The 115,343-nt window shown below is 58.6% G+C and carries 78 protein-coding genes (2 of these 78 only partly in view); 32 read left to right on the top strand and 46 right to left on the bottom strand.

Going from position 1 to position 115,343, the window contains the following annotated elements:
- The 4 genes from LOC68_RS01770 to LOC68_RS01785 all read left to right on the top strand — a co-directional run.
- Positions 1–730: the 3' portion of a restriction endonuclease subunit S gene (locus LOC68_RS01770; protein WP_230214948.1), read on the top strand. The gene continues 116 nt to the left of window position 1, outside the view; only the last 730 of its 846 coding nucleotides appear in the window; the start codon falls outside the window, past its left edge; it ends in the stop codon at positions 728–730.
- Between the two features lie 202 nt (positions 731–932).
- Entirely contained in the window at positions 933–1,436 is a 504-nt protein-coding gene (locus tag LOC68_RS01775) for a hypothetical protein (protein WP_230214950.1), read from the top strand.
- A 368-nt stretch (positions 1,437–1,804) separates the two neighbouring features.
- Positions 1,805–2,881, top strand: a complete 1,077-nt coding sequence (locus tag LOC68_RS01780; RefSeq protein WP_230214952.1) for a bifunctional DNA primase/polymerase — start codon at positions 1,805–1,807, stop codon at positions 2,879–2,881.
- Positions 2,882–3,250: 369 nt separating this feature from the next.
- Positions 3,251–4,414: a tyrosine-type recombinase/integrase gene (locus tag LOC68_RS01785; protein WP_230214954.1), complete on the top strand. Its 1,164-nt coding sequence runs from the start codon at positions 3,251–3,253 to the stop codon at positions 4,412–4,414.
- A gap of 291 nt (positions 4,415–4,705) precedes the next feature.
- On the opposite strand, the gene LOC68_RS01790 is transcribed toward LOC68_RS01785, so the two are convergent.
- From LOC68_RS01790 to LOC68_RS28140, 21 genes are all read right to left on the bottom strand, one after another.
- On the bottom strand, positions 4,706–5,545 hold the full coding sequence (locus tag LOC68_RS01790; RefSeq protein ID WP_230214956.1) for an alpha/beta hydrolase family protein: 840 nt from the start codon (positions 5,543–5,545) through the stop codon (positions 4,706–4,708).
- 26 nt (positions 5,546–5,571) lie between these two features.
- Positions 5,572–6,597, bottom strand: coding sequence for an SMP-30/gluconolactonase/LRE family protein (locus LOC68_RS01795; RefSeq protein ID WP_230214958.1), 1,026 nt, complete (start codon positions 6,595–6,597; stop codon positions 5,572–5,574).
- Between the two features lie 15 nt (positions 6,598–6,612).
- On the bottom strand, positions 6,613–8,073 hold the full coding sequence (locus tag LOC68_RS01800; RefSeq protein ID WP_230214960.1) for an MFS transporter: 1,461 nt from the start codon (positions 8,071–8,073) through the stop codon (positions 6,613–6,615).
- The gene (locus tag LOC68_RS01805; RefSeq protein WP_230214962.1) at positions 8,045–9,166 is read right to left on the bottom strand and encodes a mandelate racemase/muconate lactonizing enzyme family protein; all 1,122 of its coding nucleotides are present in this window, start codon (positions 9,164–9,166) and stop codon (positions 8,045–8,047) included. Before LOC68_RS01805 ends, LOC68_RS01800 begins: the two co-directional genes overlap by 29 nt.
- A gap of 40 nt (positions 9,167–9,206) precedes the next feature.
- A complete protein-coding gene (locus tag LOC68_RS01810; RefSeq protein WP_230214964.1) occupies positions 9,207–10,250 on the bottom strand; it encodes a succinylglutamate desuccinylase/aspartoacylase domain-containing protein in 1,044 nt (347 codons plus the stop codon).
- A 25-nt stretch (positions 10,251–10,275) separates the two neighbouring features.
- On the bottom strand, positions 10,276–11,697 hold the full coding sequence (locus LOC68_RS01815; protein ID WP_230214966.1) for a DUF1501 domain-containing protein: 1,422 nt from the start codon (positions 11,695–11,697) through the stop codon (positions 10,276–10,278).
- A gap of 5 nt (positions 11,698–11,702) precedes the next feature.
- Positions 11,703–15,119, bottom strand: a complete 3,417-nt coding sequence (locus LOC68_RS01820; RefSeq protein WP_230214968.1) for a PSD1 and planctomycete cytochrome C domain-containing protein — start codon at positions 15,117–15,119, stop codon at positions 11,703–11,705.
- Positions 15,120–15,563 (bottom strand): hypothetical protein, encoded by a 444-nt coding sequence (locus LOC68_RS01825; RefSeq protein ID WP_230214969.1) that lies wholly within the window; start codon positions 15,561–15,563, stop codon positions 15,120–15,122.
- A gap of 158 nt (positions 15,564–15,721) precedes the next feature.
- The gene (locus tag LOC68_RS01830; protein WP_230214970.1) at positions 15,722–16,669 is read right to left on the bottom strand and encodes a DUF1559 domain-containing protein; all 948 of its coding nucleotides are present in this window, start codon (positions 16,667–16,669) and stop codon (positions 15,722–15,724) included.
- Between the two features lie 391 nt (positions 16,670–17,060).
- Entirely contained in the window at positions 17,061–17,678 is a 618-nt protein-coding gene (locus tag LOC68_RS01835) for a GntR family transcriptional regulator (protein WP_230214971.1), read from the bottom strand.
- A gap of 483 nt (positions 17,679–18,161) precedes the next feature.
- A complete protein-coding gene (locus LOC68_RS01840) occupies positions 18,162–20,900 on the bottom strand; it encodes a TlpA family protein disulfide reductase (RefSeq protein ID WP_230214981.1) in 2,739 nt (912 codons plus the stop codon).
- A 6-nt stretch (positions 20,901–20,906) separates the two neighbouring features.
- Positions 20,907–21,950 carry a squalene--hopene cyclase gene (locus LOC68_RS01845; RefSeq protein ID WP_230214983.1) on the bottom strand — a complete coding sequence of 348 codons (1,044 nt, stop codon included), beginning with the start codon at positions 21,948–21,950 and terminating at the stop codon, positions 20,907–20,909.
- Positions 21,951–21,976: 26 nt separating this feature from the next.
- Positions 21,977–22,759: a hypothetical protein gene (locus LOC68_RS01850; RefSeq protein ID WP_230214984.1), complete on the bottom strand. Its 783-nt coding sequence runs from the start codon at positions 22,757–22,759 to the stop codon at positions 21,977–21,979.
- A complete protein-coding gene (locus tag LOC68_RS01855) occupies positions 22,756–23,598 on the bottom strand; it encodes a hypothetical protein (protein WP_230214986.1) in 843 nt (280 codons plus the stop codon). The genes LOC68_RS01850 and LOC68_RS01855 overlap by 4 nt, the downstream gene beginning before the upstream one ends.
- Positions 23,595–24,332: a hypothetical protein gene (locus tag LOC68_RS01860; RefSeq protein WP_230214988.1), complete on the bottom strand. Its 738-nt coding sequence runs from the start codon at positions 24,330–24,332 to the stop codon at positions 23,595–23,597. The genes LOC68_RS01855 and LOC68_RS01860 overlap by 4 nt, the downstream gene beginning before the upstream one ends.
- On the bottom strand, positions 24,329–27,577 hold the full coding sequence (locus LOC68_RS01865) for a hypothetical protein (protein ID WP_230214990.1): 3,249 nt from the start codon (positions 27,575–27,577) through the stop codon (positions 24,329–24,331). The genes LOC68_RS01860 and LOC68_RS01865 overlap by 4 nt, the downstream gene beginning before the upstream one ends.
- 64 nt (positions 27,578–27,641) lie before the next feature.
- Positions 27,642–29,840 (bottom strand): hypothetical protein, encoded by a 2,199-nt coding sequence (locus LOC68_RS01870; protein ID WP_230214993.1) that lies wholly within the window; start codon positions 29,838–29,840, stop codon positions 27,642–27,644.
- Positions 29,837–31,816, bottom strand: a complete 1,980-nt coding sequence (locus LOC68_RS01875) for a BatA domain-containing protein (protein WP_230214997.1) — start codon at positions 31,814–31,816, stop codon at positions 29,837–29,839. The genes LOC68_RS01870 and LOC68_RS01875 overlap by 4 nt, the downstream gene beginning before the upstream one ends.
- Positions 31,813–32,724, bottom strand: a complete 912-nt coding sequence (locus tag LOC68_RS01880; protein ID WP_230214998.1) for a DUF58 domain-containing protein — start codon at positions 32,722–32,724, stop codon at positions 31,813–31,815. Before LOC68_RS01880 ends, LOC68_RS01875 begins: the two co-directional genes overlap by 4 nt.
- A gap of 90 nt (positions 32,725–32,814) precedes the next feature.
- Positions 32,815–33,843: an AAA family ATPase gene (locus LOC68_RS01885; RefSeq protein ID WP_230214999.1), complete on the bottom strand. Its 1,029-nt coding sequence runs from the start codon at positions 33,841–33,843 to the stop codon at positions 32,815–32,817.
- Between the two features lie 329 nt (positions 33,844–34,172).
- The gene (locus tag LOC68_RS28140; RefSeq protein ID WP_255671048.1) at positions 34,173–34,301 is read right to left on the bottom strand and encodes a hypothetical protein; all 129 of its coding nucleotides are present in this window, start codon (positions 34,299–34,301) and stop codon (positions 34,173–34,175) included.
- A 23-nt stretch (positions 34,302–34,324) separates the two neighbouring features.
- On the opposite strand from LOC68_RS28140, the gene LOC68_RS01890 reads away from it, so the two are divergent.
- A complete protein-coding gene (locus tag LOC68_RS01890) occupies positions 34,325–35,935 on the top strand; it encodes a sulfatase-like hydrolase/transferase (RefSeq protein ID WP_230215000.1) in 1,611 nt (536 codons plus the stop codon).
- A 60-nt stretch (positions 35,936–35,995) separates the two neighbouring features.
- Here the strand turns inward: LOC68_RS01890 and LOC68_RS01895 are convergent, their stop codons facing one another.
- On the bottom strand, positions 35,996–36,559 hold the full coding sequence (locus tag LOC68_RS01895) for a protein-tyrosine phosphatase family protein (RefSeq protein WP_230215001.1): 564 nt from the start codon (positions 36,557–36,559) through the stop codon (positions 35,996–35,998).
- A 393-nt stretch (positions 36,560–36,952) separates the two neighbouring features.
- On the opposite strand from LOC68_RS01895, the gene LOC68_RS01900 reads away from it, so the two are divergent.
- The 5 genes from LOC68_RS01900 (at position 36,953) to LOC68_RS01920 (ending at position 41,786) form a co-directional block, all read left to right on the top strand.
- Positions 36,953–37,171 carry a Nif11-like leader peptide family natural product precursor gene (locus LOC68_RS01900; protein WP_230215002.1) on the top strand — a complete coding sequence of 73 codons (219 nt, stop codon included), beginning with the start codon at positions 36,953–36,955 and terminating at the stop codon, positions 37,169–37,171.
- Positions 37,168–37,425, top strand: a complete 258-nt coding sequence (locus LOC68_RS01905; protein WP_230215003.1) for a nitrogen fixation protein NifZ — start codon at positions 37,168–37,170, stop codon at positions 37,423–37,425. The genes LOC68_RS01900 and LOC68_RS01905 overlap by 4 nt, the downstream gene beginning before the upstream one ends.
- 409 nt (positions 37,426–37,834) lie before the next feature.
- On the top strand, positions 37,835–39,178 hold the full coding sequence (locus LOC68_RS01910) for a hypothetical protein (RefSeq protein ID WP_230215014.1): 1,344 nt from the start codon (positions 37,835–37,837) through the stop codon (positions 39,176–39,178).
- Positions 39,175–40,464: an ATP-binding protein gene (locus LOC68_RS01915; RefSeq protein WP_230215016.1), complete on the top strand. Its 1,290-nt coding sequence runs from the start codon at positions 39,175–39,177 to the stop codon at positions 40,462–40,464. The genes LOC68_RS01910 and LOC68_RS01915 overlap by 4 nt, the downstream gene beginning before the upstream one ends.
- 2 nt (positions 40,465–40,466) lie before the next feature.
- The gene (locus LOC68_RS01920) at positions 40,467–41,786 is read left to right on the top strand and encodes a lipopolysaccharide biosynthesis protein (RefSeq protein ID WP_230215018.1); all 1,320 of its coding nucleotides are present in this window, start codon (positions 40,467–40,469) and stop codon (positions 41,784–41,786) included.
- Here LOC68_RS01920 and LOC68_RS01925 read toward each other — a convergent pair.
- Genes LOC68_RS01925 through LOC68_RS01940 form a run of 4 tightly spaced genes read right to left on the bottom strand, consistent with a single transcriptional unit; the run spans position 41,728 to position 46,932 of the window.
- Positions 41,728–43,110, bottom strand: coding sequence for an O-antigen ligase family protein (locus tag LOC68_RS01925; protein ID WP_230215020.1), 1,383 nt, complete (start codon positions 43,108–43,110; stop codon positions 41,728–41,730). The two genes, LOC68_RS01920 and LOC68_RS01925, sit on opposite strands and share 59 nt — an antisense overlap.
- 25 nt (positions 43,111–43,135) lie before the next feature.
- Entirely contained in the window at positions 43,136–44,668 is a 1,533-nt protein-coding gene (locus LOC68_RS01930; protein WP_230215022.1) for a GumC family protein, read from the bottom strand.
- A 34-nt stretch (positions 44,669–44,702) separates the two neighbouring features.
- Positions 44,703–45,794: a sugar transferase gene (locus tag LOC68_RS01935; protein WP_230215024.1), complete on the bottom strand. Its 1,092-nt coding sequence runs from the start codon at positions 45,792–45,794 to the stop codon at positions 44,703–44,705.
- A gap of 43 nt (positions 45,795–45,837) precedes the next feature.
- Positions 45,838–46,932, bottom strand: a complete 1,095-nt coding sequence (locus LOC68_RS01940) for an NAD-dependent epimerase/dehydratase family protein (RefSeq protein ID WP_230215026.1) — start codon at positions 46,930–46,932, stop codon at positions 45,838–45,840.
- A 218-nt stretch (positions 46,933–47,150) separates the two neighbouring features.
- On the opposite strand from LOC68_RS01940, the gene LOC68_RS01945 reads away from it, so the two are divergent.
- The 4 genes from LOC68_RS01945 (at position 47,151) to LOC68_RS01960 (ending at position 53,784) form a co-directional block, all read left to right on the top strand.
- On the top strand, positions 47,151–48,380 hold the full coding sequence (locus LOC68_RS01945) for a glycosyltransferase (protein ID WP_230215027.1): 1,230 nt from the start codon (positions 47,151–47,153) through the stop codon (positions 48,378–48,380).
- Complete coding sequence (locus tag LOC68_RS01950) at positions 48,377–49,183, top strand: WecB/TagA/CpsF family glycosyltransferase (RefSeq protein ID WP_230215029.1); 807 nt, start codon at positions 48,377–48,379, stop codon at positions 49,181–49,183. Before LOC68_RS01945 ends, LOC68_RS01950 begins: the two co-directional genes overlap by 4 nt.
- 383 nt (positions 49,184–49,566) lie before the next feature.
- On the top strand, positions 49,567–52,371 hold the full coding sequence (locus LOC68_RS01955; RefSeq protein ID WP_230215031.1) for a PSD1 and planctomycete cytochrome C domain-containing protein: 2,805 nt from the start codon (positions 49,567–49,569) through the stop codon (positions 52,369–52,371).
- 15 nt (positions 52,372–52,386) lie between these two features.
- Positions 52,387–53,784: a DUF1501 domain-containing protein gene (locus tag LOC68_RS01960; protein ID WP_230215033.1), complete on the top strand. Its 1,398-nt coding sequence runs from the start codon at positions 52,387–52,389 to the stop codon at positions 53,782–53,784.
- A gap of 2 nt (positions 53,785–53,786) precedes the next feature.
- On the opposite strand, the gene LOC68_RS01965 is transcribed toward LOC68_RS01960, so the two are convergent.
- On the bottom strand, positions 53,787–54,959 hold the full coding sequence (locus tag LOC68_RS01965; RefSeq protein ID WP_230215035.1) for a XylR family transcriptional regulator: 1,173 nt from the start codon (positions 54,957–54,959) through the stop codon (positions 53,787–53,789).
- 213 nt (positions 54,960–55,172) lie between these two features.
- Between LOC68_RS01965 and LOC68_RS01970 the strand changes: the two genes are divergently transcribed.
- The 4 genes from LOC68_RS01970 to LOC68_RS01985 are packed head-to-tail and all read left to right on the top strand — an operon-like array spanning position 55,173 to position 58,632.
- On the top strand, positions 55,173–55,865 hold the full coding sequence (locus LOC68_RS01970; protein ID WP_230215037.1) for an orotidine 5'-phosphate decarboxylase / HUMPS family protein: 693 nt from the start codon (positions 55,173–55,175) through the stop codon (positions 55,863–55,865).
- A gap of 12 nt (positions 55,866–55,877) precedes the next feature.
- Complete coding sequence (locus LOC68_RS01975) at positions 55,878–56,906, top strand: zinc-binding dehydrogenase (protein ID WP_230215044.1); 1,029 nt, start codon at positions 55,878–55,880, stop codon at positions 56,904–56,906.
- 8 nt (positions 56,907–56,914) lie between these two features.
- Entirely contained in the window at positions 56,915–57,715 is an 801-nt protein-coding gene (locus tag LOC68_RS01980) for an SDR family NAD(P)-dependent oxidoreductase (RefSeq protein ID WP_230215053.1), read from the top strand.
- A 32-nt stretch (positions 57,716–57,747) separates the two neighbouring features.
- The gene (locus tag LOC68_RS01985; RefSeq protein WP_230215055.1) at positions 57,748–58,632 is read left to right on the top strand and encodes a sugar phosphate isomerase/epimerase family protein; all 885 of its coding nucleotides are present in this window, start codon (positions 57,748–57,750) and stop codon (positions 58,630–58,632) included.
- 7 nt (positions 58,633–58,639) lie between these two features.
- On the opposite strand, the gene LOC68_RS01990 is transcribed toward LOC68_RS01985, so the two are convergent.
- A complete protein-coding gene (locus LOC68_RS01990) occupies positions 58,640–60,169 on the bottom strand; it encodes a sodium:solute symporter family transporter (protein ID WP_230215057.1) in 1,530 nt (509 codons plus the stop codon).
- 575 nt (positions 60,170–60,744) lie between these two features.
- Positions 60,745–62,343, bottom strand: coding sequence for an efflux transporter outer membrane subunit (locus LOC68_RS01995; protein ID WP_230215059.1), 1,599 nt, complete (start codon positions 62,341–62,343; stop codon positions 60,745–60,747).
- Between the two features lie 540 nt (positions 62,344–62,883).
- On the opposite strand from LOC68_RS01995, the gene LOC68_RS02000 reads away from it, so the two are divergent.
- The 8 genes from LOC68_RS02000 (at position 62,884) to LOC68_RS02035 (ending at position 79,931) form a co-directional block, all read left to right on the top strand.
- Positions 62,884–63,954, top strand: a complete 1,071-nt coding sequence (locus LOC68_RS02000) for an efflux RND transporter periplasmic adaptor subunit (RefSeq protein WP_230215061.1) — start codon at positions 62,884–62,886, stop codon at positions 63,952–63,954.
- A gap of 9 nt (positions 63,955–63,963) precedes the next feature.
- Entirely contained in the window at positions 63,964–67,149 is a 3,186-nt protein-coding gene (locus LOC68_RS02005) for an efflux RND transporter permease subunit (RefSeq protein ID WP_230215062.1), read from the top strand.
- A 287-nt stretch (positions 67,150–67,436) separates the two neighbouring features.
- On the top strand, positions 67,437–70,538 hold the full coding sequence (locus tag LOC68_RS02010; protein ID WP_230215064.1) for a DUF1553 domain-containing protein: 3,102 nt from the start codon (positions 67,437–67,439) through the stop codon (positions 70,536–70,538).
- Positions 70,539–70,587: 49 nt separating this feature from the next.
- Complete coding sequence (locus LOC68_RS02015; RefSeq protein WP_230215066.1) at positions 70,588–71,964, top strand: DUF1501 domain-containing protein; 1,377 nt, start codon at positions 70,588–70,590, stop codon at positions 71,962–71,964.
- A gap of 71 nt (positions 71,965–72,035) precedes the next feature.
- Entirely contained in the window at positions 72,036–73,208 is a 1,173-nt protein-coding gene (locus LOC68_RS02020) for a mandelate racemase/muconate lactonizing enzyme family protein (RefSeq protein WP_230215068.1), read from the top strand.
- 27 nt (positions 73,209–73,235) lie between these two features.
- A complete protein-coding gene (locus LOC68_RS02025; RefSeq protein ID WP_230215070.1) occupies positions 73,236–74,801 on the top strand; it encodes a peptide MFS transporter in 1,566 nt (521 codons plus the stop codon).
- Between the two features lie 448 nt (positions 74,802–75,249).
- Positions 75,250–78,465, top strand: a complete 3,216-nt coding sequence (locus tag LOC68_RS02030) for a PSD1 and planctomycete cytochrome C domain-containing protein (protein ID WP_230215079.1) — start codon at positions 75,250–75,252, stop codon at positions 78,463–78,465.
- 20 nt (positions 78,466–78,485) lie between these two features.
- Entirely contained in the window at positions 78,486–79,931 is a 1,446-nt protein-coding gene (locus LOC68_RS02035; RefSeq protein ID WP_230215081.1) for a DUF1501 domain-containing protein, read from the top strand.
- A 169-nt stretch (positions 79,932–80,100) separates the two neighbouring features.
- Here the strand turns inward: LOC68_RS02035 and LOC68_RS02040 are convergent, their stop codons facing one another.
- From LOC68_RS02040 to LOC68_RS28430, 6 genes are all read right to left on the bottom strand, one after another.
- Positions 80,101–80,682, bottom strand: coding sequence for a sulfotransferase (locus LOC68_RS02040; protein ID WP_230215083.1), 582 nt, complete (start codon positions 80,680–80,682; stop codon positions 80,101–80,103).
- 31 nt (positions 80,683–80,713) lie between these two features.
- Positions 80,714–81,550, bottom strand: coding sequence for a hypothetical protein (locus tag LOC68_RS02045; protein ID WP_230215085.1), 837 nt, complete (start codon positions 81,548–81,550; stop codon positions 80,714–80,716).
- 3 nt (positions 81,551–81,553) lie between these two features.
- A complete protein-coding gene (locus tag LOC68_RS02050; RefSeq protein WP_230215093.1) occupies positions 81,554–81,739 on the bottom strand; it encodes a hypothetical protein in 186 nt (61 codons plus the stop codon).
- A gap of 36 nt (positions 81,740–81,775) precedes the next feature.
- Positions 81,776–83,818, bottom strand: a complete 2,043-nt coding sequence (locus LOC68_RS02055) for an alkaline phosphatase family protein (protein WP_230215095.1) — start codon at positions 83,816–83,818, stop codon at positions 81,776–81,778.
- A complete protein-coding gene (locus LOC68_RS02060; protein WP_230215097.1) occupies positions 83,815–85,941 on the bottom strand; it encodes an alkaline phosphatase family protein in 2,127 nt (708 codons plus the stop codon). Before LOC68_RS02060 ends, LOC68_RS02055 begins: the two co-directional genes overlap by 4 nt.
- 103 nt (positions 85,942–86,044) lie before the next feature.
- On the bottom strand, positions 86,045–88,234 hold the full coding sequence (locus tag LOC68_RS28430; protein WP_230215099.1) for an aryl-sulfate sulfotransferase: 2,190 nt from the start codon (positions 88,232–88,234) through the stop codon (positions 86,045–86,047).
- A 381-nt stretch (positions 88,235–88,615) separates the two neighbouring features.
- Between LOC68_RS28430 and LOC68_RS02070 the strand changes: the two genes are divergently transcribed.
- The 5 genes from LOC68_RS02070 (at position 88,616) to LOC68_RS02090 (ending at position 94,238) form a co-directional block, all read left to right on the top strand.
- The gene (locus LOC68_RS02070) at positions 88,616–89,179 is read left to right on the top strand and encodes a hypothetical protein (protein WP_230215101.1); all 564 of its coding nucleotides are present in this window, start codon (positions 88,616–88,618) and stop codon (positions 89,177–89,179) included.
- Between the two features lie 99 nt (positions 89,180–89,278).
- Positions 89,279–89,869 carry a sigma-70 family RNA polymerase sigma factor gene (locus tag LOC68_RS02075; RefSeq protein ID WP_230215103.1) on the top strand — a complete coding sequence of 197 codons (591 nt, stop codon included), beginning with the start codon at positions 89,279–89,281 and terminating at the stop codon, positions 89,867–89,869.
- A gap of 102 nt (positions 89,870–89,971) precedes the next feature.
- The gene (locus tag LOC68_RS02080) at positions 89,972–92,389 is read left to right on the top strand and encodes a serine/threonine protein kinase (protein ID WP_230215105.1); all 2,418 of its coding nucleotides are present in this window, start codon (positions 89,972–89,974) and stop codon (positions 92,387–92,389) included.
- A gap of 143 nt (positions 92,390–92,532) precedes the next feature.
- Positions 92,533–93,453 (top strand): helix-turn-helix transcriptional regulator, encoded by a 921-nt coding sequence (locus LOC68_RS02085; RefSeq protein ID WP_230215107.1) that lies wholly within the window; start codon positions 92,533–92,535, stop codon positions 93,451–93,453.
- A 101-nt stretch (positions 93,454–93,554) separates the two neighbouring features.
- On the top strand, positions 93,555–94,238 hold the full coding sequence (locus LOC68_RS02090; RefSeq protein ID WP_230215109.1) for a trimeric intracellular cation channel family protein: 684 nt from the start codon (positions 93,555–93,557) through the stop codon (positions 94,236–94,238).
- A gap of 108 nt (positions 94,239–94,346) precedes the next feature.
- Here the strand turns inward: LOC68_RS02090 and LOC68_RS02095 are convergent, their stop codons facing one another.
- The 10 genes from LOC68_RS02095 to LOC68_RS02140 form a co-directional block, all read right to left on the bottom strand.
- Complete coding sequence (locus LOC68_RS02095; RefSeq protein WP_230215112.1) at positions 94,347–94,601, bottom strand: hypothetical protein; 255 nt, start codon at positions 94,599–94,601, stop codon at positions 94,347–94,349.
- A 193-nt stretch (positions 94,602–94,794) separates the two neighbouring features.
- A complete protein-coding gene (locus LOC68_RS02100) occupies positions 94,795–96,729 on the bottom strand; it encodes a serine/threonine protein kinase (RefSeq protein ID WP_230215114.1) in 1,935 nt (644 codons plus the stop codon).
- A 314-nt stretch (positions 96,730–97,043) separates the two neighbouring features.
- Positions 97,044–98,087, bottom strand: a complete 1,044-nt coding sequence (locus tag LOC68_RS02105; protein WP_230215116.1) for an HTTM domain-containing protein — start codon at positions 98,085–98,087, stop codon at positions 97,044–97,046.
- A 155-nt stretch (positions 98,088–98,242) separates the two neighbouring features.
- Positions 98,243–99,274: a hypothetical protein gene (locus LOC68_RS02110; RefSeq protein ID WP_230215118.1), complete on the bottom strand. Its 1,032-nt coding sequence runs from the start codon at positions 99,272–99,274 to the stop codon at positions 98,243–98,245.
- Between the two features lie 361 nt (positions 99,275–99,635).
- Positions 99,636–100,484, bottom strand: a complete 849-nt coding sequence (locus LOC68_RS02115) for a hypothetical protein (protein ID WP_230215120.1) — start codon at positions 100,482–100,484, stop codon at positions 99,636–99,638.
- Positions 100,485–100,616: 132 nt separating this feature from the next.
- A complete protein-coding gene (locus tag LOC68_RS02120; protein WP_230215122.1) occupies positions 100,617–103,814 on the bottom strand; it encodes a CHAT domain-containing protein in 3,198 nt (1,065 codons plus the stop codon).
- 48 nt (positions 103,815–103,862) lie between these two features.
- A complete protein-coding gene (locus tag LOC68_RS02125; protein ID WP_230215124.1) occupies positions 103,863–104,846 on the bottom strand; it encodes a DMT family transporter in 984 nt (327 codons plus the stop codon).
- Between the two features lie 48 nt (positions 104,847–104,894).
- The gene (locus tag LOC68_RS02130; RefSeq protein ID WP_230215126.1) at positions 104,895–106,340 is read right to left on the bottom strand and encodes a hypothetical protein; all 1,446 of its coding nucleotides are present in this window, start codon (positions 106,338–106,340) and stop codon (positions 104,895–104,897) included.
- A 63-nt stretch (positions 106,341–106,403) separates the two neighbouring features.
- A complete protein-coding gene (locus LOC68_RS02135; protein WP_230215128.1) occupies positions 106,404–110,447 on the bottom strand; it encodes a protein kinase domain-containing protein in 4,044 nt (1,347 codons plus the stop codon).
- 93 nt (positions 110,448–110,540) lie between these two features.
- On the bottom strand, positions 110,541–112,625 hold the full coding sequence (locus LOC68_RS02140) for a caspase family protein (protein WP_230215136.1): 2,085 nt from the start codon (positions 112,623–112,625) through the stop codon (positions 110,541–110,543).
- A gap of 603 nt (positions 112,626–113,228) precedes the next feature.
- Here LOC68_RS02140 and LOC68_RS02145 point away from each other — a divergent pair.
- A complete protein-coding gene (locus LOC68_RS02145) occupies positions 113,229–113,819 on the top strand; it encodes an RNA polymerase sigma factor (RefSeq protein WP_230215138.1) in 591 nt (196 codons plus the stop codon).
- A gap of 38 nt (positions 113,820–113,857) precedes the next feature.
- Here the strand turns inward: LOC68_RS02145 and LOC68_RS02150 are convergent, their stop codons facing one another.
- Positions 113,858–115,343, bottom strand: partial view of a hypothetical protein gene (locus LOC68_RS02150; RefSeq protein WP_230215140.1) — the 3' portion only. 29 nt of this gene lie beyond the right edge of the window; the window shows 1,486 of its 1,515 coding nt (coding positions 30–1,515); the start codon falls outside the window, past its right edge; the stop codon is at positions 113,858–113,860.

Genomic DNA, 115,343 nt, shown 5'->3' on the forward strand with positions numbered 1-115,343 from the left:
TATTTCGTGGATCACGCCGGCAGATCTTACGGGTTACGTTCACGCTTACATTGGAAGAGGGAAGCGATGTCTATCCGAGAAGGGGTTGGCTGCGTCTAGCGCCAGAGTCTTGCCGGTGGGAACGGTACTCTTTACGTCCCGTGCTCCAATTGGGTATTGCGCGATAGCCGAAAACCCAATTGCCACGAACCAGGGATTCAAGAATCTCGTTTTAAAGAACGACATTCAGCCTGAGTATGTACGCCACTACCTTTTGGCATCTAAAGCGTATGCTGAATCGATTTCAAGTGGGACGACATTTAAGGAGTTGTCGTCGACTCGAATGAAGAATTTCGATATTCCCGTTGCACCGACAGGAGAGCAACGTCGAATCGTCGAAAAAATCGATGCCCTTCAAGACCGCAGCCGAAAGGCACGCGAGGCGCTTTCTGAGGTAGGGCCGCTGTTGGAGCAGTTCCGCCAAAGCCTGCTGGCCGCCGCCTTCCGCGGCGACCTGACCGCCGACTGGCGAGCCCAAAACCCCAACGTCGAACCAGCCAGCGAACTGCTGAAACGAATCCGCAAAGAGCGCCGCCAGAAATGGGAAGAAGCCGAACTGGCGAAGTACGAAGCGAAAGGAAAACAACCGCCCAAAGGCTGGCAGGAGAAGTACAAAGAACCGGATCCGGTGGATGAGTCGGAGCTGCCGGAACTGCCGGCGGGTTCTCTCGCTCTGGGGATCGCCGTTTGACGCCTCTTCGCCCGAAATTGGACGGTTAGTTAGCCAGACAGATTCGACGGTGCGGCAGCACTTTGGGCATGCTGGACGGCGACTAATTCAGTTTGCAGTAGACCGGCGAGCAGAATGGGACGGCTGGCGTCGGCGATACGAGGAGGAACGAAATAGATTCGAAGAAATGGCCAGAAGGGTAAATAGTCCCTACGCCGGCCGGATGGCAACGCACTTCGCAGCGATTTCAACAACTGCTTGGATAGCGCACCAGGCGCTGCCATTTGATTGGGAATACTCAGATCCGATCGAGCCGCTTTGGGAGAGTCTCGTCGAAGAAGCGGGAGAAGCCGATCGCTCACAGGAAGCGCTTCGGCATGTGATGGAATGGGCATGGTCGAACCAGGATAGCTTTTTCGACCAAGCATCACCGCTCGGACGCCAGCCTAACAACGGCTGGGCGGGGCGCTGGGATAAGAGTGGATCGAATCCAAGCACCGATGATGGAGAATGGGAGTGGATTGGGTTTGTGCCATCACGACTTACGGAGATTCTTGAATCAGCCAACTTTGAGTCTGTTGCGATCACTCGTACCTGGTTCGACCAAGGGTGGCTTTCTACCAACGATACCAATCGACGGACGAGGAAGGCGCGGATCGGGAGGGAACGTTCTCTGATGAACTTAATCGCGATCAAACGGAGCGCTGTAAGGTCCGTAATGAAGTAAGTGGTCGTTCAGCGAGGGCGACGCCCTTCTTGGAGTCGCTCTCGCTGTTCTTCTCTTTCACAAATGAAAGAGCCTCTTGAAGTGTGTTCCCAGCGTTCCCGGTAGATTGGCCTGGTAGCCAGCTAAGAGCGATGCACTCCCCATCGATTGATCATTGGGGGGTGATCTGCCTGCGGGCTTCTATGTTAGACGATCGGGTGGGAACGAGTTTCCGATTCAGCGTTAAACCGTCGAATTTTTCGGCTCCATTTGCGTTCCCACAAGGCCGGGAGCAGAAGGAATAACAGGGTATATCGATGCGGAATTCTTTTTCAAATCGTCCTCCACGCAGCATCGTCGAGTCGTGTCAGGCGCCAACCCAAGCTGAAATGTATCGTGCCGCTAGAGCTTATCGCGACGCCGGACTATCGTTCATTCCGATCTCCAGGGATAGGAAGAAACAGCCGGCGTTCGATAAGTTGCCAAAGGTCTGGTCCGATAGCCGTAACAAGTATTCTCGATCCTGGGCAGAGTTCAAAGGCCGCCAGCCAACCCTTCAGGCGATACGTGACTGGTTTCGATCCGATTCGCCGCACGACGCTGAATGTGGTCTGGCCATCGTTGGCGGTCGCGTGAGCGGAAACCTGGAGATTCTCGACTTGGATACTTTCGACCTTGTAGATCCGTTTAAGCGGCTCATTGAGAAAAAGTGCCCGGGATTATTGGAGAGACTGATCGGGGTCAAAACGCCTCGACCGGGGCTTCATCTCTACTACCGCTGCGAAACGATCGGAGGTAGCCAGAAGCTCGCTCGCATTCCGGCTTCGGACGAGGCTTCCGTTTGGAAGACGATAATTGAGACAAAAGGGGAAGGAGGTTACTGCCTGGCGCCTCCCTCTCCAAAGGACTGTCATCCGACGCAAACGCACTACTGTTTTGAAACCGACATGGATTTCACCAAGATTCCTACGATATCTCTCGCGGAACGCCAATTGCTGCTGGATGTGGCCCGCTCGTTCGACAAATACGAGCCTCCAAGAGCAGGACCAGTGAATCGACTTTTAGGGACCAAAGCCGATGTATTCCATTCCGATCGACCTGGAGACGACTTTAATTCGCGCGGAGACTGGCGAACCATATTGCAACAGCATGGTTGGCGCTTCGCTGGTTCCGGGAATGCGGACGCGGAGCATTGGACCCGACCGGGAAAGTCCAATGGATGCAGTGCAACCACCAACTATGAAAAGTCTGGTGTTCTCTATGTCTTTTCGCAAAATGCACATCCGTTCGAAGCGGACAAGGGGTACAGCAAGTTTCATGCTTATGCGCTGCTAGAGCACGGCGGTGATTTCACTGCTGCGGCACGTGATCTCGCCCGACAAGGGTATGGAAAGCGACCCACGGTCTTGCGAATACCACGCCGATCGACACCAGCGCCTTCGCGCTTACGGAGAAGATTTCGTTAGCCAGATCGATTCGAAAATGGCCCCAAAAGTGATGCAGGACGAAAGTGTTCGACCGCTGGAACAAGTGTCCCGCATCCTCTTTTGGTCGATCGTCTATTGTCATTCTCGTCGTCGTTTTTGCCTTGGCTCCGGTCTGATAAAACAGCCGCCCATTCGAGCATTTACGCAACCAATGAACATGAATCTCGTGGTAATACCTTGCGCCAGACGTTTTCGGCATAAAGTCAGCGGCCGTTTCCTGAAAGCAATTGGACGGACCTTCCAAAGCCGCGTTTAATTCACCAGCGATTCATTTCCCAGCCCGTGCTGGCTGTCAGGCGAGGCTCGCGCAGAACGCCTACTCGCCGACGCTTTTTTAGGAGAATGTGGATGCCGAGAGCGAAGAAGCTTCCGAATGGATTATGGAAGCGTGGCGACGTTTATTACGCCCGCTTTTCTTCTAACGGCCGGCCGATTAGAAAGCGGCTATCGAGCGACTACCGAGCCGCCTGCGAGTTGCTCAACGAATTGAAAGCCAGAGCGGACCGAGCCGATTTTGGGATCTTGGATAACGATTATTCGTGGGCCGATCTAAAGACCGAATTCCTGCGTTGGGCGAAACAGCAGACGAGAATCGCCGGCGAATATGAATCGACGCTAAAGAAGTTTGAGGAATACCTGAAACCGCAATCGATTCGTCATATTTCTCAGAATTACGTGATGGGATTTCGGCAATGGAGGCTCGGCCAAAAGGTGACGCCGCGGACCGTAAATAAGCAGGTGCTGGTTCTAAACGGGATGCTCAACAAGGCGGTCGAGTGGGGCTACATCGCGTCTAATCCTATTCGCGGTCTAAAGCCGCTTCGCCACGACCGGAAGAAGAAGGAACGGCGTTCGCTGACTGCGGACGAGGTGGCAACGATCCTACAAGAGAGCCCAGGTTTTCTGCGGCCGGTTTGGCTGACATTCATGACGACAGGACTGCGGCTGAAGGAGTTGGTAGAGTTGCGATTTAGGGACGTAGACCTCGAGCGTCGCGTCGCGATTGTTCGGCCAGAAATTTCCAAGAACCATCAACAGCGGGAGGTGCCGCTCTGCGACGAAGCCGTCGCGATTATCCGCGATCTGGCCGCCAAAGCGTTGCAGCGTCGACCAGTCGAGGGAATCACGCCCGACGTGACCGCCAAACAGACGGCGAACTTCTCCCAAGACCATGTTTTCGTAAGCGGGGCGAATACGCCGTTGCGAAACAACCTGCTGCGGCACTTCTACGCGATTTGCAAAAAGGCTGGCATTAGAGATGCGAAACGAGGAGGGGCGGTTGATATTCACGCTCTACGAGTTTCCTTCACCACGCTGGCGATTGAAAATGGCGCCGATCCCAAATCGGTTCAAGAGATCATCGGGCATAGCTCACTTCACTTAACGATGAACGTCTACACCAGAGCGAGAAGCCAGGCGAAGCGCGACGTGGTAAACGCTCTTCCATTTGCCAAAGCGACGGCGCCCCGAGACATCATTTCGATCGAGGAAGCGAGGGAAGGAACGGCGTAACAGTGCAGTTTGCGCACACGATAAGCACAAACTCCTCGCTTCCGTCGCAACCCATTCGAGAATAACAGCTTAAAAACACGACTGAAGGTCTACGAAACCGAAGGTCGCAGGTTCGAATCCTGCCATCCGCACTTTTTAAAAGCCTTGCGTTGCGAGGCTTTTTCCATTTCTTGGCGCTGCTGCCTGAAGAAACGTGGGGGTTCTGTTCCCATGTTTTACGCGAAGCGGCGGAAGTCGAGCCAGAATTGCCACGCAGTCAATTTCCCAGCCAGGCTGTTGCGACGGGATCGCCTAGCGCGGCGTCGGGGACTGCGTTGTTGGCTGGATCATATATTCCAGAACCGCCGTTGCGTCTTCGTAAGTCGTGCTGTGTCCCCCTTCGTCGCGATCGATATGCAGGACTGGGCGCTGCTGGTCGTGCAGGAGACGGGCGAGTCGTCGCACGCTATCGGGCGGGACGGCTTGATCTTGTCCGCCGGTGGTCAAACCGATCGGCATGGTAAGGCGCTCTGGCCAAAGCTCGGCGCTGCGACGTTTGTACTCGTCGGGCTTCTCCTGCTTCGACCCACCGAACGATACGGAGATCGCATCCTGGAAATTGGCGAACTCGACGTGATTGGCCGTTCCGTTCATCGCTACGACGCCGTCGATGAGCTCGGGATGCAATACCGCGAAGGTGAGCGCCGAGGAGCCGCCCATGGACGCTCCGCAAAGATAGACGTGCCGAATGGAATGTCGCCCCTTGAGGATCGCGATCAGTTGAACAAGATCGGCCTCGGCGGTTGGCCCCATCCAAGAGGTCGTGGCGCGATAGTCAGGGCAAACCAGAATCATCTGATGACGCCCCGCCGTATCGCGAACCGCTCGGGTTTCGGCTCGCTGGTGCGTCGCGAACTGCCAACGATCGCTCCCATGTCCATGCAGGGCGATCAGCAAGTCGTACGAAGGGCGATCTTTTGCCGATGGCGGAATCACGACGTACTTTTGCACCGTTTGATCGACGTCGGCGATAAACTCCTGGTCAATCGGTTCCGGGACCGGTTCTGCGCCGGTTGCCGGGGCGGCGAACAGGAAGAACACGCCAAGGACGATCGCTGCGTAGTTGCCGGATCGAAAGTAGGCTTTCGTCATCGTATTCCTGGAGTCGATTTCTCGGCCTACCAACCGGCGCCGCGGGTTTTGGTTTTCACGCGGCCAAGGTACATGTCGGCGTTGATGTAGAGCGAAGTTCCGTCGTCTCCCCAGGCGCAGTTGCCGGTCGCTTCGCCGGTGGCGATCGTGCCGAGATGCGTTCCATCGGGGGCGAAGATAAAGACGCCGCCAGGCGCCGTCGCGAAGACGTTTCCTTGGGCGTCGACTTTCAGGCCGTCGGGAAGTCCTTTTTCGGTCGCAACCCATTGGGTGGCGTCGAAGAAGACCTTGCCTTCGCTAAGCGTCCCATCCGGCTTGACGTCATAGACCATCCAGAGGGCCGCTTTGGGATCGGACTGGGCGACGTACAGCTTTGTTTCATCGGGGCTAAAGGCGAGCCCATTGGGGAAGGTCAGCTTGTCGTTGAGGAGGGTTAGTTCTCCCTGGGGCGTCAGGCGGAAGATACCGGAGTAAGGAAGCTCGCGGGCCGGGTCTTTCTCGGCCAGCTTCAGGCCATACGGCGGGTCGGTGAAATAGAGATCGCCGTTCGATTTGAAGGCGCCGTCATTGGGGCTGTTGAGACGTTTTCCCTGGTAGGAGTCACTGAGGACCGTTTGCATCGACTTGGGATTGGTTCCCTCTAAGCGGGCGATCTGCCGGTCACCATGTTGGCAGAGAACCAGGTTTCCTTTCGCGTCGAGCAACAAGCCGTTGCTCCCTGGCTCCGTTCCGCGGCGAACGGCGCCGCTTTGCCCAGCCGGCTTCATGAAGAGCGAAAGGCCATCCTTTTCCGACCATCGCATGATCGAGTCGTTGGGAATGTCGGAGAAGAGCAGACATTCTTCCTTCGGAACCCACACCGGTCCTTCGCTCCATTCAAAGCCGCTCGCCAGCTTCTCGAGCTGGGCGTCCGGAGGAAGGATTGCGTCGAGCCGCGGATCGAGACGAATGATCTTGCCGAACGTCGGGTAAACTTTGGGCGACTCGGCCAGGGAGGCGCCGAAGATCGACAAAAGCAGAATCGAGCAGGAAGCGAAATGGCGAAGTTTCATCAGATTCTCGGCAGCTTAGTCGGTGAGAGGAGTCGTTGGCGCGTCGTCAGCTGGATGTTCGACAGTAACGAACATCCAGCAAACGGCCGCTATCAGAAAAACGAAGATATTGATCAAAAACAAGTGGTCGTAGCCTTCCAGGATCGCCCCTTGTCGCTGTGCCGGAGACAAGAGCTCGACGGAGGTATTCACGGCTGCGGCGCTCGCCGCAAGCGAGTTCTGAATGAGGGTCCCGGTCAGCCAGCCGGCGAAGGCGGCGCCAAACGTGCCGACCATGTTCATGGTGGCCGCAGCGACTCCCGCGTTTTTCCGACCGATATCCTGGCAACTGGCCCACGCCGAGCCGACGGTTAGATCGATACAGAAGGCCGAGAGCGCTACCAGCAAGCAGAAGAGATGAATGCTGAAGCTCCAATAGGCGCCAACCCAGAACAAACTGCAGAGCAGCATCGCGACGACCCCCAGGCGCTGTCGCGCTTCGGCCCGCGTCGCGGTCCGTCTGGCGAAGCGGGAGACGAGAAATCCGCCCGAGAAGCAACCGACTGCGCCCAGCCATAGGGGAGCGCCGCAGTAGATGGCCCCGAGCAAATCTCCTTTTTCCACCTGAAAACGTTCCAGCAGATAGGCGGGCAGGTAGGTGATGTTAAAGATCCAGACGAAGGTGACCAGCGCGTACATCAGGCTTAGCGCATGCAAGCTGCGATTAGTCAGCAGCAGCGACCAGACGATCTTATGCGACTGGGGCGTCTCTTCTTTACCTTCCTGAATTAGCGCGAGTTCCCCTTCGCTGACCTGGGAATGTTCGGCCGGCGAATTGCGAAACCAGAGAGCGAAGCCGACGCACCAGGCGAACCCAAGCGCGCCGAACAGAAAGAACGCGCCGCGCCATTGGAGAAGCGGCGTCGGGAACAAGGCGTTTCCGACCAGAACCGCCCAGATCAACGGCGTTACGCCTCCCATCAACCGCCCGGTCATCCAGACGGCGCCTTGGGCAAACTCCCATTCGCGTTTTGGAAACCAGTCGTGGATGGCGCGCGTGATGTTCGGGTAAGCGCCTGCTTCGCCTGCTCCGAACAAGAAGCGGAGGACAATCAGCGTTCCGAGTCCGCCGAAACTGATCGCGCCCCACTGGAGTCCGATCGTGCCGGTGAGAATCGTACACGCCGACCACCAGATTACGATCCGAATCAAGAGGAGTCGCGGCCCTAACCGATCGCCGGCCCAACCGGACGGGATCTCGAACAGCGCATACGCCAGCGCGAATGCGGTAAACGCCCACTTCATCTGGGCGACGTCCGAAAGCCCGATTGCTTGGGCGATCTCCGGCGCGGCGGCGCCGAAACAGACCCGATCAAGGTAGGTAACCATCGAGAGCACGCACAACAGCAGCAGGATCCAGTTCCGAATCCTCGTCACATGCCCATTTTTCTGATTGTCCTGGCGGACTTCAGTGCGATTCGCAGACGCGGTGAGCATTGACGAAATCCTCGTTCAGCGTGATTCCCAGTCCTGGCCCATCCGGCGGACTGATCCAACCGTCAATTGCCTGAATCTTCTCATGCGTCAGTTCGTGTCGCAGCGGAGAATCCTCGACGCAGTCTTCAAATAAGAATGCGTCGCGACAGGTCGTCAACCAATGCAAGCTGGCCGCGGCGGTGACCGGGCTGGTGTAGCAGTGATTGCAAAGTCGGGCGCCGATTTCTTCCACACGTTGGCGAATGTAGGCCGATTCGGTGAAACCGTTGCGCGACAAGTCGACCTGGTAGACGTCCAGGCAGCGGCCATCGATCAAGGGGCGAAACGCTTGGCGTCCGCACTCTTCTTCGCCGCCGGCAATCGGGACCGGCGAGCGATCGCGGAGCCAGCGATACCCTTCGTAGTCGTCGGGATGGAGCGGCTCTTCGAGCCAGCCGATCTTGAAGTCTTGAAATGCATGAGCTCGCTGCAACGCGGTCCGGGCGTCCCAGACGCAACCGGCGTCAATCAGCAACGTCCCGTCGGAGCCGAGTCCTTCGCGAGCGCCGCGCACCAGATCGACGTCAACCGCTTCCGATTGTCCCATCGGTTCCCAGCCGAACTTGACGGCGCGATAGCCTGCTTCCCGCCAACGGCGTCCGATCGCGGCGGTGGCGTTGCCGTCTTTGCCGAACAAGATCGAAGCGTAGGCTTGGATCCGATCGTGCTGTTTGCCACCGAGCAAACGATGAATCGGCTGGCCGAAGCACTTCCCCTTCAGGTCCCACAGCGCCATGTCGATCGCCGCCATGGCGGTGATCGTGACGCTACGTCGGCCGCAATACATCGTGCGGCGATACATCTTTTGCCACAAGCGTTCGGTTTCCAGCGGGTTCTCGCCGACCAGCAGGTCGCGGAGACCGGTCGCAATGTTGTGGCTGAAGGGGGCGTCGATGACCGCTTTCACCATTTCGGGCGACGAGTCGGCTTCGCCGATCCCTTCCAAACCGTTATCGGTACGAACTCGAATCAGCACCGAGTCCTGGCTGCTCGCCGTTTTCGCCTCGATTTGAGGGATTCGCAATATCTGACAAATGATCTGAGTGATTTTCACAGGTGGGCTCAATGCGGAAGGGACTAAAAAACTGGGATGTTTACGGCGTAACGCGACCGACGACGACAATGTGTTGGCCGCGCGGAACTGGCGCCGCCCAGGCTTGCGCCAAGATGACGCCATCAACTTGGGCCCGTACTTCCCAAGCGGGCATGTCGATATGGTCGAAGTCGTGCAGCAAGCCGACGACATCGCCTTGCTTGACCGCGGCGCCGCAATCGATCAGCGGCTCGAAGTGCCCGTCAAACGGCGCCACGCAATAGCAGGCGCGATCGACCGTTTCCAACTTTTGTTGCGTTCCGGCCTGATGGTGGCCGATTGGCTCGATCGTGCCGAGCAATTGTTCATGATGAATCGCCGCCGCCAACACGCCATGTCGGGCGTAGCGGACGCCTTCCAGGTTCACGGCTCGGCCCCAGCCAAGTTCGGTGCCGACCGTGATCTTGCCCAGCCGCTCCGCCTCGCTCGGCAGCAGCCCCGGGGTCGCGTTTTGGTAGACCATCAAACTGGGCGTGCCGAACCAGCGGGCGGTCTCCTCGATCGTCTTGGAGAGAACCGGGTCGTCGACAGGATGAAAACTGGCGCACAAGGAGAAGCGGGCGACGTCGCCGCCGCTGTGCAAATCGATGACGACATGCACGCGCGGCCAAATGTATTGCCGGACAAACGCGGCGATGCGATGGGTGATTCCGGAAAGAGCCGGGGTCGTTCCGGCGCCGTCGACAAACGCCCGGTTCAGGTTAACGCCGTCGTCGAGCGAACTCTCCCGCGTTCCTGCGCGAAAAGCAGGGGGATTGAGAACTGGAATGAAGATGATCCGACCGACCACGTTCTCGATTTTGATCTCCTGCATCAGCTTCTTGAGTGCGACCGGTCCTTCGTATTCGTTGCCATGATTGGCCCCGAAGGCGACCAGTCCACGATCGGCGACCGCCTCTTGGCCGACCCAGACGGTAAGCGGCAGCAAATGGTCTCCCCAGATGCTGTCATGTTCCAGCGCGACCCAATAGTCGCGTCGTCCCGGAGAGTCGAGGTCGAGTTCGGCAGGGCGAACGATGCGACGTTGAACGTTCGTTTCAGACATAGCTGAGTGGTTTCTATATTCGAGACTAGGAGAGGATGTCGTTCATCACGTGACCGTGAACGTCGGTCAGCCGGAAGTCACGACCAGCGTAGCGATAGGTCAGGCGCGTATGGTCGAATCCGAGCAAATGCAAGATCGTCGCATGGAGGTCATGCACGCTGGTCGGTCGCTCGACCGCTTTGAATCCGAATTCGTCGGTGGCGCCATAGGCCGTTCCGCCGCGCACGCCGCCGCCAGCCATCCAGACCGAAAAGCCGTAATGATTGTGGTCTCGGCCCAGGGTGGAAGCGCCGCTCCCATTCAGTTCGACGGTCGGCGTTCGCCCGAACTCGCCGCCCCACAGGATCAGCGTGTCTTCAAAGATGCCGCGGCGTTTCAAGTCGGTCATCAGGGCTGCGATCGGCTGGTCGATTTCGCCCGACAGCTTGCGGTGGCTTGGCTCCAGGTTGGCATGATGATCCCACGCATTGCCGGCGTCATGCCACAGTTGCACGTACCGAACCCCGCGCTCCAATAGGCGCCGTGCGATCAACGTCTGGCGCCCATGAACCCCTTCGCCATAGAGCTGACGCGTTTCCTGCGTCTCCTGGTTGATGTCGAACGCATCGGCCGCTTCCATTTGCATCCGGAACGCCAGCTCAAACGAATGAATTCGCGATTCCAGCCGGGGATCATGCCGCTGATTCTGGTGCTCGGAGTTCAATTCGTTCAGCAGCGCCAATTGCCGACTTTGGATTTCGGTCGTCGCATGGGGACTGCGAATGTCTTCGATCAGCTTGTCGAGTTTCTCGTGCTTCGTGTTGATGTAGGTTCCCTGCAAGCTGCCTGGCAAAAAGCCAGACTGCCAGTTGGCGGTTCCGCTGACCGGAAGGCCGTTGGGGCACATCGCGATGAAGCCCGGCAGATTTTGGTTTTCGGTCCCCAGACCATACAACGTCCACGAACCGACGCTGGGCCGCGGCAGGACCGAGTCGCCGCAGTTCATCAACATTAAGGAGGGCTCGTGATTCGGCACTTGGGCGTACATCGATCGGACGACGGCGATGTCGTCCGCATGTTCGGCCGTCTTGGCGAACAGTTCGCTCACTTCCAGTCCGCTTTCGCCGTACTTCTTGAACTTGAAGGGGGAGGGCATGCAAGCGCCGGTCTTCCGTTCGGTGGCCAACGACATCGGAGGCGCTTGCCCGGCGTACTTTTGCAGCATCGGCTTGGGGTCGAACGTGTCGACATGCGACGGACCACCGTTCAGGAAGAAATGGACGACCCGTTTCACTTTGCCGGGAAAATGCGGCTTCTTTGCGGCCAGGGGCGAGTTCAGCTCTAAGGGGCTTGCGAGCGCTTCGTTAGGCGTGCCGAGCAAGGAGGATAGCCCGAGCATTCCCAACCCGATTCCAGATCGCTGCAACATGGTGCGGCGATTGATCGCGTTTAAATGGTTTGACGGCATGACGGCTAATCCACAAACAGGAATTCGTTGGAGAGGAGTAAGACTTGAGCGAGTTGCTCCCACGCATCGAGCTCGCGATCGCTTCCGCCGGTAAAGTTGCGATTCGCGTCCCATTCCGGAAGCGGCGAATCGGCGGCGGCAGATTGCGACAGCGCGGTCACCTTGGGAGACCAAAGATGCTGATCGCTATTGAGGACTTCGAGAATGTCGACGACGAAGTCGAGCGATTCCCCCTGCTTCAACTCGACGCTCGAGAGGTTGATCTCACGCGTTGCGTTGTGAACGTGCTCTTTACGCAAAACTTCGCCGCGACTGGTGAGGACCCAGCAGCGAATCCCATCGGCGACCGGCTCTTCATGGACCACCGTCGAGCGCACCGCGTAGATGCCATCGGCTGGAGCAGTCCAGCGACGCACGATGGCATGTTGCAGATCGTTTCCGGGATGTCCTCCTTCGGCGGTGATTTGGGCCCAGCCTGTTTGGACGTCTGGCCAGGATGATCCACCTTGCCAGGCGTCGCCGGTGAAGTAGGGAAGGGGAGTGAAGTTGGAAAGCGTGCCGGTTACAGGATCAATTTGGCCATACCCGTACGACCAGGCGTCGGCCAGCGGCACAGCTTCCGAATCCTGCTGCCGCAGATGCGACGTTTCGACAAATCGAAGCGCGGCGGTACGCTCGCCCTGACTCGGCGACCGTTGCAGGATCTGGCGAAAGAGGGAATCGACCGCTTGCGCCGGCTCGGCCTCTTTTTCGTCCACGCTTGCCGCCAGCACACGAGCCCGGTCGGCGAGGAACGTATGGTTCAGGCCGAACAAAGCCTGCTGCGGTACCGTCGTTTCCGAACGCTGCGGCGTATGCAAGTCCGGATTGGCGAAGTCGAACGTTTGCAGGATCGTTGGGAGGGACTCGCGGTCGATGCGGGTGTAGATCGTGCGCCGCGCCCCTTTATCGCTTACGTCAAACAGCGGATCTCCCTGGCCGCCGGCGCGGCGATTCAATTGGTCGGCGACCGCCAGACTCGCGTCACGGAACTGTTCAAAGCTCAGTCGACGCGGATTCATCCGCCAGAGCAGGCGATTCTCGGGATCGGTCTGATTGGCTTGGACAAAAGCGGCAGGACTCTCCGGACCGTCCGATCGCTGTTGGTAGGCGGACGAGAGCATGATCTCGCGATGGAGTCGTTTGGTGCTCCAACCATTGTCGATAAGGGTACGAGCGAGCCAATCGAGCAGGTCAGGATGGGTCGGCGGATCGGCTCGCGTGCCGAAGTCGCTCGGCGTACGGACGATTCCCTGACCAAAGTGATGCATCCAGATGCGATTCGCCCAGACGCGCGCCGTCAGGGGATTGTCGCTCGATGCGATCGCATCGGCTAACTCGCGGCGTCCGCTTCCTTCGGCAAACGGCTGCCGATCTTCGCCGGAGAGGATCTCGAGGAAGCGGAGCGGAACCTCGTCGCCGGGATTGTTCACGTTTCCGCGGCGCAAGATTCTGGGTTGCACAATCGTCGGCTTGTCGACCAACTGAACGGCGTGCGGGATCACGTCGGCGTTGGCGATAATCCATTGATCAAACGCGGTTTGCAGCTTCCACATCTCGATGCAGGCGCTGGTATCGACGTCGAATTCGATGTTGATAAAGTCGAGATCCGCAATCAGGCAAGGGGAGTCAGCGGCGTACATGACCTTACGCAATTGTTCCAGGTCCATATCGCTAAGCGATTGGGGGGCTGCGTTTCCGGCGTCGGTCGCCGACTTCACCTGTTCGTCCCAAGTGCGGCAGACTTCGGAGAACAGCTCTGCGTACCGCGCGATCATTTCCTGCCGCGAACCAGGCGCCGTTTGAAATGCCTTGGCGACGTGCGGGTTGATCGGCGTTTCTGATTCTCGCAGTTTGTTGAGCGTTTCTTGCGCCTGCGGGGCGAACGTTTCGTCGGGCAGCTTCGCTAACGCGCGCCAGACGACGAAGACGGGATCATCCGCTTGCGTCGCTTCGTTCAGGTAACGTTGCCAACGCCACACCGTCGACGGGAGCAAATCCTCCTTGGATAGGATCTGGCTGAACGCTTGTTGCGGGTACTTTTCGAGTTCGAATTGGGCGGTTAGATAGTCGCCAATCCGACTGCGGGTCAACTTCGCGAATTCGTCTCGCGTCGCCTGCAGTCCACTCTGCAGTGCTTGGCGGCGTTTTTCCAACTCCGCCTGCGCCTCTGGGTTCTTCGACGTGGTGAAGATTGGCACGGTCGATTCGGCCGAATTCTGGAAGACGCCGTAGAGCGAATAATAATCGGCGGTCGGAATTGGATCGAACTTGTGGTCGTGACAGCGGGCGCACCCGACCGTCAGCCCCAACAGACCGCGTGTGACGACGTCGATCCGGTCGTCGATAATATCGGGTTCAACTCCCAGAAAACGTCGCCCCAGCGTCAGGTAACCCATCGCAGCGGCCGACTTGGGATCGTGAGGCGCTACCTGGTCGGCGGCCAATTGCAGCCGCACGAACTGGTCGTAGGGCATATCTTGGTTGAAGGCCTGGATTACCCAGTCGCGATAGTGGGCCGAGTGAACGAAGTTGCGTTCTTCGCGACCATACACGTAGCCTTTGGTGTCGGAGTAGCGCGCGACATCAAGCCAATGACGCGCCCAATGTTCGCCATAAGCAGGCGACGCGAGCAAACGTTCGATCAGCCGCTCATAGGAATCGGGACTTGGATCGGCCACGAACGCGTCGACTTCTTCCTGCGTTGGCGGCAGTCCGGTCAGATCGAACGTCGCACGACGAATCAACGAGCGACGGTCCGCTGGCGGAGACGGCGCGAGATCATGTTCCTGAAGCCGCTGAAGGATAAACCGATCAACGTCTGTCTGCGGCCATTGCGTGTCCTTCAACTCCGGCGGCGTCGGAGAAGAAATCGGCTGGAAGGCCCAATGGTTGCGCCGCGCGGCGTCGTCTAAATCGGGCACGTCGGACTCAGGCCAGGCGGCGCCTGAGGCGATCCAATTGCGGAGCAAGGTGATTTCGGCCGGCGAAAGTTTCTTTCCGCTCGACTCCGGAGGCATTTGCTCAAGCTCGTCAGTCGACTCGATGCGACTGATGAGAAGGCTGTCGGCCGGCTTGCCTGGAACAATGACCGGTCCGCTATCGCCCCCTTCCAGCGCAAAGCGGCGGGCGTCGAGCCGCAAGCTGGCCCATTGCGTTTTCGCTCCATGGCAGTTGAAGCATTTTTCGGCCAACAGGGGACGAATCTGCTTCTCGAACTGTTCGATCGCTTCGGCGCTCGGCTCGGTTGAAGTCTGCGCGGCAGCCTCTTCCGAGACGGTTGCGTTTGACGCAAGCAGGGCAAATGCCAGGATGCGAATTAGTTTTGCGGCGGGAGACATAATGCGATGGTAGGAGACGATTGTGACGCTTTCAATCAACATTTACTTGCGGGCGCGGTTCGACGTCTTTTTCGTCGAATCGAACGACACCGAAAGGGGCTCGTTTGCGTCGGCGCCGATTTCCAACTCTTGTTCTGGGAATTCGACATACCGAATTTCATCGATGATCTGACCTGGGGGGGAGGGAGGAGGCGCTTCCATCTGGCGCCCCGTTTTCACCGCTCCGCTCACCTGGACGATCACCTTGCCCGGCGACAACTGTTGCGAGGCGTTGATCTTGAATTTTCCATCCGTGATCGTCGTTCCGCGACTTGGTCCGACTCCATCGGCCGGTATAAAGACGATGCTGCCGCTATCTAATGGCTGGCCGTTGTAGGTGACCTCGCCTAGCAGCGGTATGCCGCCGCGCCCACAACCGACCGCAACTAGGATGGCTGCGGCGCAGATCCATTTCCCACGCAAGGCGGAACAAAGCAAGTTCGCCATTCGTTTCATCCGTATCTGGTTAAGGAAAGTTGCTTCAGGACGAACTGCCGCTTGCAGTCGCCACTTTGGAAAGCGCTCCCCAGCCGGGAGACGCCGTCTGTTTGAATCTTCGACGCGTTCGCTGGTTTCTCGTTCAAACCGAAGCGAGGCGATGGAAACTAAAAGCCCGTGAATAGGACTTCGCCGTTGATCGCCTGAGGCGTTCCCAGCGACCGCCAGACGTTAAGTTCGATCGTCTCGCCGACAAAGTGAACGCTGCCGTCTCCCGCGAGGAGATTCACCCCGCCTGGATGGTTGCTTCGAGCCGTGGTACGCAGCTGCCGATCCCAATAGCCGTTGAATACGCCGACGCATGGAGCGAACGTGGTGGAGACGCAATGGCCATTGCGGGTCTGATCGGGCGTCGAATCACCTGGCGTGTAGTTGTGATGGTAGTAGGCGCCCTCCGAGTAGTTGGAGCCGCGTTGATCGCCGGTCGTTCCAGCGGCGGGAACATTGATGATTTCCGTCATCATCGCGGTGTTTGTGGTTCCGTCGGTCAGATCGGCCAGGCGCAACTTGCTATCGCAGAACATCACCCCTTTTTCGGCGCGTGGACGAATATTCGCGTGGCTGGCGTCACCTTCGCGTCCAGGACCAATCCCATTATTGGCGACATAGCTGCGATGCGCGGCAAAGTTCAGCCAGTTGTCGACCGGCGTGTCGGACGGACAGAGATAGGCTTCCAACTTGGCGCCGGTCACCAATTCGTTGGCCGCATTTCCGCCCCCGAACCCGGCTTTGAAGTTGGCCGAATCATACAATGCTTTCTGCTCGATAAACGGCAGCAGGTAGATCGCCCAGATCGATTCGTCGGCGGCGGTATTGGAGACCACGCCGACATTTCCCGGGGGCAATACGCCGTAAGTATCGTGATGCATGTGACACGCCAGGCCGATTTGCTTCAGCTTATTGGTGCAATCCATTCGTCGCGCCGCTTCGCGAGCTTGCTGCACCGCCGGCAATAACAAGGCGATCAAGACGCCGATAATCGCGATCACGACCAGTAGTTCGACCAGCGTGAACCCCTGGCGATGACGGGAATGGACGAAGTTGAACGAACTCATGACAGACTCCAAGGAAGGGACGGGATTAGGAGTGCAAAAAAAGGAGAGAACGGCGCTATCGCTGAAATAGGGCTTACGGCAACATTTCGCTCGTCGTTTGCTCTATTCAATAAACTTCGCCAGATGTTCAGCTCCAAATTGTCAACAATCTATTCTGGATTGTCAACAATTTATTTCCCAAGCATTTAATGCAAGCGGCGTGCCAACTTTGCGCCCAAACCTTCTTTGCAAAGCAAAGTACCCTTGGAACCAACTAAGGCCACATGAAGGGTGGATAATCTCGCCTTTAGTGAGAAGGAACTGGTGCCATTCACTGCGCAATGCCTGGGAGGCGAGCGAGTTGCCGAAGGCAATGCTGAGAAAATGGGCGGGCTAATCGTCCCGATAGCGACTACTCGATCTTCTCGCTCAACAACTCGAGAGCCGCTTGCAGGTCGCCCGCATGGATGCAGTCGACGATCGCCCGATGCTCGTCATAGATGACCATCGGGTCGGGGCAGCGGCGCTGCGTGCGGCGAAAATGAGAGCGGATGCGATAGACCATCGCTTCCCAGATTACCAGCAGATCGGGTTGGCCGGCCCGCTCCATCAGCGAGCGATGAAATGCAATGTCGGTCTCGGCGATCGCCGCATAGTCGCGGGCCGCACATGCCGCTTTCATGCGTTCCAGCAACTCTTCCCAGCGCTGAAAGTCTTCTTCATCGAGCTCGTCGAAGATCAGTTCCAGGGCGTAGCCTTCCAACATGCGTCGGATCGGCACGATCAAGTCGCGAATTGGCTTCGGCGGTTCGGCCGCCACCACGACGCCTCGATTGGGCCGCGTGACGAGCAGCCCTTGATGCGTCAGTTTCTGAAACGCTTCACGAATCGCGTTTCGTCCCTGATTAAATCGCTTCGAGACGTCCATCTCCGTTAATCTGGCCCCCTCGGGTAGCTGGCCAGAAAGGATTTCTTCGCGCAATTGCTCGACAATTTCCGTGGTGCGGTGCGATTTTTTGCTGTCCACCATGTCGAGATTCGCCATTGATCGAGATTACTTTTTGCCGCAGTTCGCAAATTGTCGACAATCTTGTCTTCCTTTCAAATGTGCACGCTCGATGAGGGTATGTCAATCGCTGATCGTCGCCTCGTAAAGAAGGACGATACGCGTTTTTTTCCTTGCCAAAAGCGGCGCAGGCCAGGCGAAGCGCGATGCGGTAAACGCTCTTCCATTTGTGAAAGCGTCGGCGCCGCGGGACATCATTTCGATCGAGGAAGCGCGGGCAGGAACGGCGTAACAGTGCAGTTTGCGCACGCGACGAGCACAAACGCTTCGCTGCCGTCTTAACCACTACAAAAACGCCACTGAAGGACGACGAAACCGAAGGGCGCAGGTTCGCATCCTGCCATCCGCACATGTTAAAGCCGCGAGTCTCTTTCGACTGGCGTTTTTTTGTGCGCCGTGGGGTTTCTTCGCCGCTTCTGGCGACGGCTGCCCCCGGAATCGCGACGATTATTGGGGGGCGGACGACTGGGGAGCAGGGTCCGGCTTCGCTTCGGATGCGGGCGTTTCCTCGGGTGAGCCGAGTCCTTTTTTGATCGCATCGCGGAGTTGCGCGGCGAGCTGGGGACCACCGCCGACAAATAGATTCGCCACTTTCCCTTCGCGATCGATGACCACGGTTTGGGGAATCGCGGTTACCTGGTACTTCTCGGCGGTAGCGCCGTCGATATCGAGCACGACCGTGGGAGAAACCTTGATCCGCTCCAAGAGGGCCCGGATCGCCTGACGGTCTTCCTGCATGTTGACCCCGATTAGTATCACATCCGCTTCGTCGAACTCTTGGACCACGCCGTCGATTTGCGGCATCGCTTGGATGCAGGGGCCGCACCAAGTCGCCCAGAAATCAAGGACCACAACCCGACCCAATTGCTGGCTCAGGGTGAACTTTTCCTCGCCGTCCAAAAGATCGAGCGTAAAGTCGGGGGCTGGCGCGCCGACTAAGGAAGAGCCGCCTCCGCTCGGCGATTCGCTTTCCTGCGCGAAGAGGGGATCCTGGGCGTCCTTCAGTTTCCAGACGTCAGCCAGTTCGGCGGCCGCTTGACCGATTCGATTTCCGAGGAGCAACTGATTGACGTCGCTCAGTTTCACATGGCACGCGCCAAGGGAGACGCAGCGTCCTTGGATGACCCCTTCGGCAACGCCTTCCGGCATGAAGGTCAAGCGGAAACCGTCTTGATAGACGGCCTGCACAAGCGGCGATTGGGAAGATCCCTCCGGCGTTTCCCCCTCGGTCGATTGATCGTCCAACTTTTCCTCGACGAGCCAGACGATCCGGCGAACGAGGTTGCGGTCGATCTTCCTTTCCTCGAGCCGGACTTCCAACGTGATCGACTCTTCGTTCATGTTGATCAATCGCCCGCGGAGAAAATCGCCGTTGACCGATTCGATCATATGCGTCGGCGGATCATCCCGTTGACGGCGGGGGAGAGTGAGGAGTCGATCCCGTTTGTCGTCGTGCAACTCGTTCAATTTGGTGGCGGCCGAGGTGTGCCATGATTGGATCAGACTGCGGCGAATACGCTGTACGTCGACCAGATCGCTGGCGAAAGTGACGTGCGTCTCATCAATCGACTTCAGTCGGCAGACGAAACTGTCGCCGGTTTGCAGCGTGAGCGCTTCGCCGCTGGTTTCGCTAGAGACGTTCCTGCTGTTGGAAGGATAGAAGCCAAAAGCGCGGCGAAACTGATCGGTGGCGGTCAATCCGCCGGCGACCGGACGTATTCCTCGCGTCGCCTGAAGATCGCCGAGCGTCGCCGTGCGAAAGCGAATTCGGGCGGAGAGATCGGGGTAAAGTTCGGCGACGTTTGAGCTTCCCCGTGGGCGCCAATAGAGGCGGTTGGGATCGCCGCCTGCGGGAGTGTCGACGAGTTCGCCGTGGGAGCGGACCCCTTCGGCATCGAGGAGCGGAACAGCCGTGTCGAGCCCGGGCATGGGGTCTTCGGAGAGGCCGACGAGCGAGTCGATCTGGTCGATCGGAACGCTGAGGGGCGCCCCAATCTTGTCGACCTGCAACTGTAGCGCGCGATCACGCACCGCGCGGACGTCGCCGCTGACGCGATCTCCATTCCGCAGATTCAAACGTAGGGAAGAGGTCGCAACCTTCGCCGCCGCCGGAAAGGTGATCACCGCGACGTCGTTCCAGGGAAACGCTCTGGTCGCGTCGTCAGAAGAGGTGAGTTCTAGCTGTTGCGTTTCGGCATTGAAGTGAAGCTCGTTGGCGGAATGGGCGTCTCCCTTCTGGAGATGAACCAGAACACCATCTCGAGGCGAATCGTTCGGCAGAATGCCGTTCCAAATTCGGATTACCAACTGCTCGCAGCGCAGCCGGCCAGCGAAGTTTTTGACGATCAGGGGCGCTTCGCCGACCTCACCGCTCGACGGCACTTGGACGGAACCGAGGAGCTTCCCGGCGACGTTGCAAACGGCGACCTTGCCCTGGGGAATATCAACAAAAATATGGAATGCAAGCCGTGAGTCGCCCTGGCGAACCTTTTGCAAGGAAGCGATATCGGCCGCTTCGGCCGTTTCGCGGACAAGCGTCAGATCGTCGCCGAACGTTTCAACAGAGAATAGGTCGCCCACCGCCAGGAGGAGACTGGCGTTTTTGGCGGCGACAAGAGAAACTTCCAGACAGAATCGGGGTGGCAGCGGAAACGTTTGTTCGATGTCGGCGACCCCTTCGACTGCAAGCTGACCGCCGTCAACTTGCCAGGGATCGCTTTCGGGCGAAACTTTCCAATTGACTAGTCCCGACGGCCCCGAATAAATCATCGCGCGCCCTTCCTGGCAACGCATGAGACGTAAGACGCGATCGAGGGGTACGCTGACTTCGTCGAATAAGGTCGTCTTCAGGGTGATCTTTTCGGGCGTCAAATCGAGGACATCGCCATAGAAGATGTCGCCGTCGACAAGTTCCAGGCAGTGCGAAGCTTGCTGCTGCGACGGCTGCCCGCCGCGACAATAGAGGGCGTTGATACGCGCAACAGGAAAGTCAAGCGGCTGATCGCTCAGCGGCGATCGCCAGCGCAACGAATTGGGTTGGTCGCCGTCGACGAGCTCTCCATGAAAGAAGTCTTGATTCTTGAGATGGAGATGGGACGACGTGAGCGTCCCATCATCGCTCGCAGCGAGCGTCGGACCAGCGACGGTCACGGCGACAAGAACCAAGATCCAGCGAAGCGAACTCATAACAAGTTACCGTTCGTAGATAGGCAGAAATCGGTAATTCAGCGCGAGCGCCAAGAGCGACATCGAAGTCGCCACCGGCGTTCCGAAGCTGCCGTCGAAGCTTCCATTTTCCCGCTGCTCGGCCTTGAGCTTGCGGATCAGCAGTTTGTTCCACTTGTCCCAGGTCTCAGCGTCCCCTTGAAAAAGGGCCTGGGCCTGATAGTAAAGCGTGTATTCCTTGTAGTGACCGCCGCTGGCGTCCAAATGTTGCGTCAAATACGTTTTGGCTGCGGCGTATTGGGTCAGGTCGTGACGACGCCCGACGGCGAAAACGAGCGTGGCGATCGATATGCGAGCGAGCGACTCGTTGAGACCGCCGATGCCTCCTGCGTAGGCGACCTGTCCGCTGTCGGCGGTCATCGATTTGAAATAGCTAATTGCGCGATCGATCGATTCGTCCGGCACCTCAATGCCCGCGTTACGAGCCGCCAGCAAACCGACTAAAATGGATCCGGACACGGAGGTGTCGGCGTCCGAAGCCTCGGGAGAATACCGCCAGGCGCCAAGCGGGTTCTTCTTTTGCGAGGTGATCGCCAGTCGCACCGCAAGTTCGAGCGCCTCGCCGATCGAGCGTTTGGCGTCAGCGTCGCCGGCCTGCCAGAGATTCCGATCATCGACCGCTCCGTAAGCTTCCGCCAGGGCGAGCATCCCAAATCCGTGATGATACATGCTCGGCCCCATATAGCCGGTGTTCGCATCCTGAGACTGGATGATCTTACGCAAGCCTTTGCGGATTTGATTACTGTAAATCCCAAAATTGGGATCTTCGCCGGACGCCAAAAAGGCGACGACGCAGAGACCGTCGACGCCGGGACCCTGTTGACCGCCGCTCCAACCCCCATCCTCTTCCTGCGATTCGGCAAGATAACGCAGGCCGCGATCATACATCTCGCGCACGTCGCGGGGAACGGTTTCTCCGAAGCGGAGTTCGGGCGATTGGCCGACGCACGGCGCCGCCGCTACGAACAGCAGCAGTGCGAGAGCGCCAGTTTGAATTGGATTGCGATACATCAACGGCATTTCCACGCAACGGTCGTCTATGGCAAGAGGTTTTGAGCGCGTAAGGTTGGCTCCATTTGGGCGTATTGAGCGCCAAAGCGTCTTAGCGCGTCGACTTGCGCCCCATCGAATTCGGACTTCAGGTCTTCCGCCGATAGCTGACCCAGCCGGTAAAACGTATAGAGCTGCATGTAGACGATGCGCGATTGCGAGCGCCGAGGAGGGATGTCGAGCATCTTCACCAACGCGTCGCGTTGTTTGCTGGTCATCGGAATCGACTGCTGCAGAATGGCGATTTGCGCTTTGACGCAGGCCAGATATTGGCGATGCCAGCGGTCGGAGAGATAGTTTTCGTACTTTTCTTGATCCTCGGATGAAATGGTCGACCGCATCACCTTGTCAAACAGCGAGTTTTCGTTGAAGAGGCCCGCCTGAATCTGTTGGGAGAAAGGTTGAATCTTCTGGTAAGGCTCCTGGATTTTGTTCGGTTCGAAGGACTGACCGACCAGCGTCTTACGAAGCGCTTCGACCTGGCGATGGAAGCGGGCGATGTCGCCGGATCCCGCCAGCCGCAACCGGGATCGCTGCTCGTCAGAAAGTTCAATCTGGTTTGCGAGCTGGTTGACTTTCAACGTGAGTTGCGATTCCAAATAGGTTTCCGGTCGTTCGGACTGTCCAGTGCCGCTCAAAATCCAGGAGTTGAACTGCTGTTCGGTCAAGAGAATCTGGTTGGGGACGCGGCCAACTTGAGCGAATGACGTCGACCCGCCGCCCAGAACTAGCGTAACGGCGGTGAACGCGATAATGACGCTGTTTCTCACTGGGCGGCTCCTTTCTCGAATTCGGGATCGCTGAGGTCGAATTCATTCTGGAATAGATTGGCGTCGAATCCGATCTGGTGCGAGAAGTTCACCTTTTGAGTGTTGTTCCAAATCTGGCGTTGACCGACCTCTAAAAAGGGGACGATCGCGTCGTCGGGAATCGGCGGGAAATAGCTCCCGTAGTTGACGAGCTTGACCGGAGTCGGCGCCCAGCTGTCCGACCAATGCCGTTTCATGCCGGCGGCGATTTGCTCGGACTGACGCGAAGTCAGCCTAAGCTTCTCCTCCAGCGGAAACATTAGAAGATCAATCACGGTTTGCTGTTCAAACTCTTTCCGCGCCGCGATCTCTTCCTCATAGCGCTGGCGCTGCGGACCGTCCAAGAGCTTGCCGAATTCCCCTTGGAGAGAAACGAGCAACGACGCGCGCAGCTTTTCCACGTTTCGCACCGCCGGCCTCGGCTGCAGCGCCTGAACCTTGGCGCCGTTAGCGATGGCGAATCCAATTTGCCGTAGTTCGTCTGCGTTGGCGAGCGGGGTTGGCGGATTGGCGGAGGATTCGCTCAGGATCTGACGGGCGCATTTTTGCGCCGATACCATTTGCTCTTCCGACAAGTCGACGGCTCGCTTCAGGAAAGAGAGTTCGTGACTAGCCGTTGGAAGTAGCGCCAGACGAACCGCCGCCGCCTGTTGCCGATTCTCGGCGTCCAGCGGCGCCCCTTCCACAGGAACGGCTTGCACCAAATTTTGCGCCTGCAAAACGCCGCCGTTGATGAGCAGCGAAACGAGCGGCGGCAAAAGAAACAAGCATTTCCACAGCTTTCGTTTTCCCGGCGTCATTCTTCCCCCAAGTCGATGTCGTCAATGACGATGGCGCCGCCAAATGGACGAGCCGCCGAAAACGAAACCTGACGCATTCCTTGAAAGATCAGTTGTTGCTTCTTGTCGAGATGAGGAACGACCGCCTGACCGGGTACCGTGGGTATATAGTGATCATAGTTGTTCAAAACCTGGAGTTGCTGCTCCCAATCGGCCTTCCAGTATTCCTTTAGTCCAGTCGTTACTTCTTCGCGCTGCGCTGCACTCAGACCGAGCCGATTCTCCAAGACCACGACAAGGTGTTCCACCACCGCATCGCGCGCGAAATCGCTCTGACGTTGCAGCTCTTCTTCGTAACGATTCTTCTGCTCGGCGTTTAGCAGCGGCAGCAACCGCTGGCGGATCGCATGTTCCAGGGAGTCGCGGCTGAGCGGCTGTTGGCGAGCCCGTCCCGCAAGGACCATCATGCCGCCGTTTTCGACCCCCACGTTGCGAGCTACCGCGCGGCCAGGGGCGAATTCATGTTTGTCAATTTGATCATTCATCGCCTCTTTTCCCGCTTGGATGGCCTGCTCCAATTCGGCGGGAGAAAGTTGGCAGATTCGCTGCAAATTCGAGAGCTCTACCTGGAGGACCGGAAGGTAGGTTTTCCGCATCTGCGCCTTTTCCGCCGCGACCAGATCTTCCTTTTCGTCCGCCTGGACGGCGGATACAAGCGACAGCAGGCAAAGCGTTAACAGCAGGCAGGTTTTCATCGCTGAGCTCCCGACTTTTCAATCTGCTCGAAGTATTGATCGAGCCCGTAACGGAATTCTTCGGGGAGCGCTGCGTCGGTCGTACCGACGTTTTGGGTGACGGCCGGCGCCGTCTTCACTTCATCCTTATTCAGACCGGCGCCCAACAGCGCCAGGGCCGCATCTTGCGTATCGCCGGAGCCGCCGCCGCCGGGGCTGTCCCCACCGCCTCCGCCGCCGTTGGGATTGATCCGCTTCGATTGCAGCAGCAGTTCGATCGCTTCGGTCTCGGCGGCGATCGCTGTGGCGCCGGTCTCTGGTTTGCCCAGGATCGACGAGGCGTCTTTCATGACCGTGGCGACTTGTCCGAGCAGCTTGATTTCTTTGCCAAACTCGGCCGCCGCGTCGGGAAGTTCGAGAATTCGATCGACGACTTTGTGCACGCGAGTTTCGAGCGTTTCCTGCGAATCGGCGAGTCGAGTCGCTTCCTTCGAGAAGTCGTCCCCGCTGGCGCCTGGGCGAGCTTGTTCGGCGACGCGGGTTTCTTCACGGAGATTGACTTCTCCTTCAAGAATCTGCAAAACCTCGAGCACGATCGACGGAGGCAGGCTCCCTTTCGATCGTCCGCCGGGGCACGAACCGCTGCAAGCCGGATCGACCAGGTTTTCGGCCCATCGATCGAGCGTATCGGACCAGAACTCGCACTGGGCCAGCGAGATGCCCGGTTCGGACTTTAGTTCTTCCGCCAAGCGGCGCAGGCTGCTCAGCACATCTTCGTTCCGCATTTCGTCCAGCACCAGTTTGAACTTGGCGACGCGGCGACGTTCGAAGTAGGCTTGCATGTCATCCATAATTAACGAGACGGTCGAGCTGCTCGTATCGATTTGCTCGGAGAGGAAACCCATCGCCTCGGCGTCGTCGTCCGGTTGATGCTTCTCGGCGACGCCAAACGTGTCGGGGACGTGATCCGAGATCCGATCGGCGATTTGATTATGCTTGCGAGATTCGGCCTTGAGACGCTTGATCAGCGTACTCCCTTCCAGGTTCGCCAGGATATCGTTCAATTCGTTCGCCACCTTTTCAAACTCGGCCAAGAGGTCCTTTTGTTCGGCGACCGCCTGTTCTACTGGAGGCGCATCGGCCGGCGCCTTGTTGGAGGGTTTGCCCATCACGGTGGTGGTTGGCAAACGCAGCGAAGGAGACGAAGGATTCTTTTTCTGCGGCTCTTGCGATTCGCTTTTGGCGATCGGCTGATCCGACGACTCCCTATCGGTGATCGTAGGAACGGCGGTCGGGGGAGCGCCTGGTTTCATCTCAACCGGCTTTCCGCCGCCGGAAGCGCGGTTTTGTCCGGCGCCCGGTTGCGGTTTCGTATTGGCCTGCGACGAAGCGGCCGGCTGCGCCCCTTGTTCCAGCAAGTTGGCGACCGACGGCATCCGGTTTTGGGAGATGTCGCCCAGAATTTTCAGCATCTCAGCCCAGCGCTCGATGTGGCCGACGCCAATTTCAGGATTGCGCGCCGCCTGACGAAGCAGATCTTCGCCATGCTGCGTCAGCCCCGTCAAATGTCGGCCATTCGACATTTCGGCGGCAGCTTGTTTTTCGATCTGACGCTGCGTCTCCGGCATGGCTAACTCTTCCGGCGACAGTTCACGGAGTCGCTTGTTCGTTTCGTAGAGTTGCATTTCGCGATCCCGAACTTCGAGCGACTGGCGATGCCAACGGGCCAATTGCTCGGTGACCCAGATTGCGTGTTGCTCGGCGTTAAGGATGTAAAGCAAGTAGGTGGCCGAGACGACTCGCTCGCGACCAGGCAAATAGTCGGTTACGTAAACTTGCAATTCGATCGGCTGCGGTTCGATGCCAAGCGAGGTGGCGGTAAACGCTCCTTGAACTTCCAGCAATTCCTTTTCCGGATCGCCGCTGGCGAGCAAGCGTTCTCCGGAGACCGGCGCCGAGATTTGCTGATCGCCATAGGAACGCCACTGCATGCCGACTTCTTTCACGCCAAAATCGTCACGAGCCGTCGTCGTAAACCGCAATTGTTCGGAATCGAGCACGACTTTCTTGTGCGGCAACCCTTCGCAGAGCAGCGTCGGCGCTTGATCGTCTTCAACCAGCAGCGATAGCGGGAATGGCTCTTTGCCTTGCAGTTTGTGCACATCCCGCCACTCAAAGGTCACGTTGCGGCTTTCGGCGAAGGCCAGCGGCGACGAGGAGAACGACTTCTCAGTGATGACCGCCGGGGCGCCTTGGATCGAAGCCGACTGAAGCTCACGCGTCGCGCTGGCGGTGAACTTGATTCGCGAATCGCGAACAACGGAGAGACTTCCGCCGCGAACGTCAATCTCCAGGGGATCGGTACGCTGCAAATAGGCTGGCAATTCGACCTGGGCGTGAACGCCGGTTAGTTCAGGGCGCAACATTGGTTGCATCTCGACCTGTTGCGACCAGTCGCCGGCATTGAAATGAAGCTGCCCAGGGGCGATTTGCGGCGGTAGTTCAAATTGATAGCTGTCGCCGTCTCGCTTGGCGGTAAACTGCTGCGAATTGAGATAAAGCTGCGCTTGATCGGGTCGCCAGGCAGCGTCCTCGGTCAATTGGAGAGCAACAGGAAACGGCTCGCCGTGCGGCACGATCATTTCGCTCGCCAAGGGATGCAGCGCCGCGAAGGTATAGCGGGGCGTGTTCCCCCAAGGCGCTGCAAATCTCGCCCAAGAGTTGCGCGCGGCGAGCGGAAATAGCAGGAAAAGGAGGGCGACGCAGCCCGTGGTAATCATCGCCAGCGAAATCGCCGTCGCGTTGCGGGAGTTGGGCATCGCGGTGCGGAAGTCGCGCTGCTTTGCGTCGGCTGCGACTTGTTCGATCGCCGCGTGGCAAAGTCGCAGCGAGCCGGTCTGCGACTCTTGGTTCTCAGCAAGTTCCAACACGCCCAGCAACTGATCGCCAACGCTCGGGATTTTGCGGCGAAGCAATTTCGTCAGTTGTTTCAGGCCGCGATAGCTCCAGACCCAGCGGTGAAGATAGTAGGGAACCGTCAGAATGGCGACAAACGCCGCCAAGGCGGTCAGCCCGCGTAGCCAGGACGGCGTATCCCACAGCCGATCAAGCGCGAATACGACCAGATACATCGCGGCCAGCCCGGCAATCGCGAAGCCGATCGCTTCCACCATTTTCACTTTCCAAACCAGTCGCCGAAACTGGTAGAGTTGGTCCGAAAGTGAGGAGGGGATTTCTAACCGAGACGTTGAGGGACCTTGGCTCATGGCTTCCTCGATCGGTAAATGGCGTTTGAAATGGTGGTGAGACTAGTAATCCTGACACTACGAATCATATCAATCCGGCGACTTTTCTCGCTATCCAAAAGCCGCAGAGGAGCAGTATCAAAATCGCGACCGTCAGCGGGTGACTCCAAATTTGCAGCCGCCGAACCGCCGGAGGGGGACTAGGAAGGGTCTGCAAATAATTGATCACGTCGTTAACTTGCGTGATTTGTAGTACTTTTCCGTTCGTTACGCGGGCAATTTCCTCCAGGACCTCGGGTCGAGCCGGCTCGCCGATCGGTTCGATGGAACTCCCTTGGACGAAGAACGATGCATCGAGGGTCGCATCAGTCTGCGGAGACGTAAGCGTTACTTTATGCATGCCCGGCTCCCGCGAAGTGAACTGGGCGGCGAAAGCTCCCCATTCGTCGCCGGTCGACGTGAAGCGTAGATTCTCGATGGCGCCGGAAGGAGCGATGATGGCGGCCGTCAGTTCGCCGTTGGTCAGCGGTTCGCCGGAATTGGTCATAACGTTCGCGTGGAGCATGGTCGTTTGCCCAAGCTGCGGTTGATCGGGGGAATAGTAGAGACGCATCGATTGCCCTTCGGCCATATTGCGCTGATAAGCCATCCAACGGACGACTTGCCCCCAAAAGCGATAGTGATATTTGTCTTCCACTCCTTTTCGCCACCGCCAGGCGCCGTCCGTTCCCATGAACAGAACTTTGCCGGAACCGTAGGTACGCGTCGCCAGCAATGGAATCCGGCCATAATTGTTGGACGCATCCTTGTGCACGCATAAGACGTTCGACCCCGCCTTCGCTCTTGTGACAGGAGCATACCACTGGAAGCCGGGAAGACCTTCCCACACTTCGATATTCTCTTCCGCCGTGTCGGCAAGTTTCGTCAGTAAGCTGGTGCGTCCCTCAGCCGTCAACGCAAAATGGTCCGCGACGCGCGATCCCCAGCCGCCAGGCTGCGCCGGATCCATAACGACGGGATAGAGTTTGCCAAGTTCGGTATCAAGCAGCGAAAGCTGCCGACCTTGCCAGCCAGGCAAGAAGACCAGGCCGCTGGCTTGCTTTTCAACCAGGCCCGCGATCAGACGACATTGTTCGGCGGTGAGTTGGCCATCGTCCAAGCCGACGTCGCCGAGAAAGATGACGTCATATTCCGAGAGCTCATCGCGCCCTTCCGGAAACGTCTTGATGTAGTCGCTATTGCCGCCGCCAACCTTGCTGAGCCCAGGATGAAACAGCAGACAGGAGACGTCTACGCCCGGATCACGAGAGAGGGCGTTCCGTAAATAGCGATACTCCCAACGAGGAGAGGATTCGACGATCAACACGCGCAGCTTTTCCTCGCGAATGGCGATGGGCGCCGAGAGGCTGTTGTTGTCGGCGATTAATTCCCCTTGCTGAACCGGAATCTCGACAGTGACGGTATAGTCTCCCAGATCGGTCGGCTGCCAAACGATCGCATCGGTCGTACGTCCCTGCGCCGCGACGCGAACCTCTTTCGTCACTTCTCCGCCGCTGGAATCCTTCAGGCGAATGGTGGCGAGAAACTCGCGTGGCAAGGAGCTTTCGATACTGAACGGGATCCGCACCGATTTGCCGGCGACGCCAAAAGTTGGCGCATCGAGACTCAGCAGTTGAACGTCTGGAAGCCGAGTGGAGCTGCCGACCGGAATCGTGATCACCGGGATCTTTTTCAAACGCAGCTGCGCCGACGCTTCGACTGGAGGCTCCCCTTCATTCCAGTCGCCATCGCTGACGAGCACGATTCCCAACAGATCTTGCGACTTCTCCGCCGCACCCACCAACGGCGCGTACAGGTCGGTCCCGTTAGACGATCCTGCGGCGCTGATGGGCTGGATCGACACGTCGATTCGCTCCTCCAGCGGCGCCCAGGCTGACTTGCTCAAGACGGGCGAGATCGCCTCGGCTCGCGTCTGTGCGGTGGGGGAGGATCCTTCCGAAGCGACGACGTCGGCCGTTTGCATGCTGCGAGAATCGTCCCACAGGACGACGACCGTCGGTCGTTCTTTCGGGCGAAATTCTTCAACATACTCCGGCTGATTCAGCAGAACGCCCGCCATCGCGAACAAGGCGAGACGGAAGAATTCGAGCGTCGCGATTGACCAGCGATAGCCGCTCCGCCGCCAGGCGAAATAACTGCAACCCGCCATCACCAGGAAGGCGGCGATCGCCAAAGCGAGCGTCCAGGGGGTCCAGAGAAAGGTAAGCTGAGCGGTCGTCGTCACTTCATCGCTCCCGCGGTCGTAGCGCGTTTGGGAATGCAAAGCAACGATTCGACGAAGAGTGCGATCATCATCATGATCAGAAAGACGCGCCAGATTTCGCGAGCCAAGGCGGACGAGTCGCCGGCGGCGTCGCTGACGCGATCAAACCGGAGTCCCTGAAACAGTCCGTCAATCCGCTCCAACGGAAGAACTTCACCTTGGTCTTCGGCTTCGGTCCGATTGACCGCCACGGTTCGATTTTCGACGGCGTAGACTCCAGCGACGTAGGGATATTCCGACGACAACGCGGATTGACCGCCGGCCAGCTCCCGCCATGCCAGGTTCGCCTCATCGGCCAGCTCTCCCGCCACGACGTTCTGCGCATCGCCACGTTCCGCCGCTCCCGCCGCCAGCGCTCGCTGGATCATGGCGTAAAGCACAACGCCGTCGCGGGCGAGGGAGGAATCGGTCGGTTCCACCGACGTCGCCAGGAACCAAACGCCGCCATGCGCGCTAGGGGCGCGGGCGAGCAGAATCGCTCCGTCATGTAGCCAGGCGAGACGCACCGCCTCACCCGAGAATTGACAGTAGCGGCGAATCTGCAACTGTCCGACAGGAAGCGCGGCGCCGCTTTGCGTGCGCGCCCACAAACCTTCATCGCTACGCCAGTTTTCGATCGCCAGCGGCGACGGCGTCTCTTGCCACTCGGTCCACGCGACGCCGCGATACGCATTGCGATCGGGAGATGAAGGAGGGAGGAATAAGACATGGCCGCCGGAGTCCACGAACGCATCGAGCAGCGCCGCGTCCTTCGCGTTCGGCAAATTGGCCTGCCAGACGACGAGCGCAATTTCGGCCCAGGTTAAAGAGGCGATCCGGGAAGCGGGAAGCGTTTCGACAAGATTGCTTTGACTGACGTCCGGCGAGAGCCCTGCCGATAAGATCAGCGGCCGAGAGGCGGTTCCGTCGTCGGTCACAATGACCGTTTTGCGAGGCATCGGCTTGGAAAAGACGAAGTAAAAGCTGTCGTCGGACGGATAGACGTCGGCTGGCAGCGAGACCGTCCCCCATCCCTGCTCGAGCGACTCATCAATCGGGATGGCGAAATCGCGCAGTTCGAGCCGCGGCCCGTCCCACTGGACGACATGCTCGGTCGTCGCCCCTTCGATGTCAAAGCGGATCGGAACTTCTTTCATCCCCGTTTCTTCGCTCGAGGTAAGATCGAGCGAAAGGAGAAGTTCCGTTGTGCCGTCAATCGTGCGACGGCGGACGTTCGTTACCCGAACTCCCAGGTTTCCCTGTTTGGATTCGGGATAGGCCAACAGATGGAAGCGAATGTCTTGTTTGAAGTCGAGAAATCCATTGCGCAGAGTGCGCCAATGTCCATCATCCGCGCCCCAGTCGTTGGAGCGGAGATCCGACAGGATCCAGATCTCCGTAGGGCCCGTTTTATTCGAGCTGATATAGTCGTGGGCGGCTTGCAGCAGCTGCGGCAAGTTCGCGCTGGCGCTGACCACGTTGCCGGCGATCGTTTCGGGCAGAACCTCAGGCGATTCGATCTCTTGCGGGGATAGCGTGGCGCTATCGATGAGGACCCACCGCTTCGAGTTGACGAGACCGAGCGTGCCTGCCAGTTGTTGGAGGCCGGTGTCGAGCTTGGACATGGCTGCGGCGGCGTTACGCTGCTGCATGCTGGCCGAGCGGTCAACGATGATAATGGTCGTGTCGCTTCCATTTCCGCCAGCCAACCCCAGCCACCCGCTGGCCAATGGGCGCCCAATGACGAATATCAGGGCCGCGATTGCCAGCGTGCGGCAGGCGAGAATCAACCAGCGGCGAATTCGCGAGTAGCCCTGCGACATGCGGTTGGCGTGCAGCAGGAACTGCATCGCGCCCCATTCGATCGTATGAAAACGACGCTGGTTAATCAGGTGAATCAGAATTGGGGCTGCGCAAATCGGCAGTGCGAACAGCAGTAGCGGTTGGAGAAAGCTCATCGTACGCCCCCCGCTTTGCTGCGACCGGCCAAAAACCGCATTAGAGCCGCATCGTACGATTCGTTGAGCAAGACGCGGTGATAGTCGACGCCGCTGGCGTCAACCGCGTGTTTCACCTCGGTCAGGTAAGCGTTCATGGCTCGATGGTAGCGATCGGCGATTTCGCTCGGTTCGGCGAAGATCGCCGGACCTCCTTCCGGATCAAGAAACCGCGTTGGGCGCTGAAACTTGAACTCGATCTCCTGCGGATCGAGCAAGTGAAATGCGGCCAGATCATGCTTGCGAAAGCGAAAATGCTCGAAGCATTGTCGCAATTCTTCCGGCGGGACGAAAAAGTCGGAAATGAGGATGATCAGGGCGCGCTGGCGAATCGTTTCCGCGAGTTCATGCAGCGACTCGATCAGTCGCGTCGGTCCGGTCGGCTTGGCGCGCTCTAGCAGGTCAAAGAGGAGTCGCAAATGCGCCGGATTGCGTTTCGCCGGAATCTCGGTGACGATCCCATCGGCGACGCAAGCCATGCCGGCGGCGTCTCCCTGTTGAATCGCCAGGTAACTGATTGCGGCGGCCAGTTTTTGGGCGTAGGCGAACTTGGTCGTTCCCGTGGAGCCGAATTTCATCGAACCGCTGGTGTCGACTACCAGACAGCAGCGGAGATTCGTATCGGCCTCAAACTCTTTGATGTAGTAGCGATCGGTTCGTCCATGCGCACGCCAATCGAGTCGGCGGAGATCGTCCCCAGGGACGTACTTCCGATACTCGGCGAATTCAACGCTCGTACCGCGGTGCGGACTGGTATGACGTCCCGAGACGTTGCCTTGCATCGGACGCCGCGCGAACAGCGGCATAGCGGCCAGACGCGCTAAGACGTTCGGCTCCAGGAAACTGCGCTGCGTCGGGTCAACCGCCATAGGTGAAAAGAGTGCCGGGAGAAGGGAGAAGATCAAAAGGATCCGGCGACGCCGCCGGCGATCAGCGCAGCGACGTCACCGAGGTAGTCTCTATAGTTCGCGATTCGATTCTTCGACCAGTCGCCGCACAATGCTCTTTGCACTGATCCCTTCCGCCTGGGCGGCGAACGTCGTGATCAAGCGGTGCGACAGGACCGGCTGGGCGACTTCCTGAACGTCTTCGAGCCGCACCATATAGCTGCCGAGAAGCGCCGCTCGGGCGCGAGCGCCCAGGATCAAGTTCTGTACGGCTCGCGGTCCTGCCCCCCAGCCGACCAGCGGCTTGAGCCAACCGGGAGCCGAATCGCCGCCGGGGCGGGTTTTGCGAACCAGTTTGGCGGCGTACGCGAAGATATGATCCGGCACCGGTACGCGCCGCACCAGTTGCTGAAAGTCGATGATCTCTTCTGCGTGCAGTACATGTTCCAGCTGCGGCGCATCGGAGCCGGTCGTCGCTCGAGCGATTTCGATTTCTTCCGCTTCGGACGGATAATCAAGCTCGATCAGGAACATAAAGCGGTCCAGCTGCGCTTCGGGCAGCGGATAGGTTCCTTCCTGTTCGACCGGGTTTTGCGTCGCCAGAACAAGAAACGGCGCCGTCAGGCTCAGCGTCTTACCCGCGGCGGTAACGCGTCGCTCTTGCATCGCCTCCAACAGCGCCGCTTGCGTCTTTGGAGGAGCGCGGTTAATTTCGTCAGCCAGGATTACGTTGGCGAAAATCGGCCCATGTACGAATTGAAATTCCCGCCGCCCGTTCATACCGTCCTGCAAGATTTCGGTGCCGGTGATATCCATCGGCATCAAGTCCGGCGTGAACTGAATGCGGCTGAATTGCAGCGACAGCGTTTCCGACATCTTGCTGACGAGCAGCGTCTTGGCCAGTCCGGGAACCCCCATCAGCAATGCGTGCCCGCGCGCAAACAGGCAGATGCAAAGTTGCTCAACTACTTCTTTCTGCCCGATGATGACGCGTGATAGCTCCGTACTCAAGCGCGCATAGCTATCGCGAAGTTGATCAATCTTTCGTACGTCGTCCTCGCCCAGTTGCGGCGCCGAGGCGTTATTGGCAACGATGGTCATTCACCATCTCTCCTGCGTTGACGTCTATCTTGGCTCGGCAGATGGAATTCTCCGCCGTCTCCAGCATTACTTTCCATGATTCTCTTCCGCGCACGCATTATCTAGCGAGCCTGTGCGGTATTCCAGGAATTTTTTGCGAAGCCCCGAAAAGTTGCGCAACTTAGAGAGTGAATCACTCGAAAGTAGAGAAATCAGATGCCAGCAAGCATGGTATCCAAATCTCGGAATTAATCAGCAAATTGAAGCCAATAATCAGCCGAAACGCAGGGTGGTCGGAGGATGCACGCCGCGGTGATATGGAGCAGCGACGCAGGGGACCGTTTACAATGTTAACAAGCGACGCACAGCTCCAGCATGCGCGGCATTCGCTCGGCTCTTCGCCGGAGCGATTGCTGCGAATCGACTTCGACCAGTTCCGCCGAAACCGACCTGAGGATCTGAAATGATGCGCATTTCACGAAATTGTTCAGCACTACTGGCATTGTCCCTGTTGGGCATCGTCGCGCAGATTGGTAAGGCGGAGCGGCCAAATCTGGTCTTCCTGCTCACGGACGATCAGCGCTACGACACGCTCGGTTGCACCGGCAACCAGTTCATTGAGACGCCTAATCTAGACCAGCTCGCAGCGGATGGAATTCTGTTTGCGAACGCATCGGTTACCAGCGCAATTTGCACGCCGAGCCGCGCTTGCTACTTTCTCGGCCAGTACGAACGGAAGCATGGCGTGAACTTCAATTCCGGAACGGCGATGTCGCCGGCCGCATGGGCGAAAAGCTATCCGGTCGTTCTTCGCGAGGCTGGGTACTACACCGGATATGTCGGCAAGAATCACGTGCCAGTCGGCCGGAGAGGCTACGGGTCCAAGGTGATGGAACCGAGTTTTGACTTTTGGTACGCCGGACATGGCCATTTGACGTTCTACCCGAAACAGCAACACGCGATCTTCAAGCATGCGAAAGCCGATACGCAGATCGAAGTGGTCGCGGAAGGGGCGGCGAGTTTTCTAAATGCGGAAGAGGATTACGTCGCAGGAGCCGAGGCTTTTCTCAGTCGGCGCCCCAAGGACAAGCCGTTTTGCCTTTCGATCGCCCTTAATCTTCCGCATGCGGCGGGAACCAGGTCGATGAAAATGTTGCCGACCGATCCGGAACTCTATCGGACGAAGTATCGAGACAAGATTGATCAAATTCCTCTGCCGAAGACGTACGTCGCCAAAGATCAGATTACGAGCCCCCGATTGCCGGCCGATGTGTTGTACGCGCAACTTCGTCAAACAAGTTACGACTATGTCGATACGCCGGAAGGCTTGAAGGAACAACTGATCCGTAAGGCGCAGACGATTACCGGCATCGATCGCATGGTTGGCGAGATCCGTGAGGCTTTGGCCGCTCAAGGGTTGGATCAAAATACGGTGATCATCTTTAGCAGCGATCATGGAATCATGCAGGGCGAATTTGGCCTGGGAGGCAAGGCGCTGAACTATGAATCGTGCTTGCGGATTCCGATGATCATCATGGACCCGCGCGTCGATCGCGAGAATCGTGGGCGTCGATCGATGGCGCTCGTAGAGTCGGTCGACATCGCTCCAACGATGCTTGACCTCGCCGGAGTCGACGTGCCGGATTCGATGCAAGGGGTCAGCTTGAAAGAGATGATCGAAGGAAGGTCTGAATCGGTTCGCGAAAGTAGTTTTGCGGAGAACCTTTGGTCAACTTATTTCGGCAATCCGAGGATTGAGAGCGTCAGGACCGGGGAGTGGAAATATATTCGCTACTTCAAGAACGACCGCGAACTCTTTGCTGGGGTCACCGGTAAGACGCAATACGGCGTCACCCCGACTCAGGCCGAAGGCTACGCCCATTGGCTTACCAGTTCGATTGAGGGCGAACTTCCGGTCTATGAGGAGCTATTCCATCTTCCGTCCGACCCCAGCGAAAGCGTCAACCTTGCCCAGCGCCCCGCTTATTCCGCCACGCTGACGCAAATGCGAACGGAGTGTCAGCGACTTGTCACGTTCGCCAAGGGGGACAAAAACCGTCCGCCGCAAACGGTCCCGATCGAAGCGGCTCGAGAAGGAAGAGGGAAAAAATAGCGAACTTCAAGTTCGGTCGGCGACACGTTGGTTAAGTCGAATGTCAGTCAGGCCAATCGACTATGCGGAGTCGCGATCTAGCCACTTCCTGACAAAGTCGCGCTGGGTGTCGTTCTCGGGCGAATCGCGGTTACTGCGCTCTTGATCCTGAAGTCGCAATTCTTTCAGCACTTTCAACACGTCGTCTGGTTTCGCCAGACCGTGACGCAACATCCAGCAGCCGATGACGGTGCCGGTCCGTCCGACGCCGCCCCAGCAGTGAACATAGACGGGGGCGTCGTTGGCGAGCGACTCGTCGATCGCGTCGAGGATCTCGCTCATCGTATCGAGCGTCGGGATGTAGAGGTCGCGGATGGCGTACCGACGCATGCTGGCTTCCGAGGCGCGGCCCCTCGCCACATCGTCGTAGGGGACGAATGGTTGCCCCTTTTGGTTCGTCTCGCCGGTCTCCATCAGATTCACGAACAGCCGGATGCCGGCATCGACGAGCGCGTCGATTCTAGCTCGGTGCTCGGCCGGATCTGGGTGTCCTGGATAGGCGCCGGCGAGCAGACGCGACGGAATTACCCAGTACGTGAACGATGTCGGGGGCGTGGCGGACTGGTCGGCGAGTTGAAATTTCATCGGGTGCTCTCTCAGGTAGGCGATCGTCATTACTGTTAAGAAGCGGTTTATGGACACTGTCCGCCGGACGTCTTCTCATCGAATTGCCCCAATCGTATCACGGACCGACCTGAAACTGACATCAGCCCGAGATGGTCGCGCGTGGCGAATGTCGCACAGAGGTTGCTCGTTGTCGGAATGGGAACATCGTGCGGCGATTGCTTATTTGGGCCTTGGGGCGATTTTCCTCCCAAAACAGGCCAATTCCTGCGGTTAGGAAAGTCCTTGCCGATTGGCGCGCAAGTTGCCTTGGGACGCTACGTAAATCGATCGTTGACGGCGCTTCGGCGATCGACTGGGAGAATCGGGCGCGATTCTTACTTTCGAAACCACACTGAAGAAGAGACTACCAGAATGGCCATTGCACAGATCAAAGGGTTTTCGCAACAAGCGAAAGAAGATGCGACGTTGGGCGAAAAGTTGAAGGCCTGCGTGAAGCTGAAAGAGTTGATCACTCTGGCGAAAGAATCAGGCTTTGAGCTGGACGAAGTCGAACTCTATCCGCCGAACGAACCGCAATTCACCGAAGACCAATTGTCGCCGCAACTGGTCAAGGCGCTGCTACGAGCATGATCGAATTGGATCTGAAAAACGGGGACGCCGTTTTCGCCAAGGTCGAGATTCGCAACGACGGATCGATTCCGCACGTCGAGAAGGATGCTCTGCTCGCAGAGCCCGGAATGATGGGAATGCTGATCAACACAGGGCATCTCGAAGAAGCGACCGACCAGAAGCTGCTGCTGATCAGCTTCGTCGGCAAGGATGGCGAAATGGGTCCGCTGGTGACCTGTTTCGCGGAAGAGATCTCGACCGAGCCATTGAAGTGAACGATTGCCTGACTCGCTGGGGAGTGGGGCAGGCAGTCGTCAATTAACAAAACGCACGGAGTCGTGGGCGATTCCGTTTCGCCAGCCGGCGATACCTGCGAAGAATCTGGCGTGGGAAATCAGTCCGGACTCGTCGATCTTTGGGAATCTCGATACGGAGCGGCGCTGTTGACGCGTCAAACGCCCAATTTCGCGAGCGTTTTCGGCAACTTTCTTCCACTTGGGGCCTCGGAAAAAGCGCCGGGGAACACCCCCCCCTCCGTCGGTGGTGTTGCCCTCTTTGCGTTCCTCACCCCCTCAAATGGTTGAATCCGCAAAAGGGGCCGACTAATCTAAAAGATAGGGCAAATGCGCTAGCTGGGAAGCTAGTGTAAAATGCTTGTTCTGGATTGGTTCCGAGGGTTTCCGAATGCTGCTGATCAATAGTCTTCCCCGGTTTCGTCGAGCCCGGATCGCCTTGGCCGATTTCGCCAAGCGCGAGTCGTGGTCGCGGTCAGAAATTGAAGCCTATCAGCTGGAGCGGATCAATTCGCTTTGGACGGCTGCGATTAGCGATTCCCCTTATTATCGCCGCTTGCAACTCGAGCGGAATCTGCCGACTCGGTTCGAGGACTTGGAAGAGTTTCGCGAGAATGTGCCGGTCCTGTCGAAAGACAAAGTCCGCTCCGAGCCAAAAGACATTCTCTCCAATAAGCCCGAGCACGGCGAATGGCACTACACCAGCGGCTCGAGCGGTGCGCGGACGGGGATCTACCGTTCGACGAGCGTCCATCGGAAGCTGATTCAGGGACGGTATCGATTCAATCAGATTTGGGACGTCGATTTTCTCGATCGATGGGCGTACCTCTGGGGAAACGCCGAAGGCTTAGCGCCTGGCTGGAAAGGGATGCAGGCGCGAATCACCACCCCGTTTAAAGACTGGCTACGCAATCGGCTACGAATCGCCCCTTATGACCTGCGGCCGGAAACGCTGCGAGGCCACCTGGCGAAGATTGCCGCCTACAAGCCGGTCGCCATTTACACCCATAGCAAAACGGCCCATCTTTTGGCCCTGGAAGCTGAGAAGATCGGGTTTGAGGCCCCGTACTTAAAGTTGGTCGTGATGACGGCAGAACCGGTCCGGGATGAATACATTCAAGACGTAGAACGGGCGTTCAATACGAATGCCGTTTCCGAATACGGCTCGATCGAGTGCGGCTTCATTGCCGGTCAGATCCGCGATCGCACGTTGCGCGTGCGCGAAGACAACGTGATGGTTGAGACGCTTCCCCGCATGGATGGCCGGTACGATATTGCCGTGACGCTCTTGGAGGAATCGTCCTTTCCCCTGATTCGCTACAAGATCGGCGATGTCACCGACGCTCCGCTGACGACGCCCAGCGAAGGGTTCGCAATTCTCCACAACATCTCAGGGCGTGACTTTGACCTGATCGTCACCGGATCAGGGGCGTTGCTTCATGCCCAGATTTTTGAGGACATTCTCGATAAGTTTAATGGCATTCGACTTTGGCGAATGCAACAGAACAGTCAAGGAAACGTCCGCGTTCAACTGGTTTGCATCGATCACTTCGAACCAGAGGCGATTTCTCAAATCCAAAATCGATTCCTCAGCCTCATGGAAGGATATGAGGTGTCGGTAGAGATCGTTTCCCACATCGAGGCGACGAGTTCGGGCAAACATCGAACCGTCATTTCTGAACTTGGCGCTCAAATTGTACGTTCTCCTGCGGTCGCAGGGAGCGCCGCACAATGAGTGACCGTAAACTGGTAGGGGCAAGTGAGGCGGACGCCCGGAAGGTCGTTCTGATCTTGGGTAACCGAAAACAGACTTTGACGGTCGTTCGAACGCTGCGCCGCTCAGGCTGGAAACCGCTTGTTGGTTTCAAAACGTCGAATGAGAGAAACGGACACGTTTGTTGGTCGCGAGATGCGGCAGGGACGTGGCCTCATACCGATTGGGACTCCGACGAACAGCTGTTCGCCGAAGAACTGATTCGACTGGCGCACGAGCGACCTGATCTCGCGGCTATCTATCCGATCGACGAAGAGGCGATTCTCCAGGTTCGTCGCGTCAAGGACGCCTTGCCGCCGAGCGTCAGCGTGGTTCTGGCGAACGAAGAATCGCTTCGACTTGGCTTCGACAAGCAATTGATGCATGAGACCTGCACGCAAATTGGAATGCCAGTTGCCGAGTATCGAGTTGGAATAGGGAGCGGCGAGCTACAGCGTCATGCTCTCGAACTCGGCTTCCCGTGCATCGTCAAACCGCTGGATTCCGCGGAACTTGTTTTCGGAACCAAGGCGGCGATTCTGCGCGGCGAAAGCGATTTACAACGCCTACTTAAGAATGGTTCATTCGAGTCGCAGCGGTTGATGATCCAGCGACTCGTCAATTCGCCGCGATATAACATCTACTTCGCCGCCAAAGACGGCAAGCTGCTGGCCGCCGTCAACGTTCTCATCCTGGAAACGGATCGAGCCGATGGAACGGGCTTCGCCGTTTCGGTCGTCACGATGGACCCGCCGCAACAACTGCGCGAGGATTGCGAAAATCTAGTTCGCCATTCCAATTATACGGGGCTTGGGTGCGGCCAATGGCTGACGACTCCCGGAAAGCTGGAACGAACGTTTCTTGAGCTCAATCCGCGATTGGGCGGGAACTTTCGGATTACCGAACGGGCTGGCGTTCCTCTTTCGTTGATCGGGCTGCAATTGGCGCTAGGACATGAAGTTGAGTTCTCCGGTGGTCCTTGGAGTTACTTAAGAGGCGTCCGCTTCGCCTGGTCGACCGGAGCTTTGGCGGGCTGTCGTTACGAATGGAAGCGAGGCACGATCTCTAATTGGCAAGCGATTTCCACATTTTCGCGGGCGATCTGGAATGGATTGCGAGCGCACGTTCATGCAACGTGGCAGTTGCGCGACCCTGTGCCAACGCTGGTCGAGATTGGCGATTCTATTGGCCGGCTATTCACGCCTAGTGCGGCTAGAATGACACCGAATGTGATTCCAACTCCGGTCGATTCGAGCGGAAATGGCTAACCATGACGAATCGTCCTGCCATGACGTCCCCTTTCCGTTTGGTGAGGGCGTTGCAAAATCGCTGGTTTGGGGTCACAGCCAAGAAAGGGGTCTGGGCAATTCTCGACCAGGGCGTCGTCAGCGGCGCCCGGTTCGTTGCGACGGCGATTATCGGTAGGTTTGGCGGTCCCGATGAACTCGGCATGTACGCGATGGGTTTCTCGATCGTCATACTTGTCAACGTCATCCAAGAATCGCTGTTGTTTTCGCCATATGCGGCGCGAGGACGTCTTGAGTCCGAGACGAGCCGAAAACGTTTCGCGGGAGGCATTCTCGTTCATCACGTCGCGATATCGCTGACGACGTTGCTAGGGTGCCTTGTTTTGGCGGCGATTCTCGCCGCCGCCGATGTACGGCAGCTCGCAACGCTATTCGCTGTGCTCGCTGGGGTCATGCCGGCGGTCTTTCTGCACGAGTTCGCTCGCCGAATTTCATTCGCCCACTCTCATGTGCTGGTGGCGCTGTTGATGGACGGAACTGTCGCCATGGTCCAGCTCGCCGCGTTGGCGTATCTGGCCGCCAGTGAGCGATTGAGTTTCACGACCGCCCTGAGCGTTTGGGGAATAGCTTGCGTTTTGGGAGGGGCAGTCTGGCTGTACTGTCATCGATCAATGTTCCACATCCGGTGGCGTCGGGTCTTGCCTCAACTTGAACGCAATTGGGCGTTCGGCCGCTGGATCTTGGGAAGTCAGCAGATAAAGGCTCTGGGGACCTCCGCGAATATTTGGGTCTTATCCGCGGCATGCGGCGCAACGGCGACCGGGGTGTTCGCCGCCTGCTCGATTGTAGTGACGGCAGTCAACCCGCTGATGCTGGGTTTGTTCAACGTGCTGGAGGCGAAGTCGGCCCAAGCCTTCGCGGAAGCAGGAAAGCGGGAACTGCTGCGCGTCACTCGTAAGGTGACGTTCATATTGGCGCTGGCGCTCAGCCCATATCTGTTGGCCGTGGCGGTTGCGGGAGAATCGCTGGTGATCTGGATTTTTAACGACCCAATCTACAGCGGTCAGGGGCACACCCTTACCATCTTGGCGCTAGCGACTGCGGTTCGTTGTTTACGATTGGGCTGGAACTGCGCCATCCGGACGATTGGGCTGCCGGAATGGAATTTCGTCGCCGGCGTGGCGGAGTTCGTGGTTACGATTGCGTTCGTCGCTCCGCTCTCGCTCTCCTATGGCGTCTTGGGGGCCGCCTATGGAATTCTGCTTGGGAGCGTCGCCGGGTCGCTTACTCGCTGGCTTGCATTCCATAAGCTGCAAGTCTGGCGGGAAGATGCTCTCGTTTAGATTCTTGCTCACCGCCATCCGACTCTCGAACGTACGGATGGATGGCGATTCCCAAGATCAGGGCGAATACGACCGACTCGGGACGAATCGGACCGATAAACGAGACGCAGCCAAAGGTCCAAATCAGGTACCAGAACAAGAGAAACGCAATCATTGGCTGATAGGTAAGGTTGTCAGGAGCCAGCACGACGTCCAAAAGCGCCTTGCCGAACGCGCGGCACATTCCCCAGAGAAATAACAGCGTACCCACGATCCCACCCGTCGCCAGCAACTGAAGAAGTATGTTGTGAGCAGTGGGATTGGACCAGCTATTCCAGACGAAAAGCTTCCCTTCAGCCGACGTGCAGAAATAGCCGTGACCTATCCAGGGAGACTTTGAGAACTCGGCGCCAACCGCCTCCCACATTTCAAGTCGGCCCGAAAAATCTTTCAGCTGCGTTACCGTCTGTCCACGCTGCATGTAGCCGATTCCCAGGCTGAGAATCTCGCGCGTCTCCCGGAAGCCGGGGTCGAGCAGCATGTACCCCAAAATTCCGGCTCCTAGCAGAAGGAGCGGCCAGCCCAGTTTGCGCGGCTCGATCGACCAAATGGCGATAGCGACGCAGACAACCGCCCCGGCCGCAAATGCGGATCGGCTGCTCGCCAGGATCAACACGGCGAAGTGAACGACAAAAGTAGACGAGGCCGCCCACGATGTGAAATTGCGCGGCCAGACGAATCGAGCCAATACTCCTAATACAAGTCCCAGCGATGCGGTCGCTCCTGCGGCGGTCGGATGTACGAAACCATCAGAACCTGGGATGTCTAGCGCTCGATCTAGCCCTGATAGTTCCGGATTGACGAGATGCAGCAGCAACGTCGCCAGGCTCGCGGCAAATAGCATCCACAACGTATGGCTCACGAAGTTAGGCAATGCGCTAGCGGGACCGCAGCCGATTACTGCGGCGAGCAGCAGAATCGCCGCCATGCCGCAGACTTGTCCCACCGAAACGATGAGCAGCGGCGACCAGAAAACGGATAACACGGACCAGCCCAGCCAGAACAGAAGCGGCGTCATCGCCCAAATGGGAGCCCCTGCCCGAAAGTCGAGCTTGCGCTGAATCAGAATCCAAGCGGCGACCAGCACGATCAATGCGCGGGCGCCGAGTTTCCCCACGGCGATAAGGTCAACGGACGATACGCCTTCCGGACTAAGTCGCCCCGGCAAGGAAAAGCAGAGCAGGCCAAGCGCCCAGATCGATACGATTGGGAACCACTTGGCGATCAGCTGACCGCCGTCTTCGTCGACTAAACTCGTCAGAGCGGCTGCGTTTGAATGGCTCATCCGTCTCATCCCTTCGCCTGCGGGGCTAGCGCGGCTTACGCGGTTCGAGCGTTTGGGGAGTCATTCGCTCATGGAAGACCAGGTCTCCCGGTTCAGCGGAGCCGTTGAGAGCATGGACGACCGGTTGAGAGCGGTTGCTCCTCACGAGAGCGATTCCGACCGCGCTGAAACAAGCGGCGGCTAAGCCGATCAGAATGCACAGTTTCTTGTTGGGAGTCACCGGCAATTCTTCGAGACTCGGCCGCTGGACGACGTTGATACTGGTCAGATCGTGATGGCGAATCGCTTCATCCAATCGCGCTTGTTCCAGCTTTTCCGTGAACGCCCGATAACGGGCTTCCAGAGTCGCGAGTTTTTCGACCGATTCGGCGACTTCCTTCTCTCCGTCGTTCATTACCTTCATTTCCTGCAAGAGACCGGCTTGATCTTTCCGCAGCGTCTCCCGCTGAGCTTGCAGGGACTGGAAATTCGCCTTCTCGAGCAGTCTTTCCTTTTCGAGCGAGACGAAGGTTTCGCTTCGCTGTCGACTTACCGTGTTGCGGGATTCGTCTTGCGTTTGGATCGTACGTCGCGCCTCTTCTACCTGTTCGCTAATCGCGATGTAGGACGGATGCGACTCAGTCATCTTCGACTGTAGGTCCATCTTCTTAAGCTCCAGCTCATACAGCGTTCGCCGCATGCCGTCGTGCGCTTCGTTGGCGATCCCCGAAACCTCCTCCGCAAGAACATATTCCGGCAGTTTTCCCATGCCGTCCTCGATCTCCTTGAGTCGAGAAGTAGATGCGGAGAGCGAGGCGTTCACAGTGATGAGTTTCTCTTGTACCTGGCTCAGTAACTCGGCCTGCGTCGCCTGCTGATGATCCAGCGACACGAGACCATGCTCGTTCTTGGATGACCGCAGACGCTCCCGGGCGGCGTCGAGCTCCTCCTTCAGAACTGACTCTTGCTCAGCGAGAAAATCGTAGGAGCCTTGCGTCCGATTGAGCTCCGGATACTTCTTGAGAAAGGTATCTACCCACGATTCCAAGATCTTCTGCGCCGCAGCGGGAGACTTGGACGTGAAATGGATTGAGACGACGTTCGATTCGCGTTGCGTATCGAACTCGACGCTATCTTCGAGGGCGCGAATCGCTTTTTCCCGATCGCTGATCGGGTCGAGCGTCAGGAAACTCTTTAGCCAACTTAACGGCAAAAGGCTTATTCCGTCCTCTTTCGATTCGTCCGCAAGATGACCTGATAGGATGACGTCCGGTCCTTGGTTTTCGACGACATCCTCCAGAATCTGGCGACTCTGCAGGATATCAATGGCGGCGAAGACTTCGCTCTGGAGCGTACGTTGAAGATCAACAGTTTCCCCCGCCGAACTGGCGACCGGGTCAAGCGTCATGCTTTCTCGACCGGCCCGAACGAGGACCTTCGCGGTAGACGCGTACTTCCGCGGATAAGCCACAAGAATGACGGCGACGCAGCCAAGGACGAAGACGAACGCCGCGAACGCGGAGTATCGGTGTTTTCGTAAGGCTTGTAATACGTCGAAGGTTTCGGGGCGTTTACTCATGGTTGCACTTTTTGAACGCTAGTTGACTCCCGTCTTATTCGGCGGCCGGTTCCGACTTGGCGAGTCGGGCCGGGCGAAGAAGTCGGTCGACGATTACGGTACGCAAGATCGAGCCTACGGTCGCCAGCATGATGCGAACGTCAAAGAAAAAGGAGGTTTGCCGCGCATAGCGGATGTCCATTCGCATCCATTCGTCAAACGTAACGTTCCTGTCGGGATGAGCTTGCCAAATGCAAGTAATCCCCGGCGTGACATCCAAACGGGACTGGTGCCACGGGGCGCTGGCCGCTTGTTCGTCGCAGGGGAGGGGACGCGGTCCGACCAACGACATATCGCCGCGGAGCACGTTGAACAGCTGCGGCATTTCGTCAATACACGACGATCGCAGGAAATTGCCCAGGGGCGTCACCCGCGGGTCGCGTTTCAATTTAAAGGCCGGCCCATCGCGCTCGTTCAGGGCCATCAGCTCCGCTTTGCGGGCTTCAGCGTCGTTCCGCATGGTGCGAAACTTGTACATCGTGAACGGCTTTCCGCCCCGTCCGGTTCGCTGTTGGCGAAAAATCACCGGGGAACCTGACGTCAGTCGGACCGCAATGGCGGCGATGATCATGATCGGACTGAACAGGGCCAATAGCACCAGCGCGCCGCAGACGTCTTCGATTCGCTTCCACCGCGACAAAGGGCGCGCCGAAATCGACACCATCGACACTTGCTGCGAGTCTTTCGGCATCTCCTGCGATTCGGCTCCTTCATCAATCGCGTTGGCGATTTCAGCGATGCCGAGCCACGCGGGATCGCCGATACGGTCGCGAAGCTCCGTCGCCATGGTCGCGGCGCTCGCGTTATCCGTTTCAGGAAGAAGAATCAGTAGCGACCTATCTTCAAGGAGCCCGACGTGATCGTAGATGCGCAACCGAGCGTCCAGCTCGCGCTGGACCTGGGCAAGGTTCTTTTTGAACGATCCGTTCGACTCGAGACGAAACCGGATCACTGCGAAGGGGCGACCGCTGCGCAACGAGCGCGTCCGTTCGCAGTCAAGATGAAAGCGAATTTCTTCAGCGCTACGCAGGCCCCGATATTTGTCGTCCCGGCCGTTTCGCGATTGCAGGAAAGGCATTTTCGACATACTTACGCTCACTTTTGCTTAGTTCAGCGGCTCTGGGCCAATGCTAAACGCTTCGATCCGCTGCGCCATTGCCGACGGCGATCCCAGCCGGCGCGTCGGAGCGATGCCGCTCGGCGATGTCCTCAAAGACCTCTTCCAGCGAATAGGTAAGGGACCAATCGGGATAGTCCTGGCGGAACTTCGTCAGATCGGAGATGTAGCAAATGTGATCTCCGAGACGGGATTCGGGAACATATTCCCAGCTCAGCCGTTTTCCGAGAAGCTGCTCAAATCGATCGATCGCTTCGAGCATCGAGACGCTGTTTTCGCGACCGCCCCCCAAGTTGTAGACGGCGCCGCACTTCGGGTTCTTGTAGAACGCGTGGAACGCGCGACAGACGTCGAGCGAATGGATGTTGTCGCGAACCTGCTTTCCCTGGTGGCCAAAAATGCGATAGGGACGCCCTTCGCTGGTGGCGCGGGCCAGGTAAGCCAGAAAGCCGTGCATCTCCGCCCCTTGGTGACCTGATCCGGTCAAGCAGCCGCCGCGAAAGCAGACAGTGGGCATATGGAAGTAGCGGCCATACTCTTGAACCATGACGTCGGCCGCCAGCTTCGAGGCGCCGAACAAGCTGTGCATGCTGGCGTCGACTCGGCAGCTTTCGTTGACCCCGAGGTAATCTTCAGGGCGAGCGTAGTCGTAACGCGTCAGCAATTCCTTGAACTCGTATTCGTTCGGAGCGTCGCCGTAGACCTTGTTCGTGCTCATAAAGACGAAGACGCAATCGCGGCAAGACTGACGAACGCTTTCCAGCAGCGTCAGCGTTCCCCCTGCATTGATATCGAAATCGTCGAACGGGCGGTCCTTCGCCAAGTCATGCGAAGGTTGAGCGGCACAATGCACGAGCAGATCGGGCTTCAAATCAGCGATTGTTGATGCGACCAGCTCGCGATTTCGGATGTCGAGATTGTGATGCGTAAACCTCTGGGTCACGCTCTGCAATCGATTCAGGGTGCGAGTCGTGTCCCCATCCCGCCCGAAGAAGTCCATCCGCATGTTGTTGTCGATACCATGGACATCCCATCCCAGCTGGTCAAAGTACTCGACCGTTTGGGAGCCAATAAGTCCACTACTACCAGTAACTAGCACCTTGGGCATTGATTTCTCCCGCACGTCCTCGAAAAACACCACATCTCGGTCGCATAAACATATTTTCCGATCGATTCATAATAATCAGCACATTTGTCACAAACTACCTAAATACACCAAAAACCGTTGTCACCCCAGAATTCGCCAACCCTTCACTCCCTTGGCCTGTTTACGATAGGAAGACTGAGGTATCGGCTTTGACTGCGGATTTGGGTTTTCGGCGCCAAATGAAGGTCCTGCTTTGCCACGGGTATTACACGCAGAGGGGCGGGGAAGACCTGTCGTTCGAGGATGAGGCGCGGATTCTCGCGCGCAGCGGCCATACCGTTCTGCAGTACACGATCGACAACAAAGAAGCGGAGCGGATGGGGAAGCTTTCCCTCGCTCGCAACATGCTCTGGAACAAGCGAACGTATCGCGACGTTCAAAACATCGTCCGCAGCGAACGCCCTGACGTCGTCCACTGCACCAACACGTTTCCCCTGATGTCGCCGTCGGTCTATTACGCTTGTCGTGAGACGAAGACGCCGATCGTGCAATCGCTGCGCAACTACCGCCTGCTTTGTCCGGCCTTCAATTTTCTGCGTGATGGGAAAGTCTGCGAAGCTTGTTTGCAGAAGAGTTTCGCCTGGCCGGCGGTGCGGTATGGCTGCTATCGAAACAGTCGCTCCGCGTCCGCGATGGTGGCCGCAACGTACGGGCTGCACCGACTGCTGGGGACCTGGTCTGCGCGAATTGACATGTACTTCACGCTGACGCAATTCGCACGACAGAAGTTCATCGACGGCGGGATTCCAGCGGAGAAGATCATGGTCAAGGCGAACTGCGTTGACCCCGACCCCGGACAAGGCGCCGGGCAAGGAGGCTACGTCATCTTCGTCGGTCGGCTCTCTGAAGAAAAAGGTTTGCCCTGCCTGCTGGAAGCCTGGCGGAAATCGCCCGATCTGCCGCGATTGAAGATCGTCGGCGGAGGACCTTCCGCATCACTGGTCCAAGCGGCGGCGGAAAGCGATCCGCGGATCGAACAGGTAGGTCCGCTCTCCCAACCGGAGGTGATGAAACTAGTTGGCGACGCTTCGCTATTGGTTTGCCCTTCGATTTGGTACGAGACCTTTGGCCGGGTCATCATCGAAGCCTACGCGACAGGAACGCCGGTCGTCGCATCTGATTTAGGGGCGATGTCGGAGTTGATTGAAGATGGAATAACCGGGCATCGTTTCGTAGCGGGCGACGCCGATGATCTCGCCGCGAAAGTTCGCATGCTGCTCGATCGCAACGATCTGCAAACGACGCTCCGACGGGCCGCACGAGCGAAATACGAGCAAACCTACACCCCACAGCACAACTACCAACGACTGATCGAGATTTACGAGGCGGCGATCGACTCGCGAGCGACCGCCGGCGTAAATCGAGAATCGTCGACAAAACGCGGCATCCCCGAGGAGTCCCCTTTGTGATTGATTCTGGAAAACATAGCGTCCTGGGCATTCAAGTCGACGCCGTCGATTACGAAGCGGCCGTTCAGCGCGTGATTACCGCCGCCCATGAGAAGAAGTCGTACATCGTCTCCGCACTCGCCGTCCACGGCGTGATGACCGGCGCTCTCGATGCCGAGCATCGGAAGCGTCTCAACCAGTTTGACCTGCTGACGCCAGATGGTCAGCCGGTGCGTTGGGCGCTGAACTTGCTCCACCGGGCCAAGCTTTCCGATCGCGTCTACGGCCCGAACATGATGCTCCGAATTTGCGAGCGGGCCGCCGCGGAGAATCTTTCGGTCCTCTTTTTCGGCGGTACTCCGGAAATGCTGGATCTGCTAGAAGAACGCCTCACCGAGCGGATGCCCGGTTTGCGAGTCGCAGGCAAGATCCCTTCGCAGTTTCGCCAACTGAATGAAGAGGAAGCCGAGGAGTTGGCGGTGCAGATCGAAAAGACGGGCGCAGACATCACGTTCGTTGGAATCGGTTGCCCGCGACAAGAGATTTGGGCGTATGAATATCGGGAACGTCTCTCGTGCCCGATCATCGCCGTCGGCGCCGCGTTTCCCTTTCACGCCGGTCAGCTCTCCCAAGCCCCGCCGACGCTGCAAAAGTATGGGCTCGAATGGGCCTATCGTCTGGTCTGCGAACCGCGCCGACTTTGGCGGCGATACCTCTACCTCAATCCGCTTTACGTCGGCATGTTACTTTGCCAGGCGACTGGTATCCGAAAGTACGATCGGGAAGACGCCGGTCCGCCGCCGGAGAAACTGCGGTTCGGTTAGCGGCTGAATCATTTGTCCGTCGTTTTCGCCGACTTTACTTTTCGCTTCCTTATCCTCGCGCTTTGCGCCAAGTATTCTCGGTGTTGCAGAGCATCTAGCAAAAGAATGGGGGGAGAACTGGGGGAAAGTGCACCCTAAGTTCCTGCCGTTTCCCCCATGTTGAACGCTGATTTCCGTGGGGAAGAAATGCCCGAGCGGCCGGCCCTATTTGCCAGTTTCCTGCTTGTCGTTTGGGCAGGAAAAACTGGAAGCTTGTCTGCGTTTTTTGTTTAATGAAGGACGCTCCCTTCGACCCGCTTCCACATCTGGTGGAGACTGGTTTCCCATCGTCGGCATTCCTTCCCCCACGGTTCGGCCTAGAAATGCATTGCAAGCGAAGCGTTTTGCGGTGTTGGGTACCTTCTGGCGCCGCCATTGGCGCGATTGGTTTCACTCTCTTCGTCATCATGCTTGCTGCGACTCGCTTGTCGTCGGCGGCAGAGACGTCGTCCGATACGAAAGCGGACGAGTTGGCCGCAAAGGTGGCGATCCTCTTCCAGCAAAAGTGCCTGGCATGCCATGGCGCCAAGCCGGACGACATCAAAGGAGAGTACGACCTCACCAATCGGGCGGCGCTACTCCGCGGCGGCGAATCGGGGGACGCGGCGGTTATTCCTGGCGAGGCCGAAAAGAGTCCGTTGTTCCTGGCGATCTGCTGGGATGAGTTGGAGATGCCTCCCAAAGAAAACGATCGGCTTACCAAAGACGAAATCAAACTGGTTCGCCAGTGGATCGACGCCGGAGCGCGCTGGCCCGAAAGCGGCGCAGAATTTACCAAGATGACGGCGGCGCCTCAGAAAGAGGCCGATTGGTCGCAACCACGAGAGGATGGCCGCGCGGTTCAGACCAGCGGAGGACTTTCGCCGCAGTGGAACAATCGTTTGTATGCCGCGGAGGATCTATGGGCTTATCAACCGATCTCGACGCCCAAGATTCCAACCGGCGGCGCCGCGCATCCGGTCGATGCGTTTCTCGAACAGAAACTGGTGGAACAAGGGTTAAGGCCGGCCGAGGAAGTCGATCCACGAACCTTCGTTCGCCGGATCACGTTCGACTTGACCGGTTTGCCCCCGACGCCGGAGGAGATTGAGCAGTATTTGCAGGAAGTCGCCGCCGGAGAGGATGCGAAAGAGCGTCTAATCGATCGCCTGCTCGCCAAGCCGCAGTATGGCGAACAGATGGCGCGGCATTGGCTCGATGTCGTTCGCTACGCCGACACCGCAGGCTTTGCGAACGATTTCGAACGTCCCAACGCCTGGCGATACCGCGACTACGTTATTCGCAGCTTCAACAGCGATCGACCCTTCGATCAATTTGTGCGGCAACAGATTGCCGGCGATCAATTGGAACCTGACGATTCGGAAAGCTTGATCGCCACCGGCTATTTACGAATGGGGCCTTGGGAACATACCGCGATGACGGTCGCGGCCGAAACACGGCAGCACTTTTTGGATGACGTCACGCATAGCGTGGGGGTGACGTTCCTCGGACAAGGTCTCCGCTGTGCGCGATGCCACGATCACAAGTTCGATCCGGTTCCAACGCGTGACTACTACCAGATCCAAGCGGTCTTCGCTCCTGTCCAATTTGCCGAACGCGATCTCCCTTTCTTGCCGGTTTTAAACACCAAGGCCGATCTGACTAGCCAAGAGGCGCTCCAGATCTTAAGCAAGTTTGAAACGGAGCAAGAAAAAGAGGCGAACCAGCGACTCGAGAGTCTGCGTCAGGAACTCCTCGCGGAGTATCAAGTCCAAGAGAAATCGGAGCTTCCGCCCGACGCTCAAGAACGACTCCGCAAAGAGGAAGATCGCGCCGATGCGATTCGCCGCAAGAACCGCAAGCACAAAATGTTTTACGCCAAAGCGATGATTCGGCTGGAGCCGCTGGCTTATTCCGTCTACAACGGCCCGACGAATAACTATTCTTCGAATCCCGCCAAGACGCCGATGCCGAAGGAAAAAGATCGGCAGGGGAACTGCGAGCCGACCTATATCTTGACCGGCGGTTCGCTCGCGACGCCGAGTGATGAAGTTTCACCGGGCGTCTTGAGTGTGGTGAACGCCACCGTTCCTGAACTCGAACCGCTTGCAGCGATACCCACAACAACGAGCGGTCGTCGCGTCGCGTTCGCTGACTGGGTGGTCGCCGAGCAGAATCCGCTGACCGCCCGCGTGATCGTCAATCGCGTTTGGCAGATGCATTTCGGCAAGGGGATCGTCGCGACTCCGAACAACTTCGGCAAGATGGGGGATCGCCCGAGTCATCCGGAACTGCTGGATTGGTTGGCCGCGTGGTTTATCGAACATGACTGGTCGATCAAGCAGTTGCATCATTTGATCCTCACCTCGTCCGCCTACTCGCGCAGCTCGCTCCATCCCGACTTGGAGCAACTATCGGTCGCCGATCCCAACAATAAGCTGCTGGCCTATTTTCCGGCACGCCGATTGGCGGCCGAAGAGATTCGGGACTCAATGCTCGCTATTTCCGGCGAACTGAACCCGGAGCAGGGGGGCCCCGGCGTCTTCCCCGAAATCAACTGGGACATCGCGCATCAGGTACGCTATACGATGGGAACCCCGGCCAACGCGTGGCAACCATCGCCGCGGAGAGCCGATCGCAACCGTCGCACGATATACGCTTTCCGCCAGCGAACACTTTCGGACCCGATGCTGGACGTCTTTGATCGCCCCGATGCTGAAAACTCGTGCGAACGCCGCAATCAAACGACCGTCTCGCCGCAGGTCTTCGCCCTGTTCAATAGCGGCTTTTCGCAAGATCGCGCGGTCGCGCTTGCGCAGAAGATTTCGCAGCAGTCGACTTCGCCGGAAAGCCAAGTTGAGCTAGCCTTTCTGGCCGTTTATGGGCGGAGCCCGTCTGGCGAAGAAGTCAAACAATGCTTGGCGTATCTCGACGCCATGGAGGCTCATTTGCAGGAGCATCCAACGCAGCCGATCATCCAGCCGACCGAGTTGTTTCGAACGATGTATGACGAAGCGTCAGGGGGAACGTTCAACTATGTCGAGCCGCTCCCCGGCATGAATAACTATGAGTACGACCTCAAGCCGTGGGACGTCTCGGTAGAGACCCAGGCGCTGGCCGACTTGTGTTTGGTCCTCTTCAATTCCAACGAGTTCGTCTACGTACGCTAACGGAAACGTAACGATATGCCTTTCTCCCAAGTACGTCGCGATTTTCTCTACGGGCTGGGCGCGTCACTCGGCGCCGTCGCGTTCAATTCGCTGTTGGCGGACGAAGCGTCGCAGCGAGATCCGCTCGCCGCGCGCCAAGGGCATCACCCCGCGAAGGCGAAGTCTTGCATTTTCATCTTCCTGGAAGGGGGACCGAGCCATATCGATACGTTTGATCCGAAGCCGGAGCTCGAGAAACTTCACATGAAGGAGTTCGTGCGGAAGGATCAATTCGCGTCCGGCATGGCGAGCGGAAAACGGTACTACATCAAAAGCCCCTTCACCTTCTCTCCCCGCGGCAAGTCGGGGCTGGTAATGTCGGACCAGTTTCGACATCTCGGCCAGGTCGCCGATGAGCTCTGCATTTATCATGGCTGCCAGGGGGAATCGATTGATCATCCGACTGCGTGCTATCACATGAACACGGGAAATCGCTTTGGAGGCGATCCCGCGATGGGCGCGTGGACGACTTACGGACTCGGGACCGAAAACCAGAACTTGCCGGCCTTCGTTGTGCTGCCTGAGGTCGCCTATCCGCAGGGTGGCGCCGCCAATTGGTCCAACGGTTTTCTCTCGCCGACCTATCAGGGAACGCCGCTGCGCGCGAGTGGAGATCCGATTCTCGACTTGCGTCCGCAGCCGGGCGTCACCGAGTGGCGGCAGCGGAAGAACCTCGATCTGCTCGCCAGTCTCAATGCGGCCGATCAAGTGCGCTATCCGCAACATCAGGAACTAGCGGCTCGGATGGACGCCTACGAGTTGGCCTTCCGCATGCAGGCCGAAGTGCCCGGCATTGTCGACCTGAAATCGGAAACGGAGGCGACGCTCGAAGCGTACGGACTCAACAATCCCGAGACCGAAAGCGTCGGCCGGCGTTGTCTGCTGGCGCGGCGACTGGTCGAGTCAGGCGTCCGCTTCGTCCAAATCTGGATCGGCGGTTGGGATTCGCACGACTATCTAGAGCGATCGCACTCCGCGCGGATTCGGGCCTTCGATCAACCGGTCGCGGCGCTAGTGGCCGATCTTCGCAGTCGCGGATTGCTCGACGAAACGCTGGTCGTCTGCACCGGCGAGTTTGGACGTTCTCCGGACAATGGAGTTCGCGGAGGGGAAAATAAGGTCGGGCGCGATCACAACGCCAAGGCGATGTCGATGTGGATGGCCGGCGGCGGCGTGAAGCGGGGAGAACGAATCGGCGCGACCGACGAAATCGGCGGCTCCGCGGTCGAAGTGGTCCATCCCATTCGCGACGTTCATTGCACGTTGTTGCACCTGCTGGGGCTCAACGACAATAAGCTGACCTTCTTCCACGAAGGACGCTACAAGCAACTGAGCCAAATCGGCGGTAGCGTCATCAAGGAAATCATAGCCTAACGCTACGACGTCGGCGACCGCTGTCGGCGATACTCACCAGGCGTCTGGCCGGTTGTTTGGCGGAAGACGGTAGCGAGGTACTGAACCGACGCAAATCCCGTCTGCTGGGCGATCGCAGCCAACGTGTGGTCGGTCGTGGCCAGCAGATCTTTGGTGAAGTTCAGGCGCACCCGTTCGATTTCGTCATGCACTGTGCGGCGCAGGATTTGTTTGAAACGGTTGTCGAGCGTGGATCGCGACAGGTCGACCGCTTTGGCGACATCCATTACTTGAATCCCGTCGCCGATGTTGCTGCGAATGAACTTCACGGCGCGGGCGACCTCTTGATCGGCGATCGCAATGGTGCTGGTCGACTCGCGCGGTACGATGCCGATCGGCTCGATCGCCAGCGTCCGTCGCCGCTTCGACACCGCCTTGCCAAGCATCAGGTCATTCAGCAAGTTCGCCGATTCGTAACCGATCTTGTCGGTGCCAAGCGAGATGCTCGACAGGGCAGGGGTCGTCAGGTCGCACATCAGTTCGTCATTGTCGACGCCGAGGATCCCCACGTCTTGCGGAATGCGCAGTCCCAAACGGCGACACCCTTCCAATACGTGACGAGCCCGCGCGTCATTGCAGGCGAAGATCGCGACCGGCAGCGAGAGCGTTTCGAGCCACTTGCAGATTTCGGTCTGGACCGACTCCCACTGCCGCGCAGTCGTATGACGGCCGTAAAACTCAGAACAGGAAAAGCCCTGATCGCGAACCGACTCGGCGAACGCTTTCCCCCGAATTCGCACCCAGGGATTGAAGAGCGTACGGCGAATACCGCAATAACCAAAGTTGGCGTAGCCTTGATTCATCAGATGGTCGGCCGCGATCTGGGCGACCACCGGATTGTCCGACGTAACGTATGGCGACTTGAACCTCCAAGCCGGGTCGAGCACCCCGCCGCCAATGTTAACCAGCGGCGTCTTGATGCCGTCGACTGCTTCCAAGACGTTTGGATCGTCCAAGTCGGCGATGATGCCGTCGCCGCGCCAATGGATGAGGTTCGGCACTTTCGCGAGCGGCTCGTCTTCGACATAGAGTCGCCAGTTACCGCGCTGGCGCGTGAAACGAGAGATCCCAGCGACCACCTTGCGGCCGTACGGCTTGTTGACGTTCAGGATCAGAGCGACTTCGCGTTTGGCCATGGTAGCGGTCGAGTAGCTGTTCTCAGGCGGTCTATCTGGATAACCAAATATTATAAACAGTTTCCAATATTCCAGAATGGAGAATTTCGGCCGCGGCGTGCTACATTGAGCGAGTCGCGACTCGGCAAGCCCCGAAATTTGCCGCCGACCGCTTCTCATCCGACGCCAAAATGACCGCACGGCGTCGAATTTCCCCTGCTACGAAAGTCCATCATGCGTCCGATTGTGCAAATCTCGCTTGACCTCACGAATATCGATGAGGCCCTGGAAACGGCGGAGCTGGCGATGCGAGCCGGCGTCGATTGGCTCGAGGCCGGAACTCCCCTCATTTTGGCCGAAGGGCTGCACGGGGTCCGTGCGCTCCGGGCCGCATTTCCCAAGACTCCGATCGTCGCCGACCTGAAGACGATGGACGGCGGCTATCTGGAAGCGGAAATGATGGCGAAAGCCGGTGCAACGCACGTCGTGGTGATGGCCCGCGCTCACGAAGAGACGATCCGCTGCGTCGTCAAAGCGGGCGCCGATTTCGGCTGCCAGGTGATGGGGGACAATATGGTCTGCGAGGACATGGTCGCCGGCGCGAAATGGCTGGAAGACCTTGGTTGCGACTACGTCATTCATCACATCGGTTATGACGAGCGCCGCGGTATTGCGGCGCGTGGATTGCGCATGCCGAGTCCCCTCGATCAACTGCGGGAAGTGGTCAACGCGGTGAAGATTCCGGTGCAAGCGGTCGGCGGCTTGTCGCTTGAGCAAGCGATTGCCTGTCCGTCGTACGGCGCTCCGCTGGTGGTGCTGGGAGCTCCGCTGACGATCGACGCCGACGCCTTTAAGACGGCCGACGGCAATCTGGAAGCTTCGCTCAAGCTGATCTGCGACGCCATTCACGCCCACGAAGACGTATAGGACCCTCCAGACATGAAATCCGCCGCCGTCGTCAATTTCGCTCCGGAAAAGGGAGCGGTCGAAATTCGCGAAATCGAAAAGCCTGAGATCGGCGCCGAAGACGTTCTGCTGGAAGTGGCGAACGTCGGCGTCTGCGGGAGCGATTTGCACCAATGGACCGCCGATCATTCGTGGCCGGTCAACTATCCCGTCGTGCTGGGGCACGAGTTTGGAGGTCATATCGTCGAGGTCGGCTCGGCGGTCGAAGGTTGGCGGGAAGGAGATCGGGTCGTCAGCGAGACTGCCGCGATCATCAGCCCCCAAAATCCGATGACCCGCCGCGGGCTGTATAACCTCGATCCGACTCGCAAAGGGTTCGGCTATGGGGTCAATGGCGCGATGACCAAGTACGTGCGGGTACCGTCGCGCATTTTGCATTCGGTTCCTGATTCGCTGCCGTTTGAGCATGCTTGTCTGACGGAACCATGCTGCGTCGCTTACAACGCGGTGGTACGCAACGCGCGAATCGAACCTGGCGATCGGGTCGTCGTGCTGGGACCGGGGACGATCGGCATTCTGTGCGCCGCGATGGCGCGACTTTGCGGCGCGCAAGTCGCGATCGTCGGACTGGAAGCGGACCGAGAACGCCTGGCGATCGCCGAGCGCAGCTACGGTTGCGAAGCGATTATCGGCGACGTCAGCGGTTGGGCGCGTGAGCGTGACGGTCTTGGTTGCGACGGCGTGATCGACGCCGCTGGCGCCAGTGCGACGTTGAAGATCGCGCTCGAAGTCGTCCGGCCAGCCGGCTGGATCAGCAAAGTCGGTTGGGGACCGCAGCCGCTTGGTTTTAATCTCGATCCGTTGGTGCAGAAGAACGTCACGCTGCAGGGAAGCTTCAGCCACAACTGGCCAATTTGGGAACGCGTGCTGGCGCTGCTTTCCAGCGGCCAATTGGACGTCAGCCCGATCATCGGCGGCGTTTGGCCGCTCGATCAATGGCACGAAGCGTTTGAAAAAATGCATCATGGCGATGTGGTGAAGTCGGTCCTGAAGCCGGTGTGAGAAACGACATGCGACTCTTGGACAAAGTTGTCATCATCACCGGCGGATGCACCGGAATCGGCAAACGAATCGCCCAGCGCGCCGTCGCTGAAGGCGCGTCGGTCGTGATCAACGGTTTGCAGCAAGAACTGGGCGACAAGCTGTTGGCCGAGCTCGGCCAAGACCGCGCGGCGCTACATATTGAAAACATCACGCAGGAAGGGTGTCCCGATCGGCTGGTCGCCTTGGCTATCTCGAAATTCGGTAAGCTCGACGGCGTAGTGAACAACGCCGCGCTGATCGCCCCCGGCGACATTAGCACGACCAGCGCCGATTTTTTTCGGATGATGCTGGAAGTGAACACGTTGGCCCCGTTCCGTTTGATTCAAGCGGCGCTTCCTCAGCTCAAAGCGACGCAAGGTTCGGTTCTGAATATCGGCAGCGTCAACGCCTATTGCGGCGAGCCCAATCTGCTTCCGTACAGCGTTTCCAAAGGAGCGCTGATGACGATGACGCGGAACTTGGGGGACGCGCTGCTGCGAACCGACGGAGTCCGCGTCAATCAAATCAATCCTGGCTGGACCTTGACCGAAGCGGAACAGGAGCGGAAGGAGGCGGAAGGTCTGGGAGACGACTGGTCGGCTGGATTGCCGAATTTGTTGGCGCCAACTGGCCGGATACTCTGGCCCGAAGAGATCGCCGCGGCGGCCGTCTATTGGCTGTCGGACGAAAGCCGTGCGATCAGCGGGCAAGTGCTCGACCTCGAGCAATATCCGATCATCGGACGCAATCCACCAAAAGACCGCATCTCGATTCCTGCCGCACGGTAGACGCCAAAACCCTCTCACCCTGGTGATTCTCGATGCCCCAACTCGCCGCGTTTCCAAAAGCGTACATGCAGGCCCTCGTCAAAGATGGCACGATGACTTTGGCCGAGTGGTTCGCTCTGGCGACTACCCTCGATATCGACGGACTGGAGTTCTACGCCGGATTCATCGAAGTCGCCGATCCTGCCAATTGGCCGGTGCTGCGCCGTCAGGTGGAAGACCTGGGAATGACGATCCCGATGCTCTGCTGTTCGCCCGATTTTACGCATCCCGACGCCGCCTTTCGTGAAGCGGAAATCGCGAAGCAAAAGAGTTGGATCGATATGACGTATGCGCTCGGCGGAAATTACTGCCGGGTGCTCAGCGGCCAGCGCCGTCCTGAGCTGACAATGGACGAAGGGGTGAAGCTGGCCGCCGATAGCATCTATGCCTGTTTGCCGTACGCCGAGGAGCGGAACGTTACGCTGATATTGGAAAACCATTACAAGGACGACTTTTGGGAATACCCGGAGTTCGCCCAGAAAATGGAGGTCTTCTGCCAACTGGTCGACGCGATCGATCATCCGAATTTTGGGGTGAACTATGATCCGAGCAACGCCTATCTGGCCGGGGACGATCCAATCGAACTCTTGAAGCGGGTATCTGACCGCGTCGTCACGATGCATGCCAGCGATCGCTACCTGCTGAGCGGAACGTTGGAAGACCTGCGCCGCGAAGAAGGAGGCTCGGTCGGTTACGCCAAGCGACTATCGCATGGCGAGATCGGCAAAGGGCTCAACGACTACGACGCAATCTTTAGCGAGCTGCGCAGCAAAGGCTTTGATAGCTGGATCAGCATCGAGGACGGGGTCGACGGGATTGATCAGCTTCGCCGTAGCGCCGATTTTCTCCGGATGAAGATCGCTCAGCACTGGGCGTAAGCGAACGCTATTCGGCGCTCTCGATCGCTTCCAAGCGGCGCGGTTGCGGCAGCGGAATCAGGCTGGCCAGCGTTCCGGCGACGACACCAACGATCAGCGAGCCAGGCATGATCCAGAAGATGTTCATGCCGAAGAGCTGATAGAACGAGATCATCACCGCAACGGCGATGCTCAACGTGACGCCGATCCAGGCTCCCAGTGAGTTCGACCAGGGAATGTAGAGCGCGAGGAAGAAGAGGACGAAGAGTGGCGCCACAAACAAGTTGACTACCTTATAAGTGACGTCCAGCAAGTTCCCTTCAACCGTTCCGGCGAAAAGACTCAGGCCAATGACGACCGCGCCAATCATCCAGGAGATGTGCTGCGACATCCCAACGCTTTCTTTCTCCGATTCCTGGGCTTGCTGGCGAAAGCGATCGACGAAATCGACCGTCACAACCGAACAGGAAGAGTTGAGTCCGGACGAGAGGGATGACATCGCCGCCGCGAGCAATCCGGCGACGACCAGTCCGCTGACGCCGGTCGGCAAGGCGACCAGGATGTAATGCGGAAAGAGCTTGTCGGCGTCGGCCTGAATCGACATCCCTTCGCCCAGCATCTGCGGATTGGCGGTGAAGTAGCCGTGCAAAGCCAAGCCCAGGATCGCGAGAAACGTCGTCGAGAAGATGGCGACGCCGAGCGACACGAAATACATCTTGCGAGCGGCGGCGACGTCGCGCGTGGCGAGATAACGCTGGACCGCCATTTGATCTGAGCCTGCTGTGCAGACGTACCAAGTGAAGCCAGACAGCGCAGCGCCCGCGATCGTACGGGGAGAAGTCGGCGAGAACCAAACCTGAATCGGCGCCCAGTTCGACGCCCACTCAGTCGGCCACCAATACTCAACTCCTCCCAGGCTATAGGTAATGGTCGCCATGGTCAGGATCGCTCCGCCGAGCAAGATGAAGGTCTGCACGACGTCGGTATAGACGACCGCCCGCAGTCCTCCCATCGAGGTGTAAATGACAGTGATGATTCCGAGAATTGCGCAGATGTAAGGAGCGGCCGATTTGTCCCAACCAAGCATCGGAATCAGCACCGTGTCGACGGTCGCGTAGACCACCACCGCCATCCACATCAAGCGCAGCGAAAGAAAGAGGCCCGAACCAAGCATTCGCACGCTCAACCCAAGCTTCTTTTCCAGCACTTCGTAGGCGCTGGTGACCGGAAGCTCCATGAACCGCGGGATAATGTACCAGCCGACGACCCACGCGATGAGCGGAAACGAGGCGATCATCGCGATCACCATCGGCCCATGCTTGATCATCTCGCCAGGCATCGAGAGATAGGTGAGCGTGCTCAGCAGCGTCGCAAAGAGGGAGAGCCCAACCGCCCACGGATTCATTTGTCGGCCGCCGAGCAAATAGTCGTCGGTCGTCTCCGTGCGACGACTAAAGTACCAACCGACCGCCAGCATGATCGCCAGGTAACTCCCAATCACGCACCAATCGAGCGCGTGGAGTCGATTAGCGGCGAGCGTAAGTTCGGATGAGCCCATATCGATCCGTTTCTAGGGTTCCGTCTGGCGGCGAGGGATTTGGGGGGCGACCAACTACTGGGCCAGCTTAGAGAAACCAAGAGAGGATTGCAAGTGGTACGTATCTCAAAGTCGACTATTTAGTCGCCGGCAAGATGGCCGCGGATTCCTGATCGAGGCTCTTTCCTGATTTCTATAAAGGAAAACACGAGAACATGCGTTTCCCTCGTGGCATGTAGCGTTGTCGGCGTAATTGGCGAGAGAAAACGATAGGTACGTACAACTTTAATCCGGAATGAGAGAGGCTACTTTCGCGAGGATGATTTCGATTTACGTGGCCTCGGGTCGTATCAGATTACGCATTTTCTGTTGCGGAATTGTGCGATAAGGCAGGCCTCTCGCTCTGCGACAACGAAACTTAAGCAACGTTTGTTTCGTGAGGGAGATTTCATACGGAAATCTCACCTCGATATGCGGTAGCAAATAGATAGCAGGATGCCGGCGTCTTGGCGGCCTACGGGTCGCCAAAACGTAATTGGCATATTGCCTGGAGTTTGCCCATCGAGGCGGCGGACAAATACGGACGCTTGAGCGAGCTAGTCGTTCATCGGCGGTGGGACGGGATTATCCAGCACTTCGTCAATGGGAAGTTTTTCGTTGGCGTTCGGAGCTTCGATTTCCTCGGCATTCGGCTCCGGCGTTACGGCGAGCGGGCGATTGAGGTAGGGGGAAGGCCAACCGCCGCCGAGAGCACGATAGATCGAAACCACCCCTTGGGCGACGTTTCCTTTGGCGGTCGCCGCGGCGACTTCCTGTTGGGTTTTCGTATTTTGAACGTTGAAGACGCGGTTGAAGTCGATCTCTTCCCCTTCCGCATACTGCAACGTGATCAGCTCGTTCGTTTTGTCGGCCGCTTCGGCCGCTTCCAGTTGCAGACGGAGCAACTCTTGCGATTTGAGGAATTGAACAATCGCGTCTTCCGCTTCCTGATTGGCGGTCAGGACCGACTGCTGGTAGACCGCCAGCAGTTCTTGGAAGCGTGCGTCCTGGAACTGCACATTGCCGACGATCCGGCCGTAGTTCAGGATGTTCCATTCGAGGGACGGTCCCACCGAGCCAAACCCGGAGCCATGACGGAACAGATCCTTAAATTGCTGAGCGCTTCGCCCGACGGTGCCGGTGAGCGTGATGTGCGGATAGAGTTCCGATTCGGCGACGCCGATCAAAGCGCTTTGCGCCGCCAGATTCCGCTCGGCCCGACGAACGTCAGGACGCTGGAGGAGCGATGCGGCTGGAATGCCAAGGGCGATTTCCGACTCCACATTCGGAATCTCCCCGGCGCCGAGCAGTTCCGTAATCTCTTCCGGCGGCATGCCGAGCAAGACGCACAATTGGTTTTGCGACTGCCGCAGCGACGTTTCGACGGCCGGAACGAGCGCCTCGGTTTGCACCAGGCTCGACTTGGCCTGCTGGACGTCGACCTCGCTCGATTCGCCGTTTTTGAAGCGAATCTCGGTGATCTCGTAGGTCTTCCGCTGGTTCTCGACGTTCAACTGGACCAGCTCCAGCCGAGTCTGCAACGTCCGGATATCGATGTAGGTGGCGGCGACGTCGGCGACCAACGTCACGACGACGTCGCCATAGTCGTAGACGGCGGCGTCAAGATCGGCGTCGGCCGACTCGATTGCGCGACGATATCGCCCCCAGAAGTCGATTTCCCAGGCCAGTCCAAACGAACCACGCCACGTGCTGAAGTGACGATCCGGTCCAAATCCGGTCGAGAGGTTGTGAGAGTACAGGGCCGAGAAGTCTTGCTGCTGCGGGAAGAAACTGCCGACGGCGATCTGACGCAAGGCGCGGGCTTGCATGATTCGCGCCCCAGCCTGGCGGACGGTCAGGTTCTGGTTGTACGCCTCGGCGACCAGCTCGTTCAAAACCGGGTCATTAAACGAAGTCGACCACCACGCGGCGCCTTCGACCGGGCTGGCCAAAACCCGTTTGTCGGTGGCGTCGATCCAGTCTTGTGCCACCGGAACCGCGGGAGTTTGGTAACTGGGACCGACCTTAAAGCCGTTGGCGATCCAGTCGCGAGTGCTGGTGCAACCGATCCCGGCCAGCCCGACGCAGGCAAGGGCCACCACCAGACCGATTCGGCCAATGGGGCTCGTTGCAGGCGGCTGGGGTGCACGTCGCATCCAATCTCTCGAAAAATCGGTAACACACGAATAAATTATTCCTTTGATACCATCGGAGAAACCGGTGCAATTCATACAATATTTTGTGCTTGCCCCGGAAAGGTCGACACCTTTGCCCGGTTAGCGGCGTTAAAGTTTGCCTCACCCAAACCAATGACCGGCAATTCGCCGCGGCGATCCGCACCTGGGCCGGGATGGGTGGCTCCCCGAATTTCGGGAGGTCCTTTGGCAAGATTGAATAGAATGACAAGATGGACCTCGGTCCACCGTCACCCACCGGCAATGCGTCGCGGTCGACCTCCCTGGCTGACCCCAGATTCCCACGCTCGAAATCTCACCTACCAACCGTCCGCTTGGTCCTCCTAAATGGCAGCCTCTTCCAACCCATTTTCGCACTTCGTCGGGCTCTTATTGAGGCTGGCGATCCCGTGCGCGATTCTGGCCGCCGGCTGGTTCGGCTTTCGATACTTGTCTGACAAGGTCGAACGTCCCCCCAAGCCCGCCCCCAAAAAGGTAGCGCTCCGGTCCCGAGTTGAAGACATGACGAAGATCGATTACCCGGTCATCGTCAAGACGCACGCCATCGTCCAGCCGCACAACCAGGTAACGCTCACGTCGCAGGTCTCAGGCGCCGTGGCGAAGATCAATCCTTCGTTCGAGGTTGGCGCCTATTTCAGCAAGGGCGACGTCCTGGTTGAAATCGATCCGAGCGACTACCAAACGGAGCTGGCGATCGCCGAGTCGAACCTGGCCGCCAAGCGATCCGAACTGAAGCTGGCGAAGTTGGTCGAAGAACGCAAGCTGCGCTTGGTCGAATCGAACGCCGTGTCGCAAGGAGAAGTCGAATCGGCCTCGGCCAGCCGAGAACAGTCGGAAGCGAACGTCGCCCTGGCCGAAACGGCGGTCGAGCAAGCGCAACTCAATTTGAAGCGTACGAAGATCGTGGCGCCGTTCGATGGCCGCGTGATGTCGAAGCTGATCGGTCTTGGTCAGATGGCGGGATCGAATTCACCGCTGGGCGAAGTCTTCGCGATCGACTATGTCGAAGTTCGCTTGCCGATTTCGGGCGATCAGCGGAAGTTTCTCGACTTGCCCGAGTTCGCCCAAGACGCTCCTCTTACAGTCGAGCTGCGTGACGGGATTCAAGCGTCCGGGGGCGCCGTCTGGACCGGCAAGATTGTGCGAACCGAAGGGGTACTCGATCCGAACTCGCGGGATCTGTTCGCCATCGCGCGCATTGACGATCCGTTTGGACGACAGACGGGCAAGCCGCCGCTGCGCATCGGCCAACCGGTGATCGCAGGGATCGAAGGGAATACGCTGCACGATGTGATCGCTTTGCCCCGCGGCGCCGTCCGTGAATTGGATCAGATCGTCCTGGTCAACCGTGCTGATCAGACGCTGTTGCCGATGAAGATCAAGCCGCTCTGGTCGGACGAGACGAAGGTGATCGTCGAAGCGTCGACGATTCCGAGCGAAATGTGGATAGCGACGACTCCGATGTCGTTCACGCCGAAGGGGGCGAAGATTGAAATCATTCCCCCGGCGGATGGATCCATCTCGATCGCCGACTCCGCCCCCGCTGAAACCGACAAGAGCGCCGCTAACTAACGCCTGCCCATGATTCGCTGGTTCGCCACAAACGGGATCGCCGCCAATTTCATGATGCTCGCGATATTGATCGCAGGCGTCTACGTGGCCCTGTTTCAAATTCCGCTAGAGGTCTCGCCCGAGCGGAGCTTCGAAACGGTCGTCGTGAACATGACGTACCGCGGCGGTACGGCGAAGGACGTCGAACAGGCGATCCTGATCCCGATTGAAGAATCGCTGGAAGGGGTCGAAGGGATCCGCGACATTTTCTCGGAAGGGCGGCAAGGAACGGCCCGCATGTTTATCGACGCCGAGCCGGGAACCGACCTGCGGGCGCTGATGGACGACGTCTCGGCCCGTATCGACACGATCACGACCTTTCCGGACGAGACGGAACGGCCGCAGATCATGATCCCGGACTCTTCCAATTTTTGGGAAGTGTTAAGCGTCGCCGTGACGGGGCATTTGTCTTCGCACGAACTGCGCGAAGTCGCACGCAAGGTTCAGGAAGACATTATCTCGCTGCCGGGGATCAGTCGCGCGCAAGTGCAAGGAGACAGCAAATACGAAATCAGCGTCGAAGTCGACACGACGAAGCTTTTGGCGTACGGACTGAGCTTGCAGGATCTGACTAGCGCCATTCAACAGTTTTCGATCGACTTGCCGGCGGGTTCGATCGAGAGCGACAGCGGCACGTTTATCGTGCGCACGCGCGGTCAGGCTTATTCGGAACAAGAGTTCGCAATGGTGCCGATTCACGCCTCCAACGGCGCCGACATCTTGCTGGGGGAGGTCGCACGGATTACCGACGGCTTTGAAGAAGGAGAGAAGATCGTTGAGTTCAACGGTCGGCCGGCTCTGTTCGTCGAAGTGCTGCGGACCGGCAAAGAGAGCGCGATCGACATTTCGGACCGCGTACATCAATACGTCGAGAACGCGCGGACCCGCTATCCCGAAGGGATTGAGCTGTTCATCTGGGACGACGAATCGATCGAAATCCGCGGACGTTTGACGACGCTGATCGAATCGTTGGTCCAGGGAAGCGTGCTGGTGATGATCCTGCTAGGGCTGTTCCTTCGCCCGGGACTAGCATTCTGGATCGTCGCGGGGATCCCGGTCGGTTTCGCCGGCGGCGTGATGATGATGCCCTATTTCGGCGTCACCGCCAACGTGATGAGCTTGTTCGGCTTTATTATCGTGGTTGGGATCGTCGTCGACGATGCGATCGTGACCGGCGAAAACGTCTATCTGAAGATGAAGGAAGGGCTTGATCCGCTGGAAGCGGCGGTCGTAGGGACGCACGAGGTCGCGACGCCGGTGACGTTCGGCGCCCTGACGACCATGGTGGCGTTCATTCCGCTAATGTTTTTTGAAGGAAGCTGGGGAGATTTTGCGTCGCAGGTTCCGCCGGTCGTCGCGCCGGTCCTCCTCTTTTCGCTGATTGAGTCGAAGCTGATCCTGCCGGCTCACTTGAAACATCTGCGGCCTATCCCGCACGACAACCCGTTTACGCGGTTCCAGACGAAGATCGCCGATGGGCTGGAATACTTTATCGAGCGAGTCTATCAACCTTTGCTCGAATTCTCGGTCCGCCATCGCTTTTCGGTGTTGGCGATGTTCGTCGCCGGCATGTTCCTCATGGCGGGCTACTGTCTAAGTGGGCGAATGGAGTTTATCGCCTATCCGACGGTGGAACAGCAGCGGATTTCGGCGGAACTCGACATGCCGGACGACACGTCGCTAGAAACGACCGCTCGTTACATGACGCGGATCGAGAACGCGCTGCTCCAAATGCGGAAGGAATTTGTCGATCCGAAGACCGGCGAGTCGCTAGTCAAAGACATCTCGAAACTGGTCGGCGCAGTCCGCATTCATCGTAACTTTGACAAGTCGCAAGGTTCGATTTCGTTCGAGGTCTTAGCGCCTTCTCTGCGCAGCTCCTCGGGACCAAAGAATAGCGATCTGGCCGCACGCTGGGCGGAATTGGTCGGTCCGATCCCGGAGGCGAGCGAATTTCGGATTCGATCCGACTCGAGCATTAACCGCGATCGCAACGTCGACAACCAGAATTTGAATATCGAACTGCGTGGTCCGATGTCGCCGGAAAAGGGGGAGGTGGCGCGGAAGATCAAGAGCCTGTTGGAAGAGTACAAGGGTTTCAGTTCGACCTGGGCCAGCATCAACTATGGCCAAGATGAACTGGAACTTCGGCTTAAGCCGCAAGCGGCCGAATTGGGACTGACGCAGCAGCTGCTCGCACAGCAAGTTCGACAGTCGTTTTTTGGCGAAGAGGCGCAGCGTCTGCAGCGCGGCGTCGACAGCATCCGCGTGATGGTTCGGCTGCCGCTGGAACAGCGTGAAACGCTTCACACCCTCGAACAAATGCGGGTACGAACGCCGCGCGGCGCGGATGTGCCCCTTTCGACGGTCGCCAACATCGTCTTTACGAAAGCTCCTTCGTCGGTCGAACGAAAAAATGGCGCCGAGATTCTCCGCATCGGAGCGCAACCGATTGACGAGGCGATCGACATCTTAGCGATCGCCGACGATCTTTCGCCGAAGATTCAGGAACTCTGCCAAGAGAACAACCTCAGCTTTCGCTATGTCGGGTACGTCGCCGAAGCGGAAGACGCCCAGCGAAAGACGATTCTCGGATCGGCGCTGTTAGCCTTCGTGCTGTACGGCATGTTGGCGGTGGCGCTAAAGTCGCTGGGTCAGCCGTTCTTCGTGATGCTCGCAATTCCCTTCGCCATTATTGGCGCTCTGCTGGGCCATATCGCGATGGACATTACGCCGTCGTACCTTTCGGTCTTCGGCATGTTGGCCTTGGCCGGGGTCGCGGTGAACGACACGCTGGTGATGGTTGACTACGTTAACCAGAAACGGGCCGAAGGAGCGACGCTACATGAAGCGGCGCTCCAGGCCGGCGCTCGCCGCTTCCGCCCGATCATGCTTACCTCCGTCACCACCTTCGTCGGCATGTTGCCGCTGTTGATGGACAAATCGCTCCAGGCCCAGTTTTTGATTCCAATGGCCGCTTCACTGGCGTTCGGCGTGATGTTCGCCACGATCGTGACGTTGTTCTTGATTCCGTGTGCGCAGCTGGCGGCGGACGATGTTGGTAAGGGGCTCTCGGCGATCAAACGTTGGTATTTCCGGCCGTTTGTCGCGGAGAACGCATCCGACGATCACGTTTCGCACACGCACTCTCCGTAGTCATGTGATCCATTCGGTGCGAATGACGAGGCAAGCGGCCTCGACTCGCGGCCCGATTTGAATTGACACTGGCGCCAGGCTCACCTAAAATCGTGCCAAGATAGGGAATATCGCATTCCGCCAATTGGAATGCAATCAACCTTATCCCCACCTCATGCGATCGCTCTCTGCTGGATCGACACCTACGCGTCCGCGTCCAGCGGAACTTTGCACCAGTCGGCACGTCCCCTCGGCCGCAGAATTATCAAGCCTGCGCCCTTGGGCTTCGTTGAGTCAGGACCTCACGCATGCGAGCCATCCCACCCTTCCTTATCGCACTTCTCTTGTCGCCGCTATTGATCGGGCGACCAGCGAATGTGCAGGCCGCAGAGCCCGACGCCGAAGGAATTCGCTTCTTCGAAACGAAGATTCGCCCGGTGCTCGTTGCGCATTGCTATGAGTGCCATTCGGCCAAGTCAGAAACGCTGCGCGCGGGGCTGTTGGTCGACTCGAATCATGGACTGCTAACAGGAGGCGATTCGGGAGCGTCGATCGTCCCAGGGAAACCGGACGAGAGCTTGTTGCTAGAGACCCTGCGCTACGATCCGCTCAGCTACCAGATGCCTCCCAACGGGAAGCTGTCCGACGCGGTGATCGCCGACTTTGAGAAGTGGATCAAGATGGGGGCGCCTGATCCACGCAATGATGCGCCGGACACTCCGGTCAAACAACCGTTTGATATCGATTCGCGGCGTTCTTTCTGGTCGTTCGTACCCCCAACAGCGCAGCCAGCGCCGGAGGTAGAACAGCAGGCTTGGCCTCGGCAGAAGATCGACGCGTTTGTGTTGGCGGCTCTCGAAAAAGCGGGGCTTCACCCAGCGGCCGAAGCGGATCGCCGAACGCTGATTCGCCGCGTCTACTTCGACCTGATCGGTTTGCCCCCTACTTACGACGAGATTGAACAGTTCGCCGCCGATCCTGATCCGGCCGCTTACGAAAAACTGGTCGATCGGCTGCTCGCTTCGCCCCATTATGGCGAACGCTGGGCGCGGCGGTGGCTCGACGTCGTTCGCTACGGCGAAGACAACGTCAACATGGGCCCGAACAATGGTCCCTATCCAGACGCCTATCGCTACCGCGACTGGGTCGTGAAAGCGATGAACGACGACGTGCCGTTAGACCAATTCCTTCGTCGCCAACTTGCCACCGACTTTCTGGAAGAGACAGGCCGAGACGATTTGCCTGCTTTGGGGCTGATTGGTTTGTCGCCGGAGAATCACAAGGAGCTGAAGCTCAAGGTTGCGACGCTTGAAGGGATTTACGCCGACGAGTGGGAAGATCGCGTCGACGTGGTCAGCCGCGGCCTAATGGGACTGACGGTCGCGTGCGCCCGTTGCCATGATCACAAGTACGACCCGATCTCCTCGCGCGACTATTACGCATTGGCGGGAGTCTTTGCGTCGGTGCGACAGACGACCCAGCCGATCATTTCTGACGAAGAAATCGCCAAGACGCAGCCCGCACGAGACGAGATCGCCGCGTTAGAAAAGAGCGTCAAAGAGAATGACGACAAGATTAAGTCGCTGAAAAAGGATGCTCCCAAGTCGCCGGAAATTGGCGAACTCGAGACGAAGAACAAACAAGCGAAAGCGAAGATCACCGAGATTCGGGCTGCGACGCCCGGCATCGATATCCCAACGGCCGCGGCCATCACCGACGAACAGGTTCGAATCGAACCCCTTACCGAAGACGAACAACAGATCGTCTACTACGCCAACAAGCCGCGTGACTTGCCGGTCTTTATTCGCGGGAACCTGGCTTCTCCCGGAGAAATTGAACCGCGGCGTTTTCTGGAAGTGTTGTCGGATGGGGAGCCGGCGCCATTTGCAAACGGAAGCGGTCGTTTGGAACTAGCCGCTGCGATCGCCGACTCGAACAACCCGCTCACGGCCCGGGTCTTCGTGAATCGGGTCTGGATGTACCATTTTGGGGAAGGACTGGTCGATACGCCAAGCAACTTTGGCGCTACCGGTTCACGCCCGACCCATCCCGAACTACTCGACGACCTGGCGGTTCGCTTCATGGAGCAAGGTTGGTCGACCAAGAAGCTGCATCGCGAGCTCTTGCTCTCGGCGACTTACCGGCAAAGTTCCCAGCCCGCCGATCCGGAGAAGTCAAATCTGCATGACCCTGGCAATCGCCTGCTGAGCCGCTTCCGCCGGCAACGTCTCGACGCCGAAGCGTATCATGACGCCCTTTTGGTCGCCGGCGGAAACTTGAATCGCACGCTGGGAGGTCCCTCCGGCGACATCGACAAGCCTGATTTTGATCGCAGGGCGATCTACGCCAAGATCTCACGGAAATCGCTGAGCCAGTTTTTGCAGGTCTATGATTTCCCCGATCCGACGATTCACTCCGAACGTCGAGCCGAAACGACGACCGCGCTTCAGCAACTCTTCGTGATGAACTCTCCCTTTGCGCAGCAGCAAGCGCGCCACCTGGCCGAACGCGCATCTGGAGAGACGCTGGTCGAAAAGATTCAGGACGTTCATCGCTTGTTGCTGGGACGCGAACCGACGCCGGAAGAAATTGCGCTCGGAGAAGCGTACGTCAGCGAGTCGTCCCAAGTCGACCGGGAAAAGCCGGAGACGTGGGAGCCTCCCTCCTTTGCAGGTTCTCGGGCACGCGCCGAGATTCCGTCGCTAGGGGACATCTACTCGGTGGAACTCTGGTTCCGCAACACGATGCCGCACGAAGAACGTCCGATCGCCGGCTACTTCTTTTCGCGTGGGGTAGAGACGTCGGTTCCGTCCGGGGGCGATCATCTGGGTATCATGGGCCGCCATCAGAAGGATTCTTCCGGGCGATTGATCTACTACAACGGCGACCGCTTGAAGACGGCGCTGTTGGGGCGAACGACGCTGGAAACGAACCGCTGGTATCACCTGGTCTTTACGCGGCAAGGTTCGGAGGTGCGGCTCTATTTGAACGGCAACGCCGATCCGGAGGTGAGCGGCGTCGCCGAGGTCGATTTCCCGCTGAAGGAAAGCAGTTTGTTCCTGGGAGGCCGAAACGATCGATTCGCCAACTTCCAAGGACAACTCGGCAGCGTCGCCGTTTACGACCGGGCTCTTGCGCCGAAAGAAATTGCAGAGCACTATCAACGCTCAGAGAACGTCGGAGACCGCGTGCAGTTCGCCCAACATGCGGCGGCGATGCTAAAGGGAAATCCCGTCGCGCTCTGGCCCTTCTATGAGTTCGAGAAGTTTCCGCAGCAGATCAAGAGCGCCAGCGGGGATAAGTATGCCGCGAACTACGAAGGGGAAGGGGCCGCCGATGCGGAAGCGACGCGGTGGGTGCTGTATTGTCACGCTCTTTTCTGCAGCAACGAATTGATGTTCGTCGACTAGAGGCGACCGAAAGCGACCAATCATGAAACCGTTCGAGCACGAATCAACGATGTCGTCCCCGCTCCTCTCGCGGCGATCAATGTTGCAGACGGTCGGCGGCGGGTTTGGCATGCTGGGGCTCTCCAGTTTGCTCGCCGAAAGCGGCGTCGCTTATGCCGCCAATTCGCAGACGCTCCCCCATTTCCCTCCCAAGGCGAAACGGGTGATTTATCTGTTCATGAGCGGTGGGCCGTCGCAGATCGACACGTTCGATCCAAAGCCGGGGCTCGCCAAGTACGAAGGGCAGCGTCCGGAGGGAGTCGATATTCGGACCGAGCGGAAGACGAACGGTCTGGCCGCTTCGCCCGTGAAGTTCACCCCGGCGGGAGAGTCAGGCATTCCTTTTTCAGAGTTCCTGCCGAAGTTGTCGAAACATGCCGACGAGATGGCGATCGTCCGTTCGATGCACACCGACTTTCCGAATCATGCCCCCGCGCTTTGCATGATGAACCTGGGAACGTTAACGCCGACGCGTCCCAGCCTTGGATCGTGGCTCACCTATGGTCTGGGATCGGAGAATCGCGACTTGCCAGGCTATTTGACGCTCTGCCCTGGCAATCCGGTGGTCGGGCCGAAGCTGTGGGGGAACGCGTTCTTGCCAGGCAAGTTTCAAGGGACCTACATCGATACGACGCGCACGACGCCGGACGCGATGATTCCGCATCTGCGCAACAGCACGATCTCGGCCAGCGAACAGAAACGCCAGCTGGAGCTAATGTCGGCGATCAATCACCAACATTTGGCCAGCCGCGGCGACGATCGCAATCTGGAAACCCGGATCAATGCGATGGAATTGGCCTACCGGATGCAATTCGAAGCGATGGAGGCGTTCGACGTAACCAAAGAGCCGCAAAGCGTTCGCGAAGCGTACGGCTCCAGCTCATTCGCGCAGTCCTGTTTGCTGGCGCGGCGCCTGACGGAGCATGGGGTTCGGATGGTGCAGATCTACTACGGCAACGGCCAACCGTGGGACACCCACTCCAATCATCACAACCAAAACGAAAAGCTCTGCCGTGATATCGATCAGCCGATCGCGCAACTGTTGACCGACCTCAAGCAGCGCGGCCTACTCGACGAAACTCTCGTCGTATGGGGTGGCGAGTTTGGACGAACGCCGACCTTGGAAGGAGGAAGCGGCCGCGATCACAATCCGTACGGCTTTACGATGTGGCTGGCCGGCGGCGGCATTAAAGGAGGAACGATCCATGGCGCGACTGACGAATTTGGCTTCCGCGCCGTGCACGACAAGGTGCACGTCCATGATCTGCACGCAACGATCCTCCACTTGATGGGAATCAATCACGAGAAGCTGACCTATCGCTACTCGGGGCGAGATTTCCGCCTGACCGACGTCCATGGACGCGTGGTGACGAACATCGTCGCGTAGTTCCCTTCCTACCAGAGCCGCTTAACTGAATGAAGATCGTCAAAATAGAGACCGCGATTCCGGAATCCGTCATGCCGGGATTGCTGCTGCTTCGCATTCATACCGACGAAGGGATCGTCGGCTGCGGCGAAACCTACTACGCCCCGGAAGCGGTCGCGGCGCTGGTGCATGATTGGATGCATCATTACCTGCTCGGGAAAGACCCGCTCGAGATCGAAAAGCATTGGCGGTTTCTGTACGAACGGACGACCAACTTCGGTTCGCGCGGCGCTGAGTTACGCGCCATTTCCGCGATCGACTTGGCGCTATGGGATATCTTTGGCCAGGCGACGAATCTGCCGGTTTGGCAACTGTTGGGGGGCTGCGTACAAGAGTCGATCAAAACGTATAACAGCTGCGGCGGCCCGTCGTACGGCGCCAAGACCGATGCGCAGGCGAGCCACATCTGGCCAGGGCATGGACCGATTGGGAACCCTGGTCCGCTGAACGATTACTGGTCGATCATTCACCGGCCGGTCGAACTGGCGGAGGAACTGCGGGAAGCTGGGTATGGCGCGCTGAAGACCTGGTCGCTCGACTTCGCAGCGCATAAGCCGAACGGTCCAATCTACGTTTCGGACGCCGACGTCGAGCGCGGGCTCGAGCCATTTCGGGCGATTCGCGAAGCGCTGGGGAATTCGATCGAACTGATCCTCGATGGACATGGATTCTTCCAGTTGCCGGTCGCCCTCCGAATCGCCGCTAAGCTGCGTCAATACGACATCTTGTGGGCGGAAGACCTGATTCGCGTCGACTCGATCGATACGGTCGCTGATTTCCGCCAGAAGGCAGGCATCCCGGTCGCGGTGAGCGAAATGTTCTCGGGGCCGGATGACTTTCGTTTGACGTTGGAAAAGCGAGCGGCCGATTACGTGATGATCGATCCGACCTGGGTCGGCGGAATAACGCAGACCAAAAACCTCACGCGGCTGGCACAGCTTTATAACGTTCCGGTCGTCATGCATGACTGTACTGGACCGCTGACGTTGCTCTCAGGCGTTCAAGTTGCGGCCGCATCGGGAAACGTCGCCTGGCAAGAAAGCGTGCGAGCGCATATCGGGATGCTCTATCCGAAGCTGATCGATACCGAAGTTTCGATCGTACAAGGCATGATTCCGATTCCCCGCCGAGCGGGGATCGGCGCCGCTTGGCTGCCGGAGTTGTTCCAAGGGGAAGCGGGCAAATATCGGGCTACGGCGTTATAACGTCGGCATCGCAAAAAGAGAAGCGACATGGATAAGCTCGCGACGCCGCCGATACCTGTGGAAGGCCAACTATGGGGTCATCCGAAGGGACTGTACGTGCTGTTCCTGACGGAGATGTGGGAACGTTTCAGCTTCTATGGCATGCGGGCGCTGCTCGTCTTCTATCTGACGAAGCATTTTCTATTTGGTGATCATGCGGCCCTTGGCTTGTATGGGGCTTACGTCGCACTTGGATACGCGACGCCGGTAATTGGCGGTTTGATCGCTGACCGATACTTGGGACAACGGGTTTCGGTCACCTTGGGTGCGATCCTGATGTGCTTGGGACATTTTGGGATGGCCTTTGAGGGAAGCGGCGCTGAGGTAGTCGCCCAAGCCGACGGTACGACGACGGTTCTGCGAGACGGCTTTGGGTTACAGACGTTCTATCTTTCGCTGGGCCTGTTGATCGTCGGCATTGGTTTCCTGAAACCGAACATCGCAACGATCGTCAGCCGGCTCTATCCCGACGAAGATCCGCGGAGAGCTTCAGCGTATACCTTGTTTCAAATGGGAATCATGCTGGGCGCCGCCCTTTCGGCCGCCGTCTGCGGATACCTGGGAGAGACCTACGGGTGGTCGTTTGGTTTTGGAGCCGCCGGGATCGGGATGTTGGTTGGGCTGCTCGTGTTTCTGGGAGGAGGGAAACATCTCTACGGTGTGGCCGAACCGCCAGCCGCCTATAAATCGAAAGTCGCCGGGCCGCTGACGACCGGGCATATCGTCTTTTTGGGGGCGATCGCGGCGGTTGTGCTGTTCTGGCTGCTTGTCCAGCAAACGGCGGTCGTCGGCTATTTGCTGGCAGCTTTCTCGGCGGTCGTTGTAATCTACATCCTTGTCCTCTCGTTCTTCTATTGCAGCCCGATCGAGCGGGATCGGATGTTGGTGCTGTTGGCGTTTCAGCTGGCGATGACCTTCTTTGCTACGTTGTTTGAACAAGCAGGGGGCTCGCTAAACTTGTTCGCCGACCGTAACGTCGATCGGGCGCTCTGGGGCTTTGAGGTTCGCGCTTCGCAATTGCAAAGCGTCATGCCGGCGACAATCGTGCTGTTGGCGCCATTTTTCGCGTGGCTCTGGCCGGCGCTGGCGCGAGTTGGCCGCGATCCTCGTTCTCCGGTGAAGTATGGACTGACGATGGTCTTCATGGGGCTCGGCTTTGGCCTGTTGGCTTGGGCGACTTCGGCGTTCACCGTCCAGGGACAGATTAGCGTCGCATGGCTAGTAGCCGCTTACGTATTGTTTGGCGTCGCCGACCTGTTGATCGTTTCGGTCAGCTATTCGACCGTAACTTCCCTCTCGCTCCCCCGAATCGTCGGCATGATGATGGGCACGTCGATGCTGGCGATCTCGGCCGCGAACTTTCTCGCGGCCAAGGTGGCGACGATGGTAGCGCTGCCAGACAAGAAGGCGGCGGTCAGCGCGATCCCGGTCGAAGAAACCTTGTCGGCGTACCATCAGTTGTTTTTCGGCCTGGCGGTCGCCGCCGCGCTTTGTGCGATGCTCCTATTTCTGACGACCCCGCTATTGTCACGACGCATGCACGGCGTTCATTAGTTCGCGACAGGAGCCAACTTCTATCCCTATTCTGTGGAGGGAATAAGCAAGCGTAATAGTTTTCCCTGTCATAAGTTACGACGCGTTGCGTTGCATTTGCATTGACGCTGGCCTCAAGCTAATATACATTGACACCAAAGACAAATAAGGCCGGGGCCAGCCCCCGCGAAGCAGCGGGAAACTTTGTCATTGGCCTCGATCTGTTTTACATTGCACTTTAGCGCGATGGCGGCCGTTTACGTCGTCGTCGCCAAAGCCAGCTGCCGCGATTTGGCCTGGTTCACCCTCTCGCTCCTTTCCCTCCGCCCCCAATTCACTCTCCGCCAGATCGCCGCCGGCGCATCGACTGCTGCAAAGGATTCGATCGATGCCTTTTTCGCTTCGCACGCACCGATCAGGTTTGTCCCCTTTTCGCAAGGTTCTTGTTCTTGTGATCTGGGGAGCGACGTTGTCTTCCTCGGCGGTCTTTGCCGAGGATGGGGCGGTCGATTATCAGAAGCAGATCAAGCCGCTGCTCAAAGCCCGCTGCTATGCCTGCCATGGTGCGCTGAAACAAGAGGGAAGTCTGCGACTCGACACGGCGGTGCTGCTCAAACAAGGGGGTGATTCCGGCGCGGTCATTGCACTCGGCGATGCGGCCGATACGAGCGAATTGATCCAGCGTATCTCGACCGAAGATCTCTCGCTGCGGATGCCGCCGGACCACGAAGGGGAGCCGTTTCATCCGCATGAAATTGATCTCTTCCGCAAGTGGATCGCCGCCGGAGCTCCGGCGCCCGAGGATGAGCGCCCCGAGGCGGACGTCAAAGATCACTGGTCGTTTCGCGCCGTGAAGCGTCCGGAATTGCCGCCGCTGAAAAACTCCGACTGGGTCCGCAACCCGATCGACGTTTGGGTCGCGGCAAGCCTGGAAGAAAATGGCCTAACGCCGGTGGAGGAAGCGTCACGAATCGTCCTTCTGCGGCGGTTGTATCTCGACCTGATCGGCGTTCCTCCTACGGCGGAAGAAATCGCCGCGGCCGAGGCCGACATGTCGCCCGACTGGTACGAAAAAGTGGTCGACCGGTTGCTGGCCGATCCACGCTACGGCGAGCGTTGGGCCCGGCACTGGATGGACGTTTGGCGCTATAGCGATTGGTGGGGTCTGGGAGACGGACTCCGTAATAGCCAGCGTCACATGTGGCATTGGCGCGATTGGATCGTCGAGTCGCTCAACGAAGACGAGTCTTACGACGAAATGGTCCGGCTGATGTTGGCCGCCGACGAACTGGCGCCCAATGACCCGGAAAAACTGCGAGCGTCCGGCTATTTGGCTCGCAACTACTTCATTTTCAACCGCGACAAGTGGATGGATGAAGTGGTAACCCATGTCGGCAAGGGGTTTCTTGGCCTGACGCTGAACTGCGCCAAATGTCACGATCACAAATTCGACCCGATTCCGCAGGAAGACTACTACCGGATGCGGGCCTTTTTTGAGCCGTATCACGTCCGGGTCGACATGACGGCGGGAACGACCAGCTTCGACCAGGACGGCATCTCCCGGGCGTTTGACGCCGTCTTGGATAAGCCGACCTATCTGTTCGTTCGCGGCGATGAGGCGCACCCTGACAAGTCGCGCGAGATCGCTCCCGGCGTGCCGGAAATCGTGGCCAGCGGCGAACTGCAGATCAAGCCGCTAACGCTACCGGAAGAAGCTTGGAAACCAGGTCTGCAATCGTGGGTGCTCGACAACTATCTGGCCGAAGCGCAGCAGCGTTTCGAGGGGGCGCAACGTCAGCTGGAACGATTGACGCCATCCACCGGCGACTCGCAACTTGCCGCCGCAACTTCTTTTGAACCAATCATCGAGACGTTCGATTCGCTCGATCCCAAACGTTGGAAAATGGAAGGGGAAGGGTGGACGCCGTCGGCTGGCAAGCTAGAGCAAAAGCTCGATGGTTCCGTTCGGCGTCAATTAACGCTGCTGGAACAGGCGCCGCCAGATTTCGAGGTGGAACTGCGGTATCAGTTGTTAGGGGGCAGCGTTCATCGAAGCGTGGGAATCGACTTTGACGTCCCGCCTAGCGGCGGCAACGATGCGGCGACGTTCCCCTACGTCTATCTGAGCGGCAGCCTGAAAGATGCGAAGGTCCAAGCCGCCTTTCAAAAGGAAGGGACCTCGCATTATCCCGGCGATGGTCGACAGCCCTATTCCGTTGAACTCAATCGCCCCTACGTCCTGACGTTGCGAGTGCGCGGCGATCTGATCAACGTTTCGGTTAACGGCGAACATCGACTCGCCTGGCGATCGCCGCTCGCCCGACGTCCCGGCGCGATTCGCCTGATGACGTTCGATGCGATCGCCGAAATCGACGAGTTTCAACTGCGCGCACTCGATCCGGCCGCCGAGATGGTCGGGATTGGCCAAGCTTCCGCGCCCAATGGCCGCGACGCGTTCGAGAAGGCCCAAGCCGATCTGGAGTTCGCCGAGGCCGAACTCCAATCGATCCAACTGCGCATCGCGGCAATCGAGTCGCAGCAAAGCGGGGAGTCCGCGGAGTTGCAAAACGAAAAACGACTAGCCGCGATCCGCGGCGAACGAAGACTTGCCATCGCTGCAGCTCAGCGTGATCGCCTTGTCGCCGAACAGTCATTAGTCTCCGCCAAGGACGACGCCAAGAAGAAAAGCCAAGAGCAACTTAATAAGGCCGACAAGTCGCTACAGGAAAAGTTGGCTCTGCTCGGCGCGGAAATTGGCGCCGATGCAACCTTCACTCCCTTTGTCGGCGCCAAGTGGTATCCGACGCGGTTCCAGCATACCGGACGGGATGATCCGACAATCTCTTTCGCGGCGACCAGCACCGGACGGCGAACGGCGCTCGCCAATTGGATTACCAATCGGAGCAATCCGCTGACTGCCCGCGTTGCGGTCAATCATCTCTGGGCGCGTCATTTTGGGAAACCGTTGGCGGCGAACACCTTCGATTTGGGACGTAACAGTCCAACGCCGACGCATCACAAGCTGATCGATTGGTTGGCGGCTGAGTTCATGGAGAACCAGTGGAGCATGAAGCAGCTCCATCGCTTGATCGTAACGTCCGCCACCTATCGGATGACTTCTTCCGCAGCCGGCGCCAAGGAGAACCTGCAACAGGATCCGGACAATCATCTGTTATGGCGGCGCGAGCCGATTCGGCTCGAATCCCAGGCGATTCGCGATACAATTCTCGAACTTTCCGGCACGCTCGACGTGCAAATGGGAGGCCCTTCGGTTCCGCCGGCCCAGCAAGAAGCGTCCCGTCGCCGCAGCTTGTACTTCTATCATTCCAACAATGATCGCAACCTCTTTTTGACGACGTTTGACGAAGCGGAAGTGACCGAGTGTTACCGCCGCGACGAAAGCGTCGTCCCGCAACAGGCGCTCGCAATGACCAACAGCAAGTTGGTGCTGGAAGCGGCGCCCCTGATCGCGAAGCGAATTGGGCAAGATTCGCCCAGTGACGACCAATTCATCGAGCAGGCGTTCGCCGTCGTGCTCGGGATACATCCCAGCGCTGAAGAGATGCAACTTAGCCGCGCAGCTCTGGACGAGTGGAAGCAGTTGCCCAGCGGATCGGCCGAGAACGCCCGCGAGCGGTTGATCTGGATTCTGCTGAACCATAACGACTTCGTAACGATCCGCTAACTTTGAGAAAGCTGAACCGCATGACTACGCCGTTTCGCCAAAGCTTGCCGCGTCGATCGTTTCTGGCCGACATGGGAATGGGATTCACCGGGCTCGCCTTGGGAGCGATGTTGCAGCAGGATGGAGTCGCTCGCGCCGATTGGGCGCCTCCGACCGGCAAACCTCATTTTACGCCGAAGGCGAAAAGCGTCATCTGGCTCTTCATGAACGGCGGCGTCAGTCATATGGAGTCGTTCGATCCGAAGCCGATGCTGACCAAGTACAGCGGCAAGACGATCGCTGAAACGCCGTTCGCCGACACGCAAGACCCGAAGAAGCTAGCCATCGAACGTCTGGTCGCCCCCGACGGCAACGGGATGCAGCGCAACAAGCTTTACCCGCTGCAAGTCGGCTACAAGCAGCATGGCGAAAGCGGCATCGAAGTGAGCGATTGGTTTCCGCATATCGCCGGCCAGGTCGACAAGCTGTCGATCGTCCGCTCGATGTGGACGACCGACAGCAACCATGGCGCCCAGTCGCAGTTTCATACCGGCCGCCATTTGAATGACGGCGCGTTTCCGACGCTTGGCGCCTGGGTTCATTACGGATTGGGTTCGCTCAACGACAATTTGCCCCAGTTCATCTCGATCGGTAAACGGGAATACTGGAACAAGCGCGACGGCCAATACCTGGGGCCCGCACATGACGCCGTGCCGCTCCGCGTTGATCCGAACAATCCGCTCGACTACAGCCGCTCGGCGACCAATGTTTCGGCCGACGCGCAAGTCATCGGCCAAGACTTGCTCCGCAAGCTGAACGCTCAGCGGGGAATCGAGTATCCGCATGACCCGGACATGGCCGCGCGGATCGCGGCGTACGAACTGGCGTTTCGGATGCAAACGTCGATTCCCGATATCGTCGACTTCTCGCAGGAAACGCCTGAAACGTTGGCGCTCTACGGCGTCGATCAGCCGCACTGCAAAGAATTCGGCATGCAATTGTTAGCGGCTCGCCGAATGGTCGAAAAGGGAGTTCGCTTCGTCCAGATCCAACATGGCGGCGGCGGCGCCGGCGCGTGGGACGCGCACGGCGGTCTCAAATCGAATCACGAGTCGAACGCCCGCAAGGTCGACCAGCCGATCGGCGGTTTGCTGCATGATCTCGATCGACGAGGCCTGCTCGACGAAACGCTGGTCGTCTTCTGTTCCGAGTTTGGCCGCACGCCGGGGACCCAGGGCTCGGATGGTCGCGACCATCATATCTTCGGCTTTTCGGTTTGGATGGCTGGCGGCGGACTCAAACGCGGCGTCGTGCATGGCTCTACCGACGAAATCGGCTTCCATGCGGTCGAAAACCGTCACTACGTCACCGACGTTCACGCCACGATCTTGCATCAGTTGGGGCTCGATTCGCGCCAACTTGAAGTGCCCGGGCGCAAGCGGGTCGAAATCGACCATGGCCGCCCGATTCAAGAGATCATCGCCTAACGCTGCCATTGCGATTAGCGAGATCCCCAAGAAGCCCAATATTCACTTTCTGTGAATTGGCTTGCCTCCTCATATAACGACTGATTTCGTGAGTCGTGCATGGGCAGGCATTCTCTTTCCGTCCTCTCGAATTCTCCTACGAATACCTCGAGAAGCTGAAGACGACCTCCTAGGCGGTCTGCGGGCTCCGGTTGCGGTAAAGTCCCGGATCGATCGCGGCCAGCATTGCGGCGGTATTTAGTTCTCCGCCGAGAAACGCGTTCAGTTTGTCGACCTGAGCCGCCGGATCGGCAAGCAATTCGTTGTAGCTCAGTTCCAGCAAATGCAGATGTTTTTGCTGCGGGAGCCAATCGAAGAGCCGCTTCAAGTGAACGTCATAGGCGGTGCGAATCGCGTCACGATCGGCGACTGGTTTGCCGAGGCGGACAAGCATCTTTTCCTGCGAGTCGAGGATTTCGTCGATATCGCGGCGCATGAAGACGACGTTGTAATGCTCTGTCGACGGAAGATCGTAAAGCAGCGAAGAGACCATCTTCACTACTTTTCCGTGCGCCCGGTCCATCCAGCTGGCGTCGTTCTTGGTCTTTTTGACTGGCTCGAACTCGTAGTATCCCTTCGGATTGTCTCGATCGGCGGTCCGGATTTCGTCGGTGAGCGCGCCGATTCCGCCGCGGTCGATCATTTGCATCATCAACGAAGTGCCGCTACGCGGGAGCCCCGAGACGACCGTGATGGTTTTTAGGTTGGACATGACGGGGAACCTCTCAGAAAGCGAGCGCGGACTAGATATTCACATTCAACAGCGGCTTCGCGGCGAAGGCCGCGAGCATCGACACAAGAAACCACGCGATCAACCACGTATGCGTCCCATAGGTCCAGGAGGAACGCTCTGGATAGTCGATCGCGATCGACTGGACCGGCGAATCGGCGGAGAAGGGCGCCTCGCGCGGATGAAGCAGCAGATCGGTCCAGTCCGACGCCGGCCGCGTCAAACTGACCGGCATCAGGCCATCGCCGATCGCTAGCTCTTTCGCGATCTGATCTTCACCGAGCGCAAATTTCAGCTCGTGACGCCCTGGCTCGACCGCTTCAATCTCCCAGCAAGCCATTTGCTGTTCTGGAACGCGTACCGGTCCTTTCGCCAGACGATAGGCCGAGGAATCGGATAATTGCAATTGCTCGATTACCGCCGGATTAGCGGCGCCTTGAACCGTGACGATCGCCGTTTCTCCAGCGTAGAGAGGCCGAGCCTGGTACCACAAGGCAAGTTGCGATAGCAACAAGCAAGTCGGCACGATCATCACCAGCATCGGAACGACCGATAGCGCCAACAACATACCTGCGAGCTTCAATAAGTTGACCTGCATCCCGAGCCCGATCGCCAGATCGTCTTTGAATAGCGACAGCCCGAGCAGGTTCGCTTTGATCTGGTTGCGCGTATGGCGGATCGCCGACTGATGCGATGTGTACTTGAACGCCAGCAGCATCAGCACGCCGGTAATCGCGCCAATCACGCCGACCGACAACCATCCCGGTACGTAGGCGATCGCCTCCAACAAGAGCCCGACGGTGTTGTTGGCCAGCGTGTTGAGCAGACTGAGGATGTTCGAAAGCATCACGTTTTACTCGAGGTAACCCAAACCGCGCAGTTGATCCGCGACCATACGCTCCGCGTCCGCTTCGCCGATTCGTTTGATTTCGTTTTCGATCGCCGTGGCGATCAGTTCGTCGACGCTGCTGTACCCTTCTTTCGCTGCGGCGGCGACGGCGCGTTCGAAGAGTCCTGATTCGATGTTCACTTTCGTCATATTGAAAACTCCTTTCCTCGTTGTTCGAGAGCATGCTTACGATTGAAAAATGCTGCGTCCGGTCATGGTGCTCGGCGTCGCGATGCCGAAATCGTGCAGGATCGACGGGGCGATGTCGACCAGCGACGGATCGGTTGCGACAAACGGTTTGTTGCAGCACAAAATGCCGGGGACTTCGAGCGCATCGGCGCAGTGGTCGGCGCTCCAGGCCGACGTATTGTCGAGCAACACGTCCGGCGTCAGTTCTCCCAAACAGGTTTCCCACGAAGCGCGGTACCCGCGCGCATAGCCGATGATTAAGTCCGGAGCAAGCGTCGTCGCTTCGCCAGAATAGATCTCGCTCGAACGATAGACGTTCCGGATCACTTGCTTGCCGTTGTAGTCGCGAACCGCCTTCAATCGCGCGATCAGTTGCCGCGTCAGCTTTTCCTGCTCTTCCCCCGGCTCGACGATCCCGTCTCGCTCCCGTCCTTTCAGGTTGAGATAGAGACCGTTGATTCCCATGCCATAAGCACGCGTGCGCGACCAGTCGCAATCGACCAAGATCGAAGTGCATTCGCGTGAGTTCAAATATCCAAGATCACGAAGCCACGAATTGACGTTGAACTGGCGGCCGAAGTTGGCGAAGCCATGATCGCTCATCACGTAGATCGTCGCTTTGTCGCCGTACCGGTCGTTGATATCGCCGATGATTTGATCGAGCCGCTGATAGAGCTCTTTCACGTACTGATAGCGACTGGCCGCTTCTTTACTGGTACGGGTCGGGTGCTTCGGATCCTCTTCTCCTTCCCACCAGAACATGTGCGACTGCAGATCGCTGCTGGAGAAGTAGAAGAACAACAGCCCGTCATCGTAGTTTTCGACGGCGTACTCAAACAGCGCCAGCCGTTCTTCCAGCACGTTGGTCGCCTGGCGACGGAATTCGTCATCGTCGAAGACTCCGTTGGAGCGCGCCTTATGGTCTTCCTGGAAGCCGGTCGTGTAAAACAGCCCGAGATCATTCGAGACGTTCGAGATAAAGTCTTCCGGTTCTGAGAGCTGCACCGCCGGCTTCGACGGATCGACATTGATCGGCGTCACGTAAAGCCGGAAATTCGGTCCGATCTCTTGCAGATAGAACCGGCAGATTCCGCTCGCATGCTGCGAAGGTAACGGCGTCGGCGCCGACAGGGAGAAGTCGAGCTTCGTCCAGCGGCTCCACTCTCCAGGCTTCAACAGGATCTTCTTCCCCTGCACAACCAGCAGCGCCGTTCCGGATTCGGTATCGCGATGAACGTCGACGTCGATCGTGACCGGAACCGGCAGCTTCAGCATGCTGTTCTCGGGGCCGACCAGAGTGATGCGGGCCGATCTCCCTTCGAACTCGATGCGGCTTCGTTTTCCGCCTCCTTCTTCGACCCCACCAGCGGGAGTGTCCTCACTGAAATATTGGTAAGTGCCGTACGAGCCGAGCATATCAGGCGTCCCCATGCCGCAGACGCATTTGTGGTGACCATACTCGGACGGGCTCGGCGGGTAGTTTGAAGGGAGATCATAGAACACCGACGAAATTCGTTGTGAGTCGAGGAAGTCCCAAAAGGGAACCCCTTGCCGGCGCAACACGGTTTGCGGCGGCTGATGATTGAAGGGCCAGAAGTCGAGTTGCAACTGATGGTCGCCGATTTCAATAGCGCCTTGGCCGGGAATCGTTTCGGCTGCCGAGAAGAAGGGCGCACATTGTTCGTGCGGGTGGCGATGGATGAAGTCGAAGATGCCGTGCGAACCGGGACCAGCGCCATTTATGAAGTTGGCCCAAGCGACTGGGCTTTGCGGCGGACAGCTGGTGCCGAGATTGCTAAAGCCGCCGGCGGCCGCCATCCGCTTCATATTCGGCATTTTGCCTTCGTTCATCAGCTTGCGGCAGAGACGCGGGTCCATGCCGTCGACGCCGATGACAATCACCTTTTTGCCGAAACTGTGCGAGACGCGACTAACGCTGCCAAGCCAGTAGGAAGCCCCGGCCGTCGCTCCGGCGCCGGCGGCCAATGCAGCGCCGGTCAGCAAGGTGCGGCGCGAAATGTTGCTTTTCGGTTCGCTCATGACGCCACCTTCACGGGAGTTTCGGCGATCCGCTTTTCCTGAACTTCAACCGCCGGCGTTTGCTCGCCAAACTCGAGCGGTTTACCATCCATGTATTCGGGAATCGGACAGCCGAACAGTTTGAGAATGGTCGGCGCCAGATCAAGCAAACGGGGCGCCTGGGCGGCGATCGGATCGCTGCTGAACAAAATGCCCGGGACGACCGACGGATCGACGCAATGATCGCCGCTCCACGCCTTCGTGTTGTCGTGGAATACCTTGGTGCTTGTTCGTCCGACCGCCGCGTCCCACGAGATCCGATAACCGCTCTCGTAGCCGACGATCAAGTCGGGGGCGTTTTCCTTGTATCCGCCGCGATAGGCGCGAGCGGCCTGGTAAGTGCGGCGAATCCCCTTCGTGCCGGTTTGCGGGTCAACCAGTTCGTTGAGCTTCGCGACCAATTCGGCCTTGAGCGTTTCGGCCTCTTCGCCGGGGGCGACGATTCCGTGCTCGTACTTCCCTTCCAGATTCAAAAAGATGCCGGTCAGGCCGAGGGCGAACGCTTTCGTTTTGCTCCAGTCGATGCCGGCCAGATAATCTTCGCCGCGGCGGTCGTCGTCGACCGTCAGATAGCCGTTTTCTTCGAGCCACCGATTCAAGTCGATGCCGCGGCGGAACGTGTTAAAGCCATGGTCCGACAGAACCAGCAGCAGCGTGTTGCCGTCGTCGCACTTGGCCATCGTCCGGCCAACAAGTCCATCCATCCGCACATACAAATCTTCGATCGCGTTCTCCAGCTTCGCCGGAACATGCGCCGGCCGGGCAGGGTGCAACTTGTCGAGATACCGCCAGAACATATGCTGCATCCGGTCGGTTCCGTCGAAGACGCAGACGCACAGCCCTTGGCGAACCTTGTCGAGGCTGTCGAAGAACATCGTTTCTCGTTCGACGTCGATATCCATGCATTGCTGCAGGAAGTGTTCGTCTTCGATCACCTGCTCGCTCAGACTCCACGTATCTTCGGCCAGACCGAGCGTCGCGTAGGGACCTTGCTTTTTGGCCAGGTAGATCGGATAGACCGCCGGATAGCCGATCGCCATCGCCGGGTTTTCGGGATCGATGTTGATCGGCGTAACGTACAGACCGAACTCGGGATCGGTTTCGAGCAGCATGAAGCGGCAGATGCCGTTGATCGAAACGCCCCAGCCCGCTTTAAAGTGAACGGTCAACCAGTCGGTGTGAACTCCCTTCGTCAGCTTGTGCTTGGCCCCGTTCAGATGTAGCCAAGCGTGCGAATCGTCGATGACCTCGACGCGAAACGGCGCAGTGAGGGCGCCGTTGGTCGGATCGTTGGGATTCGGCGGGCCGAGCAACTCGCACTGAACTTTCTTTCCTTCTCGGGTCACGTAATGGACTTCACCGCCGGTTTTGACTCCTTCTTCCTTCGCCCGCGTGGTGAACTGCGAAAACGTTCCTTGCGTCCCGCGCAGGTCAGGAACGCACATCGCCGAGAGCTGGACGCCGCGCAGTTTCTCAGGCGGAAAGGTAATCGGCACGCGGATGATGCAGTTGAAGATGCCGTAGTCGCTCAACACGCTCCAAAACGGCTTGCTCTTGCGAAGCATCCGCACGTCGGGCTTTTGATATTGCCACTTGAAACGCCCGATGCCGATCGATTTGCTGGCGGTGCGGATTTCGACCGAGCTCAGTTTCGGCTGGTAGGTCGCTAAGTCAGGCGTCAGAAAGTCGAAGATGTTGTGCTTGCCGGGGTTCACGCCGGTTTGAAACGTCGACCAGGCGACCGGGGAGATCGGAGGCAACGTGCTGGCGAGCGAATGAAAGCTACCGCGCTGCTGAAGCTTTGCCAGATTCGGCAGCTTTCCTTCGCTTAGCAGACGCGAGGTCAGCCCATGATCAAGACCATCGAGCCCCAGCACCACGACGCGGCGATACTTTGGCGGCTGCGGCGGCTTCTTCCTTCGCAGCACACGCACGACGCGCCGCAGCGGCCACAAAAGCAACATCGAGATCGCCGAAGCGATCGCGCCGAAAACGGCCAGAAACGAGCCGGCCAGCGCGAAGCCGGCGCCAGGACCGATATAGGCGAGCGGCGTGAAATCGAAGGTGAAGTTCAGCATCGGCATTGGGCTGGCGAACTCACAATGAAAATGCCCCCGTGGCCTGACATTTCAGGCGCGTCGTCAAGCCACGGGGAGCGGGGAATATCAAACGCTACGGTGGTCGCGACTAGCGCGGCGGACCATCCGGTCCCGGAGCAGGACCACGCTCAGCGGCGATCGTTTCAGTCAGCAACTTGCCCGGCTTCAGGTCCTTGCCTTCGAAGGCGGCATAGTCGGTTGGGAAGCGATAGGCGCGGAAGACGCCGCCGGGACCGCCACCCGGTCCTCCTGGACCAGGTCCTCCTGGTCCGCCAGGGCCGCCGGCGAAACCGCCTGGTCCACCCGGACCGCCGCGTCCCGGGGGGCCTCCGGGGCCGCGGCGATCAGGTCCGCCTGGGCCGTTGTTCCCAGGCGGAGGACCAAAGCCGCCGGGGCCACGTGGTCCCGGGCCGCCGAAGCCCGGTCCTCCTGGTCCGCCGGCCATTCGGCTTTCCATCTCTTCAATGGTCTTCTTCTGCTCGTCGTTCCAAACCGACTTCAGACTCGCGTCGACTTCGTCCTGGAGCGTTTTGACTTGCTGGAACTGTTCGTCGCTCAGGTCAGCGACCAGCGCCACCGGCACCACTTCGCCGATCCGCGGCGGTCGACCAAATCCACGTCCACCGGGACCGCCCGGTCCGCCGGGGCTGGTGAGCTTTTCCTGCTGATCCTTGGTGAGGATCTTGCTCAGCTTCGCTTCCATTTGCTTTTGCAGGTCGTCGATCTTCTTCTGCTGCTCTTCGCTCACGCCCAGCACTTGGGTGAGGAACCGCGGCACGAACTCTCGCTGCCCCGGTCCTCCGGGTCCTCCGGGTCCACCTGGACCTCCCGGGCCGCCGCGTCCGCCGGGAAGCTGCATCACCCAGACAATTTCGCCGCTGGGAGTCACTTCAAACAACAGCGATTGATTGCCGGAGCAGATCAGCGTGTTACCGTTCGGCTGCCGCTGAGCGCCGGAGATCAACATCGAGTGGAAGTCCGATTTCTCGGGGGACGAATAGGACCACTTCGCTTCGAGCGGAGCGAAGGGGAGGAACTCTTCTTTTTCGTACGTGCCGTCGCTCTTCAGCGGCAGTTCCACTTCGTCGGCGGTCGAGTACGAACCGTCCGGACGTCCCATGCCGTTGTTGAAGACCAGCATGTTGCCGGCGCCGGGAAGTCCATCGGCAATCCAGTGAGCACAGTGCTGGGCGAACAACCGCTGATCGACGTTGGTGCCGCTGCGATAGACGCGGGGATTGCCCCAGCGGAAAAGGAGATCGCCCCCTTTGCCCGAATTGCCGCCGCTGCTGGAAGCGGCTTCTTCCGCGGTCGTGCTGTGATCGATGATCCAGACTTCGCTGAACTCATGAACGCTGAGCATGATCTGGTCGAGCTTCGCGTTGTACGCAACCGAGTTGACGTGCATCCAGTCGCCGCCGCCGGGGCCTCCGGGACCACGACCGCCGCGACGGTTGTCGCCTCGTTGATCGGCAGGACGTTGGTCTCCGTCGGGACCGCCGGGTCCTGGTTGTCCGCCGCCGACATAGCCAAGCGAACGAAGTCTCGCCAACTGCGCCGGATCTTGCAGCATGCGATCCATCATCGCGGTGCTGAAGTTGATGTCGATGCGCTGTGGGTTTTCGGAGACGTCGCCATAGTTCGGAAGTTTAGGATCGACGTCTTGGATCAGGTGATCCCACGCGTGCCACTTCCAGACGATCTCGCCGGTCGTTTTTCCGGTCGGCTTGATCTCGATCAGGCAGTCAGGAAGGAGTTCGTCGGTAACCAACTCGGCGCGACGACCGACGGCAGCTTCTTCATCCCGGGTCTTCGGATCATTGGCGACGACCAAGACGTTGCCATTGGGAAGGGGGCAAATGTCATGGTGAGCCCGCAGCTTGCCTTGATCGATCTGGTAGTCCCAAACCAGATTGCCGTCCCAATCAAACTCTTGAATTCGCCCGCCGGCGCCAGGCCCGCCGAAACCTCGGCCACGTTCGGCGCCCGGCCGCAGCAAGTGACCGTTAGGAAGTAGGTAGCAACTCAAGGCGGGGGTATAGTCGCTCTTCCACTCGTTGACGACGCGACCTTCCATGTCGACCAGGTACGTGGTCGTCGAGTTCATCGGCGCGATCAGCGTGTAACCTTGTTGCGCTTCGGGCGCATTGACGCTGACTCCTTCTTTGGCGTCCTTCAGCGGACGATCCGGAGTCGATTCGGCATAGAGCGAGCTAGTCGCTGCGGCCAGCAGCGCGGCCAGCGCAAGGGGACGGAAGTTGCGAAGTCGTGTGATCATCGAGGGGAAATCTCCCGGTCGGATTGGACGAGATCGAGCCGATATTCGCCTGAAAAAAGGCGGCGGTGAAAAGGGTCACTACTCACCAATGCGAGAAACGGAAGCGCAGGGTGTCAGCAATGTCGTGAGAATTCCCAGCCCTCCACCGCAAGCCGGAAAACGCTGGTTTGGGACGCGTCGGGGGGATTTTGGGACGACATCGCATCGTCGCATTCAGATCGATGACCGATCTTTAGAAGCAGAAACCGATTGTGGACGCCGAATTCGATTCGCACGAGGCGGATTTGGTCGACGCCCACCCCAACTAAGTGGTACCGGAAGTCGCCGAAACGGAAACAGAACGCGACCCCTTCGTTGTCCATCCCAGGGCGAGGCAGACCAATGACATCCATTCAAAGCGTGCAGGTCGCAGGCCTGCAGAATTACTCCCAAGCTCAGGGCGCCAGCGGCGGTCGCGGCCCAGCGCCGACCGGCGAATTACCGCCGGGGTTGAAGAACGATCTGGCCGAAATCGCGGAATCGGAAGGGCTTAGCTCCGAGCAGGAAGCCTCCTTAGAAAGCGATATCCAAGACGCTCTTTCCAGCCTGTTTGATTCGTCGGAAGGGCGGCCCGATCCCGATGCGGTGAAAGACGTGATCTCGGGCGTCTTCGAAGAATATGGGCTCGATGCCGAGCAATTGGCCGATCGACTGGGACCTCCCGGAGGCGGGCCTCCGCCGGGCGGACCAGGCGGTCCCGGTGGTCCGGGAGGACCTCCGCCAGGAGGCGCTGCGGGAGAATCGAGCGAAAAGGACAGCACCGATGAAACCGACAGCGACTCGCAGCTGCTCCAGTCGCTGCAAGACATTCTCGACAAGCTGAAGGAGAGCGGCGATTCCGACACGATCAGCAAGATCTCGGACTTGCTCGTTTCCGGCTTGCTAGGAATTGACGTCGAAGCGTAAAAGCGGACAAGTCGACGCAAAGTTTCCGGCATCTGCTAGACTGACGTAGAAGCCTCGCTAGAATCGGTCGCCCCGTTTCTGGCGAGGCGCGGCGCATTCTTGAACGATCCCGGCAGCAAGGCGAACCGCGTGACCAATCCCGACGTTACCCAGATTCTTGGAGCGCTCGAGCGAGGAGATTCGCACGCTTCCGAGCAACTGCTGCCGCTGGTCTACGAAGAGCTGCGGAAACTGGCCGCCGCCAAAATGTCTCAAGAAGCGTCCGATCGGACCTTGCAGCCGACGGCGCTCGTCCACGAAGCCTATCTGCGGCTGGTCGGCAACGGCGGCAGTTGGGAAAACCGCGGACACTTCTTCGCCGCCGCAGCCGAAGCGATGCGGCGAATTCTGATTGAAGAGGCGCGCCGGCGAGCTAGTTTGAAGCGCGGAGGGGAATATGCCATCGTCGACCTACCTGACGATTTGATCACCGCAGCCCGGAACGAGAGCGATTCGCTCCTCGATCTCGACGTCGCGCTCCACAAGCTGCAAACGGCCGATCCCGAGTCCTACAAATTGGTGATGCTCCGCTATTTCAGCGGCCTGACGGTCGATGAAGCGGCCGAATCGCTCGGGATTTCTCCCCGCACCGCTAAGCGTTATTGGAGCTTCGCCCGGGCGTGGCTACAGCGGGAAATTGAACGCCAATAAGGGGTGGACGCGGCAGAGCGCAAGATTCGTGGCACCCCGCCGCGTTAGATTTCGCATAAGCTTTAGATAGGGACCTGCCGCTTTGCCTCGGAATTGCTATCGATGTCGTTTGACCGAGAAAAGTCGATTTTCCTCGCCGCGCTGGAAATGACCTCCGGGGCGGAACGGGACGCGTACGTACTCCAGCAGTGCGGCGACGACGCGATGCTGAAGGGGGCGGTCGACGAGCTTTTGGCGGTTCATGATCGCTCGATCAATGTGCTCGATCAGCAAACTCCGCAGCGTCTCGCCTTGCAGGGAAAGGTCAAATCGGCCGCCGATGCGATCGCGATGACTGCGGCATGGGCCGAAGACGGCGGCGACTCCTTTAGCCCCCAATCAACTGCTGCCGGCGCGAAGATCGGCAACTACGTTCTCTTGGAAATGCTGGGAGAAGGGGGCTTCGGCCAGGTCTTCGTCGCGCAGCAAGAGCAGCCGGTGAAGCGCCGCGTCGCGATCAAGTTGCTCAAAGCGCATGCCCTGTCGAACGACGCCATCGCCCGGTTCGAGGCGGAACGCCAAGCACTAGCGATGATGGACCACCCCAACATCGCGCGGATCTTCGACGGCGGCACGACCCCGAGCGGCCAGCCCTACTTTGTGATGGAGCTGGTGCGCGGCGTTCACATTACGACATTCTGCCGCGATCACGAGCTTTCGGTGCGCGACCGGCTGGAGCTATTCCTTGACGTCTGTCGCGCCGTGCAGCACGCCCATCAAAAAGGAATCATTCACCGCGACATCAAACCGTCGAACGTGCTGGTCACGCTGCATGACGCCGACGCCGTGGTAAAGGTGATCGACTTTGGCGTCGCCAAGGCGCTCGACGAGCCGCTGACGGAGAAGACGATCTATACGCGCTTCGCGCAGATGATCGGGACGCCGATGTATATGAGTCCCGAACAAGCGGAGATGAATTCGCTCGACGTCGACACGCGTAGCGACATCTACTCGCTCGGCGTCCTGCTCTACGAACTGCTTACCGAACAGACGCCGTTCGATCAGCGCCGGCTGCAAACGGCGTCGTTTGACGAAATGCGGCGGATGATTCGGGAGGAAGATCCACCGCGTCCCAGCGCTCGCTTGACCGCCAACAACGCGCTGGCCACCACGAAACAGGCGTCACGCAAGTTTCAGGGACGAAGTCTCGCCAGCGAGCTGAAGGGGGATCTCGACTGGGTCGTGATGAAGGCGCTCGAGAAGGATCGCCGGCGGCGCTACGAAACGGCCGCCGACATGGCGCACGACGTGCAGCGCGTGCTCGACCAACAACCGGTTATGGCCCGTCCGCCGTCGCAGTGGTATCGATTCACCCGCTTTGCGAGTCGCAACAAGACGGTCTTCGCGTCGACGGTGATCGTGCTTCTGGCGCTGGTCGTCGGGACGATCTTCAGCACCTGGCAAGCGGTGCGTGCGACAGTCGCCTGGAATCAAATCGAACAAGAGCGCGAGCGTCTGAAAGAGGCGAACGTGTTGCTCGATAGCGCTCGGGCGAACGCCGACGAGCAGCGCTGGCAATTGGCGCTCGACCAATACAGCAAAGCGACTGAGCTTTCGCCGAATCACTATCTGACGTGGTCGGGCAGGGGAGCGCTGCTGGCGCGACTGAACGCCTGGTCTCTCGCCGCAACCGATTATCGAACGGCGCTGGAACTGGGGGCTCCGGCCAACAATCCCGCCTGGTGGGGCGTGCCGCAGCTCTGTCGCTATGCTGGCGACCAAGAAGGTTACGACCTGGTCTGCGAGCAGTTGCGGCGCCAAGTCGATGCGACCGATCATGGTCAACTTGCGATGATCGTCCGCGGCTTGGCTCTCGAGTCGCGATCGGCGGATGAGATGAAGCCCCTCGCCGATCGGATGGACGAGATTCTGTTGGCGCATGAACTGGAAGAGTTCGATCCCTTCTTTAATCCCGACCGGGGACCGCGCGGTCCGATGGGAGATGGTCCTGGGGGGCCAAGGATGGGTTTCATGACTGGGCCTCCGCCGGGAGGTCCTGGCCCGGGTCGCGGTCCCGGAGGTGGTCCGGGCGGAGGACCGGGGGGCGGTCCGGGAATGATGCGTGAGATCGATACTTATGCCGCCGCGGCAGCCTACTATCGCGCCGGCGATTCCAAGCGAGCGATTGAATTGCTCTCGAACTTGGGACAGCGCGACGAATCGATGATGATCGAAGGTCTGGCCGCGCCGGTGATGGCGTTAGCGCTTCACGATCAAGGAGAAACGGAAAACGCCAAAAAATATTTGGCGATCGCGGACGCGTCGATCGAAGGGTGGCTGGAAGATTTGAAGGACTCGCCTGATCGGCAGAAGTATCCTTGGTTTGATTTTCTCGAGATTTATCTCTGGTACGACGAAGCGTCGCGCGCGATCGAGGGGCATGCTCCCGAAGTCAAAAAGCAGCTTCGCCAAGTCGAACTGCAAGCCGAGCGACAGTTGCACGTCAGCTCCAGCACTTCCCCTACCCCCAAGACGATGTAAGATCTTTGCCCGGTCGCTCCCCCAAAGTCGGCTCAGCGAAGTTTTTCCCAGAAGTGTGACACCCTTTCTCCGGTTTTCTCGCATTGGAAGTCGTTAGCGCGATGATGACCTCCAATTCAGCGCAGTGATGCGCAAAAGAGGCGATGGGAGATTTCGAACGCAATCTGGCAGAGCAAACGTCCTGCGCCAGGATCGATCTTGATCCTTTGGCGTCGCTGTTGACGTTTCTCAAACCGCAGTGCCTGGTGACGCACGTCTTGCCGCTGTCGGCTGGGCAAGCGTCGAACTGCGATCTCGACGGTCCAACGTTTCACTGCATTGTCGAAGGGGCGTGCCGACTGCAATCAGACGGCGCTGCGCCGCACGACCTGGAGCAGGGCGACTTTGTTCTACTCCTGCGTTCCGAACGCCCAACGCTGCGAGCGCTACGCGACAGGACATTACTCCTTTCGGGAACGATCCAATCGAGCGGACTCGACCTGACGCAGGCGCTTCCTGACATTCCCTCGATCTGCAAGTCGCGCATGGAGTCGAGAGAATCGCTTCAGTCGCAAGTCCTGCCGCTCGTGACCGACAAGCTGGTCACCGATCGCCAAGGAGGAATCGCGCTGGCCAACGTGATCTTGTCGCTGGTACTAACCGAGACGATTCGCGAAGAGTTGCGTTCGTTGCCGCTCGACGTCGCCAGCTGGCTCAGTGGTATGCAGGACGAAGCGCTCGGACCCGTTCTGTCGGCGATGCTGCGCGAACCGGAAGCGCCTTGGACGGTCGAGAAACTCGCGTCCGCTGGATGCATGTCGCGTTCGACCTTCGCTCGCCGTTTTCGCGAGGTCGTGGGAGAGTCCCCGATGGATGTACTTACGGCGATCCGGATGCGAATCGCGACCGATTTGCTGCAATCCTCGCACGGCCTGAAGTCGATCTCCCGGCAGTCGGGCTATGGATCGATCTCGGCGTTCACCTCCGCGTTTCGCAAACGGTACGGAATTACGCCGTCGCAGTTTCGCAAAAACAGCCTGATAAGAATGGGGTTTCGCGAACCGCTGGAAAGCGTGATCGACTGAAGCCAGCTTCGGGCTGGAACGCTCGCCGCGGGCAGCTATCATGACGATTGTCGTCTCCGCGGTTATCGTGGAGACCCTCATTCCGTCGTGACCAGGTTCGTATGACAACACCCGATGCGTCTCTCAGCGCCAGCATCTTGGCGATCATGTACTTCGGGGACATCGTCTTTTCGATCAGCGGCGCGTTGACCGCCGCGCGGTATCGTATGGACGTCTTCGGGTTCCTCTTGATCGGGACGACGACCGGCATCGGCGGCGGCACATTACGCGACTTGCTCCTCGGCCGCACGGTCTGGTGGACGCAGGATCCGACGGAACTGCTCCTGTGCGTCGCCGCCGCTTTGCTGACGTTTTTCTTTCTGCCTAGCGATATCGCGCGGCGCCGCGGATTGATCTGGGCCGATGCGTTAGGTCTCGCCGCATTTTGTGTGGTCGGCTGCAGCATCGCCCTGGAGTTCGGCTCGCCGCCGATCATCGCCGTTTTCATGGGACTGGTAACCGCTACCGGCGGCGGCGTCATTCGCGACGTCCTCGCCAACACGCAGCCGATGATCACCAGCGGTCAGCCCTACGCCGCTGCAGCTCTGTTGGGATCGTTGAGTTACGCCGTCTTGCGTTATCTGGCGATTCCAGAAATCGCCGCAGAAGTGATCGCGTTCGCCGCAGCATTTGGTTTGCGGGGTTCGGCGCTCCTCTTCGATATCCGCATGGGACCGCCAGGAGAATTTCTGAGAATTGGGAAGCCGGGCGGCGATCCCGCCGAGGAGGATTCTTCCTCCGGCTAGGGGCGTTTAGCGCCGTGAGAACCGCTTCAAGAAAAGACGATCGCCTGAAGAGAACTTCAGGCGATCGTTCGTCATTCTGATTGATTCGGTTCGCGTCAGCGATTCCGCTTACCAATGGCAGTGGTGTTGGTGGCAGCCGCCGTATCCTCCGTAGCCACCGTATCCGCCATAGCCGCCGCACGACGGGTAGGTCGGATAGTGGCAGTGGCCGTGGTAGGTCGGGTAGCAATTGCTTGGATAATATCCATGGTGGTGGTGGCCGCCGTGACCACCGTGGCCGCCGTAAGCATAGGCGTTGGTCGAGAAGCCCAGGGTGATGGCGATGACGGCTGCGATGGTGATTTTGGAAAGCGTGTTGAACATAACTGTTCTCCTGTGAGTCGGAAGTTTGTTGTTTTAAGGTTTGGTTCTCGCGATGACCTTCTGCACAGAGAACGCAGCCCCGCCGGCAACCGGACAGCCTGGGAAAAGTTTTTCGAAAAAAGAGAGGCCGCCTTCCGAAGAACCCCGGAAAAGCGGCCTGTTAGAGAGCGAAGAAAGCGGCTGCTATAGCCGGTTATTTCCCGTGCGTGAAGGCGATCCCCTCAAAGGTTTCCATCTTTTCGGCTAACTGCTTTTGCAGGCCATTGAGACGCTCCTGGACGACGCTCTCTGGATCTTCTCGGTCAATCGGCGATCCAAAACCCTTGTCCCGCTGCTCCACATGCACTCCCTCCGGATTGAGCCGCAGGACGGTCATGCCAGGGAGCGAGGGCCACTCGTCGCCGCTCGTCCAGAGAGACTCAAACTCCTCTAAATCGATCGGACCGCGTCGGCGGGCACAAAACAGGATCAACTCGGTTCCGTTCGGTCCGACCAGCGGCACGACTTCCGAGGTCTTCTCGGGAAAGGAGAGAAGCCTTGGTTTGCCTGCCGGCTCTAGTTGCCGCAGCAGTTCGACCTTTCCGTCGCTGCTGACAAGGAACAACGATCCGTAGCTGTCGGCAGGAAGTTTGGCTTCGACGCGCACGCGATCCCCATTTCGCAACGGAACGACTTCCGCAAGGCGATAGCTTCGCTCCGTATCCCAAACTTGCACATCCAAGGCTGGCTCAATCGTCGCTACCTTTTCCTCCCCATTCTTGTCTCCAGACTGCATGTCACGCGGCCACAAACCCCATGCCGACAACCCCGCCGTCAACAACAGCACGGCGGTGATCGCTGCGACCGCAAGCCAACCATGTTGGCTGTTTTTCTGCTCCAGATGCTGAACCAGCGCACTTGCGTTGGGGAAGCGGTCGTCCGGATTGGCGGACATCGCCTGTTCGCAGACGCGGGCAAGTCGCGGCGGGATAGTCGATTGGTATAACGGGGCGCGATCCCATTCCGCGGTCTGGCAGGCCATCCAGGCGGCATACTGGTCACGCATCGGATAGGGAGCTTTCCCGGTCAGCAGGAAATAGAGGACGCCCCCCAGCGAAAAGATATCGGAGCGGGGATCGAGCGAGTTTACCTCGCCGCGCGCCTGTTCGGGGGGCATATAGGCGAACGTCCCGAAGATCTTACCGTCAATGACGTCCTCAACCTTCCACGCATCCTGAAGCCACGAGAGGCCGAAGTCGATCAATTTCGGCTCCCCATGTTCGTCGATCAAAATATTGATCGGTTTGATGTCCAGGTGAACGATCCCTTTGCCATGTGCTGTAGAGAGAGCTTGGCCGATCTTTGCGACAATTGCGGCCGATTGCTGCGGCGAAGGGCGCTCACTACGCGCCCATTGCTGCAGCGTTCTCCCACGGACGAATTCCATCGCAATAAACGGGCGGTCCTCGTGAATGCCAAGGTCAAAAACCCGGACCAGGTTCGGGTGCGACAAGCTGGCCAGCAGTTTCGCCTCGTCTGATATATGGGGTGAGTCGTCCGGGGTCTGGTTCAGGGGGTGTTTGGCAAGCTTGATCACGACCTCACATTCCAAGGTTGGGTGCAAGGCGCGAAAGACGTCCGACTGGGAGCCGGAACCCAGATGGGAAACCACCACGTAGCGACCGATCCGTTCTGGCAACGGTTGATCCGATTCGACGATCGGCGCCGGCTGGGGATTTCCTTGATAGAGTTCGGTTTCGTCATCCGGCATCGAGAGGGCCTCGTGCAGATCGAGCTGGCGCCGTAGCGCCTCCGCGTATCGAGGGTAGCGCTGAATGAACTCCTCAGCGGCCGGGGGCCCCTCGTATTGCTCCCGCAGAACGTACTCGGCGTAAATGATGTCGACTTCCCCTTCGTCCGTCAGGCCAGCCAGGTAAAACGGGGTGAGATAGTCATTGGCCGAGACCGACTCTCCTTGGCTGCGCCGTCGATGCATTTCGGACCAGATCCAGCCGACCCGTTTGTCGGGCGGGATCGGGCAGACGTCGCCGCTGGGGGGCGTCGCGGATGCGTTCTGAAGATCGGAAATGGGCTGGGAGGGATTTCCTTGGGGACGCATGGCACTTCCTTCGTTGGGGGACGAACTCATCGGTTAAGTCTCCCTGCCACAAAACCGCCGTTGGTCGTTGGATCTTTGCAAATCGCCAGAAACTCGGACCATTTACGCCCAGGTCGCCGGAAAACGGACGCCACGAATGCGTTAACAGGGAAGAACACTGTTAGAAACGCAGCCCTGGCGAAATGCGGACGCTGGAAAAGGAGCGGAAAGCCGTAGTTTGGCGATCGCTCCGCCATTGTCAAGGAAATGCCCCCTGCGCCGGCAAGAGAAGAGCCCTTACGCGGCGTTTTCCCATCGGCGCTGAGACTGATCCGCGGCATCCACCAATTCCTTATTAGCTGAGCTTAGGGAGTGGGGAGCGCAGCGGAAGGGCTGATGTCGGCGTCCGAGTCGGATTCAAGGCTATCGGACGCACGCTTGGCGTCCCAGGCCGCGATCCACTCCAACGGAATGAACGAGCAGCAAGCGATGATCATCGTCACGCCGAACGCCAACAGCCCCATCATCAGGGCGATGCCGCCGTGCAATCCAACTGCCGTGATTAGATAAAACGGCCGCAGCTTGGGATTCCAGATCAATAGCGCAAAGCTACATTCGTAGAACAGCGTGCCGACCACCAGGATCAAACTGAGCGTGACGACCGCAAAGTCTCCCAAGTGTGCGACGGGTCGCAGGTCGAGCAGATGAATTTCGTTCGACATGACGACCTGCCAGACAGCCGTTCCATCCCACCACGAATCTCCTTGCAGCTTCGCCAGGCCGGCACACAGGTAGATGACGCAAAGATGGAGTTGAATGCATCGCAGCGCGAAATTTGCGCCGACCGACTCGGTTGGCAGCGAATCGACGGAGCTCTTCCGCCAGTTCCGCCGCAACCAGGCGTCTACCGAGAAACGAGCGCCGCAGGGTGCGATCAGCAAATAGAGGAGCAGCATCGCCAGCACATTGTCGACGCCGTAATGAAAAATAAAGGCGCGATGGATGACGCTGATATGTCCGATCAGCACCAGCAGGTTACTGACGCGGGTAAACAGGCCTGCCGTATAGAATGCGATTATGACCAGAAAGAGGCCGTATAGGGAGAGCGACGCCTGCGGCGAACTGACGTAGTGCCAGAGCGACGGAGTCCAGGCGTTGACGATCGCGAATCCTTCTTCGTCCGGCTGCATCAACTCGCCGACCGCTTGCTGGTCGATCCAAGCGCTAGGGCCGATCAGATCCAAGGCCTGCGAAAATGAGGTGCCGTACACGTACAGCAAAACCAATCCAACAGCGATGCGCATTCCGCAAACGAGGCGGACGTCGGCCGGCGAAAACCAAAACCAGTCCCAACCCGAGATCGCATCTCGCAACCAGGTGACGACGGTCGAAAACAGGGAGCGGATCATCACTCGCACTCTTTGTTGAACTGAGATATTGGAATTCAGGGACCGATTGCGGTCGCCCATTTCGGCGGACCGCAATTTGTGACAGACATTTTCGCTCCGCCGGATGACGAACATCCAGCGGAGCAGGTCGTTGTCAGGGACGATCGGCCGTCCAATTACGGATGGTAGTGTCCATGGCCGCCGTGATAGTGGCCGCCATGGCCGCCACCATAACCACCACCGTAGCCGCCCCCATATCCGCCACCGTACGGACGATAGCCACCGCCATAAGGTCGGTAACCGCCACCGTAGCCACCGCCGTAACCGCCCCCATATCCGCCGTGCGAATTGTAGTGGTTGTGGTAGTGCCCACCGCCGTAGCCGCTATGGTGCGACTGACCGTGGACGACGTTCCCGACTCCCTTGAAAATCGCATTCAAGATGTCGGCTGCGTCATTGTGGCCGCGGCTCTGACCTTCCAGCGAACGGAGCGTACTGACGATCGAATTGCCTTCGGCGCCTGGCTCGGCGACGGCGCCTTGCGCGGTCGAGATATGCTGCTTGACGTACTTGCGCTGCTTTTCGCTCAAGCCGGTAAATTTGTCGATCTCCTTCGAGATCTTTTCGAGTCGTTCCGAGTCGTGCAGCAGGCGGGCCGATTCGACTTCATTCATCAAGATGCCGTACATGGCGAATTCGTCAGGCGAGCTGTCGGCGACCGACATTGAGAGCCCCGGCTCTTCGGCGCGGCTTTCGCCGGCGGTCAATTTGGCGGCGGCGACCTGTTGCCCCAGATCGGCGTAGCCATATTTCTTCGCAGCCGCTTCGATTCGTTCCAACGTTTTAACGTCGCCGCTTTTGCTTGCAATGTTCGCGGCTAACGCGAGCGTGTCCTTCGCGCTGCCTGCCTTGTGAGGACGGAGCAAGATGCTCTCGCCGTACCCCAATTGCAGACCGACGTCGGTCAATACGGTAGCGTTCTTCGTAACGAACGCCTCCGGTAAGAGCGAAATGTCGACGTACTGAGCGAATGCCGGATCGTCGAGTTCTTCCGGCAAAACGAAGATATCCTCCATCATCTCTTCCTGCGCCACGGGAGGTTCGCCGGTCGGGGCGGCTGGCTCTTGCGCGTCGAGCAGTGCGAACGGCGAGATGGCCAATAGCGCTACCAGCCCTCCCGCGATCGCTAACTTGTAGGTGCGTTTCATTCGTGGATTCTCCTGTAACAACTTCAATCAACTGACCCGGTCAGAACGCCTGAGCGGTTTTGCCCTTTCTTGAATGGGGATTCAAGAAAAGAACGAGACATATCGGAACAAACGTTTTCTCTTGCGATAACGGACAGGAAAGCGAAAACAATTCACCCTAAGCCTTCGCCGCAACGATCGCCGATGGACCGTTTGACGATGCCTGAAATGGTCTTCTCCTTTCGGGGTTTCTCAAATTGGATGGAATACTAAAGCCGTAGGTAAGGATTTGCGTTCGATCTGCGCGTACGTTCCCCGCAATCACCGCGAAGCGTGAAAAATGAGACGGGTAAAGAAACGCGATCGAGCTCGTCTGAGACGATCAGGCGTCACCCGGAGGATTCGCTTTCGGCATGAAGTGCCGCTCGATTTCGCGACGGAGATCGGCCGGCGGCAGTTCTAGCCATTCTGGATGGGATTCAAGTGCGGTACGGATTCCTCCTGGTAGCGAAGCGATGTCGATGTTGTCCGCTGCCGCGGCCGGATTCGCTCCGCGCCGCGTCGCTTGCAAGATGCCGAACACGAGATTCGGCATCTCCACATTCCGAATTGCGATCGATTCAAAGCGATCGCCAGCCGGCGTAAAGTGGCCAGCCGCAATCGCCGTGTAAAGTCGTAAGTCGCCAAAAGCCATTCCGCTGCGAGCGTCCTGGGGCGTCATTGGATTGCCGGAGAGGAGATAGAACGAAACCGCTACGACCTTTTCGTCGTTAGGCGAGCTCTGCTGAAAGTCGCGGGCAAACCGCCGAGCTAACGAGCCGAGACAGATCTCCCCTTGCCGAGTCATCAAATAGCGACTGAAATCCGGGCCAGACGGTTCAATGCCTGCAGCGGCTGACGCCACGCCGCCAGAGCGAATGTACGGTTCGACGAGGCGGTTCTGACTTTCGTTGAACCATTGTCGCCAGACCTGACGTCCGGCGTCGGTTTCCATCGCGACGTACAAGACGCCGCCGCTACCGGGGTTTGGCGCGTAGAAATGCCATGGGGCGTCCAATTGCAGGGGACGCAAGTAATGGCAAGTCTGGGCGTGCGCGTAAGCCAACGGCTCCGGCGCTGGATGCGAATGCGTGCCGATGCCGAAGCCCGCGAGTAACACCGCGGCGAAATGAGCCAGGATGACGACGCTAACAAAAACCTTAAGGATTCGTCGCAGCGTTGGAGATTTCATGATCGCACCCAAATTCGGCGTTCATTGAAAGCGTCGAATGCAAATCTATCTGTTGCAGTGACTCAATCAATCAAAAACTGTTGTCTCAAATCGGTTTCCCTATCTTTTCCAAATGGAAACCGCGTCCTTCGTTTAGTCATGTTTTTGAGGCGAATTCTTTTCGGACGCTTGAAAATGAATCTGATCATTTCCAGCGACCGAAAGGACCGCCCAGAAATAGGGATGGCTATAAATTCCATTGCCTTCGCGGGCATCCAACATGAACTGGCGCTGAGCGTCGGCCAGTGATTCTCCAACCGGTTCTCCGTGCGAAAGCTTGTCGAGAAGAGACGCCATCAATACAGTGCCGGTCCGATCGAACACGTCCCATTTGCCGGTCACCACGCATGAGGTTCCCGATTGCAACAGGGCGCGCTGCAGGCCGAACAGATCGTCTCCTTGCATCGGCGCCTGATCGGCCAGGCCGGAATAGCAGGCGCTTAGGATGACCAGATCAGCACGCGTCTTCATGGAGTAGATCTCGCCGGCTTGAAGTAGACCGTCGGCGCCTTTTGCTTGTCCGCACCGTAGATAGCTCAGCAGCGGAGCACTGGCGACGTTCTGACCATGCGTTCCAACCAACAAGCCGCCCCGTTTTTGCAGAAGGCACTTTAGCGCCTCTTCGTCGGTCTCGTCTCCCTCCGCAATCTCGCCGATGCGATCGCCAAACGTGCGCCGTAGCGAGGCGAGGTCGCTCTCGACCCCTGGCAACGATGGTTGCCCGAGGAAGCTCGACTTGCCGAACCCATTCATCTGCGCGAGCGGCTGGTCGCCGCGACTGCGGATCCGATGATAGGCGAGTAGCGAGGGGGCTTCGACGACGCTGTCGACCTTTTCGATCAAGAAGCGGGGCTGCGGAAGCTGATAGAATTTCAGGTCGCGATCATCGGTTTCAGTCACTAGCGCGGCGAACGGCAGATAGTGGAGCACATGATGCGGCGCCACCAGCAACGAGTCCGATCCTTCAATTCGTGACGCGACCGGCGGCGGCAGCAGTCGTTCGTAGAGCCAATGCAATTGGGTCTGCCATTTCCGATCGGCCGCACGTCCCGAAGCGATCGCTTGCGAGATCTTTTGGGCCGCATGATCCATGTCCCCCAGAAAACTTCTGACCTCGGCGATCAAACGCTGGGGGCTCAAGGGCGTTCCTTCTTCGTCGACCAACGTATAGGCGGAGATCCCGGTGGAGTCGATCAGAAAGAGGTGGGCCTTCTCGGCGCCGAGGAAGTACTCGATCGCTACCAGGTCGTCAGGCCAATCGGCCAGCATTTGTTCGACGTCTTGCTCCGTTTCCGCAATCGCTTGCGAGCTGGCGTCGTTGGCGGCGAGATAGTCCTGGAGCGCTCTTCCTTTGGCCAGTTCCGCGTACTTCAGCGCCTCGGCAGGCTTGCCCGCTTCGATGAGAAGCTCAATCAGTTGTTCGTTCACGTAGGCGCGCCGGGCGAAGAAGCCGGCACGGGAAAGTCCGTACTCATCTTGCGGGATTCGCTTCCGCAGGTACTCCGATAGGGCTTGGGAGAGATAGAGATGGCGTAGCGATTCGGCGCGTAACTCGTCTGACTCCGCTTGATTCCGTTCCCCTGACTCCGCTTCGCGCCGCAGCGACAACGCCAAGATCCGGTGCGCGGTTTCTACTCCTGCGAGCGAACCGCTATCGAGGTGAAGGTCGATCGCGGCTTGGGCATGCAGCTGACAATCTTGCGGGCGACGGGCGCGATGTGCGAGTCGTGCGAGGATTTCGTGAGCGACCGCTTGACTGACCGGATCCGCGTTTTTTGGATTGTCAGCGCTGGCTACCGCTTTTGCTGCGCTTTCCGCTTGCTGCGTGGCGAGTTGCTCGCCTCGGGCAAATTTCGATTTTGGCGCGACGCCTCCGTTGAGCAACCGGATATAGTCGGCCAACAGCGAATTCAAACGAGCCTGATTCGCGGCGGTAACAGCCGCTTGCTGCCGGCCAAGCCTTTCTGCTAGCAGGGCCGATTGTTTCAGTTCTTCGTTCGCGTCGATCCATTGATCCAGACCAATCAGCAGCGGCGTCGGCATGTTGCTGGCCGTTTGTCTGGCGGCGTTGTAGAGTGCGTCTTGCGACTGCGAGAGGAGAAAATTGGCGAAATTGTTGTGGGCGTTGAACTGGTCTGCAGGCTTCGCCGTTTTGAGCACTTCGATCGCATCGACGAATGCCTGGTACGCTTCCATCGCCGTTGCGGAACTTGATTCCGACATCACGACCGCATGGTAAAGCGACGCCAGGCCAGCGGCGCGAGGAGAAACGGATAGGTCGATTTTGGCAAGCGACGCTTCGGCGGCGTCCCATTGTCCCAGTCGAATCTGCCGGCGAGCCGCGTCGACTTCCGCGATTCCGGTCGCATCCTGCGTTACGTCGGATGCAAGCGTCGCTTTGCCTTGGAGCTCGTCGTTAAGCTGCTGATAGATCTGTTCGAGATGTTTGGGTAAGGCGTTTTTCGAAGCCGACTCCAGCAGGTCGAGCGCATCGACCGGGTAGCTCCGGCCGTTCGAATCGAGCAGCGCTTCGACGGCAACTTGCAAATAGAGAGGATCTTGCTGTGACGCAACGACGTTGCTGATCGCCGCGACTGGTTGGAGAACCGCCTCACGCCGCTCGGCCGATTCCACCTTGAAACGTAAGTTGCCGGAACCGCTGGACTGGCGCAACAGGTATTCGCCAGCTGGAAGTCCTTCGGCCCATTCGGTTGGTAGGGAAGTAATCTCACTCCAGGCTAGTTCTCGCTTTCCTTTGGGAAACGGGATCTTTGCCGAGATTCCGGTGCGATCGCGCAGAGTGACTTCATCTTGGGGATAAGGATCCCCTGGAGAGGAGGGCAAACGCCGTAACGTAATCCGCCCGCTGAGAAGCGTGCGATCATCCGCCGGGGTATAAATGCCGCCTGCGGCGACCTCGCGATAGATTTCGCCTCCGACCAACTGATCCAAGGGGGTACCAAGCAAGGCGAGCGTTTGCGGGCTATCGATCCATTCGCTGCGGCTGACGCCAGCTAGTTGCAGCGGCGCCGCGTCTGGGTCGGCGAGCGGCGGAGAGACTTTCGTGGCTGGGAGCGAGATCCATTGGTCTCGAATCCCCTCAGGCCAGACCAACAGCCCATCTTTCGCCAATACCGCAGGCGTTGGTGGGAATGAAACGCGCTGGACGATCACGTTGTCAGCGTCGATCGAGATCAGGATCGCGCCCCCTGGCGGCGTCTGACCAAGTGCGACGGCGAGCGTAATGCACCAGACGCTTGCAACGAAAATCAGCAATCGGCGTCTTTGCATGGTGTAAACTCAAGTCGACAAAGTAGGAACGTCATGGTTACAAGCGGATTACGCCACGGAATCCGGACCCATATTCTTGGAAACGGGGAAATTTCTTGGTCGATTTTCTTCCAACTCGGAAAAGAGGGTCGGTGACGTCGCGACATCTTCGTCGTTCTCTTCCGCTCTGCCGCTGCGGAGCGTTGTCGACAACAAGCCTGCCGTAACCAGGGCACAACCCAACAGGAGATTCGGCGGCAGTGGATCCGCCATAAACAGCCACGCCCCCAATACGCCCAAAAGCGGCGAAGTGAGGCGAAAGATGTTCAATTCATTGGGATTGTGATATTTCAGCAGCGTCGTCCAGAGCAAAACGGCGACGCCTGATACCAGTAGTCCTTGATAGGCGACGGCCGTCAACGCTGACGTCGTGAGCGCCGTCGCCGGTACCGTTTCCGAACTGAAGCTGATCAGCCCGCAAATGACCATTCCGATGCAGGTTGACCAGAAAACAAGTTGAATTGGGTCCAGCCGCTGTAGTATCACGCGGACGTAGACGATCTTCGCCGCCATCGACGCGGCCGAGAGAAGCACTAGGATATCGCCCAGCAGAGATATCCCCGGCTCCGCAGCGCGATGCAAAAAAATTACCCATACCCCTGCAATCGCCAAACCAAGTCCGATCCGTTGACGCAGATTGGTCTGCGAATGGGTCAAAAAGAGATGGCAAAACAAGGCGGTGAAAATCGGGAAGGTGTTGATCAAGACGATGCTACGCGCGGACGTCGTATAAGTCGTTCCGATCGTAAATAGCGAAAACTGCAATGCGACCAAGACGCCGCTAACAGCCAGAATGAACCATTGATTCCGCGCCGCCCGCAGCGAGGTTCCGCATGCGCAGGCCAGCGCTGCGACGAGCGGCAACGCCAACAAGAATCGAAGCGTAATCACAAAGAAGGGAGGGAGGTCCACCACCGACAACTTTACGGCGATGGCTTGGCCGGCCCAAATCAGCGCGCAAATCGAAGCTGACAAAATGGACCAGGCGGTCATTCTGTGCTCGTGAACGCGCACCAGAATCTCCCCAGCCGTGCAACCAGCTTACTGCTGAAGCACCGCCTGAATGATTCCCGCTTTACCGACATTGGTAATCGCTTCCGGCGATATGCGCGAGAATAGGCCTCGATACTGACCGCGAATAATTCCCATCGCGACCGTGATGAACATTTCGACCGGCAACAGATCCGCCTTGTCGCCGCCGTGGTAGAGGACCGGCAACGAAGCCGGCGCCGCAAACTCTTGCACCACGCACGGCAAATTCGCCTGCGGACGACAGGCCGCTTCCCAGGCTGCCGTCGTCGAGGCCGCTCCAATCGTGACGCCGAATCCACGTCCCTCGTTCGCCGGCTTGATGACGAATCGATCTTTATGTTCGAGCAGGTACGGAAGCAGATCGATCTCTTCGCCGTGCAGTAAGACTTTGCCTGGCTGGAGACGAGCGGTCCACATGACATGCCGCGTTATGAAGTCGCGTTGATCGCCCGACAGCGTCTTCTGAAACGCAGGCGCGTGCAAAACTTCCAGTAAGGTCTTGTCTTCCGCGATGGTCGCCGCGACCAGATTGTTGACCGAAACGAACGCCTGATCGACGACCGCAGAAAGAAACGGGGCGTATCGCTTTTCAAAACCGGCTCGCCAACAGTGATTGGAACTGTCGGGCGTACTGACGCGGATCTTGTTATAGCTTAGCGAGATGAAATCCCCATCATGTCGCAAAACGCCGTCCCGGTAGGTCAGGTCCATCGCATTGACGATGCGAGCGGTCCGCCCCCGATCCTCGAATTGGGCCTTCAGCAACTCCAGTTCGTTGTGAAGATAGTTCTCGTCGTTAACCAGCGCGACCAACCCAACGGGAAGCCCTGCTTCCCGCTCGATCGCCAAAAGTTCGTCGACCAGCGATCCGGATTCCAAGGTCGCAGCATGGCGAGATTCAAGTTCGTCTTCCAAACCTAATGACTGGAGCCCGCTAATGGCGGCGTCGTTGCAGATAGCGGCATGTGCGAACCCCGCCGGACAGCAGGAGTTGAGCTCGATGACCTTCAGCTCCCCCTTCTGCGTAATCACGGCGTCATAGCGACTGTAACCCTGCCACGTTTGCAGGCCGCGAGTCTTAGCGAAGTAAGGCGCCATCCGCAGATGCGCCGGAAAGTACTCGGCCAACCGACTCCGATCGGCCAAAACCCAGTCGACGGCAGTTTCGACCAGATCGTGCAACGTTTCCGAGATTGTTTCGAGCAGCGTTACGTCTTCCGAATCGAGCATCAGCGCCGACGTCGCCGCGGGAAGTTCTCGCGAACTTTCAAACCGAACTCCATTTTCCCGCAAATACCGCATCGAGACGTCGCGGGCTTGATACAGCCGTTGCGGCTCTTTGCACCACAACTGAAACAACCGTTCGTGGAGATCGTAGGTCGCGGTCAAGTCAATGCCGTGACGCTGGGTTGCGATCTTCGGTTGTGCAGGTTGGGAATGCAGACTAGGCATCATCACGACTTTCGGCAGGCTGTCACGCAGGGGATCTCAAGTTGCAACCCTTCTTCTCCGACTTGCTCAATTCGACTTGGAAAGCCGGATCGGCAAGTCGGCGAGCGTGGCGTTCCTCCCAATTCCATAGGCCCGGGATGTGGTCTGTTGACCTTTCGAGAGGTCGCGGACCCGCTGTCCCAAGTAGTATTCGATATCTTCCAAGGTGACGAATCCTTGACGGCTTCCCGGAAGCGGCGTGTTCTGCGGCTGATCCAAATAGTCGCCTTCAAACGCTTCTCGCAGCGCCAGCGTCAGATAGCCATGGCCGACGCGGCGATCTTCGAGCGCCGGCTGCGAGCTAATCGACGAGGCGAGGAGAATGACGTTCGAATCGTTCGTCGAGCTGAAGCGGCGAATCTGCTCATTCGCGAGCGCTCGCATTCGATCGGTGGCGGCTCGCATCGCAATCGCGTCGTCCGGTGCGAACGCTTTGCCGCTGAAGCACGAATCGAGTACGCAAATCACCGTAGCGCCCATGTTGGCCAGCGAGTTTTGCAGTACCTTGTCGTGAATCGCGGTCCGTTCCATCCCGACCTTGCTGTCGTAGTCATGCGGCAAGAGGAAGTAGCTTCGATCGCCGTGCGCCTTTTCGCCATGTCCGGAGAAGGTGACGAAGACGATGTCCCCGGGGCGAACCGGCTGAATTCCTTCCTCCGAGCTTCCCTGCGTAAACTTCCGAATCCACGCGAAGATGTTTTCGTAAGTCGCTTCCTCGTTCGTCAAGCTCTTAATCTTGCCGCACTCAAACAGGGCGTCGTCCCCTTCGCACAAACTGCGGAAGTCTTTCTCTAGTCCCATCGCATCGTTGGCGGCGACTCCCAAGTTGAACGTGGGATCGGCGTAGCGCGAAACGCCGATCGAAAGAGCGTAAAGTCGGCAGTTTTTGGGTCGACCATTCTCGGCGATCGCAATCGGCGCATTGGAACCTTTTGCGCCAGGGGCGAGACTCAGCTTGGCGCCGCGGCTCACGACGTCGGCGATCAATCTCGGCTGCGCAGTGAGCGCGGAAGTAGTGCTGTTCCGAAGCGCGACGTCGCCGCATTTGGCGTACCGGTAGAGATACTCCGGCGAGACGTCGCCGTCCGTGTGGACTTCTTTGATCAGGTACTCCAGCTTGCGGACGACCGAGTCGATCGTGTGCTGTGAGGTCTGGTTGGGGCCCAGCAGGTACTGCATGCTGAGAAGCATGACGTCCAAATCGGTTCGGCTGACGTTTCCGCGGGCGTTGTAACTAGCCAGCCGCTGCGAGCAGAAGCTTTCCAGTTTGGTAAGCGTCTTCTTTTGTCCATCAGCGTCTTGCTGATTGACCTCCAGCATCGCGTTCGCCAACGCTCGACACGTACTATAGATCTGCTCTTGCTCCGGCGTGATCGTCTCTGCCGCGGGGAGGAGATCCGAGATCGCGAGCATTTCGGTTTCCGCTTCGCTTTGACGGAAGTCCAGGCACAACGCGATCACGCGCTTGTACTGGATATTCGCCACATGGGGCCAAAGCTGGTCGAGTTCGAAGGCAGGCGAACGCGCGGCGAGTTCCGCTTGGCCGAAAACTTCCGCCGCACGAGGATAGTCGGCGGGTGTGCCGAACATGTAGGTATCGCCGAGCCGCTCGTACAAATTGGGAAAACGACGCACTAGATTGCGCTCGTCTTGCGACTTCAAACCGGAACGGACACGTCCGTCGATGTTATTGATCGCCTCGTTGTAGGTGTACTGGGCCGACTCCGTCTTTCCCGTGAAGTGAGCGACCATTGCGTCATTCTGCATGATCATCAGGCGCTTCGTGAAGACCTTCACGTCGTCCGCGTCGGTCTGATCGTCGAGCGCCTTTTTCGCCTTGGCGAACCATTCGCGGGCTCGTTCCAGACGCCAGCGGTCAAATTCCAGCCAACCACGCTCCTCGTAGCTGACTTCGCGAAGCATATGGTTGTCGTTGAATTTCAGCTCCGAATTGTTGGCGAATCTTTCAGCATTATCGAGCGCTTCGCTCGCCATCACCATCCGATTCCGCTTGCGGTAGTTGAAAGCAATGCGTGTGGAGAGGGCGACCTTTAGCGACGGCGATACGGCTCGTTCCACCGCATGTTCGTATTGGGCGATCGCCTCCAGCGACAAGCCCCGTTCGAAGGTGCGTCCGAGGTCGCCGTAGCAAACCGCCTCCAATTCTTGATCGCCATCCGCTTGATAGGCGTCGACGGCCATTTGATACGACTCGCGAGCGGCAGTCTCGTTCCCCATCTTTTGATAGAGCAAAGCCCGCATGTGCCGCGCAGTTCCGCTGTCCACACGCTGCGGGTCAAGCATTCCCAGGAAGTATTCGTACGCGGCCTTCAGGCTATCAGGCGATTCCTGCGCCGGATCGATCTTCAGCAAGCGACCGACGACGGCCCATTCCGGATCGTGGGGCGGCGACTTGCGGACCATTTCTTCGACCATCGCCCGCAAGCGGTCCATTTGTTTTTCGGTCGGCGCGGTCGCCAATTCCTGGGCCAGGGCGATCTGGCTCTCGTCCGCGTGCGCGGCCCCCGTCAGAATCTTCTTGCGAACGATCGGCGCATACCAGGGAAACTCGTCGAACCACCAGTCGCCGTAGACGTCTGGTTGTTCGGCCAGCGAAGAGGCCCACAAGGGAGCTTCCTGCGGAGGTTGAACCGGCTTGGGTACAAGCCCGTAGCCGATGATTCCGGCCAGACAGAGCAGCACGACGGCCGAAATTCCAATGAGCGTTCGGGAAGGTCGCCAGCGAGCGGGACGAGCCGGCGGCTCGCTGGCCGCAGCGGGCGCTGGTTTCGGCTGCGGTGCAAGCGACTGCGGCGGCGCCGGGGCTGCAACTCGCACAGGCGTGGGCGCTGCGAATTGTCGCGGCCAGGTCTCGCTTGTGCTTGCGGTGTACGTGTCGAGCGTCGACGTTTCGGTAACGGTGATTCGCGTCGGCAAGGCGACTCCGCTAGCCGCCTCCGCGCACCACGTCTTGAAGGCGTCGGGATCGGCAAATTCGGCGAGCACCTGGTGAACCATCGCCGCGTCGTCGAGCCGCTCGTCGGGATCGATCGCCAGCATCTGCCAGATGATCGCCTCCAGCTTACGGGGACACTGGACCGGGAAGGTCGATACTTCTTCCGACTTCGCGGGATTCGGCTGTTGGGGCGGAATCGCTCCGGTCAGCGCGTAGTAGAGCGTGCAACCGAGACTGTAAACGTCGCTCCGTTTGTCGAGTTGCGGAGGCTCGTGCCCCAATTCCGGCGCTCGGAATCCCAAAAACTGCATTCCCGCGTCGGTTGGCGCAGTTGCATACCGGAGATAACGGAGGTTCAGGAGTTCGGTCAGGCCGAGTCCCGAAACCTTCACCACCGCCTGGGACGGATTCAAAATCAAACTTTGCGGACGGAGATCGCCGTGGCAGCGAAAGTGATCGTGAACCTGAATGATGCCGCTGGCCGCTTGGCGCATGAACTCGCATACGACCCCCAACGGAATCGGATGACGCTGAGCGACGAGTCCGGCGAGCGTTGGCCCCTCGACAAACTCGGTCAGCAACAGAATGTCTCCATCCGATTCGACCAACTCACGCGGCCGCGCCAGGTTCGGGTGCAGCATGAAGGCCAAGTCGGTGAACGAACAACCGCTGGGATGATCCTGTTCGATGAAGAGCCCCGGGAGCGAGCGGACGCACATCATGTTTCCCGAACTGCGCTGGCGCACCTTGTAGACAGCGCCGATCGGCGAACGTCCAACTCGCTCCAGCACGTCGTCGTCAGGAAACGCCGCATCGACTCGTTTGAGGTGCACGTCGTCATTGATGAGTGCGTCGCGCAGCAGTTCCTGATTCGGGAATCGGCGATCGAACTCTTCGCGTGACATCGTCTCGCCGGCCTGTTCGCGGTAATAGATTTCCCGCTGCAGCAATCCGAACAGTAACGGGGTTCGGTCGCTTTCCGGCACATATTCCAGCAACGACTCCGCCATCAGTCGCGGACCACGGCGGAGCGATTGCTCAAATAGCTGGCAAACCTGGTCGGCAGTGACCTTCCAAAGCACTTGCCGCGGTGTGTTTGTTTCCCCCTGTGCCATTTGCCCAAATCCCGTTTTAAAAACCCCCAAAGCGTTTGGCGGCGGAGTTCAGGTTCTCCGCAACTCGAAACGCACCGCTGACCCCAGGGAACGTCATGGAGCTTTCTCGTCGACGCGGAGCGTGACCCATGACTTCCCGATAATCTCCGGCGTGCCTGGCGAATGAACGATTGCCGCCCGCAATCCTTTCCCCCCAGCCGCCGTTTGCAACAACTTCGCGAAATTCGTATCCGGCTGATCAAAGGCGCCGCGAGCGCGGACGCCCGTACCAAGCGGCCCTTGAACCAGCACGTCGTACTCCGGCATTAGCTTCTTGTCCGCCAAGCGATCGGCCAGGACGACAATTCCCTCCACTCCGGAGGTTTCGTCGGTAATATCCGCGAAAAACGGACGGACCGAGCCGCCTGCTTCGACGCTGGCCGTGAACCATTTGGAAATCCCGAAGTTGCCGTCGAGAAACAAAAAGGTGATCGCCAGATCGTCGAACCCCTTGTTCGACAGCGACAAGCGAATCCGCTGACCCGGACGAAGGGCAGTGACCGCTTCGGCTTCGCCATCGTCGCCGTCAAGTTTCACTTCCAGATGCAAGTCGTCCTGCAGCGGGCTTTCGTACTGCGCGACGATTCGCCAGACGTTTTGCCACGTGAAAATCCGTTGCAAATCCTCAATCAGGTAAGTCGTCCAGCGCGAGTCGTCGGCCAGCGAGTACTGAGCGTAAACGCGCGGCGGAGTCTTTGGCTGCGGCGAATCGGCTTCCTCCGACGGCAACTGCTCGCGCTGAACCAAAAAGACCTGCGGCTCGTCAATTTGCTTGCCGTACAAGCGAGCTGCCTCTTCCGGTTTTACCAGGTGCAGCGCCCAATCGGCGTCTTGACTACTATCGACCGCGCGGAGCAGGGCCAGATTCTCTTTCGCCAGCGCGTCGAGCGCTTCTCGGACTTCCGCCGCTTCTCCAGCGGAAACTACTGCGACCCGCAACTGCATGTCTTCCAACGGCTTCAGGGCCACTTCGCAGCGGCATACCTCCGGCAGATCCGACGCACGCGGCGCCGGCTGGCCGTCAAATTCGATCGGCTTTACCTTGGCCGAACTCGCCGTCGCCGAAACCACTTCAACATGGCCGAGCGGTTTTTCGCCTGACTTCGGCATCAACTTCAGGATCGTACCTGGGCGAATGCCCATCAGTTGGCCCGCGTTCAGATGCAGTTTTCCTCCTTGTTGCAGCAACGTCAAAGAGCTGCCGTCGGCCGCTTGTTCGGCGGAAAGTACGTGTTGTTTCAACCGGCCGTCAAACAGCGGCGTCGGTCCCCGGGATCCCCGCGCGGCACGATATTGGGTCAGGACCGCCTGGCTCAGATCTTCGTACGAAAGCGGGCCATCCGCCTGCGAGAGAACTTGGGCCAGCGTGTAGCTGAGGAGCCCGTGGTAGTGCTCCGGCGTGCGAGGTGCGTCGAGCGGACGCGGTAATTCCGGAGCCGTCTCAAAGGCCTGAGCAGCGTAGAACGCGGTGACGCTTCCCACAGCATCCGCAGCTGGCGGAAGCTCCAAAGAGGGTCCGCTGGCGACACTGCGCTGGCGTTCGCCGCCGCTCGCCTCGGCAGCTTTCGCGGCGGCCGCTTCCAGGTCCTGGCGCGGAACGCCTAGGGCGAAGGGATCGACCCCGCGATCAATTTCGCCAATACCAACCGAGCGGCTCATCGTGCCGGAATGACAATGATCGAACACGATCCAGACGTTACCCCCATGGCGGCGCATCTGGTCGAGCCAGCCGCCGATTTGGTCGTCTTTGATCGAGTTGGCCAGACCCTCGTCGGTCCAATCGCCGAAGTTGACCGGCAGAAAGACTTCGTCGAGGCCGTCCTCTTCAGGATTCGCCGGATCGAGCGCGTTCTGCTGCGTTTTGGGAATCGGAACCTGCACGCCGTGGCCGGAGAGCAAGATGAAGACTTGATCCCCCGGGTTCGTTTCGCTGGCTAGTCGACCAAAAGCGGCCGAGATATTTTCGGCGGTCGGACGAGAAAGCTCTCCCTTTTCGTCATCGGTCAGACGAACGATGTTTTCGGTCGGAAAGTCGAAACGCTGCGTCAGCAAATCATAGAACAGCCGGACGTCGTTCGGCGGACCATAGAGATCATGGACGCTTCCGTGACCTTTATCGTAACGCGAACATCCGACCAATAACGCGCGCCGCGTGGGCGTAGTCTCCGCCCCCCAGGCCAGACATGGTGCAACCATGGCAAAGACGGTGAGCGCTTTCACGAAAACGTGAAACGACTGTAATGCTTGCCCAAGCATCGTTCACCCCCAGCACGTCTACTTTTGGCTTATTCGAGTTCGGCTACCAGAAACAAATCTGAGAACCCTGACTCCTCTCTAAGCGTGTTTACGTCCTCCAAGCGGACATCCCATTTCATTACTTGAATGGGAATTGGTCAGGAAACCTGGACCTTTGGCCCCTTCGGTCCAGAAAAAAACTGCACCACGGCAGTAGCCAAACCCCGTGTTAGTGCGGTTTTTCCGGATGATACTCCTTCTAGTTTCGCACTGTCAAACTGCTAAACCAACATTTCCCCAAGAAGACAATCGCTACGTCCAGCGCGCTTACGTTTGGGTAAGCTCGGTAGTTGACGCTTTGACTAGTTTCAGAAAAATTCGCACGTACGCGTCGACTAGGAGGCCAATAGTTCGCGCCCAACTGGTTATGAATCTTGTTGCTCAGATCGATCGAGCTTCGCTATAGTGAAGCCCAATTCCTCCAAGACGCGCTACTGGAAGTTGGGAATGGAAAACCAGGGGTCCGAATTCTCCGAGTTGCTGGAACGTCTGAAAAATGGCGACGAGGCTGCGGCCGCCGAGTTGGCTCGCAAGTTCGAGAACGAGGTGCGCCGTTTCATTCGATTTCGTCTGACCAGTCCGTCGGTGCGGCGTATGGTCGACTCGCTCGACATCTACCAGTCGGTTCTCATCAAGTTCTTTACTGGCTTCGACCAGGGGGACTTTCGTCTGGAAGATCCGGAGGAGTTGCGACGGCTGTTGTTGACGATGGCCCGCAATAAAATCGTCGACCACGCACGGCGACATCATGCCGGTCGGCGCGACGCGCGGCGAATCTCGGGAGACGAAGCGGCCTTGAACCTGGTCGCCGATTCCAACGAGACGCCCAGTCGAATTGTCGAGACCGACGAAATCCTGCATGCGCTCGAAGATCGACTTTCCGAAGATGACCGCGTACTGCTCCACAAAAAATTGAGCGGTTACGGCTGGACCGACCTCGCGGAAGAAATGGGAACGAACCCCGACGCACTACGTAAGCGGCTTACTCGCGCGATCGACCGCGCGGCGTCTCAACTGGGACTGATCTCCGACAAGTAGCGTTCGCCTGTCGAGATGCAAACGGGCGAAAGGGGCGTTTAGCGTCCCAGTTTCAGAATGAGATCGTCCTGAAGCAGTCGCCCGGCGTCATTTTCCCGATTTGTTCCCCACGAGATCAACTCGACATGCTGGTCATCGTTTCGCATGTAGGTGAACGGCTTTTGCGAGTGGGAATCGTTCGGAATCGACGGCAAGATCTCGGGCGATAAATCGGCAAGAGCTGCCGGATAGTATCCGCGGCGACGATGATATTCCTCCAGAGCGAGACCGACGCTGATAAAGTCGCGGCGAACGTGCCCCCGGCGATCGGTGCAAAGACGCTGCCAGATGTTCGTTCGTAGGGCCAGTGCGACCGCTTCGCCGATCCAGCGGCTTCCTTGATCCCGATCGACCTCGAGCGCTTCAAGCAGCGTCGTTTCGTCGGCGTCGTTTCGCTTGCGCCACTCGTCCACCTCACTGTTCAGCCGGTCAATCTCTTCCGCCTGGCGTTTCGCGTCGGAGATCAGCAGCGTTTCGACCGTTTCGTCCTGGACTTCGTTGGCTCGCTGCAGCGCCAGATCCCAATCGATATTGGCGGCCCGCAGCGCCTTCATTTGCTCGGCATGGCTGGCCGGCGCCCAATCAAAGAAGGCGTAAAAAGCGGCGTCATGTTCCTTGAGCGATTCGATCTCTTGGCGCAGGATCAAACGTTCGCCGATGTCGGCCGCCGTTTGCGAAGGCGCCATCGACGAAACGTTTTGCAACTCCTTCTGGTACTCCTTCGCCTGGTCGGCGGTCAGCATTCCACTGGCCAGAATCGCATACTCGGCCTGGAAGGCGTACGAGTCGACCCAGTGCGCTTTGGCGAGCGAAACGTCGAGCGGCGAACCTTCGGCCAGTTGATTCGCCAACTGATGAACGGCGATCAAGTCGCTGACCGCGCCGGCGAAATTGCCGTCCCCCATTCGCTGCGACGCGCGGATCGACAAGCACTGTCCGAGATACGGAATTCGTCGTTCGATCGCGTAGGAAGCTCCCAGCAGCGTCGGAGGATTCTCGGCGGTCAAGATCGGGGCGTAGTACGAGGGAAACTTCGAGATCCGGACCAACTCGTCGAGCGCCGCTTCATTGGCGGCAAAGTACTGAGCGAGCGCCGGATAATCAGCGCTCTTCCAGACGGCGCCGTTGGCCGACTGGAACTCCAACGTGAGTTGCTTCAACAGATCCTGTCGCTTGCTTGCGTCCTTCGGCACAACCGACGTGACGTATTGTTCGAAATAAGCGAATCGCGGCGATCCGTTCCCAATCGATTCGATGCCGAGCATCGCCAGCGAATCGTCCCGCAGGCCCGCGTCGAAGATGTCGTCTCCCAAGAGCCGAACCAAATAGACGACTGCATTCTTGTCCGGATCAATCCCCTCGCTAAATTGCGCGTTGAGATCGCGCACCGCCCCTTCCAAGTGGTTGGGAATCGTCGGCGTCTTAAGCTGCAGTTCTTTCGCAGCCGTTTCGCTTTCGCCTGGCTCCGCTCCTTGGCAATCGAAG

Origin of the sequence: Blastopirellula sediminis, assembly GCF_020966755.1 — a bacterium.
GTDB lineage: Bacteria > Planctomycetota > Planctomycetia > Pirellulales > Pirellulaceae > Blastopirellula > Blastopirellula sediminis.

Excerpts from the sequence above, each read along its gene's own strand:
- LOC68_RS01775 (WP_230214950.1), top strand. The coding sequence starts at position 933 with ATGGCAACGCACTTCGCAGCGATTTCAACAACTGCTTGGATAGCGCAC.
- LOC68_RS01780 (WP_230214952.1), top strand. The coding sequence starts at position 1,805 with ATGTATCGTGCCGCTAGAGCTTATCGCGACGCCGGACTATCGTTCATT.
- LOC68_RS01785 (WP_230214954.1), top strand. The coding sequence starts at position 3,251 with ATGCCGAGAGCGAAGAAGCTTCCGAATGGATTATGGAAGCGTGGCGAC.
- LOC68_RS01790 (WP_230214956.1), bottom strand. The coding sequence starts at position 5,545 with ATGACGAAAGCCTACTTTCGATCCGGCAACTACGCAGCGATCGTCCTT.
- LOC68_RS01795 (WP_230214958.1), bottom strand. The coding sequence starts at position 6,597 with ATGAAACTTCGCCATTTCGCTTCCTGCTCGATTCTGCTTTTGTCGATC.
- LOC68_RS01800 (WP_230214960.1), bottom strand. The coding sequence starts at position 8,073 with ATGCTCACCGCGTCTGCGAATCGCACTGAAGTCCGCCAGGACAATCAG.
- LOC68_RS01810 (WP_230214964.1), bottom strand. The coding sequence starts at position 10,250 with ATGTCTGAAACGAACGTTCAACGTCGCATCGTTCGCCCTGCCGAACTC.
- LOC68_RS01815 (WP_230214966.1), bottom strand. The coding sequence starts at position 11,697 with ATGCCGTCAAACCATTTAAACGCGATCAATCGCCGCACCATGTTGCAG.
- LOC68_RS01820 (WP_230214968.1), bottom strand. The coding sequence starts at position 15,119 with ATGTTGATTGAAAGCGTCACAATCGTCTCCTACCATCGCATTATGTCT.
- LOC68_RS01825 (WP_230214969.1), bottom strand. The coding sequence starts at position 15,563 with ATGGCGAACTTGCTTTGTTCCGCCTTGCGTGGGAAATGGATCTGCGCC.
- LOC68_RS01830 (WP_230214970.1), bottom strand. The coding sequence starts at position 16,669 with ATGAGTTCGTTCAACTTCGTCCATTCCCGTCATCGCCAGGGGTTCACG.
- LOC68_RS01835 (WP_230214971.1), bottom strand. The coding sequence starts at position 17,678 with ATGGTGGACAGCAAAAAATCGCACCGCACCACGGAAATTGTCGAGCAA.
- LOC68_RS01840 (WP_230214981.1), bottom strand. The coding sequence starts at position 20,900 with ATGAGTTCGCTTCGCTGGATCTTGGTTCTTGTCGCCGTGACCGTCGCT.
- LOC68_RS01845 (WP_230214983.1), bottom strand. The coding sequence starts at position 21,950 with ATGTATCGCAATCCAATTCAAACTGGCGCTCTCGCACTGCTGCTGTTC.
- LOC68_RS01855 (WP_230214986.1), bottom strand. The coding sequence starts at position 23,598 with ATGACGCCGGGAAAACGAAAGCTGTGGAAATGCTTGTTTCTTTTGCCG.
- LOC68_RS01860 (WP_230214988.1), bottom strand. The coding sequence starts at position 24,332 with ATGAAAACCTGCCTGCTGTTAACGCTTTGCCTGCTGTCGCTTGTATCC.
- LOC68_RS01865 (WP_230214990.1), bottom strand. The coding sequence starts at position 27,577 with ATGAGCCAAGGTCCCTCAACGTCTCGGTTAGAAATCCCCTCCTCACTT.
- LOC68_RS01875 (WP_230214997.1), bottom strand. The coding sequence starts at position 31,816 with ATGAGCTTTCTCCAACCGCTACTGCTGTTCGCACTGCCGATTTGCGCA.
- LOC68_RS01880 (WP_230214998.1), bottom strand. The coding sequence starts at position 32,724 with ATGGCGGTTGACCCGACGCAGCGCAGTTTCCTGGAGCCGAACGTCTTA.
- LOC68_RS01885 (WP_230214999.1), bottom strand. The coding sequence starts at position 33,843 with ATGACCATCGTTGCCAATAACGCCTCGGCGCCGCAACTGGGCGAGGAC.
- LOC68_RS01895 (WP_230215001.1), bottom strand. The coding sequence starts at position 36,559 with ATGAAATTTCAACTCGCCGACCAGTCCGCCACGCCCCCGACATCGTTC.
- LOC68_RS01900 (WP_230215002.1), top strand. The coding sequence starts at position 36,953 with ATGGCCATTGCACAGATCAAAGGGTTTTCGCAACAAGCGAAAGAAGAT.
- LOC68_RS01905 (WP_230215003.1), top strand. The coding sequence starts at position 37,168 with ATGATCGAATTGGATCTGAAAAACGGGGACGCCGTTTTCGCCAAGGTC.
- LOC68_RS01910 (WP_230215014.1), top strand. The coding sequence starts at position 37,835 with ATGCTGCTGATCAATAGTCTTCCCCGGTTTCGTCGAGCCCGGATCGCC.
- LOC68_RS01915 (WP_230215016.1), top strand. The coding sequence starts at position 39,175 with ATGAGTGACCGTAAACTGGTAGGGGCAAGTGAGGCGGACGCCCGGAAG.
- LOC68_RS01920 (WP_230215018.1), top strand. The coding sequence starts at position 40,467 with ATGACGAATCGTCCTGCCATGACGTCCCCTTTCCGTTTGGTGAGGGCG.
- LOC68_RS01925 (WP_230215020.1), bottom strand. The coding sequence starts at position 43,110 with ATGAGCCATTCAAACGCAGCCGCTCTGACGAGTTTAGTCGACGAAGAC.
- LOC68_RS01930 (WP_230215022.1), bottom strand. The coding sequence starts at position 44,668 with ATGAGTAAACGCCCCGAAACCTTCGACGTATTACAAGCCTTACGAAAA.
- LOC68_RS01935 (WP_230215024.1), bottom strand. The coding sequence starts at position 45,794 with ATGTCGAAAATGCCTTTCCTGCAATCGCGAAACGGCCGGGACGACAAA.
- LOC68_RS01940 (WP_230215026.1), bottom strand. The coding sequence starts at position 46,932 with ATGCCCAAGGTGCTAGTTACTGGTAGTAGTGGACTTATTGGCTCCCAA.
- LOC68_RS01945 (WP_230215027.1), top strand. The coding sequence starts at position 47,151 with ATGAAGGTCCTGCTTTGCCACGGGTATTACACGCAGAGGGGCGGGGAA.
- LOC68_RS01960 (WP_230215033.1), top strand. The coding sequence starts at position 52,387 with ATGCCTTTCTCCCAAGTACGTCGCGATTTTCTCTACGGGCTGGGCGCG.
- LOC68_RS01965 (WP_230215035.1), bottom strand. The coding sequence starts at position 54,959 with ATGGCCAAACGCGAAGTCGCTCTGATCCTGAACGTCAACAAGCCGTAC.
- LOC68_RS01970 (WP_230215037.1), top strand. The coding sequence starts at position 55,173 with ATGCGTCCGATTGTGCAAATCTCGCTTGACCTCACGAATATCGATGAG.
- LOC68_RS01975 (WP_230215044.1), top strand. The coding sequence starts at position 55,878 with ATGAAATCCGCCGCCGTCGTCAATTTCGCTCCGGAAAAGGGAGCGGTC.
- LOC68_RS01980 (WP_230215053.1), top strand. The coding sequence starts at position 56,915 with ATGCGACTCTTGGACAAAGTTGTCATCATCACCGGCGGATGCACCGGA.
- LOC68_RS01985 (WP_230215055.1), top strand. The coding sequence starts at position 57,748 with ATGCCCCAACTCGCCGCGTTTCCAAAAGCGTACATGCAGGCCCTCGTC.
- LOC68_RS01990 (WP_230215057.1), bottom strand. The coding sequence starts at position 60,169 with ATGGGCTCATCCGAACTTACGCTCGCCGCTAATCGACTCCACGCGCTC.
- LOC68_RS01995 (WP_230215059.1), bottom strand. The coding sequence starts at position 62,343 with ATGCGACGTGCACCCCAGCCGCCTGCAACGAGCCCCATTGGCCGAATC.
- LOC68_RS02000 (WP_230215061.1), top strand. The coding sequence starts at position 62,884 with ATGACGAAGATCGATTACCCGGTCATCGTCAAGACGCACGCCATCGTC.
- LOC68_RS02005 (WP_230215062.1), top strand. The coding sequence starts at position 63,964 with ATGATTCGCTGGTTCGCCACAAACGGGATCGCCGCCAATTTCATGATG.
- LOC68_RS02010 (WP_230215064.1), top strand. The coding sequence starts at position 67,437 with ATGCGAGCCATCCCACCCTTCCTTATCGCACTTCTCTTGTCGCCGCTA.
- LOC68_RS02015 (WP_230215066.1), top strand. The coding sequence starts at position 70,588 with ATGTCGTCCCCGCTCCTCTCGCGGCGATCAATGTTGCAGACGGTCGGC.
- LOC68_RS02020 (WP_230215068.1), top strand. The coding sequence starts at position 72,036 with ATGCCGGGATTGCTGCTGCTTCGCATTCATACCGACGAAGGGATCGTC.
- LOC68_RS02025 (WP_230215070.1), top strand. The coding sequence starts at position 73,236 with ATGGATAAGCTCGCGACGCCGCCGATACCTGTGGAAGGCCAACTATGG.
- LOC68_RS02035 (WP_230215081.1), top strand. The coding sequence starts at position 78,486 with ATGACTACGCCGTTTCGCCAAAGCTTGCCGCGTCGATCGTTTCTGGCC.
- LOC68_RS02040 (WP_230215083.1), bottom strand. The coding sequence starts at position 80,682 with ATGTCCAACCTAAAAACCATCACGGTCGTCTCGGGGCTCCCGCGTAGC.
- LOC68_RS02050 (WP_230215093.1), bottom strand. The coding sequence starts at position 81,739 with ATGACGAAAGTGAACATCGAATCAGGACTCTTCGAACGCGCCGTCGCC.
- LOC68_RS02055 (WP_230215095.1), bottom strand. The coding sequence starts at position 83,818 with ATGAGCGAACCGAAAAGCAACATTTCGCGCCGCACCTTGCTGACCGGC.
- LOC68_RS02060 (WP_230215097.1), bottom strand. The coding sequence starts at position 85,941 with ATGCCGATGCTGAACTTCACCTTCGATTTCACGCCGCTCGCCTATATC.
- LOC68_RS28430 (WP_230215099.1), bottom strand. The coding sequence starts at position 88,234 with ATGATCACACGACTTCGCAACTTCCGTCCCCTTGCGCTGGCCGCGCTG.
- LOC68_RS02070 (WP_230215101.1), top strand. The coding sequence starts at position 88,616 with ATGACATCCATTCAAAGCGTGCAGGTCGCAGGCCTGCAGAATTACTCC.
- LOC68_RS02080 (WP_230215105.1), top strand. The coding sequence starts at position 89,972 with ATGTCGTTTGACCGAGAAAAGTCGATTTTCCTCGCCGCGCTGGAAATG.
- LOC68_RS02085 (WP_230215107.1), top strand. The coding sequence starts at position 92,533 with ATGGGAGATTTCGAACGCAATCTGGCAGAGCAAACGTCCTGCGCCAGG.
- LOC68_RS02090 (WP_230215109.1), top strand. The coding sequence starts at position 93,555 with ATGACAACACCCGATGCGTCTCTCAGCGCCAGCATCTTGGCGATCATG.
- LOC68_RS02095 (WP_230215112.1), bottom strand. The coding sequence starts at position 94,601 with ATGTTCAACACGCTTTCCAAAATCACCATCGCAGCCGTCATCGCCATC.
- LOC68_RS02100 (WP_230215114.1), bottom strand. The coding sequence starts at position 96,729 with ATGAGTTCGTCCCCCAACGAAGGAAGTGCCATGCGTCCCCAAGGAAAT.
- LOC68_RS02105 (WP_230215116.1), bottom strand. The coding sequence starts at position 98,087 with ATGATCCGCTCCCTGTTTTCGACCGTCGTCACCTGGTTGCGAGATGCG.
- LOC68_RS02110 (WP_230215118.1), bottom strand. The coding sequence starts at position 99,274 with ATGAAACGCACCTACAAGTTAGCGATCGCGGGAGGGCTGGTAGCGCTA.
- LOC68_RS02115 (WP_230215120.1), bottom strand. The coding sequence starts at position 100,484 with ATGAAATCTCCAACGCTGCGACGAATCCTTAAGGTTTTTGTTAGCGTC.
- LOC68_RS02120 (WP_230215122.1), bottom strand. The coding sequence starts at position 103,814 with ATGCAAAGACGCCGATTGCTGATTTTCGTTGCAAGCGTCTGGTGCATT.
- LOC68_RS02125 (WP_230215124.1), bottom strand. The coding sequence starts at position 104,846 with ATGACCGCCTGGTCCATTTTGTCAGCTTCGATTTGCGCGCTGATTTGG.
- LOC68_RS02130 (WP_230215126.1), bottom strand. The coding sequence starts at position 106,340 with ATGATGCCTAGTCTGCATTCCCAACCTGCACAACCGAAGATCGCAACC.
- LOC68_RS02135 (WP_230215128.1), bottom strand. The coding sequence starts at position 110,447 with ATGGCACAGGGGGAAACAAACACACCGCGGCAAGTGCTTTGGAAGGTC.
- LOC68_RS02145 (WP_230215138.1), top strand. The coding sequence starts at position 113,229 with ATGGAAAACCAGGGGTCCGAATTCTCCGAGTTGCTGGAACGTCTGAAA.